101 protein-coding genes and 3 tRNA genes (1 of these 104 cut by a window edge) are annotated in these 104,394 nt (G+C 68.0%); 32 read left to right on the top strand and 72 right to left on the bottom strand.

The window, feature by feature from the left end; genetic code table 11:
* Positions 1–59 precede the first annotated feature (59 nt).
* From DSX2_RS07920 to DSX2_RS07905, 4 genes are all read right to left on the bottom strand, one after another.
* Positions 60–755, bottom strand: a complete 696-nt coding sequence (locus DSX2_RS07920; RefSeq protein ID WP_020880648.1) for an amino acid ABC transporter permease — start codon at positions 753–755, stop codon at positions 60–62.
* Between the two features lie 33 nt (positions 756–788).
* Complete coding sequence (locus DSX2_RS07915; protein WP_020880647.1) at positions 789–1,490, bottom strand: amino acid ABC transporter permease; 702 nt, start codon at positions 1,488–1,490, stop codon at positions 789–791.
* 71 nt (positions 1,491–1,561) lie between these two features.
* Positions 1,562–2,383, bottom strand: a complete 822-nt coding sequence (locus DSX2_RS07910) for an ABC transporter substrate-binding protein (protein ID WP_020880646.1) — start codon at positions 2,381–2,383, stop codon at positions 1,562–1,564.
* Between the two features lie 48 nt (positions 2,384–2,431).
* Positions 2,432–3,160, bottom strand: a complete 729-nt coding sequence (locus tag DSX2_RS07905) for an amino acid ABC transporter ATP-binding protein (RefSeq protein WP_020880645.1) — start codon at positions 3,158–3,160, stop codon at positions 2,432–2,434.
* Between the two features lie 269 nt (positions 3,161–3,429).
* On the opposite strand from DSX2_RS07905, the gene DSX2_RS07900 reads away from it, so the two are divergent.
* From DSX2_RS07900 to DSX2_RS07885, 4 genes are read left to right on the top strand one after another with little or no spacing between them, the layout of a single operon-like run.
* Entirely contained in the window at positions 3,430–3,702 is a 273-nt protein-coding gene (locus DSX2_RS07900; RefSeq protein WP_020880644.1) for a ferredoxin family protein, read from the top strand.
* A gap of 9 nt (positions 3,703–3,711) precedes the next feature.
* Positions 3,712–4,863, top strand: a complete 1,152-nt coding sequence (locus DSX2_RS07895) for a 2-oxoacid:acceptor oxidoreductase subunit alpha (protein ID WP_020880643.1) — start codon at positions 3,712–3,714, stop codon at positions 4,861–4,863.
* A 4-nt stretch (positions 4,864–4,867) separates the two neighbouring features.
* On the top strand, positions 4,868–5,770 hold the full coding sequence (locus DSX2_RS07890; RefSeq protein ID WP_020880642.1) for a 2-oxoacid:ferredoxin oxidoreductase subunit beta: 903 nt from the start codon (positions 4,868–4,870) through the stop codon (positions 5,768–5,770).
* Positions 5,770–6,384: a 2-oxoacid:acceptor oxidoreductase family protein gene (locus tag DSX2_RS07885; protein ID WP_035041239.1), complete on the top strand. Its 615-nt coding sequence runs from the start codon at positions 5,770–5,772 to the stop codon at positions 6,382–6,384. The genes DSX2_RS07890 and DSX2_RS07885 overlap by 1 nt, the downstream gene beginning before the upstream one ends.
* A gap of 106 nt (positions 6,385–6,490) precedes the next feature.
* Here the strand turns inward: DSX2_RS07885 and DSX2_RS07880 are convergent, their stop codons facing one another.
* From DSX2_RS07880 to carB, 15 genes are all read right to left on the bottom strand, one after another.
* Positions 6,491–6,847 (bottom strand): phenylpyruvate tautomerase MIF-related protein, encoded by a 357-nt coding sequence (locus tag DSX2_RS07880; RefSeq protein ID WP_020880640.1) that lies wholly within the window; start codon positions 6,845–6,847, stop codon positions 6,491–6,493.
* The gene (locus DSX2_RS07875; RefSeq protein ID WP_020880639.1) at positions 6,835–7,227 is read right to left on the bottom strand and encodes a cupin domain-containing protein; all 393 of its coding nucleotides are present in this window, start codon (positions 7,225–7,227) and stop codon (positions 6,835–6,837) included. Before DSX2_RS07875 ends, DSX2_RS07880 begins: the two co-directional genes overlap by 13 nt.
* The gene (locus DSX2_RS07870; RefSeq protein WP_020880638.1) at positions 7,221–7,688 is read right to left on the bottom strand and encodes a hypothetical protein; all 468 of its coding nucleotides are present in this window, start codon (positions 7,686–7,688) and stop codon (positions 7,221–7,223) included. Before DSX2_RS07870 ends, DSX2_RS07875 begins: the two co-directional genes overlap by 7 nt.
* Before the next feature lie 125 nt (positions 7,689–7,813).
* On the bottom strand, positions 7,814–10,159 hold the full coding sequence (locus DSX2_RS07865) for a penicillin-binding protein 1A (protein WP_035041341.1): 2,346 nt from the start codon (positions 10,157–10,159) through the stop codon (positions 7,814–7,816).
* Positions 10,160–10,161: 2 nt separating this feature from the next.
* Positions 10,162–10,734 carry a YkgJ family cysteine cluster protein gene (locus DSX2_RS07860; protein ID WP_020880636.1) on the bottom strand — a complete coding sequence of 191 codons (573 nt, stop codon included), beginning with the start codon at positions 10,732–10,734 and terminating at the stop codon, positions 10,162–10,164.
* 85 nt (positions 10,735–10,819) lie between these two features.
* Entirely contained in the window at positions 10,820–11,227 is a 408-nt protein-coding gene (locus DSX2_RS07855) for a PilZ domain-containing protein (RefSeq protein WP_020880635.1), read from the bottom strand.
* Between the two features lie 106 nt (positions 11,228–11,333).
* Positions 11,334–11,690 (bottom strand): PilZ domain-containing protein, encoded by a 357-nt coding sequence (locus tag DSX2_RS07850; protein WP_020880634.1) that lies wholly within the window; start codon positions 11,688–11,690, stop codon positions 11,334–11,336.
* A gap of 88 nt (positions 11,691–11,778) precedes the next feature.
* Complete coding sequence (locus tag DSX2_RS07845; RefSeq protein WP_084486520.1) at positions 11,779–13,401, bottom strand: glycosyltransferase family 39 protein; 1,623 nt, start codon at positions 13,399–13,401, stop codon at positions 11,779–11,781.
* Between the two features lie 99 nt (positions 13,402–13,500).
* Positions 13,501–14,181: an HAD family acid phosphatase gene (locus tag DSX2_RS07840; protein ID WP_020880632.1), complete on the bottom strand. Its 681-nt coding sequence runs from the start codon at positions 14,179–14,181 to the stop codon at positions 13,501–13,503.
* Positions 14,182–14,192: 11 nt separating this feature from the next.
* Positions 14,193–15,104: a DMT family transporter gene (locus tag DSX2_RS07835; protein WP_020880631.1), complete on the bottom strand. Its 912-nt coding sequence runs from the start codon at positions 15,102–15,104 to the stop codon at positions 14,193–14,195.
* A 135-nt stretch (positions 15,105–15,239) separates the two neighbouring features.
* On the bottom strand, positions 15,240–16,133 hold the full coding sequence (locus DSX2_RS07830; RefSeq protein ID WP_020880630.1) for a DMT family transporter: 894 nt from the start codon (positions 16,131–16,133) through the stop codon (positions 15,240–15,242).
* A gap of 33 nt (positions 16,134–16,166) precedes the next feature.
* Positions 16,167–16,628 (bottom strand): C-GCAxxG-C-C family protein, encoded by a 462-nt coding sequence (locus DSX2_RS07825; RefSeq protein WP_020880629.1) that lies wholly within the window; start codon positions 16,626–16,628, stop codon positions 16,167–16,169.
* A 68-nt stretch (positions 16,629–16,696) separates the two neighbouring features.
* The gene (locus DSX2_RS07820) at positions 16,697–17,683 is read right to left on the bottom strand and encodes an SIS domain-containing protein (RefSeq protein WP_020880628.1); all 987 of its coding nucleotides are present in this window, start codon (positions 17,681–17,683) and stop codon (positions 16,697–16,699) included.
* Between the two features lie 21 nt (positions 17,684–17,704).
* Complete coding sequence (gene purF, locus DSX2_RS07815; protein WP_020880627.1) at positions 17,705–19,111, bottom strand: amidophosphoribosyltransferase; 1,407 nt, start codon at positions 19,109–19,111, stop codon at positions 17,705–17,707.
* A 27-nt stretch (positions 19,112–19,138) separates the two neighbouring features.
* Positions 19,139–22,372, bottom strand: coding sequence for a carbamoyl-phosphate synthase large subunit (carB, locus tag DSX2_RS07810; RefSeq protein WP_020880626.1), 3,234 nt, complete (start codon positions 22,370–22,372; stop codon positions 19,139–19,141).
* A gap of 317 nt (positions 22,373–22,689) precedes the next feature.
* On the opposite strand from carB, the gene DSX2_RS07805 reads away from it, so the two are divergent.
* On the top strand, positions 22,690–23,028 hold the full coding sequence (locus DSX2_RS07805; RefSeq protein ID WP_020880625.1) for a DMT family protein: 339 nt from the start codon (positions 22,690–22,692) through the stop codon (positions 23,026–23,028).
* Positions 23,029–23,092: 64 nt separating this feature from the next.
* Here the strand turns inward: DSX2_RS07805 and hgcB are convergent, their stop codons facing one another.
* From hgcB to coaE, 7 genes are all read right to left on the bottom strand, one after another.
* Complete coding sequence (gene hgcB, locus DSX2_RS07800; RefSeq protein ID WP_020880624.1) at positions 23,093–23,395, bottom strand: mercury methylation ferredoxin HgcB; 303 nt, start codon at positions 23,393–23,395, stop codon at positions 23,093–23,095.
* Positions 23,395–24,669: a mercury methylation corrinoid protein HgcA gene (gene hgcA, locus DSX2_RS07795; RefSeq protein WP_250697583.1), complete on the bottom strand. Its 1,275-nt coding sequence runs from the start codon at positions 24,667–24,669 to the stop codon at positions 23,395–23,397. The genes hgcB and hgcA overlap by 1 nt, the downstream gene beginning before the upstream one ends.
* On the bottom strand, positions 24,666–25,070 hold the full coding sequence (locus tag DSX2_RS07790; protein WP_020880622.1) for a helix-turn-helix transcriptional regulator: 405 nt from the start codon (positions 25,068–25,070) through the stop codon (positions 24,666–24,668). Before DSX2_RS07790 ends, hgcA begins: the two co-directional genes overlap by 4 nt.
* Positions 25,071–25,298: 228 nt before the next feature.
* Positions 25,299–26,456 (bottom strand): SufD family Fe-S cluster assembly protein, encoded by a 1,158-nt coding sequence (locus DSX2_RS07785; RefSeq protein ID WP_020880621.1) that lies wholly within the window; start codon positions 26,454–26,456, stop codon positions 25,299–25,301.
* A 26-nt stretch (positions 26,457–26,482) separates the two neighbouring features.
* Positions 26,483–27,265, bottom strand: coding sequence for an ABC transporter ATP-binding protein (locus DSX2_RS07780; protein ID WP_020880620.1), 783 nt, complete (start codon positions 27,263–27,265; stop codon positions 26,483–26,485).
* A gap of 164 nt (positions 27,266–27,429) precedes the next feature.
* Positions 27,430–28,158: a rhomboid family intramembrane serine protease gene (locus DSX2_RS07775; RefSeq protein WP_020880619.1), complete on the bottom strand. Its 729-nt coding sequence runs from the start codon at positions 28,156–28,158 to the stop codon at positions 27,430–27,432.
* The gene (coaE, locus tag DSX2_RS07770; RefSeq protein WP_020880618.1) at positions 28,155–29,891 is read right to left on the bottom strand and encodes a dephospho-CoA kinase; all 1,737 of its coding nucleotides are present in this window, start codon (positions 29,889–29,891) and stop codon (positions 28,155–28,157) included. The genes DSX2_RS07775 and coaE overlap by 4 nt, the downstream gene beginning before the upstream one ends.
* 277 nt (positions 29,892–30,168) lie before the next feature.
* On the opposite strand from coaE, the gene upp reads away from it, so the two are divergent.
* From upp to DSX2_RS17545, 3 genes are all read left to right on the top strand, one after another.
* On the top strand, positions 30,169–30,795 hold the full coding sequence (gene upp, locus DSX2_RS07765; protein ID WP_020880617.1) for a uracil phosphoribosyltransferase: 627 nt from the start codon (positions 30,169–30,171) through the stop codon (positions 30,793–30,795).
* A gap of 35 nt (positions 30,796–30,830) precedes the next feature.
* Positions 30,831–32,078 carry a uracil-xanthine permease family protein gene (locus tag DSX2_RS07760; RefSeq protein ID WP_020880616.1) on the top strand — a complete coding sequence of 416 codons (1,248 nt, stop codon included), beginning with the start codon at positions 30,831–30,833 and terminating at the stop codon, positions 32,076–32,078.
* Positions 32,079–32,185: 107 nt separating this feature from the next.
* Positions 32,186–33,142, top strand: a complete 957-nt coding sequence (locus DSX2_RS17545) for a DUF3179 domain-containing (seleno)protein (RefSeq protein WP_020880615.1) — start codon at positions 32,186–32,188, stop codon at positions 33,140–33,142.
* Between the two features lie 99 nt (positions 33,143–33,241).
* Here the strand turns inward: DSX2_RS17545 and DSX2_RS07750 are convergent, their stop codons facing one another.
* The 21 genes from DSX2_RS07750 to DSX2_RS07655 form a co-directional block, all read right to left on the bottom strand.
* Positions 33,242–33,442, bottom strand: a complete 201-nt coding sequence (locus DSX2_RS07750) for a heavy-metal-associated domain-containing protein (protein ID WP_020880614.1) — start codon at positions 33,440–33,442, stop codon at positions 33,242–33,244.
* A 66-nt stretch (positions 33,443–33,508) separates the two neighbouring features.
* Positions 33,509–34,255, bottom strand: a complete 747-nt coding sequence (gene hisA / locus DSX2_RS07745; protein WP_020880613.1) for a 1-(5-phosphoribosyl)-5-[(5-phosphoribosylamino)methylideneamino]imidazole-4-carboxamide isomerase — start codon at positions 34,253–34,255, stop codon at positions 33,509–33,511.
* Positions 34,252–34,959, bottom strand: a complete 708-nt coding sequence (locus DSX2_RS07740) for a hypothetical protein (RefSeq protein ID WP_020880612.1) — start codon at positions 34,957–34,959, stop codon at positions 34,252–34,254. Before DSX2_RS07740 ends, hisA begins: the two co-directional genes overlap by 4 nt.
* 15 nt (positions 34,960–34,974) lie before the next feature.
* Positions 34,975–35,565 (bottom strand): imidazoleglycerol-phosphate dehydratase HisB, encoded by a 591-nt coding sequence (gene hisB, locus DSX2_RS07735; RefSeq protein WP_020880611.1) that lies wholly within the window; start codon positions 35,563–35,565, stop codon positions 34,975–34,977.
* A 66-nt stretch (positions 35,566–35,631) separates the two neighbouring features.
* Positions 35,632–36,912 carry a twin-arginine translocase subunit TatC gene (gene tatC, locus DSX2_RS18035; protein WP_020880610.1) on the bottom strand — a complete coding sequence of 427 codons (1,281 nt, stop codon included), beginning with the start codon at positions 36,910–36,912 and terminating at the stop codon, positions 35,632–35,634.
* Positions 36,909–37,358: a Sec-independent protein translocase protein TatB gene (gene tatB, locus DSX2_RS07725; RefSeq protein WP_020880609.1), complete on the bottom strand. Its 450-nt coding sequence runs from the start codon at positions 37,356–37,358 to the stop codon at positions 36,909–36,911. The genes tatC and tatB overlap by 4 nt, the downstream gene beginning before the upstream one ends.
* Before the next feature lie 13 nt (positions 37,359–37,371).
* On the bottom strand, positions 37,372–38,922 hold the full coding sequence (gene guaA / locus DSX2_RS07720; RefSeq protein ID WP_020880608.1) for a glutamine-hydrolyzing GMP synthase: 1,551 nt from the start codon (positions 38,920–38,922) through the stop codon (positions 37,372–37,374).
* 108 nt (positions 38,923–39,030) lie between these two features.
* A complete protein-coding gene (gene guaB, locus DSX2_RS07715; protein ID WP_020880607.1) occupies positions 39,031–40,485 on the bottom strand; it encodes an IMP dehydrogenase in 1,455 nt (484 codons plus the stop codon).
* A gap of 19 nt (positions 40,486–40,504) precedes the next feature.
* Positions 40,505–41,212 (bottom strand): ABC transporter ATP-binding protein, encoded by a 708-nt coding sequence (locus tag DSX2_RS07710; RefSeq protein ID WP_020880606.1) that lies wholly within the window; start codon positions 41,210–41,212, stop codon positions 40,505–40,507.
* A complete protein-coding gene (locus tag DSX2_RS07705; RefSeq protein ID WP_020880605.1) occupies positions 41,205–41,993 on the bottom strand; it encodes an ABC transporter ATP-binding protein in 789 nt (262 codons plus the stop codon). Before DSX2_RS07705 ends, DSX2_RS07710 begins: the two co-directional genes overlap by 8 nt.
* On the bottom strand, positions 41,990–43,036 hold the full coding sequence (locus DSX2_RS07700; RefSeq protein ID WP_020880604.1) for a branched-chain amino acid ABC transporter permease: 1,047 nt from the start codon (positions 43,034–43,036) through the stop codon (positions 41,990–41,992). The genes DSX2_RS07705 and DSX2_RS07700 overlap by 4 nt, the downstream gene beginning before the upstream one ends.
* A gap of 2 nt (positions 43,037–43,038) precedes the next feature.
* Positions 43,039–43,926, bottom strand: a complete 888-nt coding sequence (locus DSX2_RS07695) for a branched-chain amino acid ABC transporter permease (RefSeq protein WP_020880603.1) — start codon at positions 43,924–43,926, stop codon at positions 43,039–43,041.
* Positions 43,927–44,011: 85 nt separating this feature from the next.
* Positions 44,012–45,163: an ABC transporter substrate-binding protein gene (locus DSX2_RS07690; protein ID WP_020880602.1), complete on the bottom strand. Its 1,152-nt coding sequence runs from the start codon at positions 45,161–45,163 to the stop codon at positions 44,012–44,014.
* 205 nt (positions 45,164–45,368) lie between these two features.
* A complete protein-coding gene (locus DSX2_RS07685; protein WP_020880601.1) occupies positions 45,369–45,962 on the bottom strand; it encodes a tetratricopeptide repeat protein in 594 nt (197 codons plus the stop codon).
* Complete coding sequence (locus tag DSX2_RS18030; RefSeq protein ID WP_020880600.1) at positions 45,963–46,112, bottom strand: CcmD family protein; 150 nt, start codon at positions 46,110–46,112, stop codon at positions 45,963–45,965.
* Positions 46,113–46,115: 3 nt separating this feature from the next.
* A complete protein-coding gene (locus tag DSX2_RS07680; protein ID WP_020880599.1) occupies positions 46,116–46,802 on the bottom strand; it encodes a cytochrome c biogenesis protein in 687 nt (228 codons plus the stop codon).
* Between the two features lies 1 nt (position 46,803).
* Positions 46,804–47,481, bottom strand: a complete 678-nt coding sequence (locus DSX2_RS07675; protein WP_020880598.1) for a heme exporter protein CcmB — start codon at positions 47,479–47,481, stop codon at positions 46,804–46,806.
* Entirely contained in the window at positions 47,475–48,218 is a 744-nt protein-coding gene (locus DSX2_RS07670) for an ATP-binding cassette domain-containing protein (RefSeq protein WP_328285325.1), read from the bottom strand. Before DSX2_RS07670 ends, DSX2_RS07675 begins: the two co-directional genes overlap by 7 nt.
* Complete coding sequence (locus DSX2_RS07665; RefSeq protein ID WP_020880596.1) at positions 48,211–50,094, bottom strand: heme lyase CcmF/NrfE family subunit; 1,884 nt, start codon at positions 50,092–50,094, stop codon at positions 48,211–48,213. The genes DSX2_RS07670 and DSX2_RS07665 overlap by 8 nt, the downstream gene beginning before the upstream one ends.
* A gap of 53 nt (positions 50,095–50,147) precedes the next feature.
* Entirely contained in the window at positions 50,148–50,576 is a 429-nt protein-coding gene (locus DSX2_RS07660; protein ID WP_020880595.1) for a cytochrome c maturation protein CcmE, read from the bottom strand.
* A gap of 25 nt (positions 50,577–50,601) precedes the next feature.
* The gene (locus tag DSX2_RS07655; protein ID WP_020880594.1) at positions 50,602–51,636 is read right to left on the bottom strand and encodes a hemolysin family protein; all 1,035 of its coding nucleotides are present in this window, start codon (positions 51,634–51,636) and stop codon (positions 50,602–50,604) included.
* A 133-nt stretch (positions 51,637–51,769) separates the two neighbouring features.
* Between DSX2_RS07655 and waaF the strand changes: the two genes are divergently transcribed.
* Positions 51,770–52,882 carry a lipopolysaccharide heptosyltransferase II gene (gene waaF, locus DSX2_RS07650; RefSeq protein ID WP_152512873.1) on the top strand — a complete coding sequence of 371 codons (1,113 nt, stop codon included), beginning with the start codon at positions 51,770–51,772 and terminating at the stop codon, positions 52,880–52,882.
* Positions 52,879–53,922: a glycosyltransferase family 9 protein gene (locus tag DSX2_RS07645; protein ID WP_020880592.1), complete on the top strand. Its 1,044-nt coding sequence runs from the start codon at positions 52,879–52,881 to the stop codon at positions 53,920–53,922. Before waaF ends, DSX2_RS07645 begins: the two co-directional genes overlap by 4 nt.
* Positions 53,923–53,992: 70 nt before the next feature.
* On the opposite strand, the gene nadD is transcribed toward DSX2_RS07645, so the two are convergent.
* The gene (nadD, locus tag DSX2_RS07640) at positions 53,993–54,691 is read right to left on the bottom strand and encodes a nicotinate (nicotinamide) nucleotide adenylyltransferase (RefSeq protein WP_020880591.1); all 699 of its coding nucleotides are present in this window, start codon (positions 54,689–54,691) and stop codon (positions 53,993–53,995) included.
* Entirely contained in the window at positions 54,691–55,950 is a 1,260-nt protein-coding gene (locus DSX2_RS07635; protein WP_020880590.1) for a glutamate-5-semialdehyde dehydrogenase, read from the bottom strand. Before DSX2_RS07635 ends, nadD begins: the two co-directional genes overlap by 1 nt.
* 319 nt (positions 55,951–56,269) lie before the next feature.
* On the opposite strand from DSX2_RS07635, the gene DSX2_RS07630 reads away from it, so the two are divergent.
* The 5 genes from DSX2_RS07630 to cfa all read left to right on the top strand — a co-directional run bounded on the left by DSX2_RS07630 (position 56,270) and on the right by cfa (position 62,426).
* Complete coding sequence (locus tag DSX2_RS07630) at positions 56,270–56,923, top strand: tetratricopeptide repeat protein (protein ID WP_020880589.1); 654 nt, start codon at positions 56,270–56,272, stop codon at positions 56,921–56,923.
* Between the two features lie 17 nt (positions 56,924–56,940).
* Positions 56,941–58,803 (top strand): indolepyruvate ferredoxin oxidoreductase subunit alpha, encoded by a 1,863-nt coding sequence (gene iorA, locus DSX2_RS07625; RefSeq protein WP_020880588.1) that lies wholly within the window; start codon positions 56,941–56,943, stop codon positions 58,801–58,803.
* On the top strand, positions 58,800–59,411 hold the full coding sequence (locus DSX2_RS07620) for an indolepyruvate oxidoreductase subunit beta (protein WP_020880587.1): 612 nt from the start codon (positions 58,800–58,802) through the stop codon (positions 59,409–59,411). Before iorA ends, DSX2_RS07620 begins: the two co-directional genes overlap by 4 nt.
* A 5-nt stretch (positions 59,412–59,416) precedes the next feature.
* Positions 59,417–61,006 carry a sigma 54-interacting transcriptional regulator gene (locus DSX2_RS07615; protein WP_020880586.1) on the top strand — a complete coding sequence of 530 codons (1,590 nt, stop codon included), beginning with the start codon at positions 59,417–59,419 and terminating at the stop codon, positions 61,004–61,006.
* Between the two features lie 298 nt (positions 61,007–61,304).
* Positions 61,305–62,426: a cyclopropane fatty acyl phospholipid synthase gene (gene cfa / locus DSX2_RS07610; RefSeq protein WP_020880585.1), complete on the top strand. Its 1,122-nt coding sequence runs from the start codon at positions 61,305–61,307 to the stop codon at positions 62,424–62,426.
* Between the two features lie 13 nt (positions 62,427–62,439).
* Here cfa and DSX2_RS07605 read toward each other — a convergent pair whose 3' ends face one another.
* Positions 62,440–64,821, bottom strand: a complete 2,382-nt coding sequence (locus DSX2_RS07605) for a cysteine synthase (RefSeq protein ID WP_020880584.1) — start codon at positions 64,819–64,821, stop codon at positions 62,440–62,442.
* 120 nt (positions 64,822–64,941) lie between these two features.
* Between DSX2_RS07605 and DSX2_RS07600 the strand changes: the two genes are divergently transcribed.
* From DSX2_RS07600 to DSX2_RS07580, 5 genes are all read left to right on the top strand, one after another.
* Positions 64,942–66,708, top strand: a complete 1,767-nt coding sequence (locus tag DSX2_RS07600; protein ID WP_020880583.1) for a motility associated factor glycosyltransferase family protein — start codon at positions 64,942–64,944, stop codon at positions 66,706–66,708.
* Positions 66,709–66,779: 71 nt separating this feature from the next.
* Positions 66,780–68,618: a glycosyltransferase family 39 protein gene (locus DSX2_RS07595; RefSeq protein WP_020880582.1), complete on the top strand. Its 1,839-nt coding sequence runs from the start codon at positions 66,780–66,782 to the stop codon at positions 68,616–68,618.
* Positions 68,619–68,898: 280 nt separating this feature from the next.
* Positions 68,899–69,582, top strand: coding sequence for a FadR/GntR family transcriptional regulator (locus tag DSX2_RS07590; protein WP_020880581.1), 684 nt, complete (start codon positions 68,899–68,901; stop codon positions 69,580–69,582).
* Between the two features lie 18 nt (positions 69,583–69,600).
* Entirely contained in the window at positions 69,601–70,398 is a 798-nt protein-coding gene (locus tag DSX2_RS07585; RefSeq protein WP_020880580.1) for a sulfite exporter TauE/SafE family protein, read from the top strand.
* A gap of 16 nt (positions 70,399–70,414) precedes the next feature.
* Complete coding sequence (locus tag DSX2_RS07580) at positions 70,415–70,615, top strand: winged helix DNA-binding protein (RefSeq protein ID WP_020880579.1); 201 nt, start codon at positions 70,415–70,417, stop codon at positions 70,613–70,615.
* 16 nt (positions 70,616–70,631) lie between these two features.
* Here the strand turns inward: DSX2_RS07580 and DSX2_RS07575 are convergent, their stop codons facing one another.
* The 4 genes from DSX2_RS07575 to DSX2_RS07560 all read right to left on the bottom strand — a co-directional run bounded on the left by DSX2_RS07575 (position 70,632) and on the right by DSX2_RS07560 (position 75,184).
* Positions 70,632–70,874, bottom strand: a complete 243-nt coding sequence (locus DSX2_RS07575; protein WP_020880578.1) for an Ada metal-binding domain-containing protein — start codon at positions 70,872–70,874, stop codon at positions 70,632–70,634.
* 319 nt (positions 70,875–71,193) lie between these two features.
* Positions 71,194–73,800, bottom strand: a complete 2,607-nt coding sequence (gene clpB / locus DSX2_RS07570) for an ATP-dependent chaperone ClpB (RefSeq protein WP_020880577.1) — start codon at positions 73,798–73,800, stop codon at positions 71,194–71,196.
* A 37-nt stretch (positions 73,801–73,837) separates the two neighbouring features.
* Positions 73,838–74,137: a chaperone modulator CbpM gene (locus tag DSX2_RS07565; RefSeq protein WP_020880576.1), complete on the bottom strand. Its 300-nt coding sequence runs from the start codon at positions 74,135–74,137 to the stop codon at positions 73,838–73,840.
* A 12-nt stretch (positions 74,138–74,149) separates the two neighbouring features.
* Positions 74,150–75,184, bottom strand: a complete 1,035-nt coding sequence (locus DSX2_RS07560; protein WP_020880575.1) for a DnaJ C-terminal domain-containing protein — start codon at positions 75,182–75,184, stop codon at positions 74,150–74,152.
* A gap of 144 nt (positions 75,185–75,328) precedes the next feature.
* Here DSX2_RS07560 and DSX2_RS07555 point away from each other — a divergent pair, with 144 nt between their 5' ends.
* The gene (locus tag DSX2_RS07555; RefSeq protein WP_020880574.1) at positions 75,329–76,423 is read left to right on the top strand and encodes a polysaccharide deacetylase family protein; all 1,095 of its coding nucleotides are present in this window, start codon (positions 75,329–75,331) and stop codon (positions 76,421–76,423) included.
* An 80-nt stretch (positions 76,424–76,503) separates the two neighbouring features.
* Complete coding sequence (locus DSX2_RS07550; protein WP_020880573.1) at positions 76,504–77,205, top strand: Smr/MutS family protein; 702 nt, start codon at positions 76,504–76,506, stop codon at positions 77,203–77,205.
* 64 nt (positions 77,206–77,269) lie between these two features.
* On the opposite strand, the gene DSX2_RS07545 is transcribed toward DSX2_RS07550, so the two are convergent.
* Positions 77,270–78,034 carry a ChbG/HpnK family deacetylase gene (locus DSX2_RS07545; RefSeq protein ID WP_172640014.1) on the bottom strand — a complete coding sequence of 255 codons (765 nt, stop codon included), beginning with the start codon at positions 78,032–78,034 and terminating at the stop codon, positions 77,270–77,272.
* Positions 78,035–78,127: 93 nt separating this feature from the next.
* Between DSX2_RS07545 and DSX2_RS07540 the strand changes: the two genes are divergently transcribed.
* The 4 genes from DSX2_RS07540 to DSX2_RS07525 all read left to right on the top strand — a co-directional run bounded on the left by DSX2_RS07540 (position 78,128) and on the right by DSX2_RS07525 (position 79,516).
* The gene (locus tag DSX2_RS07540) at positions 78,128–78,439 is read left to right on the top strand and encodes a hypothetical protein (protein ID WP_020880571.1); all 312 of its coding nucleotides are present in this window, start codon (positions 78,128–78,130) and stop codon (positions 78,437–78,439) included.
* 120 nt (positions 78,440–78,559) lie between these two features.
* On the top strand, positions 78,560–78,817 hold the full coding sequence (locus tag DSX2_RS07535) for a helix-turn-helix transcriptional regulator (protein WP_020880570.1): 258 nt from the start codon (positions 78,560–78,562) through the stop codon (positions 78,815–78,817).
* 86 nt (positions 78,818–78,903) lie between these two features.
* A complete protein-coding gene (locus DSX2_RS07530) occupies positions 78,904–79,149 on the top strand; it encodes a helix-turn-helix transcriptional regulator (RefSeq protein ID WP_020880569.1) in 246 nt (81 codons plus the stop codon).
* Between the two features lie 73 nt (positions 79,150–79,222).
* Positions 79,223–79,516: a hypothetical protein gene (locus tag DSX2_RS07525; RefSeq protein WP_020880568.1), complete on the top strand. Its 294-nt coding sequence runs from the start codon at positions 79,223–79,225 to the stop codon at positions 79,514–79,516.
* A 114-nt stretch (positions 79,517–79,630) separates the two neighbouring features.
* Here the strand turns inward: DSX2_RS07525 and priA are convergent, their stop codons facing one another.
* From priA to dksA, 16 genes are all read right to left on the bottom strand, one after another.
* Positions 79,631–81,997, bottom strand: coding sequence for a primosomal protein N' (gene priA / locus DSX2_RS07520; RefSeq protein ID WP_020880567.1), 2,367 nt, complete (start codon positions 81,995–81,997; stop codon positions 79,631–79,633).
* Between the two features lie 125 nt (positions 81,998–82,122).
* Positions 82,123–82,992 (bottom strand): UTP--glucose-1-phosphate uridylyltransferase GalU, encoded by an 870-nt coding sequence (gene galU / locus DSX2_RS07515; RefSeq protein ID WP_020880566.1) that lies wholly within the window; start codon positions 82,990–82,992, stop codon positions 82,123–82,125.
* A 33-nt stretch (positions 82,993–83,025) separates the two neighbouring features.
* Positions 83,026–84,381: a phosphoglucosamine mutase gene (gene glmM / locus DSX2_RS07510; protein ID WP_020880565.1), complete on the bottom strand. Its 1,356-nt coding sequence runs from the start codon at positions 84,379–84,381 to the stop codon at positions 83,026–83,028.
* A 15-nt stretch (positions 84,382–84,396) separates the two neighbouring features.
* A complete protein-coding gene (locus tag DSX2_RS07505; protein ID WP_020880564.1) occupies positions 84,397–85,338 on the bottom strand; it encodes a YbbR-like domain-containing protein in 942 nt (313 codons plus the stop codon).
* A 3-nt stretch (positions 85,339–85,341) separates the two neighbouring features.
* Positions 85,342–86,085 carry a diadenylate cyclase CdaA gene (cdaA, locus tag DSX2_RS07500; protein WP_020880563.1) on the bottom strand — a complete coding sequence of 248 codons (744 nt, stop codon included), beginning with the start codon at positions 86,083–86,085 and terminating at the stop codon, positions 85,342–85,344.
* 271 nt (positions 86,086–86,356) lie between these two features.
* On the bottom strand, positions 86,357–87,202 hold the full coding sequence (folP, locus tag DSX2_RS07495; RefSeq protein ID WP_020880562.1) for a dihydropteroate synthase: 846 nt from the start codon (positions 87,200–87,202) through the stop codon (positions 86,357–86,359).
* Positions 87,203–87,220: 18 nt separating this feature from the next.
* Positions 87,221–89,239 carry an ATP-dependent zinc metalloprotease FtsH gene (ftsH, locus tag DSX2_RS07490; RefSeq protein WP_020880561.1) on the bottom strand — a complete coding sequence of 673 codons (2,019 nt, stop codon included), beginning with the start codon at positions 89,237–89,239 and terminating at the stop codon, positions 87,221–87,223.
* Between the two features lie 253 nt (positions 89,240–89,492).
* On the bottom strand, positions 89,493–90,890 hold the full coding sequence (argH, locus tag DSX2_RS07485; RefSeq protein ID WP_020880560.1) for an argininosuccinate lyase: 1,398 nt from the start codon (positions 90,888–90,890) through the stop codon (positions 89,493–89,495).
* Positions 90,891–90,893: 3 nt separating this feature from the next.
* Entirely contained in the window at positions 90,894–92,090 is a 1,197-nt protein-coding gene (locus DSX2_RS07480; protein WP_020880559.1) for an argininosuccinate synthase, read from the bottom strand.
* A 13-nt stretch (positions 92,091–92,103) separates the two neighbouring features.
* Positions 92,104–93,003 (bottom strand): ornithine carbamoyltransferase, encoded by a 900-nt coding sequence (argF, locus tag DSX2_RS07475; protein WP_020880558.1) that lies wholly within the window; start codon positions 93,001–93,003, stop codon positions 92,104–92,106.
* A 155-nt stretch (positions 93,004–93,158) separates the two neighbouring features.
* On the bottom strand, positions 93,159–94,352 hold the full coding sequence (locus tag DSX2_RS07470; protein ID WP_020880557.1) for an aminoacetone oxidase family FAD-binding enzyme: 1,194 nt from the start codon (positions 94,350–94,352) through the stop codon (positions 93,159–93,161).
* 10 nt (positions 94,353–94,362) lie between these two features.
* On the bottom strand, positions 94,363–94,878 hold the full coding sequence (ybeY, locus tag DSX2_RS07465) for an rRNA maturation RNase YbeY (RefSeq protein WP_020880556.1): 516 nt from the start codon (positions 94,876–94,878) through the stop codon (positions 94,363–94,365).
* A gap of 17 nt (positions 94,879–94,895) precedes the next feature.
* Entirely contained in the window at positions 94,896–97,280 is a 2,385-nt protein-coding gene (locus DSX2_RS07460) for an HD family phosphohydrolase (RefSeq protein WP_020880555.1), read from the bottom strand.
* Entirely contained in the window at positions 97,240–98,217 is a 978-nt protein-coding gene (locus tag DSX2_RS07455; protein ID WP_020880554.1) for a PhoH family protein, read from the bottom strand. Before DSX2_RS07455 ends, DSX2_RS07460 begins: the two co-directional genes overlap by 41 nt.
* Positions 98,218–98,328: 111 nt before the next feature.
* On the bottom strand, positions 98,329–99,915 hold the full coding sequence (locus DSX2_RS07450) for an NFACT RNA binding domain-containing protein (RefSeq protein ID WP_020880553.1): 1,587 nt from the start codon (positions 99,913–99,915) through the stop codon (positions 98,329–98,331).
* A gap of 27 nt (positions 99,916–99,942) precedes the next feature.
* Positions 99,943–100,305 (bottom strand): RNA polymerase-binding protein DksA, encoded by a 363-nt coding sequence (gene dksA, locus DSX2_RS07445; protein ID WP_035041290.1) that lies wholly within the window; start codon positions 100,303–100,305, stop codon positions 99,943–99,945.
* A 214-nt stretch (positions 100,306–100,519) separates the two neighbouring features.
* Here dksA and DSX2_RS07440 point away from each other — a divergent pair.
* The 6 genes from DSX2_RS07440 (at position 100,520) to DSX2_RS07415 (ending at position 104,041) form a co-directional block, all read left to right on the top strand.
* Positions 100,520–100,594 (top strand) — tRNA-Gly (locus tag DSX2_RS07440).
* A gap of 7 nt (positions 100,595–100,601) precedes the next feature.
* Positions 100,602–100,676: transfer RNA gene (locus DSX2_RS07435), tRNA-Cys, on the top strand.
* A 61-nt stretch (positions 100,677–100,737) separates the two neighbouring features.
* Positions 100,738–100,812, top strand: a tRNA-Gly gene (locus DSX2_RS07430).
* Positions 100,813–101,041: 229 nt separating this feature from the next.
* Positions 101,042–101,773, top strand: a complete 732-nt coding sequence (locus tag DSX2_RS07425; RefSeq protein WP_020880551.1) for a methyltransferase — start codon at positions 101,042–101,044, stop codon at positions 101,771–101,773.
* Complete coding sequence (locus DSX2_RS07420; RefSeq protein ID WP_020880550.1) at positions 101,760–103,484, top strand: YcaO-like family protein; 1,725 nt, start codon at positions 101,760–101,762, stop codon at positions 103,482–103,484. Before DSX2_RS07425 ends, DSX2_RS07420 begins: the two co-directional genes overlap by 14 nt.
* Before the next feature lie 239 nt (positions 103,485–103,723).
* Positions 103,724–104,041 (top strand): TusE/DsrC/DsvC family sulfur relay protein, encoded by a 318-nt coding sequence (locus DSX2_RS07415; protein ID WP_020880549.1) that lies wholly within the window; start codon positions 103,724–103,726, stop codon positions 104,039–104,041.
* Between the two features lie 151 nt (positions 104,042–104,192).
* Here DSX2_RS07415 and DSX2_RS07410 read toward each other — a convergent pair whose 3' ends face one another.
* Positions 104,193–104,394: the final stretch of a lipopolysaccharide assembly protein LapB gene (locus tag DSX2_RS07410; RefSeq protein ID WP_020880548.1), read on the bottom strand. It continues 2,531 nt past the right edge of the window; only the last 202 of its 2,733 coding nucleotides appear in the window; its start codon lies beyond the right edge, outside the window; its stop codon occupies positions 104,193–104,195.

Below are 104,394 nucleotides of genomic sequence, written 5' to 3'. Positions count from 1 at the left end.
CCCGCCGGGCCGTTTCGTTTGCCGCTCGCCCGCCTTCGCAGGCCGTGCGATCGCAGCCTCTATCTGCTCCGGGCCTGGTAGCGCGCCAGCTGCTTTTCCAGGCGGCGCGAGGTGGCCGTGAGCACGTAGCAGACGATGAAGTAGAGCACGAGGATGGTGAGGTATATCTCGGTGGGCGCGGTCAGGGCGCGGTTGTTGACCTGGTCCGCCGCGCGGGTCAGCTCGAGCACGCCGATGATCGAGGCCAGCGAGGTGTCCTTGGTCAGGGAGACGAACTGGTTGACGAAGGACGGGATCATGTTGCGCAGGGCCTGCGGCAGGACCACGTAGCGCATGGCCTGCACGTGCGTGAGGCCCGAGGAGCGGGCCGCCTCCATCTGTCCCCGGGGCAGGGCCAGCACGCCCGCGCGCACGATCTCGGCCACGTAGGCGCCGGTGAAGACGATGAAGGCCAGCAGCGAGCTGGTGGTCGCGGGCATGGCCTCGCCGAAGAGCACCGGGCCGAGGAAGTAGAACCAGAAGATCATGAGGAGCAGCGGGATGCCGCGCACGATCTCGATGTAGAGGACGGCGGGCAGCTTGATCCAGAGCGCGCGCGAGAGCCGTCCGAGACCGGCCAGCAGGCCGATCCAGAAAGCGCCGAAAATGCCGCCCGCGGCAAGCAGGATGGACAGGGCGAGCCCGCCGAGCGGTCCCCTGGGGTAGGCTCCCCAGAGGAAGTAATCAAAATTGTTGGCGACGACGTTCCAATGCACCTTCGAGGTCTCCTGAGCTTCGCTTCCGGCCCGTTAGTACCGGATCTGCCTGAGGAAGAGGCGGTTGTACTGTGTGATGACGAGGGAGACCACGAGCGAGATCACCAGATAGATGAGCGTGGCCACGGTGAACGCCTCGAAGCCGTGGAAGGTGTAGGACTCGATCTGGCGCGTCATGTAGGTCAGCTCCATGACGCCGATGGTCATGCACAGCGAGGAGTTCTTGATCAGGTTCAGGAACTGCGAGATGAGCGGCGGCACGATGATCCTGAAGGCCTGCGGCAGGATGACGTAGCGCATGGCCTGCAGGAAGGACAGGCCGCAGGCGCGCGAGGCCTCGAGCTGGGTCTTCGGGATGGAGAAGATGCCCGAGCGGATCTCCTCGGCGATGAAGGCCGCGGTATAGACGGTGAGGGCGATGACTCCGGCCGCGAACTCGAAATCGTGGTTGTAGAGCCACTGGTTGACGAAATCGGGCAGGACCGCCGCTGAGCCGAAATACCAGAAAAAGATCTGCACCAGCAGCGGGGTGTTGCGGAAGAATTCCGTGAAGGCCAGCGCTATCCACTCGAGAACCCTGACCCGGGACAGCCTGAACACGGCGATGAGGGTGCCCAGGAGCACGGAGAAGAGGATGGCCACGGCCGAGATGTGGAGCGTCTTGAGGGTGCCCTCGAGGATCCACTGTCCGTACTTGCCGTGCAGGACGAGATTCCAGTCGAATGAGTAGGCCACGCGCGCTGCTTTGTGTTTTCGGGTTGCGGGAAACGGGCGGGACGCTTATGCGTCCCGCCCGAAAAAGACCCCTACATGGGCCAGATTTCCATCTTCCAGGTCAGGGGCAGGTAGTACTTGGTATCCTTGCCGAACCACTTGTTGTAGGTCTTGGCGTAGTCGCCGGAGATCCACATCTCGGCCAGGGACTTGTTCACGAAGTCGCGGAACTTGGAGTCGTTCTCGGGCAGGCCGAGGCCGTAGGGCTCGGCGGAGATGTAGTCGCCCACGATCTCCCACTCGTTCGGGTTCTCGTCGCTGTTCTTCAGGCCCAGCAGGATGGTCGAGTCCGTGGTCACGGCGGCGACCTTGCCCTGCTTCAGAGCCAGGAAGGCCTGCGGGTAGCCCTCGAAGGAGATGACCTGGCAGTCGGGCTGCGCGTCCTTGATGTTCTGCTCGGAGGTGGAACCCTTGGCAGTGCCGACCTTCTTGCCCTTCAGGTCAGCGGCGGACTTGATGCCGGAGCCCTTCTTCACGAGCAGCTTCTGGCCGTCCATGAAGTAGGTGATGGAGAAGTCGATGACGTCGTCACGCTCGAACTTGTGGGTCATGGTGGCGGCCACCAGGTCCACGGAGCCCTGGGTGAGCATGGGGATGCGGGTGGCGGAGGTGACGGGCTTGAGCTCGAGCTTCACGCCCAGCTTGTCTGCGATGTACTTGCAGATGTCCACGTCGAAGCCGACCAGCTGGTTGGTCTTCTCGTCCACGAAGCCGAAGGGCACGACGGAGTCCTTGACGCCGCAGATGAGCGTGCCGCGCTGCTTGATCTCTTCCAGCTTGCCCGCGTGGGCAACGGCGCCCGCGGCCATGACCAGGCAGAGGACCGCAGCCAGGATGAACGTGATTCTGCGCATGGGACCGACCTCCTTGCGTGTTTGAAGTGTTGCGGCCGGGACTTCCGGCTACAGTATCTCCCTGAGAAACGCACGGGTGCGTTCGTGACGCGGATTGCGGAAGAACTCGTCCGGCGGTCCCTGCTCGATGACCTCTCCGGCGTCCATGAAGATGACGCGGTCCGAGACCTCGCGGGCGAAGCCCATCTCGTGGGTCACGCAGAGCATGGTCATGCCGTCGCGGGCGAGGTCCTTCATGACCGAGAGGACCTCGTTGATCATCTCGGGGTCGAGCGCCGAGGTGGGCTCGTCGAAAAGCATGATCTTGGGCTTCATGGCCAGGGCGCGGGCGATGGCCACACGCTGCTGCTGGCCGCCTGAAAGTTCGGCCGGGAACTTGAGGGCCTGGTCGTGGATGCCCACGCGCTCGAGCAGTTCGAGCGCCACGGTCTCGGCTTCGTCCCTGGAGACGTCCTTGACCTTGGTCGGAGCCAGGGTGATGTTCCGAAGGACCGAGAGATGCGGATAAAGGTTGAACTGCTGGAAGACGATGCCTATCTCGCTGCGCAGACGGTTGATGTTCACGTCCGCGTCCTTGATGTTCTTGCCCTCGATGACGATCTCACCCTGCTGGTAGTCCTCGAGCCGGTTGATGCAGCGGATCAGGGTCGACTTGCCGGAGCCCGACGGGCCGCAGATGACCAGAACCTCGCCCTTCTCGACGGTCTCATTGATGTTCTTGAGGACGTGGAAGTCGCCGTACCACTTGTTCAGCGACCGGATATCGATGAGTGCCATGACGCTCCTTTATGTCGGGGCATGGGCCGTGCGGCCCGGCGTAGCGTAGAGAACGGAGCGGCGGCCGAAAGCCGCCGCCAGCAAGCTTCCTGGTTGTATCCCGTGTGCCGGAATTGTCAAGCTTGCGTCAAACCCCGCAGAAAGCCTCTGAAGATTGCCATTGCATGACACATGGGGTATGGCGGACGCACTACGGCAGGCGGCACCGCAACGAATACCGTGCGGAAAATGACTGATAGCACAAACAATTCAGCGGCAGAAAGCAGGAAATGTCGAAAAAAGCAAAAGGGCAGACCGAGATCACCATCTATCCGGACTGGTGCAAAGGCTGCGGCATATGCGTGGAGTTCTGTCCGGCCAAGGTCCTGGCCATCGGCAAGGACGGCAAGGCCCGGGCAGTGAAGCCCGAGGAGTGCATCAACTGCGGCTTCTGCGAACGGCACTGCCCCGACTTCGCCATCTCGGTGCGCGCCCGCGGCCGCAAGCGCAGGCTCTCCGAATGCCTCGAAAACGGCCATGAACTGCCCGAAGGCACGAAATAGGAGAGCGGCATGGCCACACTGAAGAAGAAACAGCGCAAGGCCCTCTTCGCCCTCGGCAACGAGGCCGTGGTCGAGGGCGCCCTGCTGGCGGGATGCAACTTCTACGCGGGCTATCCCATCACCCCCTCCTCCGAGATCATGGAGGTCATGGCCTCCCGCCTGCCGCACACGGACAACGGCGTCTTCCTCCAGATGGAGGACGAGATCGGCTCCATGGGCGCGATCATCGGCGCCTCGCTGGCCGGCCGCAAGGCCATGACCGCGACCTCGGGCCCGGGCTTCTCCCTCATGCAGGAGAACCTGGGCTTCGCCTGCATGACCGAGGCCCCGCTGGTGGTGGTCAACGTCATGCGCGGCGGCCCCTCCACGGGCCTTCCCACCTCGCCCGCGCAGGGCGACGTGCAACAGGCGCGCTGGGGCACGCACGGCGACCACCCGATCATCGTGCTCTCGGCCTCGGACGTGAAGGAATGCATGGAGATGACCATCACCGCCTTCAACTTCGCCGAGAAGTACCGCTCGCCGGTCATCCTGCTCATCGACGAGATCACCGCGCACACGCGCGAGAAGATCGAGCTGCCCGAGCCGGGAGAGTTCGAGATCTTCAACCGCGGCTACCCGAGCGTGCCGCCGGAATGGTACAAGCCATACGAGGACACCATGCGCGGCGTGGCGCCCATGCCGCCCATCGGCTCGGGCTACCGCCACCACGTCACCGGGCTGACCCACGACGTCATGGGCTTCCCCACCCAGAAGCCGGACGAGATCAAGACGCTCGTGGAGCGGCTGTTCCGCAAGATCGACCAGTTCTACCCGGACATCATGCTCGTAGAGGAGTACCGCACCGAGGACGCCGACATCGGCGTGGTGGCATACGGCTCCGTGGCCCGCTCGGCGCACCTGGCCATCGACATGGCCCGGGAGCAGGGCTACGCGGCGGGGCTCATCAAGCTGAAGACGCTCTTCCCCTTCCCCAAGCCCTTCGTGGACAAGCTGGCGCACCGCTGCTCGCGCATCGTGGTCCCGGAGATGAACATGGGCCAGATGTCGCGCGAGGTGAAGCGCGTGGCCGCCCGCAGCACGTCGGTGCGGACCATCAACCGCATCGACGGGCAGATCATCACCCCCTCCCAGATCTTCAAAGCCATCACGCAGGGGTAAGGACATGGCGGAAATCACAGAGCTCATCCATCACTATCTGCGCCACAACAAGAAGTTCCCGCACGTCTTCTGCCCCGGCTGCGGCCACGGCATCGTGCTCGGCGCGCTGATCCGCGCCATCCATTCGCTCGAGCTGTCCAAGGACGAGGTCTGCATCGTGGCAGGCATCGGCTGCTCCGGCCGCATCGCGGCCTATGTGGACTTCAACACCGTGCACACCACGCACGGCCGCGCCCTGACCTTCGCCACGGGCATCAAGATGGCCAACCCGAACATGAAGGTCATCGCCATCATGGGCGACGGCGACGCCTTCTCCATCGGCGGCAACCACCTGATCCACGCGGCACGGCGCAACATCGGCGTGACCGCCCTGGTGCTCAACAACAACATCTACGGCATGACCGGCGGCCAGTGCTCCGCGACCACGCCCCAGGGCGCCACCACCCAGACCACGCCCTACGGCCAGATGGAGAAGTCCTTCGACCTCGTGGACCTGGCGCGGGCAGCAGGCGCCAACGGCGTCTACCGCGGCACGGTCTTCCACGTGAACATGCTCGACCGCCTCATCTCCACGGCCATCACCCGGCCGGGCTTCAACCTCGTCGAGATCATGACTCCCTGCCACACGCAGTACGGCCGCAAGAACAAGTACAAGAACTCGGTCGAGATGTTCAAATGGCTCAAGAGCACCTGCCTGAACAAGGAGAAGTTCGACGAGCTGAAGCCCGAGGACCGGGAGGGCAAGCTGCCCATCGGCACCTTCGTGGAGCACGACGCCAAGGGCCTGGAGGAGCTCTACGAGGACATGCGCGTCCGGCTGCGCACCAAGGCGGCCAAGCCCGCCGCCCCTGCCGAGGCGCCCACGTCCATGGTCGAGAAGGAGACCGAGAGGAGGGAGAACCAGTGATGAAGCCCATGGAACTGCATCGCTTCGAAATCCGGCTCTCGGGCACCGGGGGCCAGGGCATCATCACGCTGGGCCGCATCCTGGGTTCGGGCCTCGCGCTCGGCCACGGCTACAACGTCACCCAGACCCAGAGCTACGGCCCCGAGGCGCGCGGCGGCGCCAGCCGCTCGGACCTGGTCATCAGCTCCCAGGCCATCAGCTACCCCAAGACCGAGAGCGTGGACCTGCTCGTGGCGCTGTCCCAGGAGGCCTGCTACGCCTACTACCGCTACATCAAGCCGGGCGGGGTGCTGCTCGTGGACACGGGACTCGTGCGCCAGACGCCGTCCAACGTCTTCCTGGGCCTGCCCTTCACCGACCTGACCATGAAGAAGATCAAGGTCCCGCAGGCCATGAACGTGGTCGTGCTCGGCGCCCTGACCTGGCTCCTGCCCTTCGCCGAGCAGAAGATCATGAAGCAGGCCCTGCGCGACAGCATGCCGCCCAAGATCCTGGACACCAACCTCAAGGCCTTCCAGCTCGGCTACTCCGAGGCCAAGAAGCGCTTCGATCCGCACGAAGCCTGGGGAAAGAAGGAGAACGAGGACGAGGCGGACGAGCGCATCGTGCTCTGATTCCTGGGAAATCCCCCACGACGGCATCCGGGGGCCGGAAAAGACAAAGCGCGGCCGGGAAGGAACTCCTTTCCGGCCGCGCTCCGTTTGCAAAAAAGGCTTTTTCCTAGGCGGGCTTGGCCACGGTGCCCTTGTTCACGCCGGTGAGTTCGGCGGACAGGGGCTTGAACTCGATCAGGGCGCGGTTGGCGGAGACGCCGAGCTCGCGCTCGACGAACTCGCCGAGCCAGGCGGCCAGGGCCGGGCATTCGTCGGCCGTGAGTCCGATGCTCTTGACCTCGACCCAGGCGGCGGGCGCGTCGGTGCCGCGATACGTCAGGGCCAGGCCGGGCTCGACGATGGTCAGGATACGCTCCACCGGCTTGCCGATGGCCGTGGCGGCCTCGTTGGCGAGCTTCAGGGCCAGGGTGCGGGCCTTGGCGGCATCCAATTCGACGTTGGTCTCGATCTTCAGGCAGGGCATGTGGTTCCTCCTTGGTCCAACAGGACGGTGTCGTCATGGCTGTAGGCCGGGGCGCAGCAGCAGAGCAGCACGAGTTCGCCCGGCCCGGTGTTCGCGATCGAGTGAGGCACCCCAGGTGCGATGCAGACGGTATCGCCCGCCTCGACGGGAAAGTCCACCCCGTTCAGGGTCATGCGGCCCCGGCCGCTGGTGACGTGGTAGAGTTCCTCGCTCACGCGGTGCAGGTGCAGCTCTGTGCGGCCGCCCTCCCCCACCCGCGCCTCGGCGAGGCTCTGGTTGCGCACGCCGAGATGCGCGTGAACGGAGGGATGCATGAGCTCGCGGATGGTGGAGCCGTCCTTGGTGACGTAGGCTCGCGCCTCCGCGTGGCGGCTCAGCACGCGCTCACCCACCAGATCAGGACGAAGACGAGGAAGAGGTTCGCGAGGTTGCGCCTGCCGTAGCTCTCGATCACCTCGCCGCGCAGGAAGGGCACGGACCAGTGCAGGACCACGAGCCACAGGACGATGACGAGCAGTGCCCGGAACATGGCCTGGGCGGGCGCCGCGAGCACCGCGAAGACGGCCAGGCCGAGGAAGTAGCCGACCACCGCCGCGGCGTTGCGTCCGTAGAAGCCGACCACGGCGTCATAGGGCACGGCCAGGCTGTCTATCTCCGCGGAGAAGAAGTCGTTCACCGTCTTCAGCGCCATGAGCAGCAGGAAGATCCATGCGGCCAGCCTGACGCCGACGAAGGCGCCCCAGGCGAGAGCACCCGCGGAGCAGGCCCAGGCCACGAGCAGGCCCACGGCAGCGCCGAAAACGAGCTTCCAGCCGACCAGATCGCGCAGTTCGCTTTGCATCTCTCTCCTCCCGGCCAAAGGTTGCTCTGTTCTCCGCACCATACGCGATGCCGCACCCCACGCAAACCCGCCGCGCCGAAAAAGCGCGCCCCGGCCACGGCCATGAGGCCGCGGCCGGAGTCCGGCTAGTAGACCTGCTTCAGCAGATCCTCGCCCGTGGTCTTCTCGCCTTCGAGCGACGAGGTGCCCGTGGAGACCTGGGTGGGCTCGGTTCCGGCGTAAAACGGCAGGAAGTAGCTCTCCTGCGTTGCCGGTCCGGCCAGGAGGCCGTTCTGTCCGTCGATGCGCACCATGGTAACGCCCGGGGGCTGGGGGAAGTCGGTGGGCGGGAACTCGTCCTCCACCTGCTTCCTGTAGTCCACCCAGATGGACGAGGCAGCGCGCGCGCCGGTCTCGTTCTTGCCCATGGGCCGGTGGTCGTCGAAGCCCACGTAGACCACGGAGACGAGGTAGGGCGTGTAGCCCACGAACCAGGCGTCGCGCTCCTCGTTGGTGGTGCCGGTCTTGCCCGCCACGGGGCGGCCGAGCTCGCGCGCGCGCCAGCCGGTGCCGTCGCGCACGACCTCCTTCATCATGGAGGCGATGAGGTAGGCGTTCTGGGGCGAGACGGCCTGATGCGACTCTGGCTCGTCCGTGTAGAGCTCCTTGCCCCAGGCGTCGACCACGCGCAGGACCATGCGGGGCTTGGCCTCCATGCCGCCGTTGGCGAAGGCGGTGTAGGCGTCGCACATGTTGAGCGGCGTGACCTCGGCGGTGCCCAGGGCCTCGGAGAGGTTGCCCTGGAAGTTGGCGTCGAGGCCGAGCTCCTTGGCCCGCTCTTCAACCTTGGAGATGCCGATCCTCTGGGCCACGCGGATGGTCACGAGGTTCAACGACTTGGCCAGCGCCGTGCGCAGGATGGTGGGGCCGCGGAAGTCTTCCTCGTAGTTCTCCGGCTTCCAGACCTGCGAGGTGGAGTAGTCCGTGAAGACGATGGGCGCGTCGAGCACCACCGAGGCCGGGGTGAAGCCGTTGTCCAGGGCCGCCGAGTAGACGATGGGCTTGAAGGACGAACCCGGCTGGCGCTTGGCCTGGGTGGCGCGGTTGAACTGCGAGCGCTCGAAAGAGTAGCCGCCGACCAAGGCGACGATGTCGCCGGTCTTGGCCAGCATGGAGACGACGGCGCCCTCGACCGTGGGCTCCTGCTGCAGGGCCAGCTGCCACGTGCCCTTGTCGGCCGAGGGCCGCTCGTCCACCGAGGCCCAGACCACGTCGCCGGGCTTGAGCACCTGCGTGGCGTCGCGCACGGCCGCCACCTCCTCGGTGGCGTGGCGCGGGTCGGGCTTGCGCGCCCAGTGCATGGTGGCCACGGAAATCTGGCCGGAGAAGGCCCCGAAGCGCACGTCCGCGCCCGAAGGCTGGACGCGGGTCACCAGGACCTTGACCCAGTCGCCCTTCTTCAGGTCCTTGGCCGCTTCGCTGCCGTCGGAGAGGAAGGAGCTGTAGACGTTGGAGTCCAGATGGCGCACCGGGCCTTCCCAGCCGCGGCGCCGCGTGGAGTCGATGAGGCCGCGGTGCAGGGCCTGCTCGGCCGCGTCCTGCTGGCGCAGGTCGCAGGCGGTCCAGACGTGCAGGCCGCCCTCGTAGACCTCGGTCTCGCCGTAGCGCTCGATGAGCCAGCGCCGGACCTCCTCGAGGTACCAGGGGCCCTTCTTCCAGGAGTAGTCGTCCATGCTCTTGAGCACGAGGGGCTGGGCCAGGGCCTCGGTCATCTCCTGCCTGGTGATCCAGCCCTTCTCGAGCATCTGCTCGAGCACGTAGTGCTGCCGGGCCTTGGCGGCATCCCAGTTCTGGTAGGGATTGTAGCGCGTGGGGGCCTGCGGCAGACCGGCCAGCATGGCCGCCTCGGCCAGCGTCAGGTCGGCCACGTGCTTGCCGAAGTAGGTGCGCGCAGCAGCCTCGACGCCGTAGGCACCCGCGCCCAGATAGATGTGGTTCAGGTAGATGGTCAGGATCTCGTCCTTGGTCAGGTACTTCTCGAGCCTGTAGGCGAGAATGGCCTCCTTGAGCTTGCGCTGGTAGCTCTTCTCGGAGGAGAGCAGCAGGCGCTTGATGACCTGCTGCGTGATGGTGCTGCCGCCCTGCTTGATGCCGCCCGCGGTGAGGTTGCGCAGGAAGGCGCGGAAGATGGCCGCCGGATCGACGCCGTCGTGCTGGTAGAAGCCCGCATCCTCCGCCGCGAGGAAGGCCTTGGGGACGTACGGCGCCATCTGCGGCAGCGTGGCCAGGAAGCGCTTCTCACGGTAGAAATAGCCCATGATCTGTCCGTCCCGGGCGTAGACCGTGGTCACGAGGGGCGGACGGTAGTCGGTCAGGGTCTTGAAGTTCGGCAGGTCCCGCGAGGCCCACAGGTAGAGCCCGAGGCCGCCGCCGATGCCGCAAAGCAGCAGGATGGAGCCGATGATGACTCCGCCGATGAACAGTTTCTTCATGGTCATATGGGATTCCGTTGCAGGCGCAGTGTGACGTTCGGGAGTCCGGGCTCGGGCGGCAGGCCCCAGGCCAGGCGGAGGCGCGCGAAGAGGTCGCGCGAGCGCTCCATGGAGAGGTGGACGCTATGGAGCAGCCGGGCCCGCCCGGCGGACTCGCGCACGGCCAGGCACATGCCCGCCAGGGCCTGCAGGCGGCCGCGTGAGTACCACAGCGGAAAGAGGCGGCAGTAGTACGGCCGGACCTCTTCCGGAAGCGTGCAGCCGTCCTCGCCCAGCAATCCGCAGGTGCCGTCCCGGCGCGTGGCCAGGCGGAAGTGGTGCTTGCGCGGATGGAAGATCATGCGCACGCACTCCTCCTCGCCGGGGAAGAGCCTGGTCATGTGGGAGAGGAAGGCCTCGGAGTTCGCCTCCTGAGCGAACCAGCCCTGTGCGCCGGTGAAGTCGCGGATGCGATCCATCTCCATCTCGGAGAGCGGAAAGCAGGCTTCCTCGTGTCCCGGAGCGAGCTTGCAGCAGGAGCCGGTAAGGGCCGCGCAGCGGGCGCAGACCTCGGGGCCGCCCAAGCCGGTATTCATAGTGATCGCGACGTCCGCCTCCGGATTATTTCGCTGTTCCGAAAAGCGCGTGGAAAGTAAATCTTCGCGACACGCTTGTCCAGGGTCAAGCAGGAGTCCCGGGGAGCCGCCGCGCCGTCCCTTCGCGGACCTCCTCCTCGTCCTCGCCGGGACGAAAGGGAGGCACGTGGCTCTCGTGCTGGAACTCGAGGATGGCGTCGGGGGGAATGTCCAGGGGGGTGAGAAAACGGATGCCGATCTTCCTGTCGTCGACCCAGACGATCTCACCCTCGGTGGCGAGGACGTGCGCGGTGAGAGGTTCGGGAAAGTCCTCGAAGGCGACGCGAAATCCCGGCGCGAGGGAGGCCGCCGACACGTCCTCGGGCAACTCGACCTTCATGCCGAGAAGACTCACGTTGCGCAGCGCTCCGGTGAAGCGCGCCTCCTCATGGCTGAAAGCGCAGCGGCCCTCGGCGGGCGCGACGCGTTCGGCCTGGCGCTGGTCCTGGCTCATTTCCCCTCCCGGTTTCATTCCCCCTCCCGGAGTTGCAAACGCCTTGCGCGGCGTCCGGATGCGTCTCCAAGGCTAGCCCAGCGGCCCGAAAAAGCAAAGGGGCCGCTCACTCCTTCATGTCGAGCTGCAGGCGGCGGTAGGCTTCGAGCGCCTCGGGCGTCGCGGGCAGGGGGTCGTCGAAGCGGATGCCGCCCTCCTCCCCGCGCAGCCAGACCACGCGGCCGCCCCATTCATTGCCGTGCAGGCAGCTCAGGACGCCGGGCAGGTCGCGCAGCCTGACTTCCCCGCCTGTGCACAGCGACGCGGCGTCACCGGCCGAGGCGAACTCGAGCCGCGCGCCGTGGCGGCTTATGTCGCGCACGATGCACAGGTGCTCGCATCCCGAGCGCGCGGCCAGGATGCAGAAGACCACATCGAGGACCGTGCGGGGCTCGCGGCGTCGTTCCGGACCGGCAGGCTGCATGGCACTTCCTTCTCGCGTTCTGCGGCGCCCAAGGACCGTGCGGCATGTTTACCAGATACCGCCGGGCGCAGGGAGAGGCAAGCCGCGATCAGAAGTCGCCGTACTCCCTCGGCCAGTAGCCGGTGAAGCCGCGGCAGAGGAAGATGGTGAACTTGCGCGCCGGTTCGCCGTCGAAGGTGGTCTGGTAATGAATGGGCGGCGAGATGTGCTCGAACATGCGCTCCACGCCCGGCTCGACCCCGTCCTTGAAGTCCTTGCGCACGTAGACGGCGTCCCAGCCCTTCTTGTCTTCGGGGCCCGGCCAGAGGTCGTACTGGTTCATGCGGCGCGAGAGCCAGGCGTTGTACACGCGCGGTTGCCCGGGCACGTAGAAGGCCAGGGCCGCGGTCATGTCGTACTGCTCGCTGAAGATGAAGACGCGCGAGGGATCGGGGAAGTCGGCCTTCTCGAGGCGCGCGACCTCCTCGCCCAGGTCGTCCCAGCCCTTGAGACGGTTGGCGGGGTTCAGGTGCCTGGGGATCGGCAGCACCGGGGCCGAGGCCACGAGCACGAAGACCAGGGCCGCCATGACCGCCCAGAGCTTGCGCAGCCGTCCCTGCCCCTGCCAGTAGCGGGCAAAGGCCAGGGCGGTCAGGAGGAAGCCTGCGGCGTAGCTCACCGCGGACCAGTTGGGCTGGATCTTGGTGTGAAAGCTCCAGAGGATGAAAAAGCCCCAGGCGGGCCAGAAGAAGATAGCCAGCAGCGCGGCTTGGCGCATGGAGAGGCCGAGCAGCCCCTTCTTGCCCCAGAAGGCCTGCCTGGCCGCGGCCACGCCGCCCACGAGCATGAAGACGAACCACCACGGGCTCATGAGCCCCACCTGGCTGCCCAGGTAGTCGGGGAAGCGGTCGAAGCGCAGCAGGCGCTTGGCCGTGTTGCCTTCCACGCCCGCCAGGGTGCCCACGTGCTTGAAGCCCACGAAATGATGCTGCGCGTTCCAGACGAGGATGGGGAGCATGCCCACGACCGTGCCCGCGAGCAGGGCGAGGACGAGGCGCGGCCAGGTGCCCTCGGGCAATTCGCCGCGGCCCTTGAGCCACCAGGCGTAGGCCAGGGCCAGGACCGGGAAGACGAGCATCATGTACTTGGCCAGGATGCCGATCGCCACGAGCGGGACCAGGGCCAGGACAGCCGCGCCCCGGGCGCGCGGCCCGACATCTTCCCTCGTGCCCGCGTCCAGGCAGAACATGGCCGCGGTCCAGCAGACCAGCAGCGGGTTGTCCGTGGTCATGAGCACCCCGGAGGCCAGGAACATGGGCGCGGTATTGGCCACGAAGAGAGTCAGGAGCCCGAGCCCGGGCCGTTTCCAGAGCTTGGCGAGCCAGAGGTAGATGACCGCCTGCAGAAGGCCGGAGCCGAGCAGCGCGCCCGCGCGCACTCCGAGCTCCGTGTTGCCGAAGATGCGCGTGAAGAAGGCGATGATCCAGGCGATGAGCGGGCCCTTGGAATAGTAGGACCACTGCAGGTGGCGCGTCCAGTCCCAGTACTGAGCCTCGTCCTGCACGAGGTTCAGCTGGCCCGTGGCCACGATGACCCAGCGCACGCCCACGCTGACGAGGATGATCAGCAGGGCGAGGAGGTCGGCGTTGCGGACGAAGAAGTTGTCGGAGCGGGGCCCGGCGGCCAAGGCCGCACCGGATCCCGCCTGTTCGTGCGAAATGGGATGCGTCATGGCGTGGACTTGTAGCCGAGGCGCGGGGCGAAGTCCAATCGGCCACCCGAATTCCCCGAAACGCCGGAATATCCCGGCACCCAGGGCCCGGGCAGGGAATCAGGGGATGAAGTAGACGTGGTTGGGCAGCTTGAAGCCGCGCTCGGCGAATCCGCCCGAAAGATCGCTCTCCTGGTCCCCCATGGTCACCAGGATGTCGTAGCCCTCGGCCTCTATGGCCTTGCGCGCGGAGCTCTTCCACGCTTCCGCCGGAGAGTGGGGCACACCGGCCGGACGACAGCGCACGCCCGCGGGTTCCGGGAATCCGGCATTGGCCAGGTTCTCCCGCGTGGCCGGGCACAGGGCGTCCGGCCTGCCGGTAACGAAGAAGACCGCGATGCCCCGCCCCGCGGCCCAGCTCGCCAGGTCGCGCACCGGAGCCACGGCGGGCAGGCGCGCCTCGCGCTCCTCGGCGTCGAAGGCAGCCTTGTCGTAGCAGAAGCCTCGCGAACGGGAGAAGGCGAACTCGGAGAGCGAGGTCTCGTCCACGTCCAGGACCAGGGCGGGCCGCGCCGCGCCCTCGGCGAGGCGGCTCTCCATGTAGGCGCGCGCCGCGTCCGCCGCCGCGCGCACGTCCGCCTCGTAGCGGCCGCTGTCGTGATATTCCTCGATGGCCCGGCGCGTCTCCCAGAGGTTGGGCACCGGCCGTGCGCAGCCCGTGAGCGGCAGGGTCAGCAGGAGAAGCGGAAGGACCGCCCGGAGGGCGAACCGGAAGTCGGTGCTGCGGGAATGCGTGCGCATGGTCTGCCGCCTCATGCCGCTGCCCGCGCCCTGATCCTCGGGGCGCGCTGCGGCCGGTTGGTGAGAAAGACGCCGAAGAGCACCGTGGCTCCGCCCACGAGCAGGGACAGGGAGACGTGCTCGCCCAGGATGAGGACGCCGAGAATGATGGCCGCCACGGGCACGAGGTTGATGAAGACCCCGGCCCGGCTGGCGCCGATACCCTTCAGGGCCTCGTAGTACCAGCAGAAGGCGAGCCCCGTGGCCACCACGCCGAGGAAGAGCAGGTTGCCCCAGGCCGTGGAGCTCACGAGAGGGATCTTCGTGACCACTCCCTCGACCAGGGCGCAGGGCAGGAGCAGGAGCGAGCCGAAGAGGCAGGCCCAGGTAACGGAGAAAAGCGGGGTCATGCATTCCACGCAGCGCTTGCCGAGGATCGTGTAGGCCGCCCAGGACAGCGCGCAGGCCAGGAGGTAGACGTCACCCATGCCGAGCTCCGAGCCCGAGGTGAAGAGCGTGGCGAGGTGGAAATGGGAGAGGATGAGGGCCACGCCGAAGAGGGAGACCGGGATGCCCAGCAGCCGCGAGGGCGAGAGCCGCGCGCCGAGGAAGAGGAAGTCGCCCAGGGCCACGAATGCCGGGATGGAGGCGGATATGAGGGCCGCGCGGCCCGCCTCCTCGGTGTGCAGGGCCGCGAAGAAGCAGGTGTTGTAGAGGAAGATGCCGGTGAGCCCGAGCAGGAAGAGCGGCAGGATCTCGTTTCGCGCGGGCAGGCGGAAGCGCTTCTCCGTGCGCATGAGGACCATGACCAGCACGAGCGAGGCGAAGACGTAGCGCAGGAAGGCCGCGGAGAACGGCGTCACCTCCCGCGCGACCACGCGGCCCGAGACCCAGGTGCCGCCCCAGATGAGCATGGAGACGAGGAGCTTTGCGTAGAGGAGCATGCGCGATCCGTCCGGTTGTGGGTGGCCGTCAGATAAACCCCGGGGCCCCGACGAGGTCCCTGCCCGGGCCACGGCCTGGGCTCCGGAAAGCCCTGCTCTACTCCTGCGGCGCGGCCTCGTCCAGACGCCCGCGCCTCAGGCTTTTGCGGGAATGGAGCGCTGCGGCCGGTTGGTCAGGAAGACGCCGCACAGCACCGTGGCGCCGCCCACGACCAGGGAGAGGGAGACGTGCTCGCCCAAGATGAAGACGCCGAGCGCGATGGCTGCCACTGGCACGAGGTTGATGAACACCCCCGCCCGGCTGGCGCCCAGGGCCTTGATGGCCTCGTAGTACCAGCAGAAGGCCACGCCCGTGGCCATGACCCCGAGGAAGGCGAGGTTGCCCCAGGCCGTGAAGCTGACCGAGGGCAGCCGCCCCAGCAGTCCCTCGCCCACGGCGCAGGGCAGGAGCAGGAGCGAGCCGAAGAGGCACGACCAGGTCACGGAAAAGAGCGGCGACATGCTCTGCACGCAGCGCCTGCCGAGCAGGGTGTAGGCCGCCCAGGCCGTGACGCAGCCGAGCAGATAGAGCTCGCCCACGCCAGCGCCGCCGGAAAAGAGCGCGCCGAGGCGGAAGTCCGAGAGGATGAGCGCCACGCCGAGAAGCGAGACCGGAATGCCGCACAGCCGTGAAAACGAGAGACGCGCCCCGAGGAAGAGATAGTCGCCCAGGGCCACGCAGGCCGGGATGGAGGCGATGACCAGGGCCGCCCGTCCGGCCTCCACGGTGCGCAGGGCCGAGAAGAAGCAGGCGTTGTAGAAGAATATGCCCGTGAGCCCGAGCAGGAAGAGCGGCAGGACCTCGTTTCGCGCGGGCAGGCGGAAGCGTTTCTCCACGCGCATCTGCACGATCACGAGGAAGAGCGAGGCGAAGAGGAAGCGCAGGAGGGCCGCCGAAAAGGGCGCCATCTCACGTGCCACGACGCGCCCGGCGACCCAGGTGCCGCCCCAGATGAACATGGAGACTATGAGCTTGGCGTAGAGCAGCATGTGTGCCTCGTCCCGGGGCCTGCGGCAGTCCGGCTATTCGCGCAGAAGGGTCAGGCCGCGCTCGGCCGCGAAGGCGATGAGACGCGGGCAGAGGGCATCGCGCAGCCCCCGCTCCTTGTAGGTTTTCTGCCCCTCGGCCGTGTCGAGGCGGCAGCCGGTGAGTTCGGCGCAATTGTCGCTGCCGAACTCGGCGAGGAAGGCCTCGCGCAGTTCCTGGACCAAAGCGTAGGGAATGTCGAGGGAGTCGCGCAGGGAGCTGCGGCCGCGCGCGAGGCCGATGACCAGCACGGCCCCGGAAAGGGCGCCGCACATGCCGCCGGTGCGCGCGAGGCCGGAGCAGAAGCCCGAGGCCGCGCGCGGCAGATGGGGACCGTCGACCAGCCCTTCGGGGTCCTCGTCGGGCCCGAGCGCCTCGGCCAGGGCCTTGCTCACGCTCTCGGCGCAGAGCCAGCCGCTCCGCCAGTAGCCGGTCGCCCTATCGGCAACGTCGCTCACGGCACCCTCCACTGAATGTCGTTTGGATGCGGCCCTGTACGGGCCGGAGAAGAAGGAAGCGCAATCCATCAGGCGGAGAAACGGAAGCTTCCCTTGCCCAGGAGGTCGTGCAGGTGGACCATGCCCACCAGCCGGTCCTCGCAGTCCACGATGGGCAGCACGGTGACCTCGCGCGTCTCCATGAGGTCCATGGCCTCGGCCGCGGTCTGCGTGGCCGTGAGCCTGAGCCCGCCCCGGGTCATCACGCTCTCCACGGGCGCGGCGAGATCGAGCGCCGATGCCGCGGCCAGACGGCGCACGTCGCCGTCCGTGAACACGCCCTCGAGGCGCCCGCCCTCCCCTGTCACGGCCAGGAAGCCGAGCTTTCCCTCGTTCATGACGCGCAGGGCCTCGGAAAGCGGCGCGGCGGCCGCCGCCACGGGCAGCCCGTCGGCGTGCATGACGGTCGTCACCGGCTGCGAGAGGCGCCTGCCGAGCGCCCCGCCCGGGTGGCAGCGCTGGAAGTCCTCCTCGCGGAATTCCTTGCGCTCGATGAGGCAGACGGCCAGCGCGTCGCCCAGGGCGAGCTGGGCCGTGGTGCTGGCCGTGGGCGCCAGGTTGTGCGGACAGGCCTCGCGCGGCACGCCGGAGTCGAGCACCAGGTCGGCCATGCAGGCGAGCGTCGAATCCGCCCGCCCGGTCATGGCGATGACACTGACGCCGAGCGACTTGAGGGTCGGGATGATGGCGTTCAGCTCGTCGGTCTCGCCCGAGTTGGAGATGGCGAGCACCACGTCGCCCGGGCGGATGATGCCGAGGTCGCCGTGCGCGCCCTCCACGGGATGGAGGAAGTAGGCCGGGGTGCCGGTGCTCGAGAAGGTGGCCGCTATCTTGCGGCCCACGAGGCCGGACTTGCCGATGCCCGTGACCACCACGCGGCCCTGGCAGGCGGCGAGCAGCTCCACGGCCTGGGAGAAGGTCCCGTCCAGCCGTTCGGCCACGCCGGAAAGCCCCTCGATCTCGATGGCCACGACCTCACGGCCGAGCTCTCCCCAGTCACGACATTCGCATGCCATGGTCGCTCTCCCCCGCCCGGCCTACCAGGACAGGGCCACCTCGTTCTCGAGGCAGGACTTGTTGGTCTCGGGCGAGACGTCGATTGGGTAGTCGCCGTTGAAGCAGGCCATGCACCAGGAGTCCTTGGCGTGCACGGATTTGAGAAGGCCCTCGATGCTCAGGTAGTGGAGCGAATCGAGGCCGATGAAGCGCTCGATCTCCTCCACCGTGTTGTTGGCGGCGATGAGCTCGCCCTTGGAGGAGAAGTCGATGCCGTAGAAGCAGGGGAAGCGGATGGGCGGGCAGCACACGCGCATGTGCACCTCGCGGGCGCCGAGCTCGCGCAGCTTCTTGACGCGCGAGCGGATGGTGGTGCCGCGCACGATGGAGTCGTCCACGATGCAGATGCGCTTGCCCTTGATCATGCTGCGCACGGGGTTGATCTTGATGCGCGTGGAGTAGTCCCGCATGGTCTGCGAGGGCTGGATGAAGGTGCGGCCCACGTAGTGGTTGCGGATCATGCACATCTCGAGCGGCAGCCCCGAGGTCTGGGCGTAGCCCACGGTGGCGTAGATGCCGGAGTCCGGGAACGGCATGACGAAGTCCACGTCCGGGGTGGATTCCTCGGCCAGGATCTGGCCCATGCGCTTCCTGTTCTCGTAGACCACCTCGCCGAAGACGGTGGAATCCGGCCGCGCGAAGTAGACGTGCTCGAAGATGCACTGGCGCGTGGGAATGCTCTCGGCGGCCGGGATCGAGGTCACGCACTTGTTCTCGATGACCAGCATCTCGCCCGGCTCGATGGAGCGGATGTACTCGGCCTCCAGCAGGTCGAAGGCGCAGGTCTCGGAGGCCAGGACGTGGGCGTCGTTGACCCGGCCGAGCGCGAGCGGGCGGAAGCCGTGGGGGTCGCGCACCGCGATCAGCTTGTTGTTCACCAGGATGAGGAGCGAGTAGGCGCCGCGCACGCGGGCGCAGGCCTTGGCCACGGCCTGCTCCACCCCGCCGTCGCGCAGGTGGCGCGCGATGAGGTGCACGAAGATCTCCGAATCCATGGTCGTCTGGAAGATGGAGCCGGTGGCCTCGAGCTCGCGCCGAAGCTCCACGGTGTTCACCAGGTTGCCGTTGTGGGCGATGGCGAGCTGCGTGTTGCCGAAGCGCACCAGGAAGGGCTGGGCGTTGCGGATGAGCGAGGCGCCGGTGGTGGAGTAGCGCACGTGTCCCACGGCGATGCGTCCCTTGAGCTCCTTGCCCAGGTGGCGCTCGGTGAAGACGTCGTGCACCAGCCCCATGCCCTTGTGCTCGCGGATGTTCTCTCCGTCCCAGGTGACGATGCCCGCGGACTCCTGGCCCCTGTGCTGCTGGGCGTAGAGGCCGAAATAGGCCAGGCGGGCGGCCTCGTCGTGGTTGTAGATGGCGAAGAGACCGCAGTAATCCTTCTTGCTCATGCCGTTCCTCCCGGCCGGTCCAAGGGGCTAGCCCTTGTAGTATTCCTGCAGGCTCTGCACGGACATGCCGGAGTCGCGCAGCGCCTTCACTGCCTGGGCCATGGCCCAGGCGCCGGAGATGGTCGTGGTGTAGGGGATGCCGTAGAGCAGCGTCGTCTGGCGCAGCTCGCGGGAATCGTTGATCGTCTTCTTGCCGCTCGCGGTGTTGATGACCATGTCGATGCGGCGGTTCTTGATCAGGTCGCAGATGTTGGGCCTGCCCTCGTAGACCTTGAGCACGGGCTCGGCCGTGATGCCGTGGCCCGAGAGGAAGGCTGCCGTGCCGCTGGTGGCCACGATCTTGAAGCCCATGTCCCGGAACAGGCGCACGGGCTTCAGCGCCGCTTCCTTGTCGCGGTCGTTGACCGAGATGAAGAGCGTGCCCTCGGTGGGCAGGCGCTGGCCGGCCGCGTACTGCGACTTCATGAAGGCCAGGCCGAACTCGTTGTCGATGCCCATGACCTCGCCGGTGGAGCGCATCTCGGGTCCGAGCAGGATGTCCACGCCCGGGAAGCGGTTGAACGGGAAGACCGACTCCTTGACCGAGATGTGGCCGGACTTGCGCATGGCCCAGGGGTCGAGCTCCTTGAGCTTTCTGCCCATCATGACCTGGGTGGCCAGCTTGGCCAGGGGCACGCCCGTGGCCTTGGAGACGAAGGGCGAGGTGCGCGAGGCGCGCGGGTTGACCTCGAGGATGAACACCTGTCCGTCCTTGATGGCGAACTGGATGTTCATGAGGCCCACCACGCCGAGCTCCCTGGCCAGGGCCTTGGTCTGGCGCCTGATCTCGTCCTGCAGCTCGGCCGGGATGGTGTGCGGCGGGATGACGCAGGCGGAGTCGCCGGAGTGGATGCCCGCCTCCTCGATGTGCTCCATGATGCCCGCGACGTAGGTCTCCTCGCCGTCGGACAGCGCGTCCACGTCCACCTCGATGGCGTTCTCCAGGAACTTGTCCACCAGGATGGGGTGCTCGGGCGAGGCGACCACGTTCTCGCGGAAGTAGTTCTCGAGCTCCGCATCGTCGTAGACGATCTCCATGGCCCGGCCGCCGAGCACGTAGGAGGGGCGCACGACAACGGGGTAGCCGATGCCCCGCGCGATCGCCAGGGCCTCGTCGAGGGACTTCGCGATGCCGTTGGCCGGCTGGAGCAGCTCGAGCTTCTCGAGCAGCGCCTTGAAGCGCTCGCGGTCCTCGGCGCGGTCGATGGCGTCCGGCGAGGTGCCGAGGATGGGCACCCCGGCGCGCATGAGCGGCACGGCTAGGTTCAGCGGCGTCTGGCCGCCGAACTGGACGATCACGCCCTCGGGCTTCTCGAACTCGATGATGTTCAGCACGTCCTCGTAGGTCAGGGGCTCGAAGTAGAGCCGGTCGGACGTGTCGTAGTCGGTGGACACGGTCTCGGGGTTCGAGTTGACCATGATGGAGCGGATGCCCATCTCGCGCAGGGCGAAGGAGGAGTGGCAGCAGCAGTAGTCGAACTCGATGCCCTGGCCGATGCGGTTGGGGCCGCCGCCGAGGATGACGACCTTGCGGCCCTCCTCCGGCGTCATCTCGTTGCCCTTCTCGTAGGTCGAGTAGTAGTAGGGCGTGTAGGCCTCGAACTCCGCGGCGCAGGTGTCCACCAGGTAGTAGGTGGGCTCCACGCCGAGCGTCTTGCGCAGGCGGCGCAGATCGTGGCTGGCCCACTTCCAGAGGGTGGCCAGCTGGCGGTCGGAGAAGCCCATGGCCTTGGCCTCGGCCAGCAGGGCCGGAAGCTTCGGGTTGTCGGGCGAGATGGACTCGGAAAGGCCGAATTCCTTCAGCCGCTCCTCCATGGCCACGATCTCGCGCATCTGGCGCAGGAACCAGGGGTCGATGGCGGTGGCGGCGTAGATCTCGTCATCCGAGAAGCCGCAGCGCATGGCCTGGCGCACGGCGAAGAGGCGGCGCGAGTTGGGCTTGCGCAGGCTGGCGAGCAGCGCCTCGCGGTCGCAGGTCGGCTCGTCGAAGTCCTTGCCCAGGCCCGGCATGCCGATCTCCAGGCCGCGCAGGCCCTTCTGCAGGGCCTCCTTGAAGGTCCGGCCGATGGCCATGGTCTCGCCCACGCTCTTCATGGCCGTGGTCAGCTCGTCCTTGGAACCGGCGAACTTCTCGAAGGTGAAGCGCGGGATCTTGACCACGCAGTAGTCGATGGTCGGCTCGAAGGAGGCCATGGTCTCGCGCGTGATGTCGTTGGGGATCTCGTCCAGGGTGTAGCCCACGGCGAGCTTGGCGGCGATCTTGGCGATGGGGAAGCCGGTGGCCTTGGAGGCCAGGGCCGAGGAGCGGGAGACGCGGGGGTTCATCTCGATGATGACCATCTCCCCGTTCTCCGGGTTGACCGCGAACTGCACGTTGGAGCCGCCCGTATCCACGCCGATCTCGTTCATGATGGCGATGGCCGCGTCGCGCATCTTCTGATACTCGACGTCGGTCAGGGTCTGGGCCGGGGCCACGGTCACGGAGTCGCCCGTGTGCACGCCCATGGCGTCCACGTTCTCGATGGAGCAGATGATCACGCAGTTCCCGGTGCGGTCGCGCATGACCTCGAGCTCGAACTCCTTCCAGCCGAGCACCGAGCGCTCGATCATGACCTCGGACTTCATGGAGGCGTCGAGGCCGCGCTGGGCGATCTCCTCGAGGTCCTCCATGTTGTAGGCCACGCCGCCGCCCGTGCCGCCGAGCGTGTAGGCCGGGCGGACGATGAGGGGAAAGTCGATCTCGTGTCCCAGGCGGCGTACGTCGTCCATGGTGTGGGCGATGCCGGACTGGGGCACGGCGAGGCCGATGTTTTCCATGGCCTCGCGGAACTCCTGGCGGGACTCGGCCTTGCGGATGGCCTCCTGCGAGGCGCCGATGAGCTCCACGCCCAGGCGCTCGAGCGCGCCGGACTCGGCCACGGCCAGGGCCGTGTTCAGGCCGGTCTGCCCGCCGAGGGTGGGCAGCAGCGCGTCGGGACGCTCCTTCTCGAGGATCTTCACCACCGCTTCGGGCGTGATCGGCTCGATGTAGGTCTTGTCCGCCAACTCCGGGTCGGTCATGATCGTGGCCGGGTTGGAGTTGATGAGCACGACCTCGTACCCCTCCTCCTTCAGCGCCTTGATGGCCTGAGTTCCGGAGTAGTCGAATTCGCAGGCCTGGCCGATGACGATCGGGCCGGAGCCGATCAGCATGATCTTTTTGATGTCGGTGCGTTTGGGCATGTTTGGCAGGCGTTGAAGGTTCCTGAGGAACGGCGGGAGCCGCCGCGACGGGTGACGCCGGACCCAGCGGTCCGCGGGTGCTGTTCCACCCCGTCCAAGGCGCGGGCACTCTAGCCGAAAGCGCGGCCGCAGGCAATGGGACGAAGGGGGCTACGAACGCAAAAAAGGCTGCCGGGGCACACGGATGGAAAACGTCTCGCCGGGCGGCGCGAAACGCCCGGCCGGGGCCGCCTGCCGGGCACGTTGACAGGCCGGGGCCGCGGCCCTAAGCAGGCTCGTCCCGCATGCGCGGGGCACACCACGCACCGGAGCCAGCCATGCCCGTCGTCCTCGGAACCGCCCTTCTCCTGTGTCTCTCCAACGTCTTCATGACCTTCGCCTGGTACGCCCACCTGAAAAATCTGGCCGACAGGCCATGGTACGTCGCCGCGCTCGTCTCCTGGGGAATCGCCCTCTTCGAGTACCTGATCCAGGTTCCGGCCAACCGCCTGGGCTACACGCAGCTCTCGCTGCCGCAGCTGAAGATCATGCAGGAGGTCATCACCCTCTCGGTCTTCGCGCCCTTCTCCATCTGGTACATGGGGCAGCCGCTGAAGCTCGACTTCCTCTGGGCGGGCCTGTGCCTGTGCGGCGCGGTCTACTTCATCTTCAGGTAGCAGCCCCGGCACTCCGCCAGATAAGCAGCCGCGCGCCCATGGCAAGTCCCGGCGGCCGCGCCGGTCACGAACAGCAGGAATCGGCGCCGGAGAGCCTGCGCAAAAACGGCAGGCGCGAAAGCCAGCCGTTCAGGATGGCCTGGGCGCAGCCCACGCCGGGCCGGACGGTGATCGCCGCCGCCGCGCAGTTGGTGGCGCAGGCGCCGCACTCCATGCAGCCGCCCGGGTCGGCCAGCCGCGCCTTGCCGGTCTCGTCCAGGGCCAGGACAGCGTGCGGGCAGACCGCGACGCAGGCGCCGCAGCCCACGCACGCCGCGCGGTCCAGGGCCAGGGTGGTGACGTTCTCGAAATGGCGGAACTCCCGCATCACGCGCCTCCCGATCCGATGGAAAACCAGCAGGGCACCAGCCAGAGCAGCACGGCCGCGAGCAGGAGCCCGGCCTGCAGCGGCATGTAGCGCCGCATCTCCCGATCCACGCCCGAGAGCGAGGTGAAGGGCGTGGAGCCGGTGTAGTTCATGGCGAACCACGAGGCGAAGGCCATGGCCGCGCACACGGCGGCCAGCCCATCGGGCAGGCCGTGCGCGAGGACGGAGGCGAGCGCGAGCCCCACTGCTCCGCCCGCGACGAGCCCCTTGGCGGCGAAGGCGCGCACCGGGATGCGGGCGAGCAGCGCGGGCACCAGGAAGACGCCCGCGGCAAAGGCCGCGGCGAAGACCGCGAAACCGCCGAGCGCTGCCCGAAGCGTGCCCGAAACAGTGAACCCGCCCGGCCCGAGCGCGGCGAGCACGAGGCAGCAAAGGGCCACGGCCAGGGTCAGCCTGCGGTTGGCCCTGATCTCCACGAAGCTCACGGCCAGCCGCTCGGCAAGCGGGAAGCGCACCTCCCGCAAGGCCTCGCCCGCCGTCATGCCCGCATCGAGGAACGCGGGCAGGTCCTCGGCCCTGACTGGCCCGAAGACGCCCGAAAAGCCGCACAGGCGGCGCAGCCGGTGCGCGGCCACGCCGGGCGCACAGAGCTGCGGCAGGACGAGGCGGCGGTGCGAGACGACCTGTTCAAGCTTCGCCGCGCGCACCCGGTCCGCGACCTCCTCTGTGGAGAAGGTCCGCTTGCCCGCGGCGCACCAGACGTTGATGCCGTACGTCTCGACCACGAGGATCCAGCAGGCGCGCCCAGGCAGGGCGCGGCGCAGGGTGTCGAAGGTCAGCTTGTAGTTGGAGGTGACGAGGACCGGGCTCTCTGGCGTGGCCGCGCCCAGGGCGTAGAGCCCGGGGGCGATGCGGTACGAGTCCCGGCCGATGCCGAGGCGCACGGCCAGCGCGCCCAGGCGGTCGCGGCCGCGCCAGGCGGAACGCACGCGCGGCACCGGCCCCGCCGGGGTCTCGATCCAGCCCTCGACGAACGGCCAGGCGCGCAACCCGGGACGCTCTCCTGCCGCCTCCGGCGGCAGTTCCGTCTTGGGTCCTCAGCAGGGCGCCGCGTCCGGTTGAGGCGCACGCACGTCAAGTTCAGGCGTACACCCTCCGGAACAGGCGCATGCCCCTCCGCTCTCCCGGAAGTCCGAGAGCCCTGGCACGCCGACGGATGGAGAGTCCGTCCCCTGGCACTGCTCCTGAAACGGTTCGATGGTCAGAGGCTTCATTCCCTTCTCCCCTGCTGCGGTGCATCGTCCGGCGATCCGCCCGGATATTCGTCCGGACGCAGCGGAAACGCAGCGGCACAGGCCGCGAAACGGGCCAGCAGGTCGCGGTCCACGCAGTAGCAGATGCGCGGCCCCTCCACCTCGCCGAGCAACACCCCGGCCTCCTTGAGGACCTTCAGGTGCTGGCTGACCGTGGACTGGGCCAGGGGCAGGATGTCCACGATACGGCCGCACACGCACCTGCCCTCCGCCACCAGATGGCGCACGATGGCCACGCGCGCCGGATGGCCCAGCGCCTTGGCGATGCGCGCGAAGGCCTCGTCGTCGAGCGGCGGCAAAGCCGCTGCAGCGTCCGCCCGCGGGACAGCCTGCATGGTCCGGATGATCTCGTTCGTATTCATCGTATTTCGACGATAAGCGATAGCCAAGCCGCCGTCAACCGCCCTGCGCAAACGAAAGGGCCGGAGGCATCCACCCCCGGCCCTCAAAACCCCCTCCCAATTCAGGCCGCTCAAAACGCGGCAGATGCAAGGCGCAAGAAAAGCCCAGGCCCGACGCGTAGTCCGCCTACGCGAGGGTCTGGGCTTTTCGCAGCAACGCAGCAGATGCCGCGTTTTCAACGGCCTGACCTAAAACATATCTTTCTCCGACTCGGAGATGGTCTTGTCCAGGACCTCGCGCAGCTTGTCCGGCAGGCCCATGATGTCCACGTTCAGGAAGCCGCGCACGATGGTCGAGGAGGCCTCCTCCTCGTCCAGTCCGCGCGCGGTGAGGTACTCGATCTCCTCCTGGGCGATCTTGCCCACCGCGGCCTCGTGCGAGAGCTCCACGCCCTCAACCGTGCCCTCGAGCTCCGGGATGGCGTGGATCACGCCGCCGCCGAGGATGAGGCCCTTGCACTCCAGGTGCCCCTTGGCCGGGACGGCGTTGCCCTGGATGTGGCCGCGGTTGATGATCGTGCCGCCCGAGGCGATGGTCCGGGCGATGATCTCGCAGCGCGTCTCGGGCGCGTCCATGATCACGCGGTTGCCCATGTCCAGGTAGGAGCCCTTGGGCGCCACGACCACGGAGTTGAAGCGCGCCACGGCGCCCTTGCCGCCGAGCGTGATCGACGGGTACATCTGGAGGTATTTCACGGGCTTCATGAGCACGTAGTTGTTCAGGAACTGCCCGCCCTCCTCCACGTAGCCCGCGGAGCGGGGCACCACCGAGACGTTCTCGCCCCAGTTGTGGATCATGGTGAAGGTCAGCTTGCCGCCCTTCTTCACGTAGAACTCGGAGATGCCGATGTGGGCGCTTTCCTGGGTATGCTTGGAGACGGCGCAGCCGGTGATGATGTGCAGCTCGGCGCCCTCTTCCACGATGACGATGTTGTGCACGGACTGCCCGGCCTTGTTGGCCTTGATGAACAGGCAGGACTGGACCGGCTCCTCGATCTTGGCGCCCTTCTCGGCGCGGATGAAGTAGCCGCCGTGCAGGTACTCGTTGGCCTTCTTCGTGGCCTCGTCCTTCTCGGGATCGATGAGCTTCCAGAAGTATTCCGGCAGGCCGTCGTATTTCTTCAAGGCATCCTTGATGTCCATGATCTCCACGCCGGGACGGGAGGTATGACAGTAGGCGCCGGAGTGGTCCATGTGCAGGAAGCTGCCGCTGCGGCCCTGCTCCTCCACGTCCACGCCGGACATCAGGAGCGTCTCCTTGTCGTGTTCGTCGAGGCTCCGCAGGTCGCCGAGCTTGGCGGCCTCGTGGCCGGTGAATTCGAAGTTGTCGAGCTTTATGGGCTTCATTTTCGGCTCCTTCTGTGATGGCCCCGCTAGGGGAGGCGCTCGACCAGGGAGTTGTCCAGGCAGCGCACACACTCCTGGTAGCCGAACTTGCGCACGTGCTCGAGGATGTCGCGCGGCCTCGCCTCGCAGCAGAGCACGCCGTTGTAGAGCACCTGGCCCCGGTCGGCGTTGATGTAGTCGAGGATGTAGCCGGTGTGGGTGATGATCAGGCCCGAGGTCTCGCGCACGCGCTTGACCTCTTCCGGATTCCGGTCGGGACGGGGCTTGTCCTCGCCCTGCAGCAGCTCGCGCACCACGCGGCCGATGAGCGCCATGTTCTCCAGGTCCACGCCGGACTCGGGCTCGTCGAAGAGCACCAGGGAAGGCTGCTGGGCCATGAGCTGCAAAAGCTCGCTGCGCTTTATCTCGCCGCCGGAGAAGCCGGCGTTCACGTCGCGCTCCAGGAACTGGTCGAAGTTCACGCGCTTGGCCATGTCTTCCACGTCGACCTCGCGGCCGCGGGCGCACATGCGCACCAGGTGGTGGATGGGCAGGCCGTGGATGGTTGGGGGGCGCTGGAACGACATGCCGAGACCCAGGCGGGCGCGCTCGTGGGTGGGGGCATGGGTCACGTCCACGCCCTTGAAGATGATGCGGCCCCCGGTGATCTCGTAGTTGCCGAAGCCCATGAGGGTCATCAGCAGGCTGGTCTTGCCCGAGCCGTTGGGGCCGAAGAGGATGAAGGTCTCGCCCGGTCCGATGTGCAGGTCGATGCCCTTCAGCACCTCCCGTTCACCGATCTTCACGTGCAGGTTCTCGATATGCAGCATGTGTTCCTCTCTCGTCTGCGGAAACGGAAAACGGGGGAAAAGGGGAAGTCCTGGGGCGATATCCTGTCGCGCCCCGGGCTTCAACCCCAAATCTTCACTATGGGCACTTTTTCCGGCTTGGCAAGGCGCGCGGCGCGATTGTCCCGATTTTTCTCCGCCCGCCCTCAGCTCCCGCGCTCGTAGCGCCGCGAATCGCGGTTGTAGCAGTACACGCAGCGGTCGCGCAGCGCGAACAACTTGATCAGCGCCATGCCCGCGGCGAAGCCGCCCACGTGCGCCCAGAAGGCCACGCCTTCGCCGCCGCCCCTGCCGACCGATCCCGCGAGGCCGAAGAGGAACTGCAGGGCGAACCAGAGCCCCAGGAAGAAGACGGCGGGAATCTCCACGATCCACGGAAAGATGAAGATGGGGATGAGCGTCAGCACGCGGCTGTGCGGATAGAGCACGAAGTAGGCGCCCATGACCCCGGCGATGGCCCCGGACGCGCCGATGACCGGGACGGTGGAGCCTGGAAAGAAGAGCATGTGCGTGCCCACGGCGCAAAGCCCGCACACGAGGTAGAAGACAACGAAGCGCAGCGGTCCCATGGCGTCCTCCACGTTGTCCGCGAAGATCCACAGGGACCACATGTTGAGCAGGAGGTGCATCCAGCCGCTGTGCAGGAACATATGCGTGAGGAAGGGCAGCGCCTCGAAGGCGGCACTCGTCGTGTACATCACGGAGTGGGCCCCCAGGTAGCGGGCGGGGACCAGGCCGAAGACGTGCATCACGTCGAAGAGCACGGGACGCGGCAGGCTGAGCTCCCCCAGAAAGACCAGCACGTTGAGCGCGAGGATGGTCCACGCGGCGAACGGCGGCTTGAGGTTGGGGATGCTGTCCCGCAGGGGGATCACGCGCCCGGCCCCTTGCCCTGGTCCGGGGGATCGCCCGCGTCTTCGGGACCGGTCATGTACTCGCAGGCGAACTCGGCCGCGAGATCGGAGAGGAAAGGCACGCCCTCGCCGCGCCACAGGGCGGCGATGCGCTCCCCGAGGGTACGCATGCGCGCCCGACGCAGGGCACGAAGCTCGCAAAGGGCGCGCGCGGCCTCGGCCGATAGGTCCGCGAGGCTGCCGTCGTTGACCACGACCACGTCGGCCGCGGCGGCCTTGCGCTCGTCGGGCCACTGCCAGCTGTCCAGCCAGGCGGCCAGTTCCGGCGAGAGGCCCCGCGCCGTCACCCGGGCCAGCCGCACCTCGGACGCGGCGCGCACGCAGACCACGGCGTCGGCCTCCTCGCGCCAGCCCTTCTCCTGGAAGAGCGGCACCTCGGCCACGGCCAGGCGAGCGCCCGCGTGCTGCGCATAGAAGGCGTGCAGCCGGTGGCGCACCAGGGGGTGGACGATCTCCTCCACCTCTCGGCGCACCTGGGGCGATTCGCGCATGGCCTGAAACAGGGCCCGGCGGTCCACGGGCTCGTCAGCGCCGGGCACGAAGCGCTCCCCGAAGCGGCCGCGCAGGAGATGCCAGCCGTCCGCGCCGGGCTCGTACTCGAGGGCCACGGCGCGGTCCGCCGAGAAGACCGCTGCCCCGCCCTGGCCGAGCAGGCGGCAGAAGGCGGACTTGCCCGCCCCGGGCAGGCCGACCACGGCCACGCGCTGCACAAAGCGGGAAAGATGCAGCGGCAGGCGCCTGAAATCCGCGGGCGGCGGCGAACGGAAGCACATGGGACGGCCGTCGTCCGGGTGGGGAAAGGCCAGGGCGAAGGCGTGCAGCATCTGGCGCGCGGCCAGCCTGGCCAGGCCCGGCTCCTCGCGGCGCATCTCGGCCCACTGGCGCGGCCCGTAGACCGCGTCGCCGAGCAGCGGATGGCCGATGTGCGCCATGTGCACCCTGATCTGGTGGGTGCGGCCGGTGTGGATGCGCACGGCCACGAGGGAGAAGCGGCCGTTCGGCGCCGTCCAGGCCACGGCATAGTCCGAGAGCGCGTGGCGGCCGCCCTTGGCGACCACGGCCATGCGCGTGCGGCTGCCCGGGTCGCGGCCCACGGGCGCGTCGATGCGGCCCTTGGCGGGCGCGGGCACGCCGTACACCAGGGCCAGATAGACCTTGCCCGTGGCGCGCTCGGCAAAGGCCTCGGACAGCTTCAGCCGCGCGCGGTCCGAGAGCGCGGCCAGGATGAGGCCGGAGGTGTCCTTGTCCAGACGGTGCACGATCCCCGGCCGCTCCTCGTGCTGCGCGGCGATCTCCGGGAAATCGCGCAGCAGGCGGTGGACCAGGGTCTCCTCGTCGATGCCGGGCGCGGGATGCGTGGTCAGCCCTGCGGGCTTGTCCACCACGGCCAGGGCCTCGTCGCGGTAGAGCACGCGCACGCCCTCGCGTCCGGCCTGCAGCGCAGGAGCGCGCACGCGGCCGGAAAGCTCGAGCATCTCGCCCCCGGCCAGCTTGCGGCCCGGCTTGTCTTCCACGCGGCCGTCCACCAGGGCCAGCCCCTGGCGCACGAACTCCTGCACCCGGGCGCGCGACACGCCGAGTCCGGCCACGCACCGGGCCAGCACGGCGTCCAGCCGTTTTCCGGCCGCCGAGGCCGGAGCCCGCCCGGAATAGAGATTCTCGATGGCGCGGTCGTCGCCGCTCGTCTGGATCATGTCTGGGTCGTGCCTTCCTTGACCGCATCCGGCCATCCGGGAGCAGTCCGTCCTTGTTGCGCAACCAGCTTCACGGCCGCGCGGTTCCTGCCCGGCGCGCCTTTCGCCGGACCGCCATCTTGGCATGCTTCGGCTATTTCGTCATCGCCCATTCTTGGGGCTTGACCCCCCTCTTCCCGGCCAGTAAATACGGTCAGCTTATGGTCGAGAGGGAAGTCTTCTTCCCACAACAACTCTTCAGAATCACTAGCATTACTCAACGCACAAGGAGGCTTCCGTGCCTGTCACCGTTGTGGACCATCCGCTGGTCAGACACAAGCTCGGCATCATGCGCGAAGAGGGCATCAGCACCAAACAGTTCCGTGCCCTGGCCAGCGAGGTCGCCCGGCTTCTGACCTACGAGGCGACCAAGGATTTCGAAACCCAGAAGACGGTGATCAAGGGCTGGGCCGGCCCGGTCGAGGTCGAGCACATCAAGGGCAAGAAGGTCACGGTTGTCCCCATCCTGCGCGCGGGGCTGGGCATGCTGGACGGCGTCATGGACATGATCCCCGGCGCCAAGGTCAGCGTGGTGGGGCTCTACCGCAACGAGGAGACGCTCGAGCCCGTGCGCTACTACGTCAAGCTGGCCAACGAGATCGACAAGCGCACCGCGCTGATCCTCGATCCCATGCTGGCCACGGGCGGCACGCTGCTGGCCACCATCGACCTGCTCAAGGAAGCCGGCTGCACGTCCATCAAGGGCATCTTCCTGGTGGCCGCGCCCGAGGGTCTGAAGAAGCTCGAGGAGCAGCACCCGGACGTCGAGGTCTACGTCGCGGCCATCGACGAGCGTCTGAACGAGCAAGGCTACATCATTCCCGGCCTGGGCGACGCCGGGGACAAGATATTCGGCACCAAGTAGACCGGCTGCGAGGCCGACAAACGACGGAGACGACCATGTCCACCCACTCCAGCACGAACTACGTCTTCCGCCTGCGCGACGCCCTCCTCGGCGCGCAAATGCTCTTCGTGGCCTTCGGCGCCCTTGTCCTGGTGCCGCTGCTCACGGGGCTCGACCCCAACGTGGCCCTGTTCACGGCGGGCGCGGGCACGCTGCTCTTCCAGATCATCACCAAGGGCAAGGTGCCGGTCTTCCTGGCCTCTTCCTTCGCCTTCATCGCGCCCATCATCTACGGCGTGAAGACCTGGGGCATCCCCCAGACCCTCTCGGGCCTGGTCGCCGCGGGCCTGGTCTACGTGCTCCTCGCCGGGCTCATCAAAAGCTTCGGGCCCAAGGTGCTCGAGCGCGTCCTGCCGCCCATCGTGGTCGGCCCGGTAATCATGACCATCGGCCTCATCCTGGCGCCGGTGGCCGTGAACATGGCCATGGGCAAGACCGGCGACGGCTCGGCCGTGCTCGTGCCCGAGAACACCGCGCTGCTCATCTCCCTCTTCTCCCTGGCCGTGACCATCGTCGCCTCGCTCTTCGGGCGCGGCATGCTGAAGCTCGTGCCGATCCTCGCCGGAATCACGGCGGGCTATCTGCTGAGCCTGGCCATGGGCATCGTCTCCTTCAAGGCCGTGATCGATGCGCCGCTCTTCGCCCTGCCCCACTTCGTCTCCCCCGAGCTCAACTGGCAGGCCGTGCTCTTCATCGTGCCCGTGGCCATCGCCCCGGCCATCGAGCACTTCGGCGACATCCTGGCCATCAGCTCGGTGACCGGCAAGAACTTCGTCGAGGACCCGGGGCTGCACCGCACCCTGCTCGGCGACGGCCTGGCCACCTCCATGGCCTCCCTCCTCGGCGGCCCCCCGAACACCACCTACTCCGAGGTCACCGGCGCCGTGGCCCTGACCAAGGTCTTCAACCCGGCGATCATGACCTGGGCCAGCATCTGCGCCGTGGCCCTGGCCTTCGTGGGCAAGCTCGGCGCCTTCCTCCAGACCGTGCCCGTGCCGGTCATGGGCGGCATCATGATCCTGCTCTTCGGCGCCATCACCGTGGTCGGCATGAACGCCCTGGTGCGCTCCCGCATGGATCTCATGAAGCCCCGCAACCTGGCCATCGTCGGGGTGGTGGTGGTCATGGGCATGGGCGGCATGAGCCTGCCCTTCGGCGGCGAGTTCCGCATGGGCGGCATCGGACTTGCAGGAATCCTCGGCGTGATCCTCAACCTCGTGCTCCCCGAACGGGATGACGAATAGGCGTGACGCAACAACGCAGCACCCATTCGGGGCGGGGTCCGGGCAACCGGGTCCCGCCCTTTTTTCGGCCGGACGCCCGCGGCAGCGCCTGCCGCGGGACTTCCCGCGTGCTGCCCTTCCTGCCGGGCCTGCTCACGGCCCTCCTCTGCCTCGCGCTCGCGCTGCCCGCTGCCTCGGCCAGGGCGGAAACCGCGGCAAAGGACGAGGCGGGAAAGGACGGCGGCTCCTACATGGGCATCTGGACGATGCGTCAGGGGAGCAGCGAGTGCCGCCTGCCCGTCGTCAAAACCCTGGCGGAAGGAGAGCCCTGCGCGGAATCCCTGGCCATCGCCGACCCGCGCTTCGTGCCCGCGCGCGAGGCCTCCCTGCCCGGTGACGAGGAGGTCTTCGGCGTGCGCATGGAGGGGTTCACGGCCGCGTTCCCCATGCGCATAATGGCCTGGCACGAGGTGGCCAACTTCCTGGCAGACGGCGAGAAGCGCAGCCTGACCTATTGCCCCTACGCCGACTCCGCCGTGGGCTTTTCCGGCTGCACCCTGGTCCCGAGCGGCCAGGTCTCCGAATCGAACCTCGTGCTCACGGATCGCGAGACCAAGAGCCGCTTCGTGCAGATGGACGGAGTCGCCTTTTCCGGTCCCCGCACCGGGGAAAAGCCCGCGACCTTCCCGGTGACGCGCACGACCTGGGCCCGCTGGCTGGCCGCCAATCCCGCGACCCTCGTCCTGGTGCCGCCCGACGGCACCGGCTGGGACTACGACAGCGCCCCCTTCCAGGCCTACGGCGACTCCGCCGCCTTGATCTTCCCCGTGTCCACCCACGGCGGCCCGCTCGGTCCCAAGGACCGCGTGCTCGTCGTGCAGAACGGCGAGAAGCGCGTCGCGGCCGAGATCAAGGACTTCGACCTGCGCCACCCCCAAGGGCTCGACCTCACCCTGGACGCCCGCCCTGTGCGCGTGGCGCGCGACACCGCGAGCGGAGACCTCGCCGTCGACGGCGCCACGTCCTTCGAGGCCGACTGGTTCGCCGTCAAGGCCCGCTGGCCCGGCATCTCCCTCATCCGCTGAAACGGGCCTGAAACGAAAAGCGCCCTGCCTCCTCGCGGGAGACAGGGCGCGTGCATTTCGTTCGTCCGCCTTGCCGTAAGGGGCGGGCAGGGACAGGCGCTAGAGCTCGACCTCGAAGCCGATGCCCTCGATGGCCTGCGTGAGCGTCGCGGCGCTGACGGGCGAGGCCTCGGCGAAGGTGGCGGTGCCGGAAGCGAGGTCGACCTTGACCTGGCTCACGCCGGGAATCTTCGACAGGGCCTCGGTGACCGAGGCGACGCAATGCTGGCAGCTCATTCCCTTGACCTTGATCGTACGCATGGGTTCCTCCTTTGCCCGCCCGGCGGCGCCGGAGCGCGCGGCGGACACATCCCGTTCGGGCGTCCCTCAGGCCTTCTGCCCGGCCTTTTGGCCGGCGATCCAGTCCTGGGCAGCCTTGAAGTCGAGCGTGCCTTCATAGATGGCACGGCCGGTGATGACGCCTTCGAGCCCCTTGGCCGTGAGCGGCCACAGGGCCTTCAGGTCGTCGAGGTTGGTCACGCCGCCTGCCGCCACCACGGGGATGCCCGTCGAGGAGCACAGCCGCTCCATGGCGGCCGTGTTGACCCCGGCGTGCATGCCGTCGCGGCCGATGTCGGTGTAGACCAGAAAGCTCACGCCCAGGTCCTCGAGGCGGGGCAGCACGTCGGCCACGGTGAGCCCGGCGTCCGCCACCCAGCCCTTGGTCTTGAGCCGCCCGTCGTCCGCGTCCAGGGAGACGCCGACGCGGCCGGGCAGGGCGCGGCACATGGATGCGAAAAGGTCGGGGTTCTCGAGGGCCATGGTGCCGATGATGAGCCGCGTCACGCCCGCTTCCAGGTAGGCGGAGGCCGTCTCCAGGTCGCGGATGCCGCCGCCGAGCTGCACGGACACGCCGAGCTCGCAGCAGATGCGGCGCACGAGGCCGAAGTTGACCGGCTTGCCGTCGAAGGCGCCGTCGAGGTCCACCACGTGCAGGAACCGCGCTCCGAGGTCCACCCAATGCCTGGCGGCGGCCACGGGATCCTCTCCGAAAACGGTGACGTCGTCCTTCTTCCCCTGGCGCAGCCGCACACAGCGACCGTCCTTGATGTCGATGGCGGGAAAAAGGATCACTGGGCCTGCCCCGTTCCCGTCTTCGCCGTGCCGGTCTGTTCGGGGGCGCCCAGGCCGAGCGAGCGCAGCGACTCCGCTATCGCCTCGTCGGCCATCTGTTCGGCCGTGATCCACTTGCCGCCGCGGTCCACGAACTTGCCGAGGTCGAGAAGGTTCTCGGACAGGGCCTGCTGCTTTTCGTCGAAGGCGAAGCGGCGGGCGATGCCCCCGTTCGCGACGTCGATCAGGTAGACGTACATGACCACGCTCGCGGGCTGCTGAACACCCCACTCGCCGCCCACGCGCTCGCGGTAGGCCATGAGCTGCGGCACGAGCAGATAGTCCGTGCCCACGCAGCGCCCCACCTCGAGCCAGTAGCTGAGCGCCTGGGCCTGCTGCGAACCTGAATACTGGCCGAGCTTGGCCGTCTCCTGGCAGCCGCTGACCGCGTTGCGGGGCACGAAGGCCTTGCCCGCGGCGGTGAGGTCGTCGGCGAGGACCTGGTTCAGCTTCACCAGCACCTCGGGCTTGACGAGGGTGCAGGTGCTTGGGGTGCATCCGGCGAGCAGCTCCCACTGGTGCTGGGGGTTGCTGAAACCGGCCACGGCCAGGGTCTTGGTCGCGGTCAGGTCGGGCGGCGGCGGGGCTTTCTTCTCGCAGCCGGCGGCGGCGAGAAGAAGCACGGCCAGGACCAGAAACAGGATTTGGCGAAGAATGCGCGGCATCGGTAGAGACTCCCGTCAGTCGAGGCTTCCCTTGGTGCTGGTCACGCCGCTGCGGCTTTGGCGAAGCGCAGCGCGCAGAGCAAGGCCGAGGCCCTTGAAGGCCGACTCCAGCAGATGGTGGCCGTTGGTACCGTATTCGAAACGCAGGTGCAGATTGAACTGGGCGCGATAGGCAAAAGATTTCAGGAACTCCCGCCAGACGTCCTTCTCCTCTCCCGCGATCACGGGAGGGAGAATCTCGTCGCCGAGATAGACGAAATAGGGACGGCCGGAGAGGTCCACCACGACCTCGGAAAGAGCCTCGTCCATGGGGACCTTGGCCAGCCCCACACGCTCGATGCCCTGCTTGTCGCCCAAGGCCTCCGCAAGGGCCTGGCCGAGAGTCAGTCCGACATCCTCGAGGCTGTGGTGGGCGTCGATCTCGAGGTCGCCCTTGCAGGTGACGCTGAGGTCGAAACCGGCCCAGAAGGCCAGCAGGGTGAGCATGTGGTCCGCGAAGCCGAAGCCGGTGTCCACGGAGATCTTGCCGCTGCCGTCGCAGTCGAGCTCGATCCGGATGCTCGTTTCCCTTGTCTCCCGCGAGATCGCGGCCTTTCTCGTGCTCATCGGTTCTCTTTTCCTGTTATAGCCGGTCATGACACGGAACAGGGCACAAGGCAAGGCAAGCAGCCCTTACGCCTCCTCGCCTCCGCGTTCCTCTTCCACGTCCTCCTCCGGCTCCGGCTCCTTCTTGGGCTTCCTGCCGAAGACCTTGGCCACGACGATCGAGATCTCGTAGAGGGCCAGGAGCGGCAGAGCCATTGCCACCTGGGAGAAGGGGTCGGGAGGCGTGAGGATGGCGGCCACGATGAAGGTCATGAGGATGGCCCAGCGGCGGAAGCGCTTCATGCCCTGCGCCGTGACCAAGCCGAGGCGGGCCAGGAAGAGCACGAAGAGGGGCAGCTCGAAGATGAGACCGAACGCCACGAGCAGCTTGACGCAGAAGCCGAAGTAGGTCGACAGCGCGGGCAGGAACTGCAACTGGGGGCTGATGAAGCTCGCGAAATACTCGAAGCCGAAGGGGAAGACCACGAAGTAGCCGAAGCTCGCGCCGCCGACGAAGAGCACGGCCGAGGCCAGGGAGATGGGCATCAGCCAGCGCCGTTCGTGCGCATAGAGCCCGGGGGCGATGAAGCGCCAGAACTGATAGAAGATGTAGGGGCTGACGAGCACGAGGCCGCCGATCATGCTGGCCTTCATGTAGGTGAAGAAGGCCTCGGCGGGCTCGAGGTAGACGAAGTGCGACTCTCCGGCGGCCTTGAGCACGACCATCATGGGCGCCATGAGCGCGTCCAGGATGCGTTCCTTGACGCCCCAGCAGGCCATCATGCCCACGAGCGCGGCGATGATGCAGCGCAGGACGCGCGTGCGCAGCTCGCCCAGGTGCTCGAAGAGGGACATGCGCCCGGCGCCGGATTCCTCCTCGTCCTCTTCCTCGTCGTCTCCGGCCTCGCCGTCGGCCCCGTCCCCGGAGGCGGGCACGGCAGGCGGCGCGGGCGGCTCGCCGTCTCCCCCACCGGCTACGGCGGGCACGGAGGCTTCGGCCTCGGAGTCGGCGGGGACCTCGGGAAGCGTCTCGCCGTTCACTGCAGGAAGGTCGGAGGGGGTGTCGGGCGAAGCTGAAGACGGCGTCGCGGCGGCAGCCTCCCCGTCCGGTTGCGGAGCCCGGATGACGGGCGCGGGGTCCTCGGACGGCAGGGCCGAGGGATCCTCGGGAAAGGTGTCGAAAGTTTCGTCCGGCCGGGCACACTCCCCGGCGTCGGCGGCAGTCCCGGCCTCACCGGCCCCCTCGACCGGAGTCCCGGTGGGCGCGGAAGTCTCGGATGCAGGGCCCTTGGCGGCGTCCTCGCGCTCTCCCGCGGCCTGCTCGGACTCGTCCTTCCGGGGGCTCTCATCGCTCCCGGAAGTGCTCATGCCTTGTCTCCGCCCGCGGGCTTCTCACCCTCGGCGGCCGCCTCGGAAGCGGCGGCAGGCGTCTCCTTCGGGGCATGGGAATCGGCGGCAGCGGAAGCCTCGCCGCTGGGGGCCGCGGAGGTGGACGTTCCGCCGGAAGTCCCGGCAGCGTTCTCGGCGTCAGGCGCTCCGGCCTCGGCCTTCGCGGCAGCCTCGGCAGCGGCCTTGGCCTTCTCGGCCTTGGCAGCCTCGCGCTTGGCGCGGTCGGCCTCTTCCTTCTTGCGGGCATCGTCGTCGGCGCGGCGGACCTCGGCGTCGAAGGTCTGTTTCACGTCGCTCGAGACGCGCTTGAACTCCGCGAAGCCCTTGCCGATGGTTCGCATCAGCTCGGGAAGCTTGTTGGGCCCGATGACCACGAGGGCCACGACGATGATGATCAGCAGCTCGAACTGGCCGATTCCGAACATACGCCCTCCTCTCCTATTCCCACTCGATGGTGCTGGGCGGCTTGGAGGATATGTCGAAGACCACTCGGTTGACGCCCTTGACCTCGTTGATGATGCGGCTGGACATGCGCGCCAGGATCTCGGGAGGCAGGCGCGTCCAGTCCGCGGTCATGGCGTCCAGGCTGTCCACGATGCGCAGCGCGATGACGTGCTCGTAAGTGCGGTCGTCGCCCATGACGCCCACGGTCTTCAGCGGCAGCAGCACTGCGAAGCCCTGCCAGACCTTGCGGTACCAGTCGGTTGCGTGCAGCTCCTGCTGCACGATGCGGTCGGCCTGGCGCAGGATCTCCAGCCGCTCCGGCGTGATCTCGCCGATGACGCGGATGGCGAGGCCCGGCCCCGGGAAGGGATGGCGCCAGATGATGTAGTCGGGCAGGCCGAGCTCCGCGGCCACCTTGCGCACCTCGTCCTTGAAGAGCTCTCGCAGCGGCTCGACCAGGGAGAGGTTCATCTTTTCGGGCAGGCCGCCCACGTTGTGGTGGCTCTTGATGACCACCGAGGGGCCGCCCTTGAAGGAGACGGATTCGATGACGTCCGGGTAGAGCGTGCCCTGGGCGAGGTACTTGACGTTCTCGATCTTGCCCGCTTCCTCGTCGAAGACCTCGATGAAGGTGTAGCCGATGGTCTTGCGCTTCTTCTCGGGGTCCTGCTCGCCTACCAGGCGCGAGAGGAAACGCTCCTGCGCGTCCACTGCCACGAGGTTCAGGTCGAAGTGCTCCTCGAGGTAGCCGATGACCTCCTCGCGCTCTCCGGCGCGCAGAAGGCCGTTGTCCACGAAGATGCAGGTCAGCTGCTTGCCGATGGCCTTGTGCAGGAGCAGCGCCACGACGGTGGAGTCGATGCCGCCGGAAAGCCCGCAGATGACGCGGGCGTCGCCGATCTTCTCGCGCAGGTCGGCCACCGTGGACTCGACGAACGAGGCCATGGTCCAGCCGGGCCGGACCTTGGCGATCTTGAAGAGGAAATTGTTGAGGATGACCGTGCCGTCGTCGGTGTGCGCCACCTCGGGATGGAACTGCAGCGCCCACATCTTGCGCTCCGGGCAGGCCATGGCCGCGATGGGCACCGAGGCGGTGCAGCCCACGACCGAGAAGCCATCGGGCACGGCGTCCACGTGGTCGCCGTGCGACATCCAGACCTTGTGGCGGTCAGCGTCGCGCAGCCCCTCGAAGAGGATCGTGGTCCCGGTCAGTTCCAGGTCGGCGCGGCCGTACTCGCGGTCCGTGGCCTTGCTGATGCACCCGCCCAGCATGTGCGAGAGCAGCTGCATGCCGTAGCAGATGCCGAGCACCGGAACGCCCCAGGAGAGGATCTCGGGGTCGAGCGTGGGCGAATCCGCGTCCAGCACGCTGGCCGGACCGCCGGAGAGGATGATGGCCTTGGGTTCGAGGGCCTTCAGCTCCGCGGCAGGTATGGAACAGGGGTGGATCTCGGAGTAGACCCCGGCTTCGCGCACCCGGCGGGCGATGAGCTGGGTGTACTGCGAGCCGAAATCAAGGATGACGACGCGGTCGAGATTTTCCATGAAGCTTCCCTTGGGACTGGCGTTGGGGCCTTGTACCCTCAAACCCGGCCCCGGTAAAGGGGCCGGGCCGAGGGTGAAGAGACGAGGCGCGGGCGGAGAAGCCCGGCCTTAGCTTTCGACGCGGTAGTTGGGCGATTCCTTGACGATGGTCACGTCGTGGACGTGGCTCTCGCGAAGGCCAGCGGGGGATATCTTGACGAAACGGGCCTTGGTCTGGAGCTCCCTGACCGTGGCGCAGCCCGTGTAGCCCATGCCGGAGCGGAGTCCGCCCACGAGCTGGTACAGGGTCTCGGTGACCGGCCCCTTGAAGGGAACGCGGCCGACCACGCCCTCGGGCACGAGCTTGGTGGTCTTGTCCTGGAAGTAGCGGTCGCGGCTGCCCTGCTTCATGGCGTCGATGGAGCCCATGCCGCGGTAGATCTTGTAGGTGCGGCCCTGGTAGAGCACGGTCTCTCCCGGGCTCTCCTCGGTGCCTGCGAGCATGGAGCCCATCATCACGGAATCGGCGCCCGCGGCCAGGGCCTTGACGATGTCGCCGGAGAACTTGACGCCGCCGTCGGCGACGATGCAGCGATCGAACTCGCGCGCCGCGCGCACGGCCTCGGTGATCGCCGAGATCTGCGGCACGCCGCAGCCGGCCACGATGCGCGTGGTGCAGATGGAGCCGGGCCCGATGCCGACCTTGACCGTGTCCGCGCCCGCCTCGAAGATCGCCTTGGCGCCTTCGTAGGTGGCCACGTTGCCGGCCACCAGCTGGCACTTGGGGAAGGCGGTCTTGATGGCGCGCACGGAGTCGATGATGTTCCTGGTGTGGCCGTGGGCGGAGTCGAGGACCAGGAAGTCCACGCCCTCGGCCAGCAGGGCCTCGGCGCGGCGGTCGCGGTCGGAGCCGATGCCGATGGCCGCGCCGACGCAGAGCCGCCCCTTCTCGTCCTTGCAGGAGTTCGGGTACTTCTCGCGCTTCTCGATGTCCTTGATGGTGATCAGGCCCTTCAGCTTGTTGGCCGAGTCGACCACCAGCACCTTCTCGATGCGGTTGGCGTGCAGATGGTACTTGGCGTCCTCGAGGCTCGTGCCCTCGGGCACGGTGACCAGATTCTCGGCCGTCATGAGCTGCGAGACGGGGGTGTCCATGTCCGTGACGAAACGCACGTCACGGTTGGTCAGGATGCCGACCAGCTCCTCGTCCTTGACCACGGGGAGTCCCGAGATCTTGTACTCGGCCATGAGCTGCAGGGCCTGGCCCACGCGCATCTCGGGCTCGATGGTAACGGGGTCGTGGATCATGCCGGACTCGGACTTCTTGACCTTCTCGACCTCGTAGCACTGGTACTCGATGGGCAGGTTCTTGTGCACCACGCCCGCGCCGCCCTGCCGGGCGATGGCGATGGCCATGTCGGCCTCGGTGACCGTGTCCATGGCCGCCGAAAGCAGCGGGATGTTCAGTCGGATGGATTTCGTGAGCTGCGTTCCCACGTCCACCAGGTCCGGAGTGACCTCGGAATAGGCAGGCAGCAGCAGCACATCGTCGAAGGTCAGACCCTCGTAAACAATTTTCTCCATTTCTCAGGCTCCCTCCCCCTCAGTCGAGTCCCAGATAGGCGGACTTGACCTTGGGATCGTTCATCAGTTGCTTGGCGTCGCCTGACAGCGTGACCTTGCCCGTCTCCAGGACGTAGGCGCGGTGCGCGATGGACAGGGCCATCTGCGCGTTCTGCTCGACGAGCATGACGGTCACGCCTTCGGCATTGATCTTTTGGATGACGTCGAAAATGTTTTCCACGACGATGGGTGCCAGTCCGAGAGAGGGTTCGTCAAGGAGCAGGAGCTTGGGCCGGGCCATCAGGGCGCGACCGATGGCCAGCATCTGCTGCTGCCCGCCGGACAGCGTGCCGCCATACTGGCCGCGCCTTTCCTTGAGGATTGGAAACAGGGTGTAGACGCGCTCGAGGTCGGAGGCGATGCCGGGCTTGTCGTTGCGCAGGTAGGCGCCCATGTTCAGGTTCTCGCGCACCGAAAGGCCGGGGAAGATGAGGCGTCCTTCGGGCACCTGGGTGATGCCCTGGGCCACGATCTTGTCCGTGGAGGTGCGGGTGATGTCCTGTCCCTGGAAGACCACGTTGCCCGTGCGCGGCGGGGTCACTCCGCAGATGCTCATGAGCGTGGTGGACTTGCCCGCGCCGTTGGCCCCGATGAGGGTCACGATCTCGCCGCGGTTGACCTCGATGGTAATGCCCTTCAAGGCCTCGATGTTGCCGTAGAAGGTACGGATGTTGTCTACCTTAAGCATTGGCGGCCCCCCTGCCCAGGTAGGCTTCGATGACCTGCGGGTTCTCGCGGATCTCGCGCGGGCCGCCCTCGGCGATCTTCATGCCGTGGTCGAGGACCACCAGATGCTCGCAGATGGACATGACGAGCTTCATGTCGTGCTCGATGAGGATCACGGTGATGTCCTTCTCCAAAATGGCGTGGATGAGCCCCACCAGCGAGGCCGTTTCCTGCGGGTTCATGCCCGCGGCGGGCTCGTCGAGCAGCAGGAGCCTCGGTCCGGTGGACAGGGCGCGCGCGATCTCCAGGCGGCGCTGGTCGCCGTAGGACAGGGCCGAGGACTGATGGAAGACCTTGCTCTCGAGGCCCACGAAGGAGAGCCACTTCATGGACGCGTCCACGATGCGCTGTTCCTCCTCGCGCTGCGTCTTGGTGCGGAAGACCGCGCCGAAGACGTTGCTCTTGGTGCGGCAGTGCTGGCCGATGCGCACGTTGTCGAGCACGGAGAGCTCGGAGAAGAGGCGGATGTTCTGGAAGGTGCGGGCCACGCCGAGCGAGGTCATCTTCTCGGGCTTGAAGCCGTTGGTCACCCGCGTGCGGCCGTTCGCGGTCAGCTCCACCGTGCCGGAGGTCGGCCCGCTCACGCCCGCGATGCAGTTGAACATCGTGGTCTTGCCCGCACCGTTGGGGCCGATGAGCCCCATGATGCTGCCGCGAGCGACGTCGAAGGAGACGTCGGACAGGGCCAGGAGGCCGCCGAAACGCTTGGACACGGAGGCTATGCGCAGAAGGGGCGTGCTCACGACACCACCCCCTTGACCTTGAGCGTTCGCTTGAGATTCACGATGACCGGATTCTTGAGCGAGGCGTCCGCGATCTTGGGGATGAAGCCGGAGGGCTTGAAGCGCATGATCAGGATCATGAGCAGGCCGTAGGCCAGAAAGCGCGTCTCGGCCGGAAGCCCCAGGCGCGGCAGCAGGTCGCGCAGGAGCTCGCCCAGGGCCACGAGGATGGTCGCGCCGATGAGCGCGCCGTTGATGTTGCCCAGGCCTCCGAGCACGACCATGCAGAGCACCAGGAAGGATTCCCAGAACTTGAACATGTCGGGCGAGAGGAAGAGCGTCCAGCGGGCGAAGAAGGAACCCGCCAGGGCGCCGATGCCCGCGGAGATGGCGAAGGCGATGACCTTGTAGTTCAGGATGTTGATGCCTGCCGAGGCCGCGGCGAGCGGGTCCTCGCGGATGGCGAACCAGGCGCGGCCGAGGCGCGAGTCCTCGATGCGGCGCATGACCACGTAGACGACCACCACCATGACCAGGGCGAGATAGAAGTACGGCTTCTCGCCGATGAACTCGTAGTACCAGTCCCAGGAGGGATTGATGGCCTTGGAGAGCCAGGAGAGGTCGATGTTCACGGGATCGATGCCCGGCAGGCCGAGGGGGCCTCGGGTCAGCCAGATCTCGTTGGTCAGGAAGAGGACCACGAGCTCGGAGAAGCCGAAGGTCACGATGGCGAAGTAGTCGCCCGTGAGGCGAAGCGTCGGCGCGCCGAGCAGCACGCCCCAGACCGCGCCGTTCAGCGCCGCCAGGGGGATGATGAGCCACATGGACATGCCGTAGTTGAGCGTCAGCAGGCCCGCGGTGTAGGCGCCGATGCCGTAGAAGCCAACGAAGCCGAGGTCGAGCAGGCCGCAGAAGCCGGGCACCACGTTCAGGCCCATGGACAGGACCATGTAGACCATGATCAGCGTGAGGACGTGCAGGATGTAGTCGCCCGCCCACGGGGTCAGGGGAAACGCCAGGATCAGCGCGAAGCCGACGATCTTGATGAGTGTTGACCTGTTCATGGTTACGCCTTGTCCCCCACGAGCTTGCCCAGGATGCCCGAGGGACGGAAGATGATCACCGCGATGAGCACGGCGTAGGCGACTCCGTCGCGGTACAGCGAGGAGACGTAGCCCGCGCCGAGCGCCTCGGCCACGCCGAGCACGATGCCGCCGATCATGGCCCCGGGCACCGAGCCGATGCCGCCGAGCACGGCCGCCGCGAAGGCCTTGACGCCCGCGGTGTAGCCCATGGTCGGATACATGGTGTTGTAGAAGACGCTGACCAGCACGCCCGCGACCGCGCCCATGGCCGAGCCCAGGGCGAAGGTGAAGGAGATGATGCGGTCCACGTTGATGCCCATGAGCGCGGCGGCCTTGCTGTTCTGGGCCAGGGCGCGCATGGCGGTGCCGGTCTTGGTCTTGGTGATGATCAGGTTGAGGCCGATCATCATCAGGATGGTCAGGCCGAAGATGAACAGCTGCAGCCAGGAGATCTGCACGTCGCTGAAGCGCACGGCGATGTCGTTCAGGTAGGCGGGCACGGCGTCCTGCGGGAACGGCTGCGGGCGGCTGCCCCATATGGCCATGGAAAGGTTCTGCAGGAAGATGGACATGCCGATGGCGGTGATCAGCACGGCCAGGCGCGGCGCCTTGCGCAGCGGCTTGTAGGCCAGCTTCTCGATGATCACTCCTGCGGCGCCGCAGGCGACCATGGCCAGGGCCATGGCGAGGTAGAACGGCATGTGGAAGGCGGTGATGAACGTGGCGCAGAAAAAGGCGCCGAGCATGTAGATCTCGCCGTGGGCGAAGTTGATCAGCTCGATGACGCCGTAGACCATGGTGTAGCCGACGGCGATCATAGCGTAGATCACGCCGAGCGTGAGACCGTTGATGAGCTGCTGTATGAGCACGGTGCTCTCCAAGAAAGTCTGTGGGAAAAAGAAACAGGCTGGAACTGGGTCCAGCCTGTTTCCCTCGTAACCGAATCGGCTCCGCTTAGTTCATCTGCTTCGGAGCGGCGACGAACTTCTCATCCTTGACCATCTTCACGAACGCGGGCTTCTGGCAGTCGCCCTTGGCGTCGAACACGGTCTTGCCGCCGATGCCCATGTAGGGATGCTCGGCGTTGATGCCCGCGATGTAGTCGCGGATCTTGGCGCGGTCAGGTCCGGCCTTGGCGATGGCCTCGGCCAGGATGCCGGTGGCGTCGTAGGCGTTGACGCTCATGTAGTCGGCGTCACGCTTGTAGGTCTCCTTGAACTTGGCCACGAAGGCCTTGGCCGCGGGAGAGGCCACGTCCTGGAGGAAGGGCACGGAGAGGTAGGTGTTGTTGGCGGCGGCGCGGGCGAGCTTGATGTAGTCGCCGTTGTCCAGGCCGTCGGCGCCCATCTTGACCACGTCCATGCCGAGCTTCTTGGCCTGGGCGGCGATGAGCGCGCCCTCGCCGTAGTAGCCGGCGATGAAGATGCCGTCGGGATGGGCTTCCTTGAACTTGGTCAGCTGCGGGGTGAAGTCCTGGGCGCCCTTCACGTAGGCTTCCTCGCCCACGATCTTGAGACCGATCTTCTTGGCCTCGTTCACGAAGGAGTCCTTCAGGCCGATGCCGTAGTCGTTGTTCTCGTAGAACACGCCGACGGCCTTCAGGCCGAGCGCTTCCTTGGCGTAGCGGGCCATGAAGATGCCCTGGAAGTCGTCACGGTAGACGTTGCGGAAAGACCAGACCTTGCCCGCGCGGTCCTTGTTCTTCTCGGAGATGCTCGGGTTGGTCGCCGTGGGAGAGATGGCGACGATGCCGCCGCGGACGTAGAAGGGCAGCGCGGCCAGATGCGCGGAAGAGCAGACGTGGCCGACGACGCCGAGGATTTCCTTGTTCTCGACGATCTTCGGGGCCACCGTGGCGGCTTCCTTGGGATCGCACTGCTCGTCCATCCACTCGACTTCGAGCTTCTTGCCGTTGATGCCGCCTGCGGCATTGATCTCGTCGACCTTGATCTGCACGCCGGCCTTGACGTTGTCGCCGTAGGGCGCGGCAGCGCCGGTGAACGGGGCAGCCACGGCGATCTTCACCGAATCCGACGCGAACGCGGGGACGGCGAAAAGCGCCATGGCGAGGACTGCGACCAGAAAAGTGATCAGCCGCTTGGACATGCTCTTCCTCTCCTTAGGGTTGTCCGTTGATGAACCGCTCGAACACATCCGCAAATGCCGCACGCGCCGGGCCGCCCGGAGGCTGCCGACACGACAGTGCCATGTGGAAATCCCCCATGTCATGCGAGCAAGATTCTCTGCCATGAATTGGCGAATATTGTCAAACATTCGAAACAGTGGCCAAACCGAACAACGTTCTGTCAACCTACTGTTTTCCATGCCCCTTGTTCTGATCGAGTTCGCTCTGGATCATGGTCCGGAGACGTTCGTCCTTCGGCTTGAGCGCGAGGGCCGCGCGGAAGTGCTCCTCCGCCTTCGCCGGGTCGTTCAGGAAGTGACCGTAGATCACGCCCAGGTTGTACTGGGCCATTATGTTCTTGGGGTCGATCTGCACGAGCTGGGAGTAGATCCCCGCCGCCTCCTTGTAACGCTCGAGCTTGAACAGGGCCAGTCCGTAGAGGGTCAGGGCCTCGCTGCTGGACGGCACCAGGTTGACGGCGTTCTGGGCGAAGAGCGCGGCCCGGTCCCAGGCGCCCATGGTCATGAAGCGCCGCGCCAGATCCATCTGCACGGCCGGGTCGTCGGGATGCTCGGAGAGCTGCTTCATGAGATCGCGCAGCCCGCCCATGTCCATGCCCTGGGAGCCGGCGGGCCCCTGGGCGGCCGGACGCATGACGATCTGCCGCGAGGGGTTTTCCATGCGGTAGAGGATGGAGGAGACGAACATGCCGACCAGGGCCGCGGCCAGCACGATCACCAGGCCGCGGGACAGGGGGCTTCGAAGCGCGCCTTGGGCCATCTATTCGTCCTCCCCTTCCCCGCGCAGGGCCAGGAGGCGGGCGAGCCGCCGCTCGAGCCCGGAGAGGCGGGTGGCGAGAAAGAGCACGTAGCCGCCGAGGCCGCACCAGACGACCACGTTTCCGGCGATGAGATACTGTTCAGCGGTCATGATTCACCTCGCAGAAGCGTTTTCCGCGTCGCGCGCGGCAAGCAGGGCCGCGCGCGCGTCGAGCGCGGACGCGGCGGCCATGAGGCGCAGGCGCAGGAGGAGCAGGATCAGCCAGAGCAGGCCGAAGGCCGCGATGCAGACGAAGACCGTATGCCACATCTCGGGCTCCATGCCTCCGCCCTTGGCGCCGATGACGGCGGGATGGATGGAGCGCCAGAGCCTGGCCGAGTAGAAGACGAGCGGCACGTCCAGGAAGGCCACCACGCCGAGCACGGCGCAGGCGCGGGCGCGGCGGGCCGCGCCGAGCGGGGCAGTGCGCAGCGCCAGGTAGGCGGCGTAGACGAACCACATGATGAGCGCCGTGGTCAGCCTGGGATCCCAGGTCCACCACACGTTCCAGGCGCTGCGGCCCCAGATCATGCCCGTGGCCAGGGTCAGGGCGGTGAAGAGCACGCCGATCTCCCCTGCCGCGCCCGCCAGCCGGTCATAGCGCTCCTCCCCTTTCCAGAGATAGAGGGCCGAGGCGACGAAGACGCAGGTGAACGAGACCAGGGCCCACCAGGAGAGAGGCAGGTGGTAGTAGAAGATCTTCTGCACGAGCCCCATGGTCTGCTCCACGGGCGCGTAGACGAAGATCATGTACTGCGCCGCGCACAGCACGGCGACCGCCAGGATGGTCAGGATGAGCACGTCATTCCTCCCCGCTGAAGACGAAGGGATACAGCACCAGGGCCCCGGCCGTGAAGAGGGCGTCGAAGGCCAGGGCCAGCATGAGCCAGTTCGCGGGGCCGTCCACGTCCTGCGCGCCCAGGGCGTAGGCCAGGGTCTTCACCCCGGCCAGCAGGGCCGGAACCAGAAGGGGAAAGAGGATCACCGAGAGCAGCGACTCCTTGGCCGCCTGTCCGTAGGCCAGCGCGCCCAGCAGCGCGCCGAGCACGGCCAGGCCCCAGTCCACGGCCAGCACGCCGCCGAGCCCGGCCGACGCGCCCTCCCCGATCCCCTGCCCCAGGAAGATGAACACGGCGGGCGCGAAGACGGCCTGCAGGAGAAGGAGCAGGAGCAGGCAGGCCAGGGCCTTGCCGCACCACACGGCCTGCGCGGGCGCGGGCGAGAGCAGGAGTCCGTGCCGCGCCCCGGCCTCGTCCTCGAAGCCGTAGAGCGTGTTGCAGACGAGGATCAGGCTGAAGGCGGTGGCCAGCCAGAAGATGGTGGCCGCGGCCTGCGGCGGCGTGGCCTCGCCCGGCGCGCGGGAGAGGCTGAAGAGGAAGACCAGCAGCAGGCCGAGCAGCAGGGCCTGGACCAGCCCCTGCCCGGCCGCGAAGACGAGCTTCAGGTCCTTTCGCGCGATGGCCAGGGCGGGTTTCAGCACAAGCCCTCCTCGGCCGCGGCGAAGCCAGAGGCGTCGCCGCAGTAGGCCGCGCGGCCGCGCTTCAGAAAGAGCACCTTGTCGGCCAGGGCGAGGTCGTGGCCCAGGTGATGGCTGACCCAGAGAAGTCCCGCGCCGCGTTCGCGGGCGGCCGCGATCTCCCTCTCCAGCATGGCCCGGGAGCGCGCGTCGAGACCGGTGCCGGGCTCGTCGAGGAGCAGCAGCTCGGGCGCGAGCAGCAGCACGCGGGCCAGGGCCAGACGCTGCGCCATGCCGCGCGAGAAGCGGCCCGCCCTCTCCTCGGCCGCGGCCGAGAGTCCCACGCGGGCGAGCACCGCGGCGATGTCCTCGGGCGCGGCGCGGCGCTCGTGCAGCTTGGCCCAGAAGCGCAGGTTCTCCAGGGCCGAAAGGTGGGGATAGACGAAGGTCTCGTGGCCGAGCAGGCCGATGCCGCCGGGGCCCGTGCCGTGGGACACGCCGCCCGCGTCCGCGCGGGAGAGCCCAGCGGCGACGCGCAGGAGCGTGGACTTGCCCGCGCCGTTCTCCCCGGCCACGATCCATATCTCGCCCGGCCGCACGGCGAAGCTCACGTCCTTGAAGACGAGCCGGGGGCCGTAGAACTTGGCCGCGGCCTTGAGCTCCACCAGGGAGGTGGCCAGAGGAGCGGCCAGGGGTGCGGGCCCGCCCGCTCCTCCGCCTGCTCCCCCGCCTGCTTCCCCGTCCACCGGCGCCCTACTCACCGCGGCCCTTCCCGCCCGCAAGGCAGAGGAAGCCCGCCAGGCACATGATCGTGGCGCCGATCCAGACCCAGTTGACCAGCGGATTGACCGCCAGCATCAGGGAGGCGCGGTCGCTCTTGTCCACGCCGAGCAGGACCGAGTAGATCTCGTTGCCGAGCGAGGGAATGGTGGAGACCTCGGCGAAGGGCTGATCGAAGTTGCGGTAGACGCGCCGCTCCGGCCGGACCACGCCGACGGCGGCGTTGCCGTGCGTCACCTCGACCGCGGCCTCGATGGAGCCCATGCTGGCGCTCTCGTGCTCGGAGAGCCCCTTGAAGGTGAAGGTGTAGCCGTTCACCACCGTGCTCTCGCCGGGGGAAAGGACCACGTTGCGCGAGGTCGAGAAGGGGCCGGACACGGCGACGCCGATGACCACCAGGGCCAGGCCCAGGTGCACCCCGACGAAGCCGAGGCCGCGCACGCGCCGACGCATGGAGCCGTCGCGAAGGAGGACCAGGACGACGCCCACGAGGGCCGCCACGCCCGCGCCGCCGCCCAGGAGGGCCAGGGGCAGCGAGTAGCCCTTGAGATACATGACGGCCACGGCCACGGGCAGCATGGCCACACTGACCATGGCGCCCGCGCGGTCGCGGATGCCCTCCTTCCAGCCGAGCCAGGGGCAGAGCACCAGGAGCAGCGCCACCAGGGCGAAGAGCGGCAGGCAGACGCGGTTGTAGAAGGCCGCGCCCAGGCCCACGGTGCTCGTGCTCCAGAGCTTGCTGATGACCGGCCACATGGTGCCCAGGATGACCACGAGGCCGAGCGCCAGGAAGAGCCAGGCCGTGACGATCAGAAAGCCCGGACGGCTGAAGAGGCCCGGCAGGGGGCGCGACTCGGGCCCGGGCAGGGCGTAGGAGGCGAGCAGCGCGAGGACGAGGCCCGCGAGCATGAACACGAGCAGGGGCATGGCCACGCCCGTGCCGCTGAAGGCGTGCAGGGAGTCGACCACGCCGGAGCGCACCAGGTAGGTGGCGAAGAAGCAGATGAGCAGCGTCAGGGAGATGAGGAAGACGTTGCTGCTGTGCAGGGCCTTGCGGCGTTCCTCGACGATGGCCGTGTGGATGAGCGCCGAGGAGGTGAACCAGGGGATGAGCGAGGCGTTCTCCACCGGGTCCCAGCCCCAGTAGCCGCCCCAGCCGAGCTCCATGTAGGCCCACCAGCCGCCGAGCACGATGCCCGCTGTGAGGAAGATCCAGGAAAAGATGATCCAGCGCCGACCGGCGGGCAACCAGTCGTGCCCTTCCCCGCCCAGGCGCGAGGCCAGGGCCAGGCAGGCGGGCACGGCGAAGCCGCCGTAGCCGAGGAAGAGCAGCGGAGGATGGAAGATCATGCCCGGGTTGCGCAGAAGCGGGTTGAGGCCGCGGCCGTCCAGCGGCGGCGGCACGATCTCGATGAAGGGGTTGCTCCAGTTGGTCAGGAGCAGGAGGAAGAAGCCCTGCACCGCGAAGAAGAGCAGCCAGTAGAGCGTGCGCGTGCGCTCCGGAAGCGCCCGGTAGCTCGGCGTGACCTGGAAGACGAGGCCCATGAGCGAGACCATCCAGGCCCAGAAGAGGAGCGAGCCGTCCTGCCCGGCCCAGAAGCCGGTCACGGCGTAGAAGAGCTCGAGGGTGGAGTCGGAGTAGTCCTGAACGTAGCGCAGGGAGAAGTCGTGGCGCACGAAGGCCAGCAGGAGCAGGAGGGAGCTCACGGTCACGAGCGCGGTGGCCAGGAAGTGGCCGCGCTCGAACAGGGGCGTCAGCCGCCCTCCCCCGCGCAGTCCCTGCCAGGCGGCGGAGCATCCCGCGAAAAGGCTGATGAACAGGGCCAGGAGCAGGCCCCAGTAGGCGATGGCATGCATGGTCGATCCTTAGGCTCGTGGAATGGGAACGGGGGACTGGGACGCGGGTGCCGCTATCCTTTGGCGGACTTCTCCTCCTCCCGCATCTTCTTGTACTTGCTCGGGCACTTGGTCATCAGCGTGGTGGCGTCGAAGGCCTGCCGGCCCATGCGCCCCTCCACGATGACCTCGACCCCCGGCTTGAAGGTGTCGGGCACGGCTCCGGTGTAGTCCACGCGGATGGTCTTGGAGGCGTCGTCCTTGTCGGCCAGGGTGAAGACCGCCCCCAGGCCGCCGTTCTTGGTGGAGAGGTCCTGCGGCTCCACGACGCCGAAGAGCCGGGCCTGCTTGAGGTCCCCCTTGGCCTGAACGGCCAGGGCCTCGGAGACGTTGACGAAGTAGACGCTGTTCGACGACAGCCCGGAGAAGAGCAGATAGCCGAAGCCCGCCAGGAAGAGAAGCCCGGCGGCTATGTAGATGCCTTTGCTGGAGCGTTGCGCCATATATCTCCCTCCACGGGGTCCGGGGCTACTTGCCGCCCTCTGTGATGATCTTGCGTTTGCGGCGGGCCAGCTCGCGCATGTCAGCGACCTGGTCCGTCTCGTCCATGATTTCCTTGCCCAGTATCTCCTCGAGCACGTCCTCGAGCGAGATCACGCCGGAGAATCCGCCGTACTCGTCGAGCACGACGAAGAGGTGGGTGCGGGATTCGAGGAACTTAATGAGGGCCCTGTCCAGGGTCAAGGTCTCGAGCACGAACTCGACCGGCTTCATGAGCGCCTCGAGGCTCAACTCGTCGCGGTCCTTGGCCAGGGCCTCCAGCACTTCGCGGCGATAGACCAGGCCCACGATGTCCTCGGGATCGTCGTCCCACACGGGCACGCGGCTGTGCGGCCAGACCGCGCCCGCCTGCATGGCCTCGGCCACGCTCAGGTGCACGGGCAGGGAGAAGACCACCGTGCGCGGGGTCATGATCTCCTCGACGTGCCGAAGGTCCAGGGTCAGGATGTTCCTGATGGACAGCTCTTCGTAGGGCTTGAGCAGCCCGGCCTTGCGCGTCAGGCTGACGATGGCCTTGATGTCCTCTTCCGTGGCCTGCGGCCCGGAGGTCTTGCCCTTGACCATGCGGATGATGAAGCCCATGGCCCAGATGAAGGGGTTCAGGATCGCGACCAGCCAGAGGATGGGCCGGGCCATGAAGGGCGCCACCTGGCGCGAGTAGACCACGCCCACGGTCTTGGGGATGATCTCGCCCAGGATGAGCAGGAAGAGGGTGAAGATGGTGGCGAAGAGGACCAGGTGATCCGCGCCGAAGGTGTCGGCCGCTGCCGCGCCCGCGATGGAGGCGCCCGCCGTGTTGGCCACCGTGTTCAGGGTCAGGATGGCGGAGATGGGCCGTTCCACGTCCTGGCGCAGGGCGAAGAGGATGTCCCCGGTGCGGCGCTTCTCGCGCCGCAGGTTCTCGATCTTGCTCCAGGAAATGGAATAGAGCGCGGCCTCGCTCAATGAGCAGAAGAAGGAGACGAACGTGGCCAGGCCCACGGCAAGGATGAGTTCCAGCATGTCGGCTTGCGGCCGAGCCCACGGGAAGTCCGCGGGACGTCGGCACGATTGACGACTCTAGCAGATGGGCGGCCTTCCCGCAACCACCGCCGCCTTGACCGGGGCCCTCTCTTGGAGCATATCGGGCCTGCCCATGACAGCGCAGAACAAAAGACAAACCGGCCCGTTCCACCGCATCGCCCTGTGGCAGACGGCCTTCCTCGGCGACGCGGTGCTCACCCTGCCCCTGGCCCAGGCCCTGCACCAGGCCTGGCCCGAGGCGGACATGCATTTCTACGTGCGCAAGGGGCTCGGCCCCCTGTTCTCGGCCCAGCCGCAGTTCGCGGCCGTGCACGAGGTGGACAAGCGGGGCGGTGATTCCGGCGCGGCAGGCGCCTGGCGCATCGGCCGCCGCCTGGCCGCGCAGGATTTCGACCTCCTGGTCTCGGCGCACACGAGCTTCAGAAGCGCCATCGTGTCCTTCGCCAGCCGCATCCCCGTGCGCCTGGGCTACGACGCCCCGCTCTACAACCGGCTGGCCTACACCATGACCTGCCCCCGCCGGTTCGAGGAACGCGACGAGATCGAGCGCCTGCTCGGCCTGGCCGAGGCCCTGGGCATACCGGCCGCGGATTCCTGGCCGCGCATCGCCCTGCCCCCCGTGGCCTTGGAGGCCGCCGGACGCATCCTCTCCGGCCTGCGCGACCGCCCCTTCGTGGGGCTGCACCCGGGCTCGGTCTGGCCGACCAAGCGCTGGCCCACCGCCCATTTCTCGCGCCTGGCCGACATGGCCCTGGCCTCGGGCGCCAGCGTGCTGCTCTTCGCCGGACCGGGCGAGGAGGCGACCGCGGCCGAGGTCATCGAGGGCATGCGCGGCAAGGACTCGCCGCGCCTCGTGAACCTCGCGGGGCGCCTCTCCCTGCCGGACCTTGCCGCGGTGATCGGCCGCCTGGACGTCTACGTCACGGGCGACTCCGGCCCCATGCACCTTTCCTGGGCGCAGGGCACGCCCACCGTGGCCGTCTTCGGCCCCACGGTGCGCTCGCTCGGCTTCTTCCCGCGCGGCGGACACAGCCGCGTGCTCGAGCTCGACCTGCCCTGCCGCCCCTGCGGGCTGCACGGCCCCAAGGAATGCCCGCAGGGCCACCACCGCTGCATGCTCGGCATCACGCCCGAGGAGGCCTGGAGCGCCGTGGCCGACGCCCTGCACCGCAGCGACGGAAAGAGCGAGAGACAGGCTGACGAGGGCCGGGGGGAGACGCCGTGAGCCCGGCCGACGAGACGCACGATTTCGACGCCGTTGTCGTGCGCCTGGGCGCGCTCGGCGACGTGGCCCTGACCACGGGCGTGCTCGCCTGGTGGGGCCGCAGCAGGAACATGCGCTTCGGCGTGATCACCCGGGAACGCTTCGCCCCCCTCTTCAACGGCCATCCGGCCGTCAGCCGGGTCATCGCCCTGGACGAGGCCAAGATGCAGAGCGGCTGGCTCACCATGGCCAACGCGCTGGCCCGCGAGTTCGGCAACCTGCCGCTCGTGGACCTGCACGCCAACGGCCGCACCCTGCTCCTGGCCTCCATGTGGCACGGAAAATACCGCAAGTACCCGAAATTCTCCCTGCAGCGCCGCCTGTTCAGGCTCTTCCGCTTCCGCGCGGCAGGAAAGCGCCTGCTCTCCTGCACCGTGCCCCAGCGCTACGCCCTGGCCCTGGACGACACCCCGCCCCCGGCCGGGGAAGTCCTCCCCGTGATCACGGTGAGCGAGGAGGAGCGCGCCCAGGCGCGCGCATTCCTGCGCGAGGAAGGGCTGAGCCGCCCGGACCGCCCCCTGGTGGCCCTGCACCCCTACGCCACCCATCCCAACAAGGCCTGGCCCGAGGCGCGCTGGATCGAGCTCGCCGGGCTGCTTGAGGCCGCGGACGTGGACTACGTGGTGGTGGGGGTGAACCGCACCCGGTTCATGGCCGACGAGGCCGGGCCGCGCGACCTGACGAACGCCTCGTCGCTGCGCGCCACCTGCGCCCTGCTGGCCGAGGCGGACGTCTGCGTCACGGGCGACTCCGGCCCCATGCACCTGGCCTCGGGCGTGGGCACGCCCGTGGTGGCCCTCTTCGGACCGACCACGCGGCACTGGGGATTCTTCCCCTCCGGGCCGCGCGACACGGTGCTCGAACGGCCGCTTCGCTGCCGCCCCTGCGACGTGCACGGCGGATCGACCTGCCGCAAGGGGCAGGAGTGCCTGAAGACGATCGCCGCCACCGAGGTCATGGACGCGGTCATGCGTCTCGTGGCGAACGTCCCGTCCCTCTAGCCGGAATATTTCCCCGAAAAAGGAAGAAGCGCGGAAGGCGCACGCAGTCGAACGGCCCGCAGGCAGGCGTTCAGTCGCCGCTGCACGGGCGATCGTCGCCTTCGCCCGGCGCCTGGGACATCCCCCAGGCCGCCTCGGCGTCGCGGCGCATGGCCCAAAGCGCCGCCTCGACCCTGCAGGGCAGCAGGCAGGCGAGGCTGCGCCCGGCGCGGAAGCGCTCGCGCACCAGGGTGGCGCTCACGTCCAGAAGCGGCGCGTCGAGCAGCCTGATCTCCCGGCCGCCGGGCACCCGCCAGCAGTCGGGCGATTCCTCGCGGGCTTCCGGCCAGAAGGAGGCCACGAAGCCGCGCGCTGCGGCACGGTTGGCGCCCGGGCGCGGCAGCACGGCCAGGGAGGCGAGCATGGGCAGGTCGCGGCCGCGCATCCACTTGTCCATGCACAGGAGGTCTGTGGAGCCGCAGATGAAATGAAGCTCCGCATCGGGCAGCCGCCTGCGGTAGTCCTCCAGGGTGCGCACGGTGTAGGACGGCCCTTCCAGGAGCTGTTCGGAGAGGCTCGGGGCGTACCCCTCAAGGCCGCACAGGGCGAGGGAGAGCAGCCGCCAGCGCAGCGCGAAGGGCAGGATGCCCTCCCCCTGCTTGTGCGGCGGCCGCGCGGCCAGGACGAACTCGACGCGGTCGAGTCCGAGCGCCTCGCGCGCCTCCACGGCCATGCGCACATGGCCGCAGTGCACGGGGTTGAAGGTCCCGCCGAAGAGGCCGAGCCGCATCAGCCGCGGACCTGCCCCTCGCCGAAGGCCACGAACTTGGTCGCGGTCAACTCCCGCACCCCCATGGGGCCGTAGGCGTGCAGCTTGGAGGTGGAGATGCCGATCTCCGCGCCGAGGCCGAGCTCGCCGCCGTCGTTGAAGCGCGTGGAGGCGTTGACCAGCACGAGCGAGGCGTCGGCCTCGCGCAGAAAGCGCATGGCCCGGCCGTGGTCGCGGGTGCAGATGGCCTCGGTGTGGTTCGAGCCGTTGCGCGCGATGTGGTCGAGGGCCGCGTCCATGTCCGGCACGACCTTGACCGCGAGGACCAGGGAGTGGAACTCGTGGCCGAAATCACCGGGCGAGGCGGGCTCGGCCGTCTTGCCCAGCAGGGGCAGGGAGGCCGGGCAGGCGCGGAAGGAGACGCCCGCGCCGCCGAGCTTTTCGCCCACGCGGGGCAGGAGGGCCTCGGCCTCGGACTCGTTCACCAGCAGGCACTCCAGGGCGTTGCACACGCCGGGGCGCTGCACCTTGGCGTTGAAGGTGATGGCGAGCGCCTCGTCGAGGTCCGCGTCCCGGTCCACATAAAGATGGCAGACACCCTTGTAGTGCTTGAGCACCGGCATGGTGGCCTGCTCGACCACGGCGCGGATGAGCCCCTCGCCGCCGCGCGGGATGACCACGTCGATGTACTCGTCGAGCTTCAGCAGATGCGAGACCGCCGCGCGGTCGGTGGTGGCGAGTATCTGGGCCACGTCGGGCGGCAGCCCCTGCTCGGCCAGGGCGTCGCGCAGCACGGCGCCGAGCGCCTGGTTGGAGTTGAAGGCCTCGGAACCGCCGCGCAGGATGACCGCGTTGCCCGCCTTGAGGCAGAGTATGGCGGCATCGATGGTCACGTTGGGCCGCGACTCGTAGATCATGCAGATGACGCCGAGCGGCACGCGCATGCGGCCCACGAGCAGGCCGTTGGGCCGCTTGGACATGGCTTCGATCTCGCCCACGGGATCGGACTGGCCCGCCACCTCGCGGCAGGCCTGGATCATGGAGTCGATGACCTTGTCGGACAGGGTCAGGCGGTCCAGCTTGGCGGCGTCCATGCCTCCGGCCCTGGCGGCCTCGACGTCCTTGGCGTTGGCCGCGCGCAGCGCCTGGCGGCGCTCGTCCAAGAGCCGCGCGGTGGCGAGCAGGACCGCGTCCTTCTGCGCTCCGCCCGCTCCGGCCATGGCCCGAGAGGCCTCCCTGGCTCCGGCCGCCACGCTGCGCATCGTCTCCTGCATGTCCATTCCCGTCTCCTCCAGAAGAAATGGCCGGGCGGATGCCGCCCGGCATTCTCACGGATAGCAGAATGGCCGCCGCTTGGCAAAAGGCGCGGCAAGGGGCAAGACCATTTTTGTCACTACTTGACGCCATGCGGCGCTTGGGTCCATAAGTAACGGCCTCGCCGGACCTCGCCTTTTCCCGAAACAACTGGCTTTTCATGCCATTTCGTGCGGTTGGCCCTCCGGCGCGTCGTGCGTTGCCCAAGAATCTTTTTGATCTTTTTGTCATTTGAGCCTAGAAGAAACCTTCATTTTCGTAAAATCACCATGGAGGCCTCATCGCATGTCCCCTGAAACGAGCAAGCAGCCTTCCGTTCCCTCCTTCGCCGCCGAACTCGGTCTGCCCGACTGGCTGGCCGCCAACCTGAAGCCCATCGTCGCGGCCATGATCACGGCCGTCATCGTGGCCGGGGCCATCGGCATCTGGGACTGGCAGAAGGAGCGCTCGACCAGCAAGGCCAACGACGAGTTGGGGACCATCCTCCTGGAGAAGACCGGCACCGAGCGCGTCAAGGCGCTGGAGGCCTTCGCCGCGGGCGCGCCCGCCTCGGTGCGCGTGAACGCCCTCTTCTCCCTGGCCGACGCGGCCATGCAGGCCAAGCAGTACGACGCCGCGGCCGCCGCATACGCCACGCTCGCGAAGGAGACCTCCCCGGCCCTGTCCGTGGCCGCCACCCTCGGCCAGGCCGGAGCGCTGCTCCAGGCGGGCAAGGCCAAGGAATCCCTCGGCCTGCTCCTGGCGCTCAAGGACAAGGCCCCGGCCGGGTTCAACGGCATCGTCGCCATGCAGACCGCGGCGGCGGCCGAGGCGGCCGGAGATCCCAAGGCGGCGCTCGCGGCCTACGAGGCCCTGCAGGCCCAAAGCGCGGGCAATCCCAATCCCTATTTCGAAAGCAAGATCGCCCAGTTCAAGGCGCAGACCACGCCCAAGTCCTAAGGAGAGAGATTATCCGCATGGCACATCCGATCCTTTCCGGCACTGCCGGTGACATCGAACTGCTGCTCGGCAACGAGGCCATCGTGCGCGGCGCGGTGGAGGCAGGCATCGAAGTGGTGACCTGCTACCCCGGCACCCCGTCGAGCGAGGCGCCCGACACCTTCTTCCGCCTCTCGCCCGACGGGAAGTACTACTTCGAATACTCCGTCAACGAGAAGGTGGCCCTCGAGGTAGGCGGCGGAGCGGCCCTTGCCGGCTCCATGACCCTGACCACCATGAAGCACGTGGGCGTGAACGTGGCCGCCGACCCCCTGATGACGCTCGCCTACGTGGGCGTTCCGGGCGGCCTGGTGCTGCTCTCGGCCGACGATCCGGGCTGCCATTCCAGCCAGAACGAGCAGGACAACCGCCTCTACGCGCGCCTCGCCGGGATGCCGGTCTTCGAGCCCTCCACGGCCCAGGAGGCCAAGGACATGGCCCGCGACGCCCTGACGCTCTCGCGCGTCTGGCAGCAGCCGGTCCTTCTGCGCACCACCACCCGCGTCAACCACATGCGCGGCCCGGTGACCTTCGGCGACGTGCGCGAGCCCGCCTCCGCCGGCGAACCGGTCAAGAACCCGCGCCGCTTCGTGCCCGTGCCCGCCGTGGCCCGCGTGCGCCACGTGGAGCTCCTGAAGAAGCTCGACGAGATCAAGGCCGAGATGGAGGGCTGCCGCTACAACGAGATCACGGGCAAGGGCGGGGTCGGCGTGGTGGCCTCGGGCATCTCCCGGGCTTACGTCAAGGACGCCCAGGACGAACTCGGGCTTCACGACGCGCTGCAGGTCCTCTCCCTCGGCTTCACCTATCCCCTGCCCGAAAAGCTGTGCCTGGAGTTCATGTCCTCGCTCAAGCGGCTCGTGGTGGTCGAGGAAGGCGAGCCCGTGCTCGAGAACGAGCTGCGCGCCCTGGCGCAGAAGCACGGCCTCGGCGTCGAGATCCTGGGCAAGGGCTTCGCCGGGCTCACCAGGCTCGGCGAGTACGACACGCGGCTCCTGGCCGGTGTCCTGGCCCAGGCCGCCGGGGTGGGCAAGCCCACCGCGCACGCCTGCGCCGCGTCCCAGGAACTGCTGGCCGGACTGCCGCAGCGTCCGCCCAACCTCTGCTCCGGCTGTCCGCACCGCGCCTCCTACTTCGCCGTGCGCCAGGTCTTCGGCAACGACGCCTTCTATTCCTCGGACATCGGCTGCTACACGCTCGGCATACTGCCGCCGCTCGCGGCCGCGGACTTCCTGCTCTGCATGGGCTCGAGCATCAGCGCGGGCTCGGGCTTCGCCAAGGCGTCCGGCAAGCCGGTGGTGGCCTTCATCGGCGACTCAACCTTCTTCCATTCCGGCATCACCGGCATCGTCAACGCGGTCTTCAACCGCCACGACCTGCTCGTGGTCGTCCTGGACAACCACACCACGGCCATGACCGGCCACCAGCCCAACCCGGGCGTGGAGGTCCACAGCCTGGGCGCCAACGAGGCCCAGGTGGACGTGGAAGCCGTGGTGCGCGGCTGCGGCGTCACCGAGGTGCGCACCGTGAGCCCGACGAACCTGAAGGCCATGCGCGAGGCCCTGGAAGAGCTGAAGGCCGTCTCCGGCGTGCGCGTCCTGGTGGCCAAGGAGCCCTGCCCGCTGCACGCGAGAAGGCTCCTGGGCAAGAAGTTCGCCCAGGTGGCCTACATCCCCGAGACCACCGAGTCCGTGCGCGCCTGCCTGGACGAGCTGGCCTGCCCCTCCTTCAAGGTCGAGGCCGACGGCAGCGTCGCCGTGGACGAGAGCACCTGCACCGGCTGCATGGTCTGCCTGCAGGTTTCCAAGGACATCAAGGCCCGCAAGAGGGGGAGCAAATGAGCCAGACCATACGCACACGCGTCTTCCTCACCGGCGTGGGCGGCCAGGGCACGCTCACGGCCACCAAGATCCTGGCCCAGGCGGCCCTGGGCGAAGGACTGGCCGTCACGGCCGGCGAGATCCACGGCATGGCCCAGCGCGGCGGCGTGGTCGAGTCCACGGTGCTCGTGGGCGGCTACCGCAGCCCGCGCATCGCCCACGGCGAGGCCCACGTGCTCCTCGGCTTCGAGCCGCTGGAGACGCTGCGCGCCCTGCCCTATCTGGCGCCGGGCGGCCTCGTGATCTCCTCGTCCGAGGCCATCGCGACCATCGGCGTGAGCCGCGGCAAGGAGAGCTGCCCCGACCTTTCGGCCATCGAGAAGGCCGTGCGCGCATGCGCCGCGCAGAGCTACTTCATCCCGGCCATCTCGCTGGGCAAGGCGGCCGGCGCCCCCCAGGCCGCGAACATGGTCCTGCTCGGCGCGCTTTGCGCGGCCGAGCGGCTGCCCTTCGGACTGGCGCGCCTGGCCGAGACCATCCGCGCCCGGATGAACCCGAAGCTGCACGACATCAACCTCAAGGCCATCGAGCTCGGCGCCAAAGCCGTGTGCGATGCCAAGGCCGCCTGAGCAGAATGGACAACACCGCCACGCCTCAGAACATCGCGCTGAGCATGCGCACGCTCAAGCAGGTCCTGGCCGAGATCGGCCCGGGCAACGCCCTGCAGTCGAGCATGAAGTCGCTCTTGCGCATCCTGGCCGAGAACATGGGCTACAAGCGCGCCTTCCTGGCCATCTACGACCAGGAGACCGCGACGCTCAAGATCGGCCTGACCCACACCCAGGCCAAGACCAGCCAGGCCACCTACACGCCCGGCCAGGGAGTCATCGGACAGGTCTTCGAGTCCGGCGCCAGCATCGTGGTGCCGCGCATGAAGGACCATCCGGAGTTCCTGAACCGGGCCTTCGGGCGTCCGCCCGAGGAGCTGGCCAGCCTGGCCTTCATCTGCGTGCCCGTGGTCAACACCGCGCCCGACACGCGCGAGACGGAGGTCCTGGGGACCCTGTCAGTGGATCTTCCGGCCCTTTCCCGCGAGATCCTGGACACCCACCGCCAGTTCCTCGAGGTCGTGGCCGGTCTGATCGCCAAACAGGTGGCCCTGCTCCAGGAGGAGATGGCCCTGCAGCGCCAGCTCCTGGCGCACGGCATGGGGCTCTCGAGCGAGGAGAGCACCCTGCACATGCCGAACATCGTGGTCTCCTCCAAGTCCATGCGCCTCGTGCTGCAGCAGGTGGCCCAGGTGGCCAACTCGCGCGCCACGGTGCTTTTGCGCGGCGAATCCGGCACGGGCAAGGAGCTCCTGGCCGAGGCCATCCACGCCGCGAGCCCCCGCGCCCAGGCGCAGCTCATCAAGCTGAACTGCGCCGCCCTGCCCTCGGACCTCATCGAGTCCGAGCTCTTCGGCCACGAGAAGGGCGCCTTCACCGGCGCCGTGGCCCCGAAGAAAGGCATGTTCGAGCTGGCCAACAAGGGCACGCTTTTCCTGGACGAGATCGGCGAGCTCTCCCTCGAGGCGCAGGCCAAGGTGCTGCGCGCCATCCAGGAGAAGGAGATCCAGCGCCTGGGCAGCGAGCAGACCATCCACGTGGACGTGCGCCTGGTCACGGCCACGCACCGCCCGCTGGAGGAACTGCTGCAGGAAGGGCGCTTCCGCGAGGACCTCTACTACCGCATCAACGTCTTCCCGATCTTCATCCCGGCCCTGCGCGAGCGGCGCGAGGACATCCTGCCCCTGGCGGAGCACTTCCTCGACCTGTTCTGCAAGGAATACCAGAAGACCATCAAGCGCATCTCCACTCCGGCCATCGACATGCTCACGCAGTACCACTGGCCCGGAAACGTGCGCGAGCTGCGCAACTGCATGGAGCGCGCGACGCTCATCTGCGACGAGGAGGTCATCCGCTCCTACCACCTGCCGCCGAGCCTGCAGACCTCGGAGTCCTCGGCCACGGACACGGACCTGTCTTTCGGCGAGGCCGTGGCCAAGTTCGAGCAGGAGATCCTGGTGGACGCGCTGAAGAAGGCCAAGGGCAACATGCTCCAGGCCGCCCGCGATCTGCGCGTCAGCTACCGCATCGTCAACTACAAGGTGAAGAAGTACCGCATCGACCCGCGCAAGTTCGTCACCGGCCGCCGCCGCCCCAAGCAGGCCACCGGCGCCTAGGAACCGCGCAGAGAATGCGCCGACACGACGCGACACTGGGCGGCCTTCGGGCCGCCCTTTTCGTTTGGCGCCCGCCCTCTTCCGGCCGCTCCCCATTCCGCGGTCCCGACTTTTCTCCACTCTTGATTGACGACATGCCGCTACGGGTAATATACGCATATAGATGGGAAAACTCCCCGGCGTGAGCGGGCAAGGCGCCGCGGGGACGGCAGGAAACACATCGGCACGGCGCACGGCGCCACAGAGGGAGAACCACGCGGCACGCACTCCGCGCGCAAAGCGAAGAAAGGATGCGAAGATGAACAACGCAAAATCCGTCTTCAGCGAACTTCTGGCCGGGGCCGGAGTGGCCCTGGACGGTCCGGCGCCCTGGGACATGCACGTCCACGACGAGCGCCTCTACCCCCGGGTGCTGACCCGCAAGAACCTCGCCCTGGGCGAGGGCTACATGGCCGGATGGTGGGACTGCGAGCGCATCGACGAGCTCATCCACCGCCTGGTGCGCTCCCACGCGGCCCAAAAGGTCCACGGGGGGCTGCGCTTCGTGTGCGCCGTCCTGCCCGCTGTGATCCTCAATCTCCAGACTCCGGCGCGGGCCCGCGTGGTGGCCGAGCGCCACTACGACCTGGGGAACGACCTCTTCGCCGCCTTTCTCGACCCCTACCGCCAGTACAGCTGCGCCTACTTCAAGGACACGGACGACCTGCCCGAGGCGCAGAAGAACAAGATGCGCCTCATCTGCGACAAGCTCGGCCTGCGCCCGGGCGAACGTCTGCTCGACATCGGCTGCGGCTGGGGAGGGCTCTCCCGCTTCGCGGCCGAGGAATACGGGGTTTCAGTCGTGGGCGTGACCATCTCCAGGGAGCAGGCGGCCTTCGGCAGGAAATTCTGCGCGGGTCTGCCCGTGGACATCCGCCTGGCCGACTACCGCACGCTTTCCGAGCCCTTCGACAAGATCGTCTCCGTGGGCATGTTCGAGCACGTGGGCTACCGCAACTACCGCGAGTTCATGCGCGTGGCCGCCCGCTGCCTCGAGCCCGGCGGCGTCTTCCTGCTGCACACCATCGGCAGCAACGTCTCCACCAGATGGTGCGACCCCTGGATCGCCCGCTACATCTTCCCCAACGGCATGCTGCCGAGCACGGCCCAGATAGCCAGGGCGGCGGAGGGGCTCTTCGTGGTGGAGGACGTGCAGAACCTGGGTCCGCACTACGACAGGACGCTGATGTGCTGGCTGGACAACTTCCGCGCCGCCTGGCCGGGCTTGCGCGAACGCTACGGCGAGACCTTCCGCCGCATGTGGGAGTACTACCTGCAGTCGTGCGCGGGCGCCTTCAGGGCCCGGGACATCCAGCTCTGGCAGACGGTCTTCACCGCGCCGGGCACGGCCCAGCCTCGCTGCCGTCCGGTCTGCGCCTGAATGCGCTCCCGCCTCAGGAAGACATACGGTAGACCCGCGCCCCCCCGGGCGTGTCCTCGACGCGAAGCCCCATGCCCGCGAGCCGGTCGCGCAGCTCGTCCGCACGGGCGAAATCCCGCGCCGCGCGGGCGGCGTCGCGCTCGGCCACCAGGGCCGCGGCCTTTGCGGGCCAGGCCTCGGGGGCGAGCGGCAGGGAGGCCGCGTCCACGGGATCGAGGAAGCCGAGCACCGCGTCCACCTCGCGCAGGGCGGCAAGGGCCTCTCCCGCCGCCGGACCGCTGGCTCCGCCCGCGAGCCGGGAGTTGACCCGGCGGATGAAGGCGAAGAGAGCGGGCCAGAAATGGTGCAGCCCCAGGTCGTCCTCCAGCGCCAGGCTGAAGGCGCCCTTCAGGTCGTGGACCGCCTGCTCGATCTCCTTGGCTCCCTCGGCGTCCGGAGGCGTCGGCGCGTTCTGCGCGGCGGCCTGGTGCAGGGCCAGCAGCAGATCCTGCGCCTTGCGACGGTTGCGCTGCCACATGGCCAGGCTGCCGCGCGTCACGGCCAGGGATTTGCGGTAGGAGGTCGAGAGCAGCCACATGCGCACGTCGTGCGGCGCGGCGCTCTCGAGGAGCCCGGCCAGGTCGGCCGTCTCCTCTCCCCCCTCGCCTTCCGCCCCTTCAGGCCTGCCCTGCACGGGCTGGCTCACGGCCCAGACCTGGGGCCTGGCCCCGCCCGCCCGCGTCAGGATGGCGGCGAAGTTCTCCAGATGCGGGAAGCGGTGCGCCTCGGCGGCCAGGAAGAGGTCCACGGAGGGAAGGTTCTCCAGGGCGGCAGCGGCGAGCTGCAAAAACCAGCTCGGCCGCACCTTGCCCCACTCCGTGTCCAGCACGTCGCCCGCCTTGAGGTCGGCCAGGGAGGCGCGCTTGAGCAGGGTGAAGTCCAGCGGGTTGTCCTTGGCGTAGGCCGCGAGGTCCACGGTGTGGCCGATCTTCAGGCCGCTCGTGTCGGCGCGCGAGGTGGCGCCATAGTCGCGCTCGCGCTGCACGTCGAAATAGACGCTGCGCAGCTTCTCGTAGGCCAGGCCGCGGCCGAGGAGCTTTCGCGTGAGCGTGAGCGCGCGGTCCGTGGCGCTCGTCGCGAGCACGAAGCGCACCCCGTCGCCCACGCCCAGGCGCCTGGCCATGGCGCGCACGGTCTTGAGGCACAAGGCGGCGAAGGCCTCGCGCGACATGCCCGCCGCACGGGCCGCCTCGAGGGCGCGGTCGTCCATGTCCGCCAGGCCGACCACGGCCTGGGCCGCGTTGCCGCGCGCTGCCTGCGCCCGCACGACGACGTCGGCGAGCAGGATGCGGCGCCAGGCCTCGGCGTCGGAAAGCGCGTCCAGGGCAGGGCCGGGCGTGAAGACGGAAAGTCCCTTGGGCCCAGGCAGCAGGACTTCCTTGGCCTCGCTGGCCAGGCTGAACATCCTCTGCCCCGTGCGCTCGGGCGTGGCGAAGAGGCTCGTGGAAAGATAGCGCTCGCCGCTGTCCGGGCAGAGGAAGACCACGAGGCCCTCGTCGAGCTCGGCGGCCAGGCGCACGGCGGCGGCCGCCGCCGCGCCCGAGCTCATGCCCACGAGAAGCCCCTCCTCGCGGGCCAGTCGGCGGGCCATGGCAAAGGCCGCCTCGTCCTCCACGTGCACGATCTCGTCAGGCTGCTGCTTGTCCCAGATGCCGGGGGGGTAGGACTCCTGCATGTTCTTGAGCCCCTGGATTTTGTGCCCGGCATAGGGCTCCACGGCCACCACGCGGATGGCGGGGTTCAGCTCGTGCAGGCGGCGGCAAAGGCCCATGACCGTGCCCGTGGTGCCGAGCGAGGCGACCACGTGGGTCACCCGGCCGTCCGTGTCGTCCCAGATCTCCTGGGCCGTGCCCCGGTAGTGGGCCGCGATGCTCGCGGGGTTGTTGTACTGGTCCAGGAGCACGTATTTCCCGGGCTCCTCGCGGGCCAGGCGGTAGGCCTCCTCGATGGCGCCGTCCGTGCCCATGTGGCCGGGCGTGAGGCGAAGCTCCGCCCCGTAAGCGCGCATGATGCGCTTGCGCTCCTCGCTGGCCGACTCGGGCATGAGCAGCATGATCTTGTAGCCCTTCACCGCGCAGACCATGGCCAGCCCCACGCCCGTATTGCCGCTGGTGGCCTCGATGACGGTCTTGTCCGGGGTCAGCTCGCCCGAGGCCTCGGCGGCCTCGATCATGGACAGGGCCACCCGGTCCTTGATGGAGCCGCCGATGTTCTTGGACTCGATCTTCGCCAAAAGTCTGACGACGGGAGCGGTCGCGGCGGCGGGGGCCGCGGCGGCGTCAAGCCTCGGATTGATGCGCAAAAGCTCGAGCAGCGGGGTGTGCCCGACGAGCTCGAGAAGATTGGAATAGATCATGCAGTACGCCCGGCAGTCGTTGGCAGTCAATTGTTCGGCGCGGCCAGAAGGCCTTTGTCTAGGCAAATTCGGGACCGCGCGCAAGAAGCCGTTCAAAGCCCGTTCAAAGCAGGGACCCGCATGAAGCTCTACCACTTCCTCAAGGACAATCTCGACGTCATCAAGGAGATGAACCCCGCGCTGCACTCCTGGCTGTGGTCGCAGCGCTACGACATGCAGACCCTCGAGAAGAGCGTCTTCCACAACGCCCACGGCGCGCTGGACTGGCGCATGCAGAACGGCCAGGGGATGTTCGATCCCGTGCCGCCGACGGCCTGGTACGGCAAGTGGACCTACGGCGAGAACGTGGACAAGAGCGCCACGGTGATCATCGGCTGCAACGTGGGCTACGGCCTGAACCACGTGCTCACGGCCACGCCGCCCTCGCACAAGATCGTGGTCCTCGAGCCCCGTCCCGAAATGCTCCTGGCCTGCCTGGGCCAGACCGACTACACCCCCTTCCTGCGCGAAAAGCGCCTGCACTTCATCCCGCCGCTGGAGAGCGCGGTCCAGGAGGCGGTGCGCCACCTGGACCTGCAGTTCCTCTTCGGCCGGGTCATCCTGCGCGAGGACACCCCGAGCAAGCAGCTCGGCCCCGAATACTCCCACTGGCTGCTGCGCTGCCGCGCGCGCATGGAGAGCTTCTCCGTGGAGATGACCACGCTGCGGCTCCGCCAGGACGTGATGGTCGGCAACGAGCTCAAGAACTTCTCCCGCGCCGCGGGCGACGGCTCGCTCATGCCGCTCAAGGGCACGGGCTCCGGCCTCACGGGCGTGATCTTCGGCGCCGGTCCCTCCCTGGACGTCAATGCCGCGCATTTCCGCGACCGGTCCCCGGACGCCCTCTACGTGACCTCGCTGCAGGCCCTGCCCGCTTTGCAGCGCCAGGGCATCCGCCCCCACTTCTGCCTGGCCATCGACTACTCGGAAGGCATGCGCGCGGTCTATTCGCGCCTGGACAAGGAAGCGGCCCGCAACGTGCCGCTCATCTACTCCACCAAGCTCGACCCCGTCGCGCTGGCCGAATACCCCGGCCCCACCATCCCCCTGTGGACGCTCGGCGGACTGTCCACCTTCGTCTTCAACGGCCGCGAGCTGGTGCTGGACGCGGGCGGCAACGTGGGCGTGACCATGCTGCGCCTGCTCTGCTGGATGGGCATGGAGCGCATCCTGCTCGTGGGCCAGGACTTCGCCTGCCCGGGCGACACCACCCACGCCGGAGGCCACCACGGCAAGGCCGACGCCGCGAGCGTGAGCAGGATCTACAACGTCAAGGTCAAGGACATCGCCGGGCGCGAGATCCTCACCTCCCCCCAGCTCCTGGCCGCGCGCCGCGACGTGGAGGACGACCTCTCCCGCACCACGATCAAGGCCTACAACCTCTACGGCGGCGGCTCGCCCATCAAGGGCGCGGCCAACGTGACCTGGGCCGAGGTCTGCGGGCAGAAGCTGCTCGAAAGCTCCCCGGAGAACCTGGAAAACCTCATGGCGGCCATGAAGAAGGCGCGCACGCCCGCCCCCAGGCCGGTCTTCGAGGCCAGGGCCAGGGCCTGGTCGAGCTCGCTGCGCAACGTGGAGAAACGTCTGGAGAAGCTCTTCAAGAAGCTCGACAAGAACCAGGCGGCGGTCAACCAGCTGCTCGGGCAGGTCGAGGTCTTCGTGAAGCAGGATCCCCTGTACACGCCCTACCTCTTCAACGAGATCATGGACCTGGCGGGCCTCGTGCGCGCCCGCAGCCGCTACGAGCTGCGCGACATGGCCGAGATCAGGAGCCTGTTCAAGCGCATCGTGGCCAAGGTCCGCGAGATGGACCGCTACCTGGGGCAGGGCTCGGCGCACGCCGCCTGAGCGGGCCGCGCCGCCGAGCGCGGCCGGGACGCCTCCTTGCATGGGCGGTGGCTTGAGGGTATACCCCGCCCATGCTCAAAAACACCCTGCGCTTCATCTGGGAGCTGGCACGCAGCCGCCCCTACATCTTCCTCCTGGTCGTCCTGACCCTGCAGGCCCTGCCCATGATCGCCGGGCACAGGGGCCTGTGGTTCTCCGACGAAGTGCGCTACGCCGGCGCCTTCAGGGAGATGCTGAACGGCCACTGGCTCGTGCTGCACCTGAACGGCGAGATGTACCCGGACAAGCCGCCCGTCTACTTCTGGTTCCTCGGGCTCGTCTCGCTCTTCACGGGCAAGGCCACGCCGACCATGTTCTACCTCGGGGCCACGATCTCGGCCGCGATCTATCTCCTGGCAAGCTGCGTTCTCTCCCGCGCGGTGGCCAAGGAAGGCAAGGACGTCACCCTGCTCTCGGGGCTCATCCTGCTCTCCACCTACTACTTCATCGGCCTCTCGCAGTACTCGCGCATGGACCTGCTGTTCGCGGCCTTCATCATGGCCTCGCAGGCCTGCCTCTACCTCGGCACGCGCGACGACGAGCCCTCTCGCCTCGTGCCCCTGGGCTTTTTGTTCTGCGCCCTGGCCACCCTGACCAAGGGCCCCTTCGGCCTGGCCTTCCCGCTGCTCGCCATCGTCATCTTCCTGGCCTGGACCGGACGTCTCGGGCGCCTCGCACGCCGGGACGCGGGCATCGGCGCCCTCATCCTGCTCGTCATCCTCGCGGCCTGGGCCGGGGGCTCGCGCCTCGTCGAAGGCCCGGCCTACCTGCAGAACATCTTCCACAAGCAGATCTACGAGCGCGCCCTGCACTCCTGGCACCACGAGGAGCCCTGGTGGCACTACCTGGCCACCCTGCCCCTGGTCTGGCTGCCCTGGACAATGATCCTCTTCTGCCTGCCCTGGAAGCGGCTCACGCTCGAGCGCATGATCGACATCTGGGGCGCGCGGCGCGAGGCAGGCGGCAAGACCTTCCTGTGGGTCGTCTTCCTCTCCGAGTTCCTCCTGCTCTCCTCGGTGCAGACCAAGATCGTCATTTACGCCCTGCCCCTCTTCGCCCCGGCGGCCATCCTCATGGCCGGGGCGCTGTTCGACCTCTCCGAGGCGCGCTCGCGCCGCTTCTGGTCGCTGTCCGCCGCGGTCATGGCCCTGCTGGCCCTGGCCGTGCCCTTCTTCGAGGTCGGCAGCCCGTGGCCCATCCCGGTGGGCGGCACGGGCGTGGTCTTCCTCTGCCTCGGCCTCACCGCCTTCGTGCTCTGGCGCCTGCGCGGCGCCGAGATGCGGCTCGCGGCCCTGGCGCTCTGCGTGGGCGTGACCGTGAGCCTCGTGCCGCTCGGCCTCATGACCATCCCGTCGCTCGACGCGGCCATGAGCCCCAAGGCCCAGGCCCTGGCCATGAAGGAATACGTCGAGCGCGGCTACGCGCCCGCGGCCTTCAACGTCTACGCGGGGATCTACACCTTCTACGCGGACACGGACTACTTCGAGACCCAGGACGTCAAGGCCATGGCGGCCTTCCTGGCCGAGCACCCCACGGCCGTGGTGGCCTTCAAGAAGAAGGACTACCTGGCGTACAAGGACGACTTCCCGCCCATGCGCGTGGTGCAGGAGCAGTGGATCGTGGACCGGCCCTACGTGCTGGTGGTCAAGGACAGCGTCGCGCAGGCCGGAACCACGGCCGAACCGGCCGCCGACGAGGCGGGCGCGGCCCTGGGCGAGGAGGCCGCGAAGGCGGAGCAGCCCGAGGCGGCGGCCCGCGAAAAGGCCGACGAAACGGCCGGGCAGCCTGCCGACCAGAAGGTCGAGAAACCGGCCGAACAGACGCCGGAGCAGTCGCCCGCACAGACATCCGAATCCCCCGCGGCGCAGTAACGCCGCCCGGCATATCCCCGCATCCTTCCACGGCCGCGCCCATCCCGGGCGCGGCCGTTTCTTTTCTCCTCTCTCGAATCCCGTCCCCCGCCGCGGCCGACCGTGGGGTCCTCCGCTTCTGCCGGGCCCCTTATTGGTCCTTCCAATATCTTCTCGACTCCCATTTTCCCGCCTTTTTGTTGCAAGAAACTCCTTGACGAGCGACTGCCCCGGTCATATTGGTTGGACCAATACGAGCAAGAACGGAATTGGACCAACCAATTCGACAAAGGAGCCTGACGTGTCCCGATTCAAGCAGACCCTCGCCACCCTGCAGGAGATGATCGACTCCGGGCAGCTCAGCGTCGGCGACAAGCTGCCGCCGGAGCGCACCCTGGCCGAGCGCCTCGGCGTCTCGCGCAACAGCGTGCGCGAAGCCATCCGCGCCCTGGCCGAGCAGGGGGTGCTCGAAAGCCGCCAGGGCGACGGCACCTACGTGCGCGAACAGGACGAGGCCATGCTCCGCGCCTCCTTCGAGCAGGCCTTCGCGGCCCAGGCCAAGCGGCTGGAAGACGTGCTCCAGTTCCGCCGCATGGTGGAGCCGGACATGGCCGCCCTGGCGGCGGCCAACGCCACGGAGCGCGAGATCGAGGAGATGAAGATCCTGGTCTTCGACCAGCAGCGCCGCCAGCTCGCGGGCGCGGACGACACGGACCTGGACGAGGCCTTCCACATGCTCCTCGCCCGGGCGAGCGGCAACGAGGTCCTGGCAGCGGCCATGGCCGCGCTGGCCGACATGGTCGCCGAGAGCCGCTCCGAGCATCTGCAAAGCCCCAGACGGCGCCACGATTCACTGGAAAGCCACCTGCGCATCATCGACGCCGTCGAAAAGCGCGATGCGACTGCCTGCAAGCGGCTCATGGAAGAACATCTCGAACGCATCGAGGCCGACGTCCTGGGCGCGGCCCCGGATGCCGTGCAGTAAGGACAAGGAGTCACGGCCATGGTCGGCTTCGCTCTCTTCTATGCCTTCGGCGGCGCGGTTGCCGGCCTCTTCGCCGGTCTTCTGGGAATCGGCGGCGGGCTCATCGTGGTGCCGCTCATGGCCTGCATCCTGCCCCACGAGGGCGTGCCCGCGCCCCTGGTCATGCACGTGGCCCTCGGCACGTCCATGGCCAGCATCATCTTCACCACCATCTCGAGCACCATCTCGCACAACAGGCGGGGCGCGGTGAACTGGCCGCTCGCGGGCCGCATCGTGCTGGGCATCCTGGTCGGCTCGTACCTCGGCTCCCTCCTGGCCTCGCACCTGCCCTCGGACCTCCTGAAGGGCGTCTTCGCGGTCTTTCTCTGCTTCGCGGCCGCGCGCATGCTCCTCGGCTCCTCCGCCAAGGCCGCGCGCCCCCTGCCGGGCAAGACGGGGCTGCTCGGCGCGGGCGGGATCATCGGAACCATCTCGAGCATGGTCGGCATCGGCGGCGGCACCCTCTCCGTGCCCTATTTCGCCTGGAACAGCGTGCCCATGCACGAGGCCATCGGCACCTCGGCCGCCCTCGGCCTGCCCCTGGCCCTGGCCGGGACCATCGGCTACGTGGCCAACGGACTGCACGAGAGCGGCCTGCCCGCCCATTCCCTGGGCTACGTGGACCTGCCCGCCCTGGCCGCCATCGTCTGCCTGAGCGTGGTCACGGCGCCCCTGGGCGCGCGCATGGCCCACGCCCTGCCCGTGGGCAGGCTGAGGAAGATCTTCGCCGTGCTGCTCCTCTTCCTGGCCGTGCGCATGATCGTGAGCATCTTCTGAGCGGGGAGGCCGGGAAATGGTGCAGCGCGCGCAGACCCTGTGGCGGATCTACTACGACATCCTGGACCACCCCGGCGCGGGAGCCGCGGAGATATGCGGCCGACTGGGCCTCACCGCGTCCGAGGCTGCCTCGGCCCTGGCGTTCCTGTGCGAAGGCAGGTGGATAGACGCGGACGACGGCACGGCGGTTTACCGCGCCACGCGCCGCGAGAATTAAAGGCCGCCCGGAACGGCTAGGGGCGGCAGACCTTGCAGGGCCGGTATCCCGCGGCCAGGGCCTGCTCCCGCGAGGAGAAGACCGCGCTGCACGCGCCGCAGTCGTAGTAGCGGCAGGACGGAGCGTGGAAGATGCGGCTCTTCACGTTGCCGTGGTACGGCCCGGCCGCGGCGGCCACGGCACGGAGGCAGAGGGCGAGGACCAGGGCCCAGGCCAGGCGCGGCGCGCGCCGGGCGACGAACTTCCGGATGCAGGACATGATAGCCTCCCGAAAAGCCTTGTCCGTGCAGACTAGTGTGATGTCCGCAAAATACGCAAAGCCGTATTTTGCGGAAGATCGCTGCGCCGAAAACGTGGTTTTCGGCTTGCTCACGCCGCCGACGGCGGCGGAACCGTGCAGTCGCCCGGTTCACGTGTCGCGTACGACTCCTGCGCAGCATATCGACTTTTTTCACGAACGCGACACGAGCCGATTCGTCTCCCCCTCCCAAGCCCCTGTGCCGTCCCCCCGGCGCGAAAAAAGCCCGGTCCGCATGCGCGGACCGGGCCTTCGATCTGTCGACTGATTCCTTTCGATCCTACGACGCCGAGAAGGTCAGCTCCTCGCCGTCGGTGCCGATGGTCACGGTCTGGCCGTCGCCGAGCTCGCCGCCGATGAGCTTTCTGGCCAGCGGCGTCTCCAGATGGGCGGAGACGTAGCGCTTGAGCGGCCGCGCGCCGTAGACCGGATCGTAGGCCGCGTGGGCGATGAAGTCCTTGGCGTCGTCCGTGAGCGTGAGCTCGATCTTGCGCTCGGCCAGTCGCTTGCGCAGCCCCTCCACCTGCAGTTCCACGATGGCCTTGATCTGCTCGGGCAGAAGCGGCTTGAAGAGCACGATCTCGTCCACGCGGTTCAAGAACTCCGGCCTGAAGCCACGGCGCAGGTCGGCCATGACCTGGTCGCGCACGCCGGGCCTGAAGTCGCCCTCGGGCGAGATGCCCTCGATCATGTACTGCGAGCCGATGTTCGAGGTCATGATGATGATCGTGTTCTTGAAGTCCACGGTATGGCCCTTGGAGTCGGTCAGCCGCCCGTCGTCCAGGATCTGGAGCAAGGCGTTGAAGACGTCCGGGTGGGCCTTCTCGATCTCGTCGAAGAGCACCACGGCGTAGGGCTTGCGGCGCACGGCCTCGGTCAGCTGGCCGCCCTCGTCGTAGCCCACGTACCCCGGAGGCGCCCCGATGAGGCGCGCCACGGTGTGCTTCTCCATGTACTCGCTCATGTCCAGGCGGACCATGTTCTCCTCGGAGTCGAACAGGGCCTCGGCCAGGGTCTTGCACAGCTCGGTCTTGCCCACGCCCGTGGGGCCGAGAAAGATGAAGGAACCGATGGGGCGGCGCGGGTCCTTGAGTCCGGCGCGGGCGCGCAGCACGGCGTCGGACACGGCGCGCACGGCCTCGTCCTGGCCGACCACGCGGGCATGCAGCACCTCGGGCAGGCGCAGCAGCTTCTCGCGCTCGCCCTCCACGAGACGGGCCACGGGGATGCCGGTCCAGCGGGCGATTATCTCTGCGATGTCGTCCGGGCCGACCTCTTCCTTGAGCAGCCTGCGGCAGGGCTCCCCGCCCTCCTCGCAGCCCTCGGCGGCCAGGAGCTGCTGCTCCAGGGTGTGCAGCTTGGAATAGCGCAGCTCCGCGGCCTTGTTGTAGTCCAGGGCGCGCTCGGCCTCCTCGATCTCGAGCCGGGTACGCTCGATCTCTTCCTTGATCTTGCGCACGCCCTCGATTCCGGCCTTCTCGTTCTCCCACTGCCGCATGAGCTCGTCGCGGGCCTCCTTCAGGTCCACCAGCTCCTTCTCGAGCCTGGCCAGCCGGTCGCGCGACTTCTCGTCGGTCTCGCGCCTAAGTGCCTCGCGCTCGATCTCGAGCTGGAGCACGCGGCGGTTCAGCTCGTCGAGCTCCGTGGGCATGGAGTCGATCTCCGTGCGGATCATGGCCGCGGCCTCGTCGATGAGGTCGATGGCCTTGTCCGGGAGCTGGCGGTCCGTGATGTAGCGGTGCGAGAGCACGGCCGCCTCGACCAGCGCGGCGTCCGCGATGCGCACGCCGTGGTGGACCTCGAAACGCTCCCTGAGCCCGCGCAGGATGGAGACGGTGTCCTCCACCGTAGGCTCCTCGACCATGACCGGCTGGAAGCGGCGCTCGAGCGCCGGGTCCTTCTCGATGTTCTTCCTGTACTCGTCGATGGTCGTGGCGCCGATGCAGTGCAGCTCGCCGCGCGCGAGCATCGGCTTCAGCAGGTTGCCCGCGTCCATGGCGCCCTCGGCCTTGCCCGCGCCGACGATGGTGTGGATCTCGTCGATGAACAGGAGGATGCGGCCCTCGGACGACTGCACCTCCTTGAGCACGGCCTTCAGGCGCTCCTCGAACTCGCCCCGGTACTTGGCGCCCGCGATGAGCGCGCCCATGTCCAGGGAGAAGATGGTCTTGTCCTTCAGCCCCTCGGGCACGTCGGCCTTGAGGATGCGCTGGGCCAGCCCCTCGACGATGGCGGTCTTGCCCACGCCCGCCTCGCCGATGAGCACGGGGTTGTTTTTGGTGCGGCGCGAGAGGATGCGCACGCAGCGCCTGATCTCGGCATCGCGGCCGATGACCGGGTCGAGCTTGCCCTTGCGCGCCTCCTCCACGAGGTCGCGGCCGTACTTGGCGAGCGCCTCGTAGGTCTCCTCCGGGTTGGCCGAGGTCACGCGCTGCGAGCCGCGCACCTGGGTGAGCACGGCCAGGACCTTGTCCTTGTCCAGGCCGAAGGTGCGGTTCACGCGGCCCACCGGGGTGCCGGAAGGCTGCTCGCACAGGGCCAGGAAGATGTGCTCCACCGAGGTGTACTCGTCGGTCATCTTGCGCGCGGCCTGCTCGGCCTTGAGCAGGATCTCCTGCAGCGCCGGGGTGACGTATATCTGGCCGGGCTGCGCGCCGGGGCCGGAGACCTTGGGCATCTTGCCCAGCTCCGCCTCCACGGCGTTGGAATATGCCTTGGGGTCGAAGCCCGCCTTGCGCAGCAGGCTCGGCACGATGCCGTTCTCCTGCTCCACCAGGGCGAGCAGGAGATGGGGCGCGTCGACCTGCTGGTGGCCGAAGCGCACGGCCACGTTCTGGGCCTCGGACACGGCTTCCTGGGATTTCTGGGTGAACTTGTTCAGATCCATTCGCGGTTCCTCCGTACGAAAACGAGGCTTGGCGCCGCTACAGCAGGCGCCTGAGTTCGCTGATGCGCGCCTCGAGTTCCTCGACGCGCTCGATGAGATCGACGACTATGGTTCCGGCCATGGTCGACATGCCGATGTCGTTGCACAGCCGGTTCAGCTTCTTCATGCGGTAGACGTCCTCGGGGTGGAAGAGGAAGTCCTCGCCGCTCCTCACGGGCTCTATCCAGCCGAGCTCGATGATCTCGGCGATGCGGTCGGTGCCGATGTGGGCGATCTCCAGCACCTCGGCCCAGGCGATCAGCGCGGAGGGGGCGGGCAGGTTGTCGCTCTCGTTCATGCTCGCACCCTCCTAGAAGTTCCTGGGGTTGAAGGACGAGGTCTCGCGCAGCTTCTCCCAGAGTTCCTTCTCCTCCGGCGAGGCGGCCTGCGGCACCTTGACCATGACGCGCACGAAGAGGTCGCCCCTGCCCTGCGGCCCGGAGAGGCCCTTGCCACGCATACGCAGCTTCTGGCCGCTGCCCGTGCCCGCGGGAATGCGCATCTCGACCGCGCCGTCCAGGGTGGGCACGCGTACCGTGGCGCCCAGCGCCGCCTCCCAGGGGGCCAGCGGCAGGTCCAGGACGAGGTTCACGTCCTCCACGGTGTAGCGCGGATGCGGCAGCAGATTGACCCGCAGGAAGAGGTCCCCTGCGGCGCCGCCGCCGAATCCGGGGTTGCCCTGTCCGGCCAGCCGGATGCGCTGGCCCGTGCGCACGCCCGGGGGAATGTTGACCTGCAGCGTCTTGGTGGCCAAATGCGGCATGCCGTCCGGCCCGGCCTCCTGGACCGAGAGCGAGATGGACTTGCGACCGCCGCTGTAGGCCTCCTCGAGGGTCAGGTCGAGGGTCGCCTCGGCGTCCGAGCCGCGCCGGGTGCGCGGCCCGCCGGAGTAGGCCCCGCCGGAAAAGCCGCCGCCCGCACCGCCAGCCTGGCGGAAGATGTTCTCGAACCCGCCCTGGCCGCCGGAGAAGCGCGCTCCCGCGCCCCCGGCCGCGCCGCCGAAAAGGAACTCGAAGAAGTCCGAGAAGTCCCCGGCTCCGCCCCCACCGCCCGGGCCGCCGCGGAACTGGAAGTGGGTGTCCTCGTAGCCCGGAGGCGGCCGGAAGTCCTGGCCGGATTGCCAGTTTGGTCCGAGCGAGTCGTAGAGCTTGCGCTTCTCGGGGTCCTTCAGGACCTCGTACGCCTCGTTGATCTCCTTGAACCGCTCCTCGGCCTGCTTGTCGTTGGGGTTCAGGTCCGGGTGATGCTTGCGGGCAAGCTTCTTGAAAGCCTTGGAGATCTCCTCCTGCGTGGAGCTCCGCTTGACGCCGAGAAGGTCGTAGTAATCCTTGTATTTCACGCTCATGTCCGGTAGCACTCCCTGGGGCGTGCGTGCACTCGCCCCTTCGCGTCTCTGTATGAATCCATCAGGTAATGCCTGTTCTCCGTCTGTCAACAAACTGACGCGCAGTTCCTCGACACATTCCGGAATCAGCCGTAAAAGCAGCCCATGACGCAGAGCCTTCCCGTCCTCATGTACCACTATGTGGCCGAACCTGCGAACCCGATCGCGGTGCACCCGGCCATTTTCGAGGAACAGATGCGGCTCCTTTCCGCCGCGGGCTTCCGGGGCGTGTCCCTGGAGGAGGCGCACGCCTTCCTGGTCCGGGGCGAAAGGCTGCCCGGCCGCCCCTGCCTGATCACCTTCGACGACGGCTACCTGGACAACCTGGTCTACGCCTGGCCGCTCCTGGAAAAGTACGGCCACAAGGGCGTCGTCTTCGCGGTCACCGAGCGTCTGGCCGAGGGGCCGCTGCGCCCCACGCTGCGCGACGTCTGGGCCGGACGCATAAAGGCCTCCGGGCTGCCGCCGGTGAACAGCCCCTTCACGGTCGACGAGCTGGGCCTCGAGGTACGCCGCGACCTCTTCATCTCCCGCGAGGAAGCGCGGGCCGCCGAGGCTTCCGGGGTGCTGCGCATCGAGCCGCACGGGCACACGCACATCTCGGTCTTCCATAAACCGGATTTCCATACCTTTTTCAAGCCCTCCCGGAAGAAGCGCACCTTCGACGGGATCGCGGGCCGCATCGTCTGGGGACTGCCCCGGTTCGCCGAGGCCCCGGGGCTGGCCACGCACGCCTATCTGCCCTCGGACGCGCTCTACGAGCTGGCCCTGCGTGAGGTGCCGCAGGACGACCGCGAGGCGCTGGAATTCTTCAAGGACGCGCGAAACGAGGAGCGGCTGAAGGCCAAGGTCCTGGCCGTCCCCCAGGAGCACTGGGGCCGCTACGAGACGGACCGGGAATACGCGGAGCGCGTCGCCCGCGACCTCACGGCCTCGGTCGCGACGCTTCGCGAGGTGCTCGGCCGCGACCCGGTGTCGATCGCCTGGCCCTGGGGGGCGTACACGAACACGGCGCGGGAGATCGCGCAGGGGCTCGGCATCGAGATGTTCTTCTGCACCCGCGCGGGCGCGAACCCGCCGGGCGCGCCCCTGGCCGTGCACCGCTTCAAGGCCCGGCCCAAGGCCGGGCTCTGGCTTCGTTCGCGCCTGGAGATTTACTCCCGCCCCTGGCTGGCCCGGCTCTACGCCGTCCTCCACTGACGTTTCGGGCGGACGCAGCCCCCGGCGTCAGCCTTGCTTCGCGGCGTGGCGCGCCCTATTCTGCCCTCGCGAGGTCTTCAATGAACACACCTTTCGACAAGCTCAAGAAGCTGAAGATAGCCCCGAAGGAAGAGGCGCGGGCAAAGGCCGCGAAGCCTGTGGCAAAGCCTGCCCCCAAGCCTGCCGCGGCGGACGAGGACTCGGTCTTCGCCCAGGCCATGGGCGGGGTGAAGCCCCTTTCCGGCAGCGGACGCACCGTGGCCCCGGACGCCCCGCCGCCCAAGGCCCCGGCCGCGCCCCAGGACGACGACACGGTGGCCACCCTGGACAAGCTGCTCTCGGGCGAGCTCGATTTCGAGCTGGAATACACGGACGAGTTCATGCACGGCCAGGTGCGCGGCCTGGACGGGAAGATATTCCGCCGCCTCAAGGCCGGACAGTACGCCGTGGAGGCCCACCTGGACATGCACGGCATGACCCAGGAGCAGGCCTACGACGCCCTGCTCTTCTTCCTGCGCGAGGCCTACTTCTCGGGCAAGCGCGTGGTCCTGCTCATCCCCGGCCGGGGCAAGGGCTCGCCTCACGGCCTGGGGCTCCTCAAGCGCGAGATCCAGTTCTGGCTCACACGCGAGCCGCTGCGCCGCGCGGTGCTGGCCTACTGCACCGCCCTGCCGCGCCACGGCGGCGCGGGCGCGCTCTACGTCATGCTGCGCAAGTTCCGCAAGGAGACGGGCAAGGTGGCCTTCGAGCGCACCGGATTCTGGGCCGACGGCATCGGCTGAATCCGGAGGCTGCCCCGGCGGTACAGGGGGATTCGGGAGGATTGAGGGGACGCTTCGGGCGCCCCTAGCGGCGCCTGCCGAGGGCGGCGTAGGAGGTGGTCTTCGCCCCCTGGGAGCGCGCGGCCATGCGCGCACCCGAGAGCCGGAGCGAACTCCATTCCTCGGCCCGTTCGGCAGCGTAGCTGGTGATCTTCGCGAGTTCCGGCTCGGGCAGCCCGGGATGGACCATGATCTCCACGATCCCGTTCTCCCCGCACCGTTCGAGCGCGCCGTGCGTCAGGCGCAGGAACCGCTCCACCGTCCTCTCGCCCTCGTCGTAGTCCCTGACGAACACGTCCGGACAGGCGATGCCGCTCGTGCGCAGCGCCGTCACGTCCTCGCCGGTCACGGCGCGCACCGGAAGGCCGAAGCGCCGGGCCACGCGCACGAGGACCTTGCGCAGGCCGGGCCGGACGTGGATGTGGTGATGTCCGTCCAGATGCGTGGGCTGCACGCCCCAGGCCATCAGGGCCTCGACCTGGGCCATCCATTCGGCCTCGACCTCGGCCGGGTCCGGATTCCAGCCCGCGGGAACGCGGCGGTGAAACGCCCCGCTCTCGTCCACCAGCGAAGGCGTGCGCGCGGCCCCCAGGCGGGGACTGCCCGCTGTGAGCTGCAGATGGACCCCCGCCTGGTCCTTGAGCAGGGCGGCATGGCGGCGCACCCGCTCCTCGGCCCCGTCCGCGCAGGTCATGACCGTGGTCGAGGTCACCGCCCCGGCGGCCATGAGTTCCGCCACGGCCCCGCAGATGCCGTCGGACAGGCCGAAATCGTCGGCATTCACTATCACGCGCCGCACAAGCTCTCCCCTGTTGCTCCGGACCGCCGCCGGGAGACGGCGGCCAGCCCCTGCGTCATATGTTCTTAACCTTGCAGGCGCATGATGTCATGCGACTTCTTCGACACAGCACAGCACGAGCGCCCCATGCCGGATCCAGCACGCAATCCGTTCGCCTCGCAGCGTCTGCGCCGCATTACCGGCTGGACCCTGGTCGTCGTAGGCATCCCGCTCTACATCCTGCCCCTGCCCCTCGGCCTGCCGGTCATCGTCCCCGGCATCCTCCTCGTCATCAGCGGTTCTCCGTCCATGCGCCGACGATTCGTCAGGCTGCGCAACGTATTTCCTGCCATCTATGCAAAATTCAAGATGTTCAGAAAACGCAGGGCTGCTTCCAGAAGGACCCCGCGGACCTGAATCCCGCATGACGGCTGCAAAATCGCCGGAACAGACAAATCAGGCTATCCCATTGCAATTGTTCGCGCCTTTTCGTATTAGGAAAAAAGTGAGGGGAGATGAGCAGTTAAAGGATATACAATGGACGAACAATCGTCGAGGCTCCATGCCTCGAATAACGACTCAGCCGAGCTCCTGCTCGACCTCAGCAAAGTCGGGCGCAAGACAGCGCTGCGTACCTGGCTCATATACCACGGAATCTCCGAAAAGACGATCGCCAGAAAGCTCAGTGTCAGCGCATCCACTGTCACGCGCCTGCTCTCCGGGGAGCGACGCTCGCAAAGCATGCTCAAGGCCCTGGTGGACATGGGCATCCCCCGCGACCTGCTCGATGAATAGACTGGCGCATAGGGAGCTTGCCCGCGCGGCGTTATTTTCTCCGCCCAGGGCTTTTAGAGAGGTCAATTCTTTGCCATACTGCGGCAATGGATCTCGTACTCGACCTGACCAAGGTGGACAGGGAGAAGGCCTTGCGCACGTGGCTCACCTACCACGGCATCTGCGAGAAGAAGCTCGCCGAGGAGGTGGGCGTGTCCCCCTCGGCCATCACCCGGATCATCAAGGGAGAGCGGGCGTCCCGCAATCTCGTGGAGCGTCTCGTGGCGGCCGGGATTCCCCGCTCGCTCCTGCCCACGCCGGGTCCGGGGCCGGGTCGCCCGGCCAGGACGTAGCGTTCCTGAAAACCCGCATCCATTCCATTTTTTTTACTTTTAAAATCGGCAATTTTTTGCCATAATACTTCCCATGTCGTTGCTTCTCGATCTCAGCCTGATCGACCGCGAGCGGGCCGTCAGCGCATGGCTGGCCTACCACGGCATCTCCAAGGCGGACCTCGCGCGCCAGATCGGCGTGGACCCCTCGTTCATCACCTACGTGCTGCAGGGCAAGCGCCGCTCACGGCGCATCCACGCCCTGCTCGTGGACCTCGGCGTGCCCGGCGAGCTTCTGCCCGATCCGGGTAACGGCCCGGGACGACCGCGCAAGACCCCGGCCGCGGACACGCCCCAGGCGAAAGACGCCAAGACCCCGGGCAGCTGAGCGCCCGGCGCCTCCTTCCCCCTTCTCCAACCTGATTCGCCCCGTGTCCCGGGAATGCGTGGCCTTGTCGCGTGCCCGCGGAAAATCCGCAGGCCCGACCTGGACCTGCCAGCGCTAGAGCATGCTGACCGGATCGAGATCGAGCGAGAGCCTGATCTCGGTGTTCTTCGGCAGGAGCGTCCGGGCGCGGGCGTACAGCTCGCGGATCTGCAGCCAGGAATCGGCCTTGAGCAGGCAGTGCACTCGCTTGCGCCCCTTGAGCTGGGAGAGCGGAGCCGGAGCCGGGCCGAGGAGGCGCACGCCCTTCTCCGCCGCGAGGCGGGAAAGCTCCCCGGCCAGCGCCGCGATCTGGGTCGGTCCCTCGGGATCGTCCGAGGGATGGCTCAGGCGCAGGAGGCCGAGGCGCACGAAGGGCGGGTAGCCGAAGCGGCGGCGCAGCTCTATCTCGCGCGCGTAGAAGCCCTCGTAGTCCGCGTCGAGCACGAAACGCCAGAAGGGGTGGCTCGGGCTGCGCGTCTGGATGAGCACCGTGCCGGGCTTCTCGCCGCGTCCCGCCCTGCCCGCCACCTGGACCAGGAGCTGGAAGGTCCGCTCCGTGGCGCGGTAGTCCGGCATGTTGAGCCCCATGTCCGCCTCGGCCACGACCACCAGGGTCACGCCCGGAAAGTGGTGCCCCTTGGAGAGCATCTGCGTGCCGACCATGACCTGTGCCCGGCCTGCGGCGAAATCGCCCAAAATGGCTTCCATGCGCTCGCGGCGCCTGGCCGCGTCGCGGTCGAGCCTGACCACGGCGGTGTCCGGCGGCAGGATATGCCCCAGGACCTCCTCGAGCTGTTCCGTGCCCTCGCCCATGGGCACGAAGGCCGTCTGGCCGCATTTCGAGCAGGGCGAGGGGAACGGCAGGGACAGGCCGCAGTAGTGGCAGACCAGCCGCTCGCGCGCCTTGTGGTAGGTCAGCGAGACGCGGCAGTTGGGGCAGGAGATGGCCTCCTCGCAGGACAGGCAGTACATCACCGGCGAATAGCCGCGCCTGTTCAGCATGATGATGGCCTGCTCCCCGGCCTCCACCGTGGCAGTGAGCTTCTCGACGGCCTCGGCGCACAGGGGCCCTTCTCCCCGGCGGCCGGAGATGTCCACGAGCTCCACGGCGGGCGGCTCGCCCGCGCCCACGCGGCGGGAAAGCCGCGAGAGCGGCATGGCCCCGTTCTGCGCGGCGTGGTAGGTCTTCAGGTCCGGCGTGGCCGAGCCGAGCACGAGCAGCGCGCCCGCTCGCGTGGCCCTGAACCAGGCCACTTCCTTGGCCTGGTAGACCAGCCGCTCGTCCTGCTTGAAGGACTCGTCGTGCTCCTCGTCGAGCACCACGAGGCCGGGGGCGCGCAGGGGCAGAAAGAGCGCGGAACGCGTGCCGACCACCAGACGCGGCCCCTCCTCCGACGCGGCTCGGAACACGGCCTCGCGGCGGCCGGGCGGCAGGTAGCCGTGGTAGAAGTCCACGCGCGCGCCCGGCAGGGCGGTGCAGGCCGCCCGGTGCAGGGCCATGGCCAGGGCGACCTCGGGCGCGAGCAGGAGCGCGGGCCGCCCCTGCTCCAGGCAGCGGCGGATGAGCCGAAGATAGACGAAGGTCTTGCCGCTGCCGGTTATGCCGTGCAGCAGCCGCGAGGCGCCCTTTCCCGAGGAGAAGCCCGCATCCATGGCCGCGAGCATCTCGTCAAGCGCAGCGGCCTGCTCCCCGGTGGGCTCTATCTCGTCCAGCCAGGAGGCGCCCCCGGCGCCGTTTTCGGGCGCGGGCACCGCATCCTCGGGCCACGGCCCCACGGCCAGCAGCCCGCGCTCCTCGAGCACCTGCAGCGAGGGCTCGTGCCCGGGCCCCATGGCCGCCGTGAGGTGCTCGCGCGCCACCGGCCCGCTGTCGTAAAGATAGTCGAGGATGCGCGCCTGGCGCACAGCGCCGGGGCGGACGGGCCAGGGAGGATCGGCCAGCAGCCGCACGCAGATGTCGCGCTCGGGCTTGCCCGCCACCTCCATTCTGCCCCGCATCCACTCCCCGGCCAGCGCGGCCAGCTCGGCGCCGGGCAGATCGGCCAGGTCGCGGGGCGAGAAGCTGCGCTTGCGCCCCTTGCCGCCGCGCACCTTGTAGCGCACCTGGGCGCTGCGCACGCCCCGCGGCAGGAGGCCGAAGAGGACCTGCCCCAGCGGCTCGGCCAGCCGCGCGGAAAGGTTCCTGGCCATCTCCAGGTAGTCCGCCCCGAGCAGGGGCTCGCGCTCGAGCGGCCAGAGCAGCGGCCGCGTGGCCACGCCCTCGGGCGCCGCCTCCTCCGGTCCGACGACGACCACGGCGCGGAAACCGCCGCCGAGCGGCGCCAAGGCCCGGCTGCCGGGTACGAAGGCTTCGGCCGGGAAATATTCCGGCAGTTCGTAGGTCAGGAGGGCGAAGGGCGGGCTCGGCAGGGCCACGCGCAGGAAACGGGGAGCGTCGGGCACGGTTCAGCAGGGGTTGGAGGCGATTCGCGGAAAAACGCCGGACCGGAACAGGCCCGGAAAACGGCGCGCCCCCGTCCCGCCAGCCGAGGCTGCCGGGACGGGGGCGCGACACGCCGCGTGCGGCTCTAGCCGCACGAGAGCAGTTCCCGCAGACGATGCACGAGGTCGTCGCGCAGGTTCTCGTCGTGCAGGGCGAAGTAGATGTTGGCCGTGAGGTAGTCCACCCAGTCGCCCACGTCGAAGCGCTGGCCGCGGATCTTCACCGCCAGCAGCCGCTTGTCGGCGGCCATCATCTGCAGGGCGTCCGTGAGCTGTATCTCGCCGCCCACGCCGGGCCTGACCTCGTCGAGGTAGGGGAAGATCTCGGGCGTGAGCACGTAGCGGCCGATGACCGCCATGCGCGAGGGAGCCTCGGACATGGGCGGCTTCTCCACCACGTTGCGCACGCGGTAGAGCCCGGGCGAGAACTCGTCGCCCGCGATGATGCCGTAGTTGGAGACCTTGCTCTTGGGCACTTCCATGACGCCGATGACGGCCATGTTCTCGGCCCGGGCCACGTCGATGAGCTGGCGGATGCCCGGCTCGGCGCCGAACATCAGGTCGTCGCCCACCATGACCGCGAAGTTCTCGTTCTTGACCACCTCGCGGGCGCAGAGCACGGCGTGTCCGAGACCCAGCTGGACCTTCTGGCGCACGGAGATGATGTTCACCATCTCGGCCACGTCCCGGACTTCCTTGAGCAGCTTGTCCTTGCCCGCGCGGGCGAGGAGGTTCTCGAGGACCAGGTTGTAGTCGAAGTGGTCCTCGATGATCTTCTTGTCCTTGTTGTTGATGAAGACCACGGTGCTGAGGCCAGAGGAGATGGCCTCCTCGACCACGTACTGGACCGTGGGCTTCTTGTAGACCGGCAGCATCTCCTTGGGGATGTTCTTGGTTGCGGGCAGCGAGCGCGTGCCCCAGCCGGCGACGGGAATGACGACCTTGTTTATGAGCATTAGAGCCCCCTTTTCGCCAGAGTGTTCGAGTCGTTACTGTAGGTACTTCTCACAGGCGCAGGCGATCTCGCTCGCCAGGGCCCGCACGAGTTCTTCGTTCTCGCCTTCAACCATCACCCGAGCCTTGGGCTCGGTGCCGGAATAGCGCAGGAGCACGCGCCCCTTGCCGCCGAGCCGGCTCTCGGCCGCCAGGACGGCCTTCGCGATCTCCGGGGCTTCCTCGAAGGGGATCTTCCGTCCCACCTCGACGTTCACGAGCACCTGCGGGAAAGGCTCGAGCAGATGCGAAAGCTCGGAAAGCGGCTTCTGCTTTGCCACCATTATACGCAAGAGTTGCAGCGCGGCAAGGATGCCGTCGCCGGTGGTGGCGAAATTGATGAAAATGATGTGCCCGGACTGCTCGCCGCCGAGCACCGCCTTCTCCCGGCGCATGCCCTCGGCCACGTAGCGGTCGCCCACCTTGGTGCGCACCAGGCGGCCGCCGCGCTCGTGCATGAAGATCTCGAGCGCCATGTTGCTCATGACCGTGGAGACGAGCGTGCCGCCGTTCATCTCGCCGCGCTCCATGAGGTCCTGGGCGCACAGGGCCATGATCTGGTCGCCGTCCAGCACCTGGCCCTTCTCGTCCACGACGATGACGCGGTCCGCGTCGCCGTCCAGGGCGATGCCGATGTCCGCGCCGATCTCGCGCACCTTCGCAGCGATGCGCTCGGGATAGGTCGAGCCGCACTGCTCGTTGATGTTCCTGCCGCTCGGCTCGCAGCCGAACTTGACGACCTTGGCCCCGAGCTCCTCGAAGACCAGGGGGGCGACCTTGTAGGCCGCGCCGTTAGCGCAGTCGAGGGCGATGGTCAGGCCGTCCAGGGTGAGCTCGTTGGGGAAGGTGTTCTTCAGCGCCACGATGTAGCGGCCCGAGGCGTCCTGGATGCGGAAGGCGCGGCCCACGGTCTCGGAGTCGGGGTAGTCCCACTGCTCCGAGCCGTCGCGCAGGACCATCTCCGCGATCTCGTCCTCGGCCTCGTCGGGCAGCTTCATGCCCATGGGGTCGAAGAACTTGATGCCGTTGTCGTAGTAAGGATTGTGCGAGGCGGAGATGACCACGCCCGCGGCCGCGCGCATGTTGCGCGTGAGAAAGGAGATGGCGGGCGTGGGCAGCGGGCCGACGAGGAAGGCGTCCATGCCCGAGGCGCAGAGCCCGGAGGTCAGGGCCGTCTCGAAGACGTAGCCCGAAAGTCGCGTGTCCTTGCCTATGATGATGCGGCTGTGCGCTGTCGTGGCCTTGAAGACCCTGCCCGCGGCCAGGCCGAGCCTGAGCGCGATCTCCGGGGTCATGGGCCACTCGTTCACGCGGCCGCGCAGACCGTCCGTGCCGAAAAGTCGCTTGGTCATGGACAAGAGTTCTCCTTACTTGGGCTTCGCCGCGGATGCCGGCGCCTTGCGCGCTTCCGCCGCCTTGGGGATGGTAAGATGGACCTTGTCGGGCCTCACTTCCAGGACCTTGGTCCAGCGCGGCAGGTCGAAAGCGAGCGAGGCGTCCCTCCGGCCGGACGAAAAGTCGGTTCCGGGCGCAAGGGTGACTCGTATTTCCTTACGGAATTTTTCGCTTTGCGCAAGGCTTTCCGGGAGCTCCAGGCGCACACGCACCTGTCCGGGCGCGATGACCACGTTGGCCGGACTGTCGGGCTTCTCGACCGCGAGGCGGGCCCACAGCTGCACGGTGCGCGGGCCGAAGACGTAGTGCACGCCGACCTGGGCGGGATCGGACTCGGTGCCGTCCGGCAGCTTGATGGGCCTGCGGCCCGAGATGTCGTTCGGGCTGTCCGGGTCCACCTGCCAGGCCTTGGTCTCCACGAAGCTCACCCCGTCAAGCACGCTCTTCGGCCCTGTGAGCTTCACTTCCGCCGGAGTGGCGGAGGCCTGCTTGAGCTCCCAGCCGGAAGGCAGGTCGCCTTCCCAGTCGGGGCGCACGGGCACGGTCTTGGAGACCAGGGCGTCGGCCGTGACCGTGAGGCGCGCGGGCTTGATCTCGAGGGGCGAGAGCGCCCCGGACAGCGGGACGTTCGAGCTGTTCAGGGTGATGTTGTTCTCGCCCGCCTGGATGCCCGAAAGGTTCAGGATGTAGGTCAGGTCCGCGGCGTTCACGGTGCGCACCAGGCCGCGCGGCCCGCGGATGCGGACCTCGAGCTTGGCTGGCACGCCGTCGAGCACCACGAGCCCCTTGGGCGTGTTCGTGGTCACCACCGGGACCTCGATCCAGGTCTCCACCCGTTCGCGGCCGGAGACGAGGTACCAGGAGATCACGGCCAGCACCAGGGCCAGGATCATGTATTGCCAGTTGTTGCGCACGGGCTAGCTCTCCAGGGCTTCCGTGACCTTGCCCTGCAGCGCGGATTCGGTCAGCCCGTAGTAGATGCGCCCCCTGTTGACCAGGGAGATCTCGCCCCGTTCCTCGCTGACCACCAGGATCACTGCGTCGGTCTCCTCGGAGAGGCCGATGGCCGCGCGGTGCCTGGTGCCGAAGGCCGTGGACAGCGTGGCGTCGTGCGTGAGCGGCAGGATGCAGCTGGCGGCCGCGATCCTGTCGCCGCGGATGATGACCGCGCCGTCGTGCAGGGGCGTGTTGTGGTGGAAGATGGTCAGCAGAAGCTCTGTGGTCACCTTGGCGCCGATCTCCACTCCCTTCTCGATGACGTCGCCCAGGGGCACGCGCTTCTCGAAGACGACCAGGGCGCCGGTGCGCGTCTTGGCCATGGTCGTGAGCGCGTCCAGGACCTCGGAGAGAACCTCGCCCGCCACGGCCTTGCGCAGCCGGAAGCGATGCTCGCCGAGCTCCGAGAGGGCCTTCCTGATGTCGCTCTGAAAGAGGATGATGATCACCAGGAAGATGGAGCCCAGGAAGTTCGCCAGGAACCAGTTGAGCGTGTAGAGCCCTATCTCGCCGGAGAGATAGTAGAGGACGAGGACGAGCACCAGGCCGTAGATGACCGGCACGGCCCTGGTGCCCTTGAAGAGCAGGATGAGGCGGTAATAGATGATGGCCACGAGGCCGATATCAAGTATTTCCCGCCAGGAAAACTGCGAGGTGTCAAGCATCGGGGATATCTGCGGGCATCTGAGGAACGAAACCCTGGCCGCTTGATTGGAGTCCGTCGCGATCCGGCAAGTAGCCGGATCCCTCTGCACTCGCGCGGTATCTTTCAGCCTAGCGCGCCTTCATGGTCTTGGCAAGGACCCCCCGCGCAAAGCGCTGCTGTCCTTTCCCGGACTCCTGTAATCAGGCAAGCCGGATTCCGGCGGGACAAGAGGTCGGGCACGGCCTTTCCGCCCCCTTCCCTTCCTCCCCGATGCCTTTCGCTTCGCCGCCCTACTCTCCGCCCGGACGCATGGCCTCGGCCAGGCGCAGGGCGGCCACGGCCGGAGCGACCTCGTGCAGGCGGTGGATGCGCACGCCGCGCGCCTGCAGAAGCGCGCTCGCGATGCGCGTGGCCTCCTGGCGCTCGTCGGGGCCGAAGCCGAGGAGCCTGCCGAAGAGGCTCTTGTTGGACAGGGCCATGTACACGGGCCTGCCGAATTCCATGAACTCCTCGATGCGGCGCAGGATCTCCAGGTTGTGCTCGAGCGTCTTGCCGAAGCCGATGCCTGGATCGAGCACGATGCGGTCCTCGGGCAGCCCGGCGCGCACGAGGCGGCCCAGATGTCCGGCGAAGAATGCCTTGAGGTCCGCGACCACGTCTCCGTAGCGGGGATCGTCCTGCATGGTGCGCGGCTCGCCCTGCGCGTGCATGAGCACATAGCCGGGCTTGTGCTGCGCGAGCACGTCCGTGAGCGCGGGATCGAAGCGGCAGGCCGAGACGTCGTTTATGATGGCTGCGCCCGCGGCGAGGCAGGCCACGGCCACGGCGGCCTTGGTGGTGTCCACGGAGACCGCGGCATCCGGGGAGAGAGGCGCCAGGGCCCGGACCACGGGCAGGACGCGGGATATCTCGGTTTCCTCGTCCACGGCCTCGGAACCGGGCCGCGTGGACTCGCCGCCCACGTCGAGCACGGCCGCGCCCTCGGCGGCCAGGCGGCGGCCCTGGGCCGCGGCGGCCTCGGCAGAGGCATGGCGCCCGCCGTCGTAGAACGAGTCCGGCGTGACGTTGACGATGCCGCAAATGATATGGGGGGCCGGTCCAAGGACCGTCCCCCCCTTGATCGTCCAGGTGATCATTCGTGTCTTGCCGGTGTCCTAGTGGACTTTCTTGTCGTCGTCCTCGTCGGGCCAGGAGAGGCCTCCCGAGGCGTCCTCGCCCGGGTGCTCGGGCTGGCCCCCGAGACGGGGAGAAGCCTTGGGCGCGTCGTTCGAGCCGGAGGCGGAGGCCGCGTTCGATCCCGAATCGGACGCCTTGGGGCCGGAGCCCTGGCCCGAATCCCCGTCGCCGTTGGTCCCCGGCTTGGCCATAGGCGGCAGTTCCTTGCCGTCCATGATCAGGTCGATGTCCGCTCCGGAGATGGTCTCGCGCTCCAGCAGGGCCGCGGAGATCTTGTGCATGGCCTCGCTGTGCTCACTGAGCAGCACGCGGGCCTTCTCGTGGGCCTCGTCGATGAAGCGGCGCACCTCGGAGTCGATGAGCCGGGCGGTGTCCTCGGAGTAGTCGCGGTTGTGGATCAGCTCCTTGCCCAGGAAGACCTGCTCCGAGCTGTCGCCGAAGGCCAGGGGGCCGAGCTTGTCGCTCATGCCGAAGTTGCGCACCATGCGCCGGGCCATCTTGGAGGCGCGCTCGATGTCGTTGGAGGCGCCGGTGGTTATCTCGTCGAGGAAGAGCTCCTCGGCCACGCGGCCGCCGAGCAGGACCACGAGCTGGTTCATGAGGTAAGGCTTGGAGTAGCCGTGGCGGTCGTCCACAGGCAGCTGCTGCGTGAGGCCGAGCGCCATGCCGCGCGGGATGATGGTCACCTTGTGCACGGGGTCGGTGCCGGGCAGCAGCTTGGCTGCCAGGGCGTGGCCGGCCTCGTGGTAGGCCGTGACGCGCTTCTCCTCCTCGGAGAGGATGATGGAGCGGCGCTCCTTGCCCATGAGCACCTTGTCCTTGGCTTCCTCGAAATCGGGCATGTCGACTTCGTTTTTGTTGAGCTTCGCGGCATGCAGCGCCGCCTCGTTGACCAGGTTCTCCAGGTCCGCGCCGGAGAAGCCGGGCGTGCCGCGGGCGATGACGCTCAGGTCCACCTGGGGAGCGAGCGGCGTGCGGCGGGTGTGCACCTGCAGGATGCGGGCGCGGCCGCGCAGGTCCGGCGTGGGCACCACGACCTGGCGGTCGAAGCGGCCGGGGCGCAGCAGCGCGGGATCGAGCACGTCGGGCCTGTTGGTGGCCGCGATGAGGATGACGCCCTCGTTGGACTCGAAGCCGTCCATCTCCACGAGCATCTGGTTCAGGGTCTGCTCGCGCTCGTCGTGCCCGCCGCCCAGGCCCGCGCCGCGCTGGCGGCCCACGGCGTCGATCTCGTCGATGAAGATGAGGCACGGGGCGTTCTTCTTGCCCTGGGTGAAGAGGTCGCGCACGCGGGCCGCGCCCACGCCGACGAACATCTCCACGAAGTCCGAGCCGGAGATGGAGAAGAACGGCACGCCCGCCTCTCCCGCCACGGCGCGGGCCATGAGGGTCTTACCGGTCCCCGGAGGGCCCACGAGCAGGACGCCCTTGGGGATGCGTCCGCCCAGGCGGGTGAACTTCTTGGGGTTGGAGAGGAACTCGACGATCTCGGTCAGCTCCTCCTTGGCCTCGTCCACGCCCGCCACGTCGGCGAAGGTGACCTTGGTCTGCTCCTGGGTCATCATCTTGGCCCGCGAGCGTCCGAAGGACATGGCCCCGCCGCGCCCTCCCCCGCCGCCCTGCATCTGGCGCATGAAGAAGATCCAGACGCCGATGATGAGCAGCATGGGGAACCAGTTGATGAGCAGGCTCATGTACCAGGGCACGTTCTCCGCCGGCTCGGCGTTGACCTGCACCTTGTTCTGCAGGAGCTTGTCCACCAGCCCCGGATCGTTGGGCGCGTAGGTGATGAAGCGCTTGTTGTCGCCCAGGCTGCCTGTGATCTGGTCGCCCTGGATCTTCACGGACACGACCTGGCCCTTTTCCACGGCCTGGATGAAGTCGCTGTAGGCCAGCTTGGTCTCGCTGGCGTGGGGCTGGTTGAAAAGATTGAAGAGAACCACCATGACCAGCGAGATGGTGATCCAGAGGATAAGATTCTTGGTGACGTTGTTCACGCCGCACTCCTTGCTTGGACATGGGCGCGAGCCCGCATCCGTCCGATAAGAGGAACTACTGATAATATCTCTGGGGAATCGAGGCAAGGCCGGTTCGCCTCGCTCGAAGGAAGAAGATCACGTCTTGTCGCGCAAGCGCCCACAGCGGGGGGTGCCGCGCAATGCGCGGCAGGCAGGGGGCGGGAGGTTCCGCCCGGGCCCCGGCGCCGTTGCTGCGCCGGGCCATGGGGAAGCGAAGGCCGGCCGGTTGCGGTCAGCTGCCGTCTCCTGTGGCGCCCAGCCAGCAGGCCAGGGCGTCGAGCTGCGCGGCCACGCTGGCCGGACCGGTCGCGCCGGGCGTGGCGCGGCGCGCCACGGCCGTGGCGTAGTCGAGCACCGTGTACACGTCCTCGCCCACCAGCGGGGAGAACGTCTTGAGCTCGTCCAGGGAAAAATCCTCGAGTCCGAGGCCGCGTTCCTCGGCGTGGGCCACGGCCCGGCCGGTGACGTGGTGCGCCTCGCGGAAGGGAAGGCCCTTGCCCACGAGGTAGTCGGCGAGCTCGGTGGCGTTCAGGAATCCTTTCTTGAGCGCGCGCGCCATGGCCTCGGGCACGAAGCCCATCTCCTCCATCATCCCGGCCATGCAGGCCAGGGAGAGGGTCACGGTGCGGTCGGCGTCGAAGAACGGCTCCTTGTCCTCCTGCAGGTCCCGGTTGTAGGCCAGGGGCAGGCCCTTGAGCGTGGTCAGGAGCGCGAAGAGCGAGCCGTAGACCCGGCCGGTCTTGCCGCGCATGAGCTCGGCCACGTCCGGGTTCTTCTTCTGGGGCATGATGCTCGAGCCCGTGGCGTAGCCGTCGGGCAGGCGCACGAAGCCGAAGGCCGGGTTGGCCCAGATGATGATCTCCTCGCACATGCGCGAGAGGTGGGCCATGACCAGCGAGGCGTCGAACAGCGGCTCGAGCACGTAGTCGCGGTCGGCCACGGCGTCCATGCTGTTGGAAAAGACGCCGCGGAAGCCGAGCTCGTCCGCCACGAAGGCCGGGTCCACCGGATAGGTGGTGCCCGCCAGGGCGGCCGCGCCGAGCGGGGAGACGAGCACGCGGTCGAGCGCCCCTTCGAGCCGCTCCACGTCGCGCTTGAACATGAAGGCGTAGGCCAGCAGGTGGTGCGCGAGGCTCACGGGCTGGGCGGGCTGGAAATGGGTGCAGCCGGGCAGGAGCGTCTCCTTGTGCTCGGCGGCGCGCGCGGCCAGCACGCCGATCAGGCGCCTCAGCCCCGCCACCCAGGCGTTCACGCGGGCGGCGATGTGGATGCGGAAGTCCAGGCCTATCTGGTCGTTGCGGCTGCGACCGGTGTGCAGCTTCTTGCCCGCTTCGCCGATGAGCTCGGTGAGCCTGGCCTCGATGTTCATGTGCACGTCCTCGCGGTCCGTGCGGAACTCGAAGGTCCCGGCCTCGATCTCGGCCTTGACCGCGTCCAGCCCCCCGCAGATGGCCTCGGCCTCCGCGCCGGTGAGCACCCCCACGCGCGCGAGCATGCGCGCGTGGGCCTTGGAGCCGGCCACGTCCGCGGCGTAGAGCGCGCGGTCGTAGCTGACGGACTCGGTGTACTCCTCGACCAGGGCGTCGGTGCCGCGGGAGAAACGCCCGCCCCAGAGCTTGCCGCCTGCCATGCCCTACCCCAGCTTCTTGTAGCCGCGGATGCGCAGGCCCTGCAGACGGATGAAGCCCGCCGCGTCACGCTGGTCGTAGACGCGGTCCTCCTCGAAGGTGACGAGCTCCGTGTTGTAGAGCGAGTTGGGCGACTTGCGGCCCATCGGGTAGACGTTGCCCTTGTAGAGCTTCAGGCGCACCGTGCCGGAGACGCGCTCCTGGGCCTTGTCCATCATGGCCTGCAGGCACTCGCGCTCGGGCGAGAACCAGAAGCCGTAGTAGACCATCTCGGCGTAGCGCTGGATGAGGGAGTCGCGCATGTGCATGACCTCGCGGTCCAGGCACAGGGCCTCCAGGTCGCGGTGCGCGGCGTGCAGGATGGTGCCGCCGGGCGTCTCGTAGACGCCGCGCGACTTCATGCCCACGAAGCGGTTCTCCACCATGTCGATGCGGCCGATGCCGTGCTTGCCGCCGAGCCTGTTCAGCTCCGCGATGAGCTTGGCCGGGGACAGGGGCTTGCCGTTCAGGGCGACGGGATCGCCCTTCTCGAAGTCGATCATGATCACCTGGGGCTCGTTCGGAGCCTCCTCGGGCGGCACGGTCATGGAATGGGTGTGCGGTCCGCCCTCTTCCCAGGGGTCCTCCAGCTCACCGCCCTCGAAGGAGAGGTGCAGCAGGTTGCCGTCGCAGGAATAGGGCTTGGCCTTGGTCACGGTCACGGGGATCTCGTTGGCCTTGGCGTAGTTCACGAGGTCGGTGCGGGACTTCATGTCCCACTCGCGCCAGGGGGCGATGCACTTGAGGCCCGGGGCCAGGGCGGCAGCGGAGAGCTCGAAGCGCACCTGGTCGTTGCCCTTGCCCGTGGCGCCGTGGGCGATGGCCTGGGCGCCCTCGTCCAGGGCGATCTCCACCAGGCGCTTGGAGATCAGCGGCCGGGCGATGGAGGTGCCGAGCAGGTAGCGGCCCTCGTAGATGGCGCCCGCGCGCAGCATGGGGAAGATGAAGTCGCGCGCGAACTCCTCGCGCAGGTCCTCCACGTAGGCATTGCAGGCCCCCGTGGCCAGGGCGCGCTTCTCCACGCCCGAGAGGTCCTCGTTCTGGCCGAGGTCCGCGGTGAAGGTGACGACCTCGCAGTCGTAGGTGTTGGCGATCCATTTGAGGATGACCGACGTGTCCAGGCCGCCCGAATAGGCCAGCACGACCTTCTTGATGGTGCTCATTCCCGTCTCCGTATTACGAATATATCCATTCAAGGATGGCTTTCTGCATGTGCAGGCGGTTCTCCGCCTGGTCCCAGACGATGCTCGCCGGGCCTTCCATGACCGATTCGGTCAGCTCCTCCCCGCGGTGCGCGGGCAGGCAGTGCATGACCTTGCAGCCGGGCTTGGCCAGGGAGAGGAGCTTGTCGTCGAGCTGGAAGCGGCCGAAGACCTTGGCCCTGTCCTCCTGCTCGTGCTCCTGTCCCATGGAGGCCCAGACGTCAGTGTTCACGTAGTCCGCATGGCGCACGGCCTCGGCCGGATCGTCCGTGAGGACCACCATGGCGCCCTTGCCGCGCGCCATGTCCAGAAGCTCCGCCTCGGGCGTGAAGCCCTCGGGGCAGGCCAGGACGAGCTCGAAGCCGAACCGGACCGCGGCGTTCACGAACGAGCGGGCCATGTTGTTGCCGTCGCCGAGCCAGGCCACCTTGAGGCTCTCGAGGTCCGGCGTGCGCTCGTACATGGTCAGGCAATCGCTCATGACCTGGCAGGGGTGGAACTGGTCGGAGAGGGCGTTGACCACCGGGATGGAGGCGTAGCGGACCAGCTCCTCCAGCTTCTCCTGGCCGAAGGTGCGCACGATCAGGCCGTCGGCGTAGCGCGAGATCACGCGCGCGGTGTCCTTCAGCGGCTCGCTGCGGCCGAGCTGCGACTCGCGGTCGGTCATGAAGATGGTCTGGCCGCCCAGATGGCGCACGGCCATCTCGAAGGACAGGCGCGTGCGCGTGGAGGCCTTCTCGAAGACCAGCACCAGGGTCTTTCCGGCCAGCAGGTCCGAGCGCTGGCGCGTGCGCTTCATCTCGTCGGCGCGGCGCACCAGGGCGTGGGCCTCGTCGCGGCTCAGGTCAAGGATGGTCAGAAAATTGCGCATCATGGCTCCCCTCGAAGCAAAAAAGATTCGTTTACCCCTGAAACTCTCGATTTGTAAAGATGCTCTGCGCTTCGCGGCGCCGGAGAAGCAGGAGAAACTGCGGGAGCAAGCCAGAGAGGAGCCAGAGGCCGGGGACAGGGCATCACGCGTCGCCCCGCTCAGGCCGCCGAGCCCGCGGCATGGCCGCTGGCCCAGGCCCAGTGCAGGTTGTAACCGCCCAGGTCGCCGGTCACGTCCACGGCCTCGCCGATGCAATAAAAACCGGGCAGCGCCCGGGCGGAGAGGTCCTTGGAGGACAGCGCGGCAGTGTCCACGCCGCCCGCCGTGACCTCGGCCCGCTCGAAGCCGGGGGCGGCCGCGGGCATCACCGGAAGGTTCTTCAGGCGCGCGGCGAGCTTCGCGAGCGCGGCCTTCCCGAGGTCGGCCACGCGCGTCTCCCCCGCCTCTCCGGCCAGGGCCGCGGCCAGGCGGGCGGGAAAACGGGCGCACAGGGCGTTGCGCACCAGGGCCTTGGTGCTCGCCTCGGCGAGCACTGCGGCAACCTCCTCACCGGGCAGGAAGTCGGCCGCGAGCGCGGCCCCGGGCGCGAGGCGCAGCGAGGCGCGCAGCACGGCCGGGCCGGAGATTCCCTGGTGGGTGAAGAGCAGTTCGTCGGTGACGCTTCCGGCCGGGATCGCGCCGCCCGACGCGCCGTCGGGCCAGGAGAGCGCGACCCGAACGGAAAGGCCGGTGAGCCCGACGGGCTCAAGGCCCCCTTCCCCTGCCCAGGCCAGGGGCGCCAGCGCCGCGCGCGGCGAGACCACGGGCAGGCCGAGGCCCCGGGCCAGGTCGAAGGCGGCACGTGTTCCGCCCGAGCCCTTCCACGAGGGGCCGCCGAGCGCCAGGACCACGCGGTGCGCGCGATGCGCTTCGCCGCCCGCGCGGACGACGAAAGGCCCGCCGGGTTCCACGGCCGTGACGGGCGCGCCGAAGACGAAGACCACGCCCGCCGCGCGGGCGGCCCCGAGCAGGCCGTCGGCCAGACGATCGGCGCCGCACCGCAGGAAGCAGCGTCCCTGCTCGCGCTCCTCCCAGGGAAGGCCGAACTCCTCCACGAGGGCCACGGCGTCCCAGGGGCCGAAACGGGCCAGGGCGGACTTTGGGAAATGGGGGTTGCCGCCGACGTAGTCCGCGGCCGAGAGCTGCATGTTGGTGAAGTTGCAGCGGCCGCCGCCGGAGAGCCTGAGCTTGCGGGCGGGCCGGGCGAGGTGGTCGAGGAGCAGGACGCTGCGCCCGCGCCGCGCCGCGGTGAGCGCGCAGAAGAGGCCCGAGGCCCCGGCGCCGAGCACGGCGAGATCGAAGATGGGGCTCATGGAGGAAATCCTAGGCGGAAAGGCCGCTGTCCGCCGCGGTCCCGGACACGGCGTCCACCGCGGCCTCGGTCAGCGCGTCCATCTCCTCGCCGTGGTCGAAGCCCGCCAGGTGCAGCAGGCCGTGCGCCAGGAGGCGCGCCGTGTGCTCCAGGGGATCCTGGCCGTAGAGGAAGGCCTCGCGCGCCAGGGTGTCCACGGAAAGCACGAGGTCGCCGATGAAGATCACGCCTTCCACCGCCTCGGCTCCGGAGTCCCCCGCCGTCTCGGCAAGGGCCTCGTCGGGCGCGGGATCGCCGTTCGCGGGGCCGTCGTCCGCGGGAAAGGACAGGATGTTCGTCGGGCCGCGCAGGCCGCGGTGCTCGGCGTTGATGGCGGCCATCTCCACGTCGTCCACGAGGCGCAGGTCGAAGTCGGCGCCGTCCAGCCCGAGCACCTCGCAGAGCACGGCCAGCAGTCCTTCGAGTTCGGGCCCGGCCAGGGGGAAATCCGGGGGCAGAAGCAGCCCCGGAGCACGCTCGATCATCATGCGTCAGCCGCGCCCGCTCACTTCACGACCTTGAGGCCCGGCTCGGGGCGCAGGCGGCGGCCGCCGTCCCCGCCGGGCATTCCATTCTGGCCGCTCTGGCCGGGCGCATGCCCCTCGGGCCTGGCCTCTTCGGGCCTGCCCTCGGTCTTGCTTTCGGACTTGGCCTCGGCCTTGGCCTTGACCTGATCCGGGTACTCGATGCGCTGGTGAAAGATGCCGGTCAGCACGCGCTGGAAGGCCTCGGAGATGAGGTGCAGGTCTTTGAGCGTCAGCTCGGACTCGTCGAGCTGCCCCTCGGTGAAGATGGAGCGCACGATGGCGTCGATGTGGTTCTTGACCCGCGAGGGCGTCGGCTCGACCAGGGTGCGGCTCGAAGCCTCGATGGCGTCGGCCAGCATGATCAGCCCCGCCTCCTTGGTCTGCGGCTTGGGGCCCGGGTAGCGGTACTCCTCCTCGCGGGGCATGTCCTCGCCGCGCGCCTCGGCCTGCTCCTGGGCCTTCTTGTAGAAGAAGGCGATGAGCGAGGTGCCGTGGTGCTGCTGGATGACGTCCGTTATCTCCTGGCCGAGCTTGTGCTCGCGCGCGAGTTCCATGCCCTTCTTCACGTGGGCCGTCAGCACCAGGGCGGACATGGAGGGGGCCAGCTTGTCGTGGCGGTTGGCCTGGCCGAACTGGTTCTCGATGAAATAGTGAGGATTCTTGATCTTTCCGATGTCGTGGTAGAGCGAGCCCACCTTGGCCTGGATGGCGTTGGCCCCGATGGCGCGGGCCGCTGCCTCGACCATGTTCGAGACGACCAGGGAGTGGTGGTAGGTGCCCGGCGCGTTGACCATGAGATCCTGCAGGAGCGGCTGCTCCAGGTTCATGAGCTCGAGCAGCTTGAAGCGCGAGGTGTAGCCGAAGATCATCTCCACGATGGCCGAAAGCGAGAGCACCGTGAGCAGGGACAGGAAGACGTTGATCGAGGCCGCGACGATGCCCTCGGCGCCGAAGGTCAGCCCCCTGAAGTCCATGAGGCAGACGCCCGCCCAGGTCAGGATGGTGGCCCCGAAGAGCGGGAAGATGCTGCGCAGGAGCTCGCTCCTGGTCTGGGCGCGCTTGATGAAGACGACCGCGAAGAGCGCGGTGGCGAAGTAGTAGGAGAAGAGCGTCAGCTCGCCGCCGCCGAGAAGGCCGCAGATGAAGGACAGGAGGAGCACGGCGAAGAAGCACATGCCGAAGGAGAAGAAGAGCGCGAGCACGCCCGTGGCTCCGGAGACCGGCAGCAGGTAGGGGAAGAGGTCGGCCGGGACCTTCATGAAGACGATGCCCGCGGCCAGCGGCCCCTGCAGGGCGCTCAGTATCTTGGCGCCCACGCCGAAGAGCAGCAGGATGGTGGCCAGGAGCATGCTGTCGCGGTCGGACGGCACCCGGCCGCGGTCATAGAGCTGCACCAGGTACATGCCGAGCACGAGCATGAGGCCGATGAGGAAGAGGCCGCCCGCGTGGGCCGAGTCGAAGTAGTCCGGCCCCTGGCTGTGCAGGGCCTGCAGCTTGATCTGCTGCTCGCGGGTCACGCGCTCGCCCTGGCGGACGATGATCTCGCCCTTCTTTATCTGGGTGTAGACCGGCTCCACCGCGGACATGACGTCGCGCTTACGGGCCTGGGTCTCCTCGGCGTTGTAGGTCAGGGTCGGCACGAGCAGCGGGTCGACCAGGGCCTGCACGGCCTGGCGCACGCGCAAGGGCTTTTGCAGTTCGCGCTTGAGCAGGGTGTCGAGGTCGTCGCGCAGGCCGCCCAGCTCCTCGAGCTCGGTGACGTTGGTCAACAGCCGCTCGCGGCCGGAGGCCTTGTTGCGGATGACGATGCCGCTGCGGTACGTCTCCATGACGCTGCGCTCGCGGGCCACGCCCGCGGTGAGGCGCTCCTTGAGCCAGGGCATGACCGGCCCCATGATCAGGCTCTGGAACTCGGGCATGCGCCACATGCGGATGTTCGAGGGGGAGATCTCGGCGTTCAGCTCCTCGGAGATCTGCCAGCGCACCTTCTCGAGGTCCTGGGCGCTCGCGGCGTTCAGGACGTTGAAGATGCCGGATATCTGGTCCTCGATGGTGCCCGCGACCGAGGGGTCGAGATCGTAGACCGGGGGCTGGGCCTGGGCCACCTGCTCGCGCTTGCGCTGCGTGGACTCCATGTCCTCGACCAGCAGGTCGCGCGGCGCGGCCACGTCGATGCCCGCGATGTCGCCGGCCACGTAGACGGCCAGCTTGCGCTCGAAGTTGAGACCGCCCAGGACCCCGAGCACGATCAGCGACAGGATCAGCGCGCCGAGCCCCACGCGCAGCGGGGGCTGGTTCGCCACGACCTTGCGGGCCGGGGCGCTAGCGCTTTTCTTCTTTGGATGCTTGCGAATAACGTTCATAGGCGTTCACGATCCGCCCCACCAGCGGGTGGCGGATCACGTCCTGCTCCTGGAAATGGACGAAGCGGATGCCTTCCACCCCGTCCAGTATGCGGCGGGCGTGGATCAGCCCCGAGGGCGCGCTGCCCGGGAGGTCGATCTGCGTCACGTCGCCGGTGATCACGGCCTTGGAGTTGAATCCGAGGCGCGTGAGAAACATCTTCATCTGTTCCGGGGTGGTGTTCTGGGCTTCGTCGAGAATGATGAAGGCGTCGTTGAGCGTGCGGCCGCGCATGAAGGCCAGGGGCGCGACCTCGATGCTGCCCCGGGCCAGCATCTCCTGCACGCGCTCGAAGTCGAGCATGTCGTTTAAGGCGTCGTAGAGCGGGCGCAGGTAGGGATTGACCTTCTCCACCATGTCGCCGGGCAGGAAGCCCAGCCGCTCGCCCGCCTCCACCGCGGGTCTGGTCAGGACCAGGCGCTTGACCTTGCGCTCTGAGAGTGCGGCCACGGCCATGGCCACGGCCAGATAGGTCTTGCCGGTCCCGGCCGGGCCGATGCCGAAGACCATGTCCGCCTCGGCTATGGCCTGCAGGTATTCGAGCTGGCCCTGCGACTTGGCGGCCAGGCTCTTGCCGGTGCCGATGCGCACCACGCTCCCGGAGCCCTCGGGGGCAGCGGGCTCCTCGCCGCGCAGCCGCCGCCAGCCCCGCGCGATGGACTCGTCGCCCACGCCGCGGCCGGACTTCAGCCCCTCATAGAGCTGCACCAGAAGGCGCGCGGCCAGCTCGACCGAGTCCTTGTCCTGGGCCTCGAGGGTCAGGACCGAGCCCCGGCTGTGGATGGTCACGCCGGAGACGTCCCGGATGCGGCCGAGGTTCCTGTTGTGCGGGCCGAAGAGCTCGCCCGCGAGCGCGGCGTCTCCGAACTCCAGGCGGCGCTTGGTCAAGAGGGCCATGCCCACCATCCCTTCTGCATCATCGGCCCCATCTAATCCTTTTTATCTCGACCGTCCATGCCGGGATTGTCGCTTTTCGCGCCACCGGGAAAAGCCGCGCCGCGCGCAGCCTCAGCCCAGGAGCAGCCGCTCCTCGAGCGCCGGGTCCGGCCGCACGCGCAGCACGCGCAGGGGCTTTTCCAGGCGCACCAGGCCGTGGGCCGCGCCCTTGATGGTGCGCACGTGGCGCGCCTCGGCGCAGAGCACGTCGGCCCAGGCCGCGTCCTTCAAGCCGCTCGACAGGGCAGCGAGCGCCGCGGCCTCCTCGAGGCTTTGCTCGGGCACCTCCTGGCCTGGGTGGTCGCGGCGCAGCACCACGTGCGCGCCGGGCACGTCCTTGGCGTGCAGCCAGAGGTCGTGCGGCGAGGCAGCCTCGGTCAGCAGGGCATGGTTGGCCTTGGCGCTCTTGCCGCGCGCGGCCAGAAAGCCGTCGCTCGTGCAAAAGACCTTCACCGCCAGACGCGCCCAGCGCTTGGGCAGGGTTCGGCTCGGGGGACGGGCCTGCCCCCGGCCCGTCGCATCGGGCGCATCGGAGGCATCGGCGGCATCGGGGGCACCCGGCGCCTCCGCTCCGGCAGGCTCGGGAGCAACGGCCGCGGCGAGCTCGGCGGCAAGCTCCTCCTCCAGGGCCGCGCGACGCCGCGCGACGTGCTCAAGGCCGCGCCGTCCCTTGGCCGCCTGGGCGAAGAGGCGCTCCATGTTGGCGCTGGCGGAAAGCCGCGGGTCCAGGGCCACGCGCACGCGGCCGCCGTCCGGATGGTCCAGCTCCGCGGACGCGGGCAGCTCCCTGCCCTGGAAAAGATGGATGTTGGCCTGCAGGGCTTCGGCCTCGCGGCGCCGCGCCACGAGCCCGGCCAGGCGCTCCTCGTCGCGCTCGAGCAGCCCGCGCAGGCGGGAGTGGCGCTTGCGCGCGCTCTTGAGCGCCCGGGCCACCTCGGCCGTGTCCGTGGTCAGCAGGGCATAGAAGCGGGGCTCGTAGGCCTCGCGCGCGGCCTGGAGCGGGTCGTCGAAATCCGGCGCTGTCCGGCCGTCTCCCCCCTCCTCCGTGCCCTTTCCCCTCGAAGGCGGCCAGAGCACGGGCTCCGCGACCCCGTCCCGCCCGCGCTCGAGCCAGAAGCCCTCGGCCTCCCCGCCTGCCAGGCGCTCCAGGAGCAGCGCCGCGCGCTCGCGCGGCAGGCCGCGCAGGCGGCGGCGGATGGCCGGGGAGAGATGCGGGAAGTCGCGCCAGACCTCGTCGTCCTCGAGGACGCGCTCGAGCGGCGGCCAGGGCGGCTCGCGGCCGAAGTCGGACGGAGCGGCGTCGAGGAGGCGCGGCCCCTGGCGCAGGTCGAGGACGAGAAAGCCCCGGGTGCCGAGATCGAGCCCCAGGCGAAGGTTCGGCCAGTCGGCGATGCAGCGGAGAACGCGGGAGTCCGAGACGCGCTTGCGCAGCCACATGGCGCGGCTGCCCGGATCGTGCGGCATGGGCGGCTTGGCCGGGGAGAGGCAAAGGAGGTTGTCGGATCTGGCGGGCCGAAAGAGCAGGAAGGCGGCGTCGCGTCCCGATTTGCAGGCGAAGACGAGACAACCGGGAGCGGGCTCGAAGATCTTGCCGAGCCGTCCCCCGGTCAGTCGCGGGCAGAGCGCGGCAGCCAGGGCCCTGAAGAAAGGGGCGTCCATGGCCGGCTCACGAGCTCCCGAAGCGGGCTATTCGCCCCGCTGGCCCTCTTCCTCTTCGCGCTTGCTCTTGCACTTGATGCACAACGTGGTCACGGGCCGCGCCTTGAGACGGGGCACGCCGATCTCCTCGCCGCAGTCCTCGCACAGGCCGTAGGTGCCGTCGTCGATGCGCTGCAGCGCCTCCTGCACCTTGCGGATGAGCTTGCGCTCACGGTCGCGCAGGCGCAGCGTGAAGGAGCGGTCGGACTCGGCCGTGGCCCTGTCCGCGGGATCGGCGTAGTTCTCGGGGCTGTCCGTCATGTCCTCAAGCGTCTCTTCGCCCGCCTTGAGGATGTCGTCGAGCATGTTCTTCAGCAAGTCCCGGAAGTAATCGATATCTTCTTGCCGCATCATGTTCCCCATGGGGGCTGCGATCGGCCCCGTCGTGAAGTTGGCCCACCCCCTTAAATCAATTACTATCAAAAATAAAGGGGCCACTGCCCCTCCTCCCCGGCGCTGCGTAAAAAAACCGCGCACTTGCGCGGGCTTCTGGTTTTTTTTGCCTGAAATGACGGTTCTTGTTGACAGTCGGTGCGCCCGCCGATAAATAGGTGCTCCCTTTTGGGCGGGAATAACTCAGTGGTAGAGTGCAACCTTGCCAAGGTTGAAGTCGCGGGTTCAAATCCCGTTTCCCGCTCCAAAAAAAGGGCGGCATAGCCAAGTGGTAAGGCAGAGGTCTGCAAAACCTCCATTCTCCGGTTCAAATCCGGATGCCGCCTCCAAAACAGCTCTTTCATACATTAAGATAGAGAGCGTCTGCGAACCTTCGCAGCGCTGCCCCGAGCGGGAATAACTCAGTGGTAGAGTGCAACCTTGCCAAGGTTGAAGTCGCGGGTTCAAATCCCGTTTCCCGCTCCAATTTTCCGAAAAGCCGGCCTCGCGCCGGCTTTTCTTTTGCCCCTTGCAATATCATACAATTTCAGTCTACAAATCTCACCTGAAGCCGCCCGGGGCCGCTCCGTCTCCGGCCCGCGATGGCCGCGGCCGCCCTCCAGAGGCCGCCACGCGGCCATCGCCCAGCCATCGCGTTGACCCGACGGGACAAATCGGCTACTCCGGTGCGTCCTCACCATCAGGAGAATATCCAGTGACAACCACTCCCCCTTCGGACGCAAGCCTGGACGATCTGCTGGCCCTCGCGCGCTCGCGCTATTCGGTGCGCTTCGAGCCCGTGACCGTCGGCGGCACCACGCTCGAGTTCCTTCAGATCGACGACATGGACGCCTACATCGAGCAGCTGGCCCGCGACCTGCCGGAAGGCATGCCGCTCGAGCTGCCGTTCTGGGCCAAGATCTGGCGCACGGCCTTTCTCGTGAGCTATTTCGTGCAGCGCCTCGAGCCCGCGGGCAAGAGCATGCTCGAGATCGGCGCGGGCGTGGGCGTGGCCGGGCTCTTCGCCGCGGCGCGCGGCTTTTCCGTGACCATCACCGACATCCACCCGGACGCCCTGCTCTTCACGCGCATCGCGGCGCTCAGGAACGGGCTGGCTGAGCGCGTCACCGTGCGCCGGGCGGATTTCAGCGCCGACCGGCTGGACGAGCGCTACGACTACATCCTGGGCTCGGAGGTCCTCTACCTCGAGGATCACTACCGCGCCCTGGTGAAGTTCCTGGCCGCGCATCTGAAGGATGATCCCGCGGCCGAGATCATCCTGGCCAAGGAATACTCCCGCAAGGCCAAGAAGTTCTTCAAGCTCATCGAGGGCGACTACGCCTTCAAGAGCCTGGACATGGGCTTCAAGGGCGGGGACGAGGGGAACGCGGAAAAGCATCTGGCCACCATCTACAGGATCAAACCGAGACGCCATGCTCAAGCTTAAGGACTGCCTCAAGACCTACACCACGGACCAGGACAAGGCGGCGGCCCCGGCCGAGACCGTGAGCCGCGTGAAGAAGCTGCTGGCCGAACGCTGTGAGGGCGTGCTGGACGGGACCAGGCGCATCGACACCGGACGCCTGGGCATTCCCGTCTTCATCAGCCTCTACGGCCCCAAGGCCCGCGCCATAACGCCCACGCACAAGCAGATGGGCAAGGGCGCCTCGCCCGACCAGGCCGAGGCCTCCGCGCTCATGGAGCTGGTGGAGCGTTACTCCTTCTTCAATTTCTTCGCCACGCCGGAGAACTTCGTGGAGCTCACCTGGAGCGAGGCCGAGGAGCGCTTCGGCGACGACCTCATGCCCGTCTCCGAGATCCTGCGCTCCGTGGACGAGGAGCTTCCCGAGGACGCCGCGCGCCGCCTGCTGGACCTGCTGCCCTGGCGCTTCTGCCAGGCGCTGCACGTGCAGAGCGGCCGCATGCGCTGGGTCCCGGTCAACTGGTTCAAGCTCCTGAACGAGTTCAACGGCTCGAGCGCCGGCAACACCCTGGAGGAATCCCTTCTGCAGGGCGGCTGCGAGCTGGTGGAGCGCCACGTCTGCGCGATCGTCGACCGGGAGAAGCCCGAGCTTCCGACCATCGCTCCCGAGAGCGCCGATCCGGTGCTGGCGCGCCTGCTCGCCTGCTTTTCGGGCAGCGGCGTGAAGGTCACGCTCAAGGACTTCTCCCTGGGCTTCCCCGTGCCCACGGTGGCCGCCGTGGCCCACGACCCGGCCACCTTCCCGGCACTCTCCGAGATCGTCTTCACCGCGGGCACGGCGAGCTCGCCCGTGAAGGCGGCCATCCGCGCCCTGACCGAGGTCGCCCAGCTCGCCGGAGACTTCGAGACCGCGGCCCGCTACGAGCCCTCCGGCCTCTCCAAGCCCGCGAGCCTGGACGAGGCCGCCTGGCTGATGGCAGGTCCCGCTTGCGCGCTCGACTCCCTGCCGGACGTGGAGGACAAAAACATCCGCGCCGAGGTCATGGCCCTGGCCGACGGCCTTGAGGCGCTCGGGCACCCGCTCTACACCATCGACACGAGCCATCCCGACCTGCGGGTGCCGACCAACTACAACTTCGCGCCGGGGCTTCGCTTCCGCGAGCGCAGCCGTCAGGCCTGCCTGGGGCTCTACATCGGCCGCAGGCTCTGCGAGGAGCGCGACAACGAGACCGCGGTGCGCGGACTCAAGGCCATCGGCGACGTCTACCCCGGAGCCCACTTCCTGCCCTTCTTCGAGGGGCTGGCGGCGCTTGGCGCGGGTGACGCGGCCGTGGCCTTCGTCAAGTTCGAGAAGGCATTGCCGCTGCAGATCGGTGACGAGGACACGGCCATCTGCGCCTTCTACGCGGGCTACAGCCTGACCCAGCTGGCCGACTTCGCCGGGGCCATCCCCTTCCTGGACCAGGCCATCGCGCTCGAGCCCGGGGCCAAGGAGTTCTTCAACCTGCGGGGCATCTGCCGCTTCAAGCAGGTGGAGTACGATGCCGCGGCCAAGGACTTCGGCGCGGCCCTGGACCTGGACGCGAGCTCGGCCGTGGACATGGCGAACCTGGGGCTGTGCCACAAGTTCATGAACAGGCCCGGCCCGGCCCGCGAATACCTCGCCAAGGCCCTGGAAATGGACCCTGCGCTGGACTTCGCGCGCGAGCACCTGAAGCAGCTCGGGCAGGGCTAGAGGGGGGCCTCGTCCCTCCCGGGCTAGGGAGGACGGGGGCTGCAACCTTTGTGAAATGAAAAACAGCTATTGACGAAATCGCTACAGCCAATTTAGAACGCTTCACGTTTGACTACGCGACTGTCGGCCTTTGGGGCCGCATTCGAATAAGGGGCACCCGACCAAAGTCAGGCGCTGCTTTGACAGGTCGGTGTCGGGATGATAAAATCCCAAAACCTAACTCTTCAAGGAGGAGAACAATGGCGACTGTCGAATTCCAGGGCAAAAGCTTCGAGGTCGACGAAGACGGCTTCCTGCAGAAGTTCGAGGACTGGTCCCCTGACTGGGTCGAGTACGTCAAGGAGCAGGAAGGCATCAAGGAGCTGACCGACGAGCACAAGAAGGTCATCGAGTTCCTGCAGGACTACTACCGCAAGAACGGTATCGCTCCGATGGTGCGCATCCTCTCCAAGGTGACCGGCTACAAGCTGAAGCACATCTACGAGCTGTTCCCCTCCGGCCCCGGCAAGGGCGCCTGCAAGATGGCCGGCCTGCCCAAGCCCACCGGCTGCGTCTAGCCTCATCGCTTTCCGAAAAGAAAAGCGGGACTCCGGTCCCGCTTTTTTTTCGCCCTGCGTCCGGCCCATCAGGCTTTCCGCTGAGCGTCCGCCCGGAAACGGCAGCACTGGCGCGCAGCCCCGGGACGGCCCCCCCTTCCCGTCGAGAAGCCTATTTCGCCCTGCTCTTGCCGGTCTTGCCCGCCTTGCCGCCCGCGGACCGTCCCTTTCCCCGGCGCGAGGCCGCGCCGCGCGACAGCCGCCCCGGCTTCGAGCGCTGGAACTTGACCTCCTTGGCGTACTCCTCGGAGAAGAGCTGCTCCTTCTTGCGCTCGAAGACCACGGCCGTCTTGAGGGCCGCGAAGGCCATGGCG

Source organism: Desulfovibrio sp. X2, assembly GCF_000422205.1.
GTDB lineage: Bacteria > Desulfobacterota > Desulfovibrionia > Desulfovibrionales > Desulfovibrionaceae > Alkalidesulfovibrio.
This window is presented reverse-complemented; position numbering and strand designations above follow the sequence as displayed.

Coding starts and splice junctions, on each gene's coding strand:
- DSX2_RS07690 (WP_020880602.1), bottom strand. CDS start 45,163: ATGTCCAAGCGGCTGATCACTTTTCTGGTCGCAGTCCTCGCCATGGCG.
- DSX2_RS07780 (WP_020880620.1), bottom strand. CDS start 27,265: ATGCTGCATATCGAGAACCTGCACGTGAAGATCGGTGAACGGGAGGTG.
- DSX2_RS07710 (WP_020880606.1), bottom strand. CDS start 41,212: ATGCTTAAGGTAGACAACATCCGTACCTTCTACGGCAACATCGAGGCC.
- DSX2_RS07785 (WP_020880621.1), bottom strand. CDS start 26,456: ATGAAGCCCATAAAGCTCGACAACTTCGAATTCACCGGCCACGAGGCC.
- DSX2_RS07660 (WP_020880595.1), bottom strand. CDS start 50,576: ATGGCGCAACGCTCCAGCAAAGGCATCTACATAGCCGCCGGGCTTCTC.
- dksA (WP_035041290.1), bottom strand. CDS start 100,305: ATGCGGCAAGAAGATATCGATTACTTCCGGGACTTGCTGAAGAACATG.
- DSX2_RS07580 (WP_020880579.1), top strand. CDS start 70,415: ATGGTGCAGCGCGCGCAGACCCTGTGGCGGATCTACTACGACATCCTG.
- glmM (WP_020880565.1), bottom strand. CDS start 84,381: ATGACCAAGCGACTTTTCGGCACGGACGGTCTGCGCGGCCGCGTGAAC.
- ybeY (WP_020880556.1), bottom strand. CDS start 94,878: ATGATGATCGAGCGTGCTCCGGGGCTGCTTCTGCCCCCGGATTTCCCC.
- purF (WP_020880627.1), bottom strand. CDS start 19,111: ATGAGCAAGAAGGATTACTGCGGTCTCTTCGCCATCTACAACCACGAC.
- galU (WP_020880566.1), bottom strand. CDS start 82,992: ATGCTCATAAACAAGGTCGTCATTCCCGTCGCCGGCTGGGGCACGCGC.
- iorA (WP_020880588.1), top strand. CDS start 56,941: ATGGCACATCCGATCCTTTCCGGCACTGCCGGTGACATCGAACTGCTG.
- DSX2_RS07665 (WP_020880596.1), bottom strand. CDS start 50,094: ATGCATGCCATCGCCTACTGGGGCCTGCTCCTGGCCCTGTTCATCAGC.
- coaE (WP_020880618.1), bottom strand. CDS start 29,891: ATGATCCAGACGAGCGGCGACGACCGCGCCATCGAGAATCTCTATTCC.
- DSX2_RS07865 (WP_035041341.1), bottom strand. CDS start 10,159: ATGAAGAAACTGTTCATCGGCGGAGTCATCATCGGCTCCATCCTGCTG.
- DSX2_RS07575 (WP_020880578.1), bottom strand. CDS start 70,874: ATGTCCTGCATCCGGAAGTTCGTCGCCCGGCGCGCGCCGCGCCTGGCC.
- DSX2_RS07560 (WP_020880575.1), bottom strand. CDS start 75,184: ATGAGCGTGAAATACAAGGATTACTACGACCTTCTCGGCGTCAAGCGG.
- guaB (WP_020880607.1), bottom strand. CDS start 40,485: ATGGAGAAAATTGTTTACGAGGGTCTGACCTTCGACGATGTGCTGCTG.
- DSX2_RS07480 (WP_020880559.1), bottom strand. CDS start 92,090: ATGAGCACCATCAAGAAGGTCGTGCTGGCCTATTCGGGCGGCCTGGAC.
- DSX2_RS07885 (WP_035041239.1), top strand. CDS start 5,770: ATGAAGCCCATGGAACTGCATCGCTTCGAAATCCGGCTCTCGGGCACC.
- DSX2_RS07845 (WP_084486520.1), bottom strand. CDS start 13,401: ATGACGCATCCCATTTCGCACGAACAGGCGGGATCCGGTGCGGCCTTG.
- tatB (WP_020880609.1), bottom strand. CDS start 37,358: ATGTTCGGAATCGGCCAGTTCGAGCTGCTGATCATCATCGTCGTGGCC.
- DSX2_RS07470 (WP_020880557.1), bottom strand. CDS start 94,352: ATGAGCCCCATCTTCGATCTCGCCGTGCTCGGCGCCGGGGCCTCGGGC.
- DSX2_RS07835 (WP_020880631.1), bottom strand. CDS start 15,104: ATGCTCCTCTACGCAAAGCTCCTCGTCTCCATGCTCATCTGGGGCGGC.
- DSX2_RS07685 (WP_020880601.1), bottom strand. CDS start 45,962: ATGGCCCAAGGCGCGCTTCGAAGCCCCCTGTCCCGCGGCCTGGTGATC.
- DSX2_RS07540 (WP_020880571.1), top strand. CDS start 78,128: ATGTCATGCGACTTCTTCGACACAGCACAGCACGAGCGCCCCATGCCG.
- DSX2_RS07585 (WP_020880580.1), top strand. CDS start 69,601: ATGGTCGGCTTCGCTCTCTTCTATGCCTTCGGCGGCGCGGTTGCCGGC.
- DSX2_RS07855 (WP_020880635.1), bottom strand. CDS start 11,227: ATGAGCCAGGACCAGCGCCAGGCCGAACGCGTCGCGCCCGCCGAGGGC.
- DSX2_RS07555 (WP_020880574.1), top strand. CDS start 75,329: ATGACGCAGAGCCTTCCCGTCCTCATGTACCACTATGTGGCCGAACCT.
- carB (WP_020880626.1), bottom strand. CDS start 22,372: ATGCCCAAACGCACCGACATCAAAAAGATCATGCTGATCGGCTCCGGC.
- DSX2_RS07630 (WP_020880589.1), top strand. CDS start 56,270: ATGTCCCCTGAAACGAGCAAGCAGCCTTCCGTTCCCTCCTTCGCCGCC.
- DSX2_RS07655 (WP_020880594.1), bottom strand. CDS start 51,636: ATGCTGGAACTCATCCTTGCCGTGGGCCTGGCCACGTTCGTCTCCTTC.
- DSX2_RS07805 (WP_020880625.1), top strand. CDS start 22,690: ATGCCCGTCGTCCTCGGAACCGCCCTTCTCCTGTGTCTCTCCAACGTC.
- DSX2_RS07870 (WP_020880638.1), bottom strand. CDS start 7,688: ATGCAAAGCGAACTGCGCGATCTGGTCGGCTGGAAGCTCGTTTTCGGC.
- DSX2_RS07895 (WP_020880643.1), top strand. CDS start 3,712: ATGGCCACACTGAAGAAGAAACAGCGCAAGGCCCTCTTCGCCCTCGGC.
- DSX2_RS07880 (WP_020880640.1), bottom strand. CDS start 6,847: ATGCCCTGCCTGAAGATCGAGACCAACGTCGAATTGGATGCCGCCAAG.
- DSX2_RS07635 (WP_020880590.1), bottom strand. CDS start 55,950: ATGGACATGCAGGAGACGATGCGCAGCGTGGCGGCCGGAGCCAGGGAG.
- hisB (WP_020880611.1), bottom strand. CDS start 35,565: ATGAGCACGAGAAAGGCCGCGATCTCGCGGGAGACAAGGGAAACGAGC.
- folP (WP_020880562.1), bottom strand. CDS start 87,202: ATGATCACCTGGACGATCAAGGGGGGGACGGTCCTTGGACCGGCCCCC.
- DSX2_RS07535 (WP_020880570.1), top strand. CDS start 78,560: ATGGACGAACAATCGTCGAGGCTCCATGCCTCGAATAACGACTCAGCC.
- DSX2_RS07565 (WP_020880576.1), bottom strand. CDS start 74,137: ATGAACGAGAGCGACAACCTGCCCGCCCCCTCCGCGCTGATCGCCTGG.
- argF (WP_020880558.1), bottom strand. CDS start 93,003: ATGATGCGCAATTTTCTGACCATCCTTGACCTGAGCCGCGACGAGGCC.
- DSX2_RS07750 (WP_020880614.1), bottom strand. CDS start 33,442: ATGCGTACGATCAAGGTCAAGGGAATGAGCTGCCAGCATTGCGTCGCC.
- DSX2_RS07415 (WP_020880549.1), top strand. CDS start 103,724: ATGGCGACTGTCGAATTCCAGGGCAAAAGCTTCGAGGTCGACGAAGAC.
- DSX2_RS18030 (WP_020880600.1), bottom strand. CDS start 46,112: ATGACCGCTGAACAGTATCTCATCGCCGGAAACGTGGTCGTCTGGTGC.
- DSX2_RS07700 (WP_020880604.1), bottom strand. CDS start 43,036: ATGAACAGGTCAACACTCATCAAGATCGTCGGCTTCGCGCTGATCCTG.
- DSX2_RS07620 (WP_020880587.1), top strand. CDS start 58,800: ATGAGCCAGACCATACGCACACGCGTCTTCCTCACCGGCGTGGGCGGC.
- DSX2_RS07905 (WP_020880645.1), bottom strand. CDS start 3,160: ATGGCACTCATCGATATCCGGTCGCTGAACAAGTGGTACGGCGACTTC.
- DSX2_RS07550 (WP_020880573.1), top strand. CDS start 76,504: ATGAACACACCTTTCGACAAGCTCAAGAAGCTGAAGATAGCCCCGAAG.
- clpB (WP_020880577.1), bottom strand. CDS start 73,800: ATGGATCTGAACAAGTTCACCCAGAAATCCCAGGAAGCCGTGTCCGAG.
- DSX2_RS07740 (WP_020880612.1), bottom strand. CDS start 34,959: ATGCCGCGCATTCTTCGCCAAATCCTGTTTCTGGTCCTGGCCGTGCTT.
- DSX2_RS07900 (WP_020880644.1), top strand. CDS start 3,430: ATGTCGAAAAAAGCAAAAGGGCAGACCGAGATCACCATCTATCCGGAC.
- tatC (WP_020880610.1), bottom strand. CDS start 36,912: ATGAGCACTTCCGGGAGCGATGAGAGCCCCCGGAAGGACGAGTCCGAG.
- DSX2_RS07600 (WP_020880583.1), top strand. CDS start 64,942: ATGAAGCTCTACCACTTCCTCAAGGACAATCTCGACGTCATCAAGGAG.
- DSX2_RS07790 (WP_020880622.1), bottom strand. CDS start 25,070: ATGAATACGAACGAGATCATCCGGACCATGCAGGCTGTCCCGCGGGCG.
- cfa (WP_020880585.1), top strand. CDS start 61,305: ATGAACAACGCAAAATCCGTCTTCAGCGAACTTCTGGCCGGGGCCGGA.
- DSX2_RS07850 (WP_020880634.1), bottom strand. CDS start 11,690: ATGCAGCCTGCCGGTCCGGAACGACGCCGCGAGCCCCGCACGGTCCTC.
- guaA (WP_020880608.1), bottom strand. CDS start 38,922: ATGGAAAATCTCGACCGCGTCGTCATCCTTGATTTCGGCTCGCAGTAC.
- nadD (WP_020880591.1), bottom strand. CDS start 54,691: ATGCGGCTCGGCCTCTTCGGCGGGACCTTCAACCCCGTGCACTGCGGC.
- DSX2_RS07840 (WP_020880632.1), bottom strand. CDS start 14,181: ATGCGCACGCATTCCCGCAGCACCGACTTCCGGTTCGCCCTCCGGGCG.
- DSX2_RS07455 (WP_020880554.1), bottom strand. CDS start 98,217: ATGGCCCTCTTGACCAAGCGCCGCCTGGAGTTCGGAGACGCCGCGCTC.
- DSX2_RS07605 (WP_020880584.1), bottom strand. CDS start 64,821: ATGATCTATTCCAATCTTCTCGAGCTCGTCGGGCACACCCCGCTGCTC.
- DSX2_RS07460 (WP_020880555.1), bottom strand. CDS start 97,280: ATGAACGTTATTCGCAAGCATCCAAAGAAGAAAAGCGCTAGCGCCCCG.
- DSX2_RS07615 (WP_020880586.1), top strand. CDS start 59,417: ATGGACAACACCGCCACGCCTCAGAACATCGCGCTGAGCATGCGCACG.
- waaF (WP_152512873.1), top strand. CDS start 51,770: ATGACAGCGCAGAACAAAAGACAAACCGGCCCGTTCCACCGCATCGCC.
- hgcB (WP_020880624.1), bottom strand. CDS start 23,395: ATGCGGGAGTTCCGCCATTTCGAGAACGTCACCACCCTGGCCCTGGAC.
- DSX2_RS07860 (WP_020880636.1), bottom strand. CDS start 10,734: ATGAATACCGGCTTGGGCGGCCCCGAGGTCTGCGCCCGCTGCGCGGCC.
- DSX2_RS07525 (WP_020880568.1), top strand. CDS start 79,223: ATGTCGTTGCTTCTCGATCTCAGCCTGATCGACCGCGAGCGGGCCGTC.
- DSX2_RS07830 (WP_020880630.1), bottom strand. CDS start 16,133: ATGCTGCTCTACGCCAAGCTCATAGTCTCCATGTTCATCTGGGGCGGC.
- DSX2_RS07910 (WP_020880646.1), bottom strand. CDS start 2,383: ATGCGCAGAATCACGTTCATCCTGGCTGCGGTCCTCTGCCTGGTCATG.
- DSX2_RS07420 (WP_020880550.1), top strand. CDS start 101,760: ATGCTCAAGCTTAAGGACTGCCTCAAGACCTACACCACGGACCAGGAC.
- DSX2_RS07595 (WP_020880582.1), top strand. CDS start 66,780: ATGCTCAAAAACACCCTGCGCTTCATCTGGGAGCTGGCACGCAGCCGC.
- DSX2_RS07890 (WP_020880642.1), top strand. CDS start 4,868: ATGGCGGAAATCACAGAGCTCATCCATCACTATCTGCGCCACAACAAG.
- cdaA (WP_020880563.1), bottom strand. CDS start 86,085: ATGCTTGACACCTCGCAGTTTTCCTGGCGGGAAATACTTGATATCGGC.
- argH (WP_020880560.1), bottom strand. CDS start 90,890: ATGGCAGGCGGCAAGCTCTGGGGCGGGCGTTTCTCCCGCGGCACCGAC.
- DSX2_RS07530 (WP_020880569.1), top strand. CDS start 78,904: ATGGATCTCGTACTCGACCTGACCAAGGTGGACAGGGAGAAGGCCTTG.
- DSX2_RS07450 (WP_020880553.1), bottom strand. CDS start 99,915: ATGGACGCCCCTTTCTTCAGGGCCCTGGCTGCCGCGCTCTGCCCGCGA.
- DSX2_RS07760 (WP_020880616.1), top strand. CDS start 30,831: ATGTCCACCCACTCCAGCACGAACTACGTCTTCCGCCTGCGCGACGCC.
- DSX2_RS07820 (WP_020880628.1), bottom strand. CDS start 17,683: ATGGCATGCGAATGTCGTGACTGGGGAGAGCTCGGCCGTGAGGTCGTG.